107 protein-coding genes, 2 tRNA genes, 1 other RNA gene, 1 pseudogene and 1 other annotated feature are annotated in these 112,258 nt (G+C 50.7%); of the genes and pseudogenes, 60 read left to right on the forward strand and 51 right to left on the reverse strand.

From position 1 onward, the window contains the following. Positions 1-206 (forward strand): hypothetical protein (locus LC431_RS18600; protein ID WP_223510157.1); only part of this gene is annotated, 206 nt, incomplete at its 5' end. Between the two features lie 133 nt (positions 207-339). Continuing rightward, positions 340-1,221: a protease HtpX gene (htpX, locus tag LC431_RS18605; protein ID WP_013576149.1), complete on the forward strand. Its 882-nt coding sequence runs from the start codon at positions 340-342 to the stop codon at positions 1,219-1,221. A gap of 56 nt (positions 1,222-1,277) precedes the next feature. On the opposite strand, the gene LC431_RS18610 is transcribed toward htpX, so the two are convergent. Then, positions 1,278-2,675, reverse strand: coding sequence for an MFS transporter (locus tag LC431_RS18610; protein WP_037037455.1), 1,398 nt, complete (start codon positions 2,673-2,675; stop codon positions 1,278-1,280). 239 nt (positions 2,676-2,914) lie between these two features. On the opposite strand from LC431_RS18610, the gene kdgR reads away from it, so the two are divergent. After that, positions 2,915-3,706 carry a DNA-binding transcriptional regulator KdgR gene (gene kdgR, locus LC431_RS18615; RefSeq protein WP_013576147.1) on the forward strand — a complete coding sequence of 264 codons (792 nt, stop codon included), beginning with the start codon at positions 2,915-2,917 and terminating at the stop codon, positions 3,704-3,706. 87 nt (positions 3,707-3,793) lie between these two features. Here the strand turns inward: kdgR and LC431_RS18620 are convergent, their stop codons facing one another. The 5 genes from LC431_RS18620 to hxpB form a co-directional block, all read right to left on the reverse strand. Then, entirely contained in the window at positions 3,794-5,185 is a 1,392-nt protein-coding gene (locus LC431_RS18620; protein ID WP_037035298.1) for an L-cystine transporter, read from the reverse strand. A 189-nt stretch (positions 5,186-5,374) separates the two neighbouring features. Further along, positions 5,375-5,932, reverse strand: a complete 558-nt coding sequence (locus tag LC431_RS18625; protein WP_013576145.1) for a metal-dependent hydrolase — start codon at positions 5,930-5,932, stop codon at positions 5,375-5,377. A gap of 152 nt (positions 5,933-6,084) precedes the next feature. Further along, positions 6,085-6,846, reverse strand: a complete 762-nt coding sequence (gene kduD / locus LC431_RS18630; RefSeq protein WP_013576144.1) for a 2-dehydro-3-deoxy-D-gluconate 5-dehydrogenase KduD — start codon at positions 6,844-6,846, stop codon at positions 6,085-6,087. 78 nt (positions 6,847-6,924) lie between these two features. Beyond that, positions 6,925-7,761, reverse strand: coding sequence for a 5-dehydro-4-deoxy-D-glucuronate isomerase (kduI, locus tag LC431_RS18635; protein WP_013576143.1), 837 nt, complete (start codon positions 7,759-7,761; stop codon positions 6,925-6,927). Positions 7,762-8,060: 299 nt separating this feature from the next. Then, positions 8,061-8,726: a hexitol phosphatase HxpB gene (hxpB, locus tag LC431_RS18640; RefSeq protein ID WP_013576142.1), complete on the reverse strand. Its 666-nt coding sequence runs from the start codon at positions 8,724-8,726 to the stop codon at positions 8,061-8,063. A 193-nt stretch (positions 8,727-8,919) separates the two neighbouring features. Between hxpB and LC431_RS18645 the strand changes: the two genes are divergently transcribed. Continuing rightward, complete coding sequence (locus LC431_RS18645) at positions 8,920-9,468, forward strand: YniB family protein (RefSeq protein ID WP_013576141.1); 549 nt, start codon at positions 8,920-8,922, stop codon at positions 9,466-9,468. A 105-nt stretch (positions 9,469-9,573) separates the two neighbouring features. Here the strand turns inward: LC431_RS18645 and LC431_RS18650 are convergent, their stop codons facing one another. Beyond that, positions 9,574-10,443: a fructosamine kinase family protein gene (locus LC431_RS18650; RefSeq protein ID WP_223510158.1), complete on the reverse strand. Its 870-nt coding sequence runs from the start codon at positions 10,441-10,443 to the stop codon at positions 9,574-9,576. A gap of 322 nt (positions 10,444-10,765) precedes the next feature. Between LC431_RS18650 and LC431_RS18655 the strand changes: the two genes are divergently transcribed. Continuing rightward, positions 10,766-11,401, forward strand: coding sequence for a transglycosylase SLT domain-containing protein (locus LC431_RS18655; RefSeq protein ID WP_013576139.1), 636 nt, complete (start codon positions 10,766-10,768; stop codon positions 11,399-11,401). A gap of 23 nt (positions 11,402-11,424) precedes the next feature. Here LC431_RS18655 and LC431_RS18660 read toward each other — a convergent pair whose 3' ends face one another. Then, complete coding sequence (locus tag LC431_RS18660; RefSeq protein WP_013576138.1) at positions 11,425-12,105, reverse strand: MarC family NAAT transporter; 681 nt, start codon at positions 12,103-12,105, stop codon at positions 11,425-11,427. Positions 12,106-12,394: 289 nt separating this feature from the next. On the opposite strand from LC431_RS18660, the gene thrS reads away from it, so the two are divergent. The 8 genes from thrS (at position 12,395) to ihfA (ending at position 19,606) form a co-directional block, all read left to right on the forward strand. Continuing rightward, positions 12,395-14,323, forward strand: a complete 1,929-nt coding sequence (thrS, locus tag LC431_RS18665) for a threonine--tRNA ligase (protein ID WP_013576137.1) — start codon at positions 12,395-12,397, stop codon at positions 14,321-14,323. A gap of 3 nt (positions 14,324-14,326) precedes the next feature. Beyond that, a complete protein-coding gene (gene infC / locus LC431_RS18670; RefSeq protein ID WP_013576136.1) occupies positions 14,327-14,878 on the forward strand; it encodes a translation initiation factor IF-3 in 552 nt (183 codons plus the stop codon). Positions 14,879-14,973: 95 nt separating this feature from the next. Further along, complete coding sequence (rpmI, locus tag LC431_RS18675; protein ID WP_013576135.1) at positions 14,974-15,171, forward strand: 50S ribosomal protein L35; 198 nt, start codon at positions 14,974-14,976, stop codon at positions 15,169-15,171. Positions 15,172-15,213: 42 nt separating this feature from the next. Further along, positions 15,214-15,570 carry a 50S ribosomal protein L20 gene (rplT, locus tag LC431_RS18680; RefSeq protein ID WP_013576134.1) on the forward strand — a complete coding sequence of 119 codons (357 nt, stop codon included), beginning with the start codon at positions 15,214-15,216 and terminating at the stop codon, positions 15,568-15,570. Positions 15,571-15,695: 125 nt separating this feature from the next. Further along, positions 15,696-15,820 (forward strand) — a sequence feature (Phe leader region). Then, the gene (gene pheM / locus LC431_RS18685; protein WP_106120997.1) at positions 15,701-15,745 is read left to right on the forward strand and encodes a pheST operon leader peptide PheM; all 45 of its coding nucleotides are present in this window, start codon (positions 15,701-15,703) and stop codon (positions 15,743-15,745) included. It overlaps the preceding feature by 45 nt. A 99-nt stretch (positions 15,821-15,919) precedes the next feature. Continuing rightward, positions 15,920-16,903: a phenylalanine--tRNA ligase subunit alpha gene (gene pheS, locus LC431_RS18690; RefSeq protein WP_013576133.1), complete on the forward strand. Its 984-nt coding sequence runs from the start codon at positions 15,920-15,922 to the stop codon at positions 16,901-16,903. Between the two features lie 14 nt (positions 16,904-16,917). Then, complete coding sequence (pheT, locus tag LC431_RS18695) at positions 16,918-19,305, forward strand: phenylalanine--tRNA ligase subunit beta (RefSeq protein ID WP_223510159.1); 2,388 nt, start codon at positions 16,918-16,920, stop codon at positions 19,303-19,305. A 4-nt stretch (positions 19,306-19,309) separates the two neighbouring features. Beyond that, a complete protein-coding gene (ihfA, locus tag LC431_RS18700) occupies positions 19,310-19,606 on the forward strand; it encodes an integration host factor subunit alpha (RefSeq protein WP_004089944.1) in 297 nt (98 codons plus the stop codon). Positions 19,607-19,956: 350 nt separating this feature from the next. Here the strand turns inward: ihfA and LC431_RS18705 are convergent, their stop codons facing one another. After that, positions 19,957-20,115, reverse strand: coding sequence for a hypothetical protein (locus tag LC431_RS18705; protein ID WP_013576131.1), 159 nt, complete (start codon positions 20,113-20,115; stop codon positions 19,957-19,959). Between the two features lie 271 nt (positions 20,116-20,386). On the opposite strand from LC431_RS18705, the gene LC431_RS18710 reads away from it, so the two are divergent. The 15 genes from LC431_RS18710 (at position 20,387) to LC431_RS18780 (ending at position 35,675) form a co-directional block, all read left to right on the forward strand. Next, entirely contained in the window at positions 20,387-20,785 is a 399-nt protein-coding gene (locus tag LC431_RS18710) for a DUF2502 domain-containing protein (protein WP_013576130.1), read from the forward strand. Between the two features lie 153 nt (positions 20,786-20,938). Beyond that, positions 20,939-21,946, forward strand: a complete 1,008-nt coding sequence (gene btuC / locus LC431_RS18715; RefSeq protein WP_013576129.1) for a vitamin B12 ABC transporter permease BtuC — start codon at positions 20,939-20,941, stop codon at positions 21,944-21,946. Positions 21,947-22,018: 72 nt separating this feature from the next. Continuing rightward, entirely contained in the window at positions 22,019-22,570 is a 552-nt protein-coding gene (locus tag LC431_RS18720) for a glutathione peroxidase (RefSeq protein ID WP_013576128.1), read from the forward strand. 19 nt (positions 22,571-22,589) lie between these two features. Next, positions 22,590-23,339, forward strand: a complete 750-nt coding sequence (btuD, locus tag LC431_RS18725) for a vitamin B12 ABC transporter ATP-binding protein BtuD (protein ID WP_013576127.1) — start codon at positions 22,590-22,592, stop codon at positions 23,337-23,339. Between the two features lie 348 nt (positions 23,340-23,687). After that, positions 23,688-24,830 carry a UDP-4-amino-4-deoxy-L-arabinose aminotransferase gene (gene arnB, locus LC431_RS18730; protein WP_013576125.1) on the forward strand — a complete coding sequence of 381 codons (1,143 nt, stop codon included), beginning with the start codon at positions 23,688-23,690 and terminating at the stop codon, positions 24,828-24,830. Next, positions 24,830-25,810 (forward strand): undecaprenyl-phosphate 4-deoxy-4-formamido-L-arabinose transferase, encoded by a 981-nt coding sequence (arnC, locus tag LC431_RS18735; RefSeq protein ID WP_013576124.1) that lies wholly within the window; start codon positions 24,830-24,832, stop codon positions 25,808-25,810. The genes arnB and arnC overlap by 1 nt, the downstream gene beginning before the upstream one ends. Next, on the forward strand, positions 25,810-27,792 hold the full coding sequence (arnA, locus tag LC431_RS18740; RefSeq protein ID WP_112197123.1) for a bifunctional UDP-4-amino-4-deoxy-L-arabinose formyltransferase/UDP-glucuronic acid oxidase ArnA: 1,983 nt from the start codon (positions 25,810-25,812) through the stop codon (positions 27,790-27,792). Before arnC ends, arnA begins: the two co-directional genes overlap by 1 nt. 13 nt (positions 27,793-27,805) lie before the next feature. Continuing rightward, positions 27,806-28,705 carry a 4-deoxy-4-formamido-L-arabinose-phosphoundecaprenol deformylase gene (arnD, locus tag LC431_RS18745; RefSeq protein ID WP_013576122.1) on the forward strand — a complete coding sequence of 300 codons (900 nt, stop codon included), beginning with the start codon at positions 27,806-27,808 and terminating at the stop codon, positions 28,703-28,705. Then, entirely contained in the window at positions 28,705-30,375 is a 1,671-nt protein-coding gene (gene arnT, locus LC431_RS18750) for a lipid IV(A) 4-amino-4-deoxy-L-arabinosyltransferase (protein ID WP_013576121.1), read from the forward strand. Before arnD ends, arnT begins: the two co-directional genes overlap by 1 nt. Beyond that, complete coding sequence (arnE, locus tag LC431_RS18755) at positions 30,372-30,704, forward strand: 4-amino-4-deoxy-L-arabinose-phosphoundecaprenol flippase subunit ArnE (RefSeq protein WP_013576120.1); 333 nt, start codon at positions 30,372-30,374, stop codon at positions 30,702-30,704. The genes arnT and arnE overlap by 4 nt, the downstream gene beginning before the upstream one ends. After that, positions 30,701-31,090, forward strand: a complete 390-nt coding sequence (gene arnF / locus LC431_RS18760; RefSeq protein WP_013576119.1) for a 4-amino-4-deoxy-L-arabinose-phosphoundecaprenol flippase subunit ArnF — start codon at positions 30,701-30,703, stop codon at positions 31,088-31,090. Before arnE ends, arnF begins: the two co-directional genes overlap by 4 nt. A gap of 154 nt (positions 31,091-31,244) precedes the next feature. Then, positions 31,245-31,724: an NlpC/P60 family protein gene (locus LC431_RS18765; protein ID WP_013576118.1), complete on the forward strand. Its 480-nt coding sequence runs from the start codon at positions 31,245-31,247 to the stop codon at positions 31,722-31,724. 96 nt (positions 31,725-31,820) lie between these two features. Next, entirely contained in the window at positions 31,821-32,834 is a 1,014-nt protein-coding gene (locus LC431_RS18770) for a lipoate--protein ligase A (RefSeq protein ID WP_223510160.1), read from the forward strand. 515 nt (positions 32,835-33,349) lie between these two features. After that, positions 33,350-34,078: an EAL domain-containing protein gene (locus LC431_RS18775; protein ID WP_112197135.1), complete on the forward strand. Its 729-nt coding sequence runs from the start codon at positions 33,350-33,352 to the stop codon at positions 34,076-34,078. A gap of 142 nt (positions 34,079-34,220) precedes the next feature. Continuing rightward, positions 34,221-35,675: a YdiU family protein gene (locus LC431_RS18780; protein ID WP_223510161.1), complete on the forward strand. Its 1,455-nt coding sequence runs from the start codon at positions 34,221-34,223 to the stop codon at positions 35,673-35,675. Positions 35,676-35,721: 46 nt separating this feature from the next. On the opposite strand, the gene LC431_RS18785 is transcribed toward LC431_RS18780, so the two are convergent. The 6 genes from LC431_RS18785 to LC431_RS18810 all read right to left on the reverse strand — a co-directional run bounded on the left by LC431_RS18785 (position 35,722) and on the right by LC431_RS18810 (position 41,739). Beyond that, a complete protein-coding gene (locus tag LC431_RS18785) occupies positions 35,722-36,510 on the reverse strand; it encodes a heme ABC transporter ATP-binding protein (protein ID WP_223510162.1) in 789 nt (262 codons plus the stop codon). Next, positions 36,503-37,531 (reverse strand): FecCD family ABC transporter permease, encoded by a 1,029-nt coding sequence (locus tag LC431_RS18790; protein ID WP_370633893.1) that lies wholly within the window; start codon positions 37,529-37,531, stop codon positions 36,503-36,505. The genes LC431_RS18785 and LC431_RS18790 overlap by 8 nt, the downstream gene beginning before the upstream one ends. Then, entirely contained in the window at positions 37,528-38,358 is an 831-nt protein-coding gene (locus LC431_RS18795; RefSeq protein ID WP_112152174.1) for a hemin ABC transporter substrate-binding protein, read from the reverse strand. Before LC431_RS18795 ends, LC431_RS18790 begins: the two co-directional genes overlap by 4 nt. Beyond that, entirely contained in the window at positions 38,355-39,392 is a 1,038-nt protein-coding gene (locus tag LC431_RS18800) for a hemin-degrading factor (RefSeq protein ID WP_013576110.1), read from the reverse strand. Before LC431_RS18800 ends, LC431_RS18795 begins: the two co-directional genes overlap by 4 nt. Before the next feature lie 349 nt (positions 39,393-39,741). Next, positions 39,742-40,788 carry a 3-deoxy-7-phosphoheptulonate synthase gene (locus LC431_RS18805; RefSeq protein WP_013576109.1) on the reverse strand — a complete coding sequence of 349 codons (1,047 nt, stop codon included), beginning with the start codon at positions 40,786-40,788 and terminating at the stop codon, positions 39,742-39,744. Between the two features lie 129 nt (positions 40,789-40,917). Then, a complete protein-coding gene (locus LC431_RS18810; protein ID WP_013576108.1) occupies positions 40,918-41,739 on the reverse strand; it encodes a pyruvate, water dikinase regulatory protein in 822 nt (273 codons plus the stop codon). Between the two features lie 508 nt (positions 41,740-42,247). Between LC431_RS18810 and ppsA the strand changes: the two genes are divergently transcribed. After that, a complete protein-coding gene (gene ppsA / locus LC431_RS18815) occupies positions 42,248-44,623 on the forward strand; it encodes a phosphoenolpyruvate synthase (RefSeq protein WP_153376259.1) in 2,376 nt (791 codons plus the stop codon). A 137-nt stretch (positions 44,624-44,760) separates the two neighbouring features. On the opposite strand, the gene rprA is transcribed toward ppsA, so the two are convergent. Together rprA and ydiK are read right to left on the reverse strand one after the other, a co-directional pair. Then, an RNA gene (gene rprA / locus LC431_RS18820) (antisense sRNA RprA) lies at positions 44,761-44,871 on the reverse strand. A gap of 187 nt (positions 44,872-45,058) precedes the next feature. Continuing rightward, the gene (gene ydiK, locus LC431_RS18825; RefSeq protein WP_013576106.1) at positions 45,059-46,156 is read right to left on the reverse strand and encodes an AI-2E family transporter YdiK; all 1,098 of its coding nucleotides are present in this window, start codon (positions 46,154-46,156) and stop codon (positions 45,059-45,061) included. A gap of 327 nt (positions 46,157-46,483) precedes the next feature. Here ydiK and LC431_RS18830 point away from each other — a divergent pair, with 327 nt between their 5' ends. Beyond that, complete coding sequence (locus LC431_RS18830; protein WP_013576104.1) at positions 46,484-49,540, forward strand: FAD-binding and (Fe-S)-binding domain-containing protein; 3,057 nt, start codon at positions 46,484-46,486, stop codon at positions 49,538-49,540. Between the two features lie 15 nt (positions 49,541-49,555). Next, positions 49,556-49,975 carry a hotdog fold thioesterase gene (locus LC431_RS18835; RefSeq protein WP_013576103.1) on the forward strand — a complete coding sequence of 140 codons (420 nt, stop codon included), beginning with the start codon at positions 49,556-49,558 and terminating at the stop codon, positions 49,973-49,975. 116 nt (positions 49,976-50,091) lie between these two features. Here the strand turns inward: LC431_RS18835 and LC431_RS18840 are convergent, their stop codons facing one another. Beyond that, entirely contained in the window at positions 50,092-50,496 is a 405-nt protein-coding gene (locus LC431_RS18840) for a hypothetical protein (RefSeq protein WP_013576102.1), read from the reverse strand. A 456-nt stretch (positions 50,497-50,952) separates the two neighbouring features. Here LC431_RS18840 and sufA point away from each other — a divergent pair, with 456 nt between their 5' ends. The 7 genes from sufA (at position 50,953) to LC431_RS18875 (ending at position 57,977) form a co-directional block, all read left to right on the forward strand. Beyond that, positions 50,953-51,324 (forward strand): Fe-S cluster assembly scaffold SufA, encoded by a 372-nt coding sequence (gene sufA / locus LC431_RS18845; RefSeq protein ID WP_013576101.1) that lies wholly within the window; start codon positions 50,953-50,955, stop codon positions 51,322-51,324. 46 nt (positions 51,325-51,370) lie between these two features. Beyond that, positions 51,371-52,894 carry a Fe-S cluster assembly protein SufB gene (gene sufB / locus LC431_RS18850; protein ID WP_223510163.1) on the forward strand — a complete coding sequence of 508 codons (1,524 nt, stop codon included), beginning with the start codon at positions 51,371-51,373 and terminating at the stop codon, positions 52,892-52,894. Positions 52,895-53,017: 123 nt separating this feature from the next. Continuing rightward, on the forward strand, positions 53,018-53,764 hold the full coding sequence (gene sufC / locus LC431_RS18855; protein WP_013576099.1) for a Fe-S cluster assembly ATPase SufC: 747 nt from the start codon (positions 53,018-53,020) through the stop codon (positions 53,762-53,764). Further along, positions 53,739-55,040 carry a Fe-S cluster assembly protein SufD gene (gene sufD, locus LC431_RS18860; protein WP_013576098.1) on the forward strand — a complete coding sequence of 434 codons (1,302 nt, stop codon included), beginning with the start codon at positions 53,739-53,741 and terminating at the stop codon, positions 55,038-55,040. The genes sufC and sufD overlap by 26 nt, the downstream gene beginning before the upstream one ends. Continuing rightward, a complete protein-coding gene (sufS, locus tag LC431_RS18865) occupies positions 55,040-56,260 on the forward strand; it encodes a cysteine desulfurase SufS (RefSeq protein ID WP_112197126.1) in 1,221 nt (406 codons plus the stop codon). Before sufD ends, sufS begins: the two co-directional genes overlap by 1 nt. 28 nt (positions 56,261-56,288) lie before the next feature. Further along, the gene (sufE, locus tag LC431_RS18870) at positions 56,289-56,702 is read left to right on the forward strand and encodes a cysteine desulfuration protein SufE (RefSeq protein WP_112152177.1); all 414 of its coding nucleotides are present in this window, start codon (positions 56,289-56,291) and stop codon (positions 56,700-56,702) included. 261 nt (positions 56,703-56,963) lie between these two features. Continuing rightward, on the forward strand, positions 56,964-57,977 hold the full coding sequence (locus tag LC431_RS18875; protein WP_013576095.1) for a L,D-transpeptidase family protein: 1,014 nt from the start codon (positions 56,964-56,966) through the stop codon (positions 57,975-57,977). Positions 57,978-58,189: 212 nt separating this feature from the next. Here the strand turns inward: LC431_RS18875 and LC431_RS18880 are convergent, their stop codons facing one another. The 5 genes from LC431_RS18880 to LC431_RS18900 form a co-directional block, all read right to left on the reverse strand. Continuing rightward, positions 58,190-58,426: a major outer membrane lipoprotein gene (locus LC431_RS18880; protein WP_013576093.1), complete on the reverse strand. Its 237-nt coding sequence runs from the start codon at positions 58,424-58,426 to the stop codon at positions 58,190-58,192. A 293-nt stretch (positions 58,427-58,719) separates the two neighbouring features. Further along, positions 58,720-60,132 carry a pyruvate kinase PykF gene (gene pykF / locus LC431_RS18885; protein ID WP_037035301.1) on the reverse strand — a complete coding sequence of 471 codons (1,413 nt, stop codon included), beginning with the start codon at positions 60,130-60,132 and terminating at the stop codon, positions 58,720-58,722. A gap of 547 nt (positions 60,133-60,679) precedes the next feature. Then, positions 60,680-60,756 (reverse strand) — tRNA-Val (locus LC431_RS18890). A gap of 29 nt (positions 60,757-60,785) precedes the next feature. Next, a tRNA-Val gene (locus LC431_RS18895) sits at positions 60,786-60,862 on the reverse strand. 221 nt (positions 60,863-61,083) lie between these two features. Next, positions 61,084-62,457 (reverse strand): MATE family efflux transporter, encoded by a 1,374-nt coding sequence (locus tag LC431_RS18900; protein ID WP_013576091.1) that lies wholly within the window; start codon positions 62,455-62,457, stop codon positions 61,084-61,086. 254 nt (positions 62,458-62,711) lie between these two features. Between LC431_RS18900 and LC431_RS18905 the strand changes: the two genes are divergently transcribed. Continuing rightward, positions 62,712-63,365, forward strand: coding sequence for a riboflavin synthase (locus LC431_RS18905; protein ID WP_013576090.1), 654 nt, complete (start codon positions 62,712-62,714; stop codon positions 63,363-63,365). 78 nt (positions 63,366-63,443) lie between these two features. On the opposite strand, the gene cfa is transcribed toward LC431_RS18905, so the two are convergent. Next, positions 63,444-64,595, reverse strand: a complete 1,152-nt coding sequence (gene cfa / locus LC431_RS18910; RefSeq protein ID WP_013576089.1) for a cyclopropane fatty acyl phospholipid synthase — start codon at positions 64,593-64,595, stop codon at positions 63,444-63,446. A 360-nt stretch (positions 64,596-64,955) separates the two neighbouring features. Next, positions 64,956-66,167, reverse strand: a complete 1,212-nt coding sequence (gene punC / locus LC431_RS18915; RefSeq protein ID WP_112197127.1) for a purine nucleoside transporter PunC — start codon at positions 66,165-66,167, stop codon at positions 64,956-64,958. Between the two features lie 136 nt (positions 66,168-66,303). On the opposite strand from punC, the gene punR reads away from it, so the two are divergent. After that, positions 66,304-67,209 (forward strand): DNA-binding transcriptional activator PunR, encoded by a 906-nt coding sequence (gene punR / locus LC431_RS18920; RefSeq protein WP_013576087.1) that lies wholly within the window; start codon positions 66,304-66,306, stop codon positions 67,207-67,209. Positions 67,210-67,245: 36 nt separating this feature from the next. Here punR and purR read toward each other — a convergent pair whose 3' ends face one another. Beyond that, a complete protein-coding gene (purR, locus tag LC431_RS18925) occupies positions 67,246-68,271 on the reverse strand; it encodes an HTH-type transcriptional repressor PurR (RefSeq protein WP_013576086.1) in 1,026 nt (341 codons plus the stop codon). Positions 68,272-68,605: 334 nt separating this feature from the next. Between purR and LC431_RS18930 the strand changes: the two genes are divergently transcribed. Next, the gene (locus LC431_RS18930; protein ID WP_122095584.1) at positions 68,606-68,695 is read left to right on the forward strand and encodes a YnhF family membrane protein; all 90 of its coding nucleotides are present in this window, start codon (positions 68,606-68,608) and stop codon (positions 68,693-68,695) included. 165 nt (positions 68,696-68,860) lie between these two features. Here LC431_RS18930 and LC431_RS18935 read toward each other — a convergent pair whose 3' ends face one another. Continuing rightward, positions 68,861-69,760: a C40 family peptidase gene (locus LC431_RS18935; protein ID WP_112152179.1), complete on the reverse strand. Its 900-nt coding sequence runs from the start codon at positions 69,758-69,760 to the stop codon at positions 68,861-68,863. A gap of 353 nt (positions 69,761-70,113) precedes the next feature. Between LC431_RS18935 and LC431_RS26305 the strand changes: the two genes are divergently transcribed. Both LC431_RS26305 and LC431_RS18940 read left to right on the forward strand, forming a co-directional pair. Next, positions 70,114-70,242 carry a hypothetical protein gene (locus tag LC431_RS26305; RefSeq protein ID WP_255347866.1) on the forward strand — a complete coding sequence of 43 codons (129 nt, stop codon included), beginning with the start codon at positions 70,114-70,116 and terminating at the stop codon, positions 70,240-70,242. Then, positions 70,223-70,582: a Grx4 family monothiol glutaredoxin gene (locus tag LC431_RS18940; RefSeq protein ID WP_013576083.1), complete on the forward strand. Its 360-nt coding sequence runs from the start codon at positions 70,223-70,225 to the stop codon at positions 70,580-70,582. Before LC431_RS26305 ends, LC431_RS18940 begins: the two co-directional genes overlap by 20 nt. Before the next feature lie 75 nt (positions 70,583-70,657). On the opposite strand, the gene rnt is transcribed toward LC431_RS18940, so the two are convergent. The 3 genes from rnt to LC431_RS18955 all read right to left on the reverse strand — a co-directional run bounded on the left by rnt (position 70,658) and on the right by LC431_RS18955 (position 73,133). After that, positions 70,658-71,374 carry a ribonuclease T gene (gene rnt, locus LC431_RS18945; RefSeq protein WP_013576082.1) on the reverse strand — a complete coding sequence of 239 codons (717 nt, stop codon included), beginning with the start codon at positions 71,372-71,374 and terminating at the stop codon, positions 70,658-70,660. A 92-nt stretch (positions 71,375-71,466) separates the two neighbouring features. Further along, positions 71,467-71,874 (reverse strand): lactoylglutathione lyase, encoded by a 408-nt coding sequence (gene gloA, locus LC431_RS18950; protein WP_013576081.1) that lies wholly within the window; start codon positions 71,872-71,874, stop codon positions 71,467-71,469. A 161-nt stretch (positions 71,875-72,035) separates the two neighbouring features. Then, entirely contained in the window at positions 72,036-73,133 is a 1,098-nt protein-coding gene (locus tag LC431_RS18955) for an alkene reductase (RefSeq protein ID WP_037035300.1), read from the reverse strand. A gap of 406 nt (positions 73,134-73,539) precedes the next feature. Between LC431_RS18955 and LC431_RS18960 the strand changes: the two genes are divergently transcribed. Continuing rightward, positions 73,540-73,779, forward strand: coding sequence for a DUF1289 domain-containing protein (locus tag LC431_RS18960; protein ID WP_013576079.1), 240 nt, complete (start codon positions 73,540-73,542; stop codon positions 73,777-73,779). A gap of 129 nt (positions 73,780-73,908) precedes the next feature. Next, positions 73,909-74,805, forward strand: a complete 897-nt coding sequence (locus tag LC431_RS18965; RefSeq protein ID WP_013576078.1) for an aldo/keto reductase family oxidoreductase — start codon at positions 73,909-73,911, stop codon at positions 74,803-74,805. A gap of 5 nt (positions 74,806-74,810) precedes the next feature. Here LC431_RS18965 and LC431_RS18970 read toward each other — a convergent pair whose 3' ends face one another. From LC431_RS18970 to LC431_RS18980, 3 genes are read right to left on the reverse strand one after another with little or no spacing between them, the layout of a single operon-like run. Continuing rightward, complete coding sequence (locus LC431_RS18970; RefSeq protein ID WP_121019052.1) at positions 74,811-76,862, reverse strand: FUSC family protein; 2,052 nt, start codon at positions 76,860-76,862, stop codon at positions 74,811-74,813. 9 nt (positions 76,863-76,871) lie between these two features. Then, positions 76,872-77,729 (reverse strand): HlyD family secretion protein, encoded by an 858-nt coding sequence (locus LC431_RS18975; RefSeq protein WP_013576076.1) that lies wholly within the window; start codon positions 77,727-77,729, stop codon positions 76,872-76,874. A gap of 1 nt (position 77,730) precedes the next feature. Continuing rightward, on the reverse strand, positions 77,731-77,955 hold the full coding sequence (locus LC431_RS18980) for a DUF1656 domain-containing protein (RefSeq protein ID WP_015690122.1): 225 nt from the start codon (positions 77,953-77,955) through the stop codon (positions 77,731-77,733). 194 nt (positions 77,956-78,149) lie between these two features. On the opposite strand from LC431_RS18980, the gene slyA reads away from it, so the two are divergent. Then, positions 78,150-78,584: a transcriptional regulator SlyA gene (gene slyA / locus LC431_RS18985; RefSeq protein ID WP_013576074.1), complete on the forward strand. Its 435-nt coding sequence runs from the start codon at positions 78,150-78,152 to the stop codon at positions 78,582-78,584. Positions 78,585-78,696: 112 nt separating this feature from the next. Here slyA and LC431_RS18990 read toward each other — a convergent pair whose 3' ends face one another. Continuing rightward, complete coding sequence (locus LC431_RS18990; RefSeq protein ID WP_013576073.1) at positions 78,697-79,167, reverse strand: glycine zipper 2TM domain-containing protein; 471 nt, start codon at positions 79,165-79,167, stop codon at positions 78,697-78,699. A 397-nt stretch (positions 79,168-79,564) separates the two neighbouring features. Between LC431_RS18990 and anmK the strand changes: the two genes are divergently transcribed. The 5 genes from anmK (at position 79,565) to pdxY (ending at position 84,273) form a co-directional block, all read left to right on the forward strand. Next, positions 79,565-80,683, forward strand: a complete 1,119-nt coding sequence (anmK, locus tag LC431_RS18995; RefSeq protein WP_015690121.1) for an anhydro-N-acetylmuramic acid kinase — start codon at positions 79,565-79,567, stop codon at positions 80,681-80,683. 84 nt (positions 80,684-80,767) lie between these two features. Next, positions 80,768-81,079, forward strand: coding sequence for an MliC family protein (locus tag LC431_RS19000; RefSeq protein WP_013576071.1), 312 nt, complete (start codon positions 80,768-80,770; stop codon positions 81,077-81,079). Between the two features lie 127 nt (positions 81,080-81,206). Next, the gene (gene pdxH, locus LC431_RS19005; RefSeq protein WP_095921483.1) at positions 81,207-81,872 is read left to right on the forward strand and encodes a pyridoxamine 5'-phosphate oxidase; all 666 of its coding nucleotides are present in this window, start codon (positions 81,207-81,209) and stop codon (positions 81,870-81,872) included. 162 nt (positions 81,873-82,034) lie between these two features. Beyond that, positions 82,035-83,309, forward strand: a complete 1,275-nt coding sequence (gene tyrS, locus LC431_RS19010; protein ID WP_223510164.1) for a tyrosine--tRNA ligase — start codon at positions 82,035-82,037, stop codon at positions 83,307-83,309. A gap of 103 nt (positions 83,310-83,412) precedes the next feature. Next, complete coding sequence (gene pdxY, locus LC431_RS19015) at positions 83,413-84,273, forward strand: pyridoxal kinase PdxY (protein WP_223510165.1); 861 nt, start codon at positions 83,413-83,415, stop codon at positions 84,271-84,273. A gap of 92 nt (positions 84,274-84,365) precedes the next feature. Here pdxY and gstA read toward each other — a convergent pair whose 3' ends face one another. From gstA to LC431_RS19035, 4 genes are all read right to left on the reverse strand, one after another. Beyond that, positions 84,366-84,971 (reverse strand): glutathione transferase GstA, encoded by a 606-nt coding sequence (gstA, locus tag LC431_RS19020; RefSeq protein ID WP_013576067.1) that lies wholly within the window; start codon positions 84,969-84,971, stop codon positions 84,366-84,368. Positions 84,972-85,144: 173 nt separating this feature from the next. After that, positions 85,145-86,011: a 4-hydroxy-tetrahydrodipicolinate synthase gene (dapA, locus tag LC431_RS19025; protein ID WP_015690119.1), complete on the reverse strand. Its 867-nt coding sequence runs from the start codon at positions 86,009-86,011 to the stop codon at positions 85,145-85,147. A 124-nt stretch (positions 86,012-86,135) separates the two neighbouring features. Beyond that, positions 86,136-87,809, reverse strand: coding sequence for a bifunctional diguanylate cyclase/phosphodiesterase (locus tag LC431_RS19030; RefSeq protein WP_223510166.1), 1,674 nt, complete (start codon positions 87,807-87,809; stop codon positions 86,136-86,138). 558 nt (positions 87,810-88,367) lie between these two features. After that, positions 88,368-88,637 (reverse strand): hypothetical protein, encoded by a 270-nt coding sequence (locus tag LC431_RS19035; protein WP_013576064.1) that lies wholly within the window; start codon positions 88,635-88,637, stop codon positions 88,368-88,370. Between the two features lie 307 nt (positions 88,638-88,944). Here LC431_RS19035 and LC431_RS19040 point away from each other — a divergent pair, with 307 nt between their 5' ends. Then, the gene (locus LC431_RS19040; protein ID WP_013576063.1) at positions 88,945-89,976 is read left to right on the forward strand and encodes a helix-turn-helix domain-containing protein; all 1,032 of its coding nucleotides are present in this window, start codon (positions 88,945-88,947) and stop codon (positions 89,974-89,976) included. A 164-nt stretch (positions 89,977-90,140) separates the two neighbouring features. Continuing rightward, positions 90,141-92,036: a diguanylate cyclase domain-containing protein gene (locus LC431_RS19050; protein WP_013576062.1), complete on the forward strand. Its 1,896-nt coding sequence runs from the start codon at positions 90,141-90,143 to the stop codon at positions 92,034-92,036. 93 nt (positions 92,037-92,129) lie between these two features. Here LC431_RS19050 and LC431_RS19055 read toward each other — a convergent pair whose 3' ends face one another. The 8 genes from LC431_RS19055 to sapA form a co-directional block, all read right to left on the reverse strand. Next, positions 92,130-92,684 (reverse strand): serine acetyltransferase, encoded by a 555-nt coding sequence (locus LC431_RS19055; protein ID WP_037035265.1) that lies wholly within the window; start codon positions 92,682-92,684, stop codon positions 92,130-92,132. Between the two features lie 130 nt (positions 92,685-92,814). Continuing rightward, entirely contained in the window at positions 92,815-94,326 is a 1,512-nt protein-coding gene (dtpA, locus tag LC431_RS19060) for a dipeptide/tripeptide permease DtpA (protein WP_013576060.1), read from the reverse strand. A gap of 582 nt (positions 94,327-94,908) precedes the next feature. After that, positions 94,909-96,111 carry a peroxidase-related enzyme gene (locus tag LC431_RS19065; protein WP_153376271.1) on the reverse strand — a complete coding sequence of 401 codons (1,203 nt, stop codon included), beginning with the start codon at positions 96,109-96,111 and terminating at the stop codon, positions 94,909-94,911. A 207-nt stretch (positions 96,112-96,318) separates the two neighbouring features. Then, on the reverse strand, positions 96,319-97,128 hold the full coding sequence (gene sapF / locus LC431_RS19070; RefSeq protein WP_013576058.1) for a putrescine export ABC transporter ATP-binding protein SapF: 810 nt from the start codon (positions 97,126-97,128) through the stop codon (positions 96,319-96,321). Beyond that, positions 97,128-98,120 (reverse strand): putrescine export ABC transporter ATP-binding protein SapD, encoded by a 993-nt coding sequence (gene sapD, locus LC431_RS19075; protein ID WP_013576057.1) that lies wholly within the window; start codon positions 98,118-98,120, stop codon positions 97,128-97,130. Before sapD ends, sapF begins: the two co-directional genes overlap by 1 nt. Then, a complete protein-coding gene (sapC, locus tag LC431_RS19080) occupies positions 98,120-99,010 on the reverse strand; it encodes a putrescine export ABC transporter permease SapC (RefSeq protein WP_013576056.1) in 891 nt (296 codons plus the stop codon). Before sapC ends, sapD begins: the two co-directional genes overlap by 1 nt. Next, positions 98,997-99,962, reverse strand: coding sequence for a putrescine export ABC transporter permease SapB (gene sapB / locus LC431_RS19085; RefSeq protein ID WP_013576055.1), 966 nt, complete (start codon positions 99,960-99,962; stop codon positions 98,997-98,999). Before sapB ends, sapC begins: the two co-directional genes overlap by 14 nt. After that, positions 99,959-101,641, reverse strand: a complete 1,683-nt coding sequence (sapA, locus tag LC431_RS19090) for an ABC transporter substrate-binding protein SapA (protein ID WP_013576054.1) — start codon at positions 101,639-101,641, stop codon at positions 99,959-99,961. Before sapA ends, sapB begins: the two co-directional genes overlap by 4 nt. Positions 101,642-101,880: 239 nt before the next feature. Between sapA and zigA the strand changes: the two genes are divergently transcribed. After that, entirely contained in the window at positions 101,881-103,068 is a 1,188-nt protein-coding gene (gene zigA, locus LC431_RS19095; protein WP_153376307.1) for a zinc metallochaperone GTPase ZigA, read from the forward strand. A 220-nt stretch (positions 103,069-103,288) separates the two neighbouring features. On the opposite strand, the gene pspF is transcribed toward zigA, so the two are convergent. After that, a complete protein-coding gene (gene pspF, locus LC431_RS19100; RefSeq protein ID WP_223510167.1) occupies positions 103,289-104,296 on the reverse strand; it encodes a phage shock protein operon transcriptional activator in 1,008 nt (335 codons plus the stop codon). Positions 104,297-104,528: 232 nt separating this feature from the next. Here pspF and pspA point away from each other — a divergent pair, with 232 nt between their 5' ends. From pspA to LC431_RS19130, 6 genes are all read left to right on the forward strand, one after another. After that, positions 104,529-105,200 (forward strand): phage shock protein PspA, encoded by a 672-nt coding sequence (gene pspA, locus LC431_RS19105; RefSeq protein ID WP_013576051.1) that lies wholly within the window; start codon positions 104,529-104,531, stop codon positions 105,198-105,200. A gap of 89 nt (positions 105,201-105,289) precedes the next feature. Then, positions 105,290-105,517, forward strand: coding sequence for an envelope stress response membrane protein PspB (pspB, locus tag LC431_RS19110; RefSeq protein WP_112152186.1), 228 nt, complete (start codon positions 105,290-105,292; stop codon positions 105,515-105,517). After that, complete coding sequence (gene pspC / locus LC431_RS19115) at positions 105,517-105,876, forward strand: envelope stress response membrane protein PspC (RefSeq protein ID WP_013576049.1); 360 nt, start codon at positions 105,517-105,519, stop codon at positions 105,874-105,876. The genes pspB and pspC overlap by 1 nt, the downstream gene beginning before the upstream one ends. Before the next feature lie 84 nt (positions 105,877-105,960). After that, a complete protein-coding gene (locus LC431_RS19120; protein ID WP_037035548.1) occupies positions 105,961-106,206 on the forward strand; it encodes a phage shock protein PspD in 246 nt (81 codons plus the stop codon). Beyond that, positions 106,187-107,584: a YcjX family protein gene (locus tag LC431_RS19125; protein WP_013576047.1), complete on the forward strand. Its 1,398-nt coding sequence runs from the start codon at positions 106,187-106,189 to the stop codon at positions 107,582-107,584. The genes LC431_RS19120 and LC431_RS19125 overlap by 20 nt, the downstream gene beginning before the upstream one ends. Further along, a complete protein-coding gene (locus LC431_RS19130) occupies positions 107,581-108,648 on the forward strand; it encodes a YcjF family protein (protein WP_013576046.1) in 1,068 nt (355 codons plus the stop codon). The genes LC431_RS19125 and LC431_RS19130 overlap by 4 nt, the downstream gene beginning before the upstream one ends. Before the next feature lie 121 nt (positions 108,649-108,769). Here the strand turns inward: LC431_RS19130 and LC431_RS19135 are convergent. The 4 genes and pseudogenes from LC431_RS19135 to LC431_RS19150 form a co-directional block, all read right to left on the reverse strand. Continuing rightward, positions 108,770-109,174: pseudogene (locus LC431_RS19135) on the reverse strand (type VI secretion protein ImpA); the annotation flags it as partial. Between the two features lie 88 nt (positions 109,175-109,262). Further along, on the reverse strand, positions 109,263-110,465 hold the full coding sequence (locus LC431_RS19140) for a DUF3396 domain-containing protein (protein WP_153376277.1): 1,203 nt from the start codon (positions 110,463-110,465) through the stop codon (positions 109,263-109,265). Between the two features lie 13 nt (positions 110,466-110,478). Beyond that, positions 110,479-111,741: a VRR-NUC domain-containing protein gene (locus LC431_RS19145; RefSeq protein WP_223510168.1), complete on the reverse strand. Its 1,263-nt coding sequence runs from the start codon at positions 111,739-111,741 to the stop codon at positions 110,479-110,481. Next, positions 111,738-112,258, reverse strand: a 521-nt coding sequence (locus tag LC431_RS19150; RefSeq protein WP_223510169.1) for a DUF2345 domain-containing protein, incomplete at its 5' end; no start/stop codon positions are given. The genes LC431_RS19150 and LC431_RS19145, both read right to left, overlap by 4 nt.

Raw genomic sequence — 112,258 nt, forward strand, 5'->3', positions numbered from 1 at the left:
TCTGCAGGCGCGGACTTCATCGTGGCGCGGGCAACGTAAGGTTGCCCATCAGACGCCGTATAGATTTAAGCAAGCCCATCATAAATCAAAATCAACGTTGCAAAAAAGGGGGTGACCATAGATTTTTATGCGGTGTTTTTCTGAATAACATCGGTATTTCAGCCCTGTCTGTAAAAGCAAACGCTTCAAAATGTAAAGTATTGTGAATTCAGGCCTTCAGAACGCATGGAGTCTTGAATCCTGATAAGAAGCCCATAGGATCAGTACAGCCCGGCATGCTATGTGCCGGTGGTATGACTCGCTAATAACAATGAAGTAACAATGAGGAAGTGAAATTTTATGATGCGTATAGCGTTGTTCCTGCTGACTAACCTGGCCGTTATGCTGGTATTCGGGCTGGTACTTAGCCTGACCGGCATTCAGCACAGCAGCGTGCCGGGGCTGATGATCATGGCCGGGCTATTTGGCTTCGGTGGCGCAATTGTCTCATTACTGATGTCGAAATGGATGGCGTTACGCTCAGTGGGGGGGGAAGTCATTGAGCAGCCGCGTAACGAAACTGAGCGCTGGTTGATGGACACCGTGCGTCGCCAGTCTCAGCAGGCGGGCATTGCGATGCCACAGGTCGCGATTTATCACGCACCCGATATTAACGCCTTCGCCACGGGCGCACGTCGCGATGCCTCTCTGGTGGCGGTGAGCACCGGATTGCTGCAAAGCATGAGTCAGGACGAAGCCGAGGCGGTTATCGCCCATGAAATCAGCCACATTGCGAACGGCGATATGGTAACCATGACGCTGATTCAGGGGATCGTGAATACCTTCGTGATCTTCATTTCACGTATTATTGCGCAGGTGGCCTCGGGCTTCCTTTCCGGCAACCGTGATGGCGAAGAGAGCAGTAACGGCAATCCGCTGATTTATTTTGCCGTGGCGACCGTGCTTGAACTGGTCTTCGGTATTTTGGCCAGCATCATCACGATGTGGTTCTCACGTCACCGTGAATTCCATGCGGATGCCGGTTCTGCAAAACTGGTGGGCCGTGAAAAAATGATTGCTGCGTTGCAGCGCCTTAAAACCAGTCATGAACCGCAGGAAGCGGGGAGCATGATGGCGTTTTGCATCAACGGTAAATCGAAGTCATTCAGCGAGCTGTTTATGTCCCACCCGCCACTCGACAAGCGTATCGAAGCGCTGCGCAGTGGTGCATACATCAAGTAATTTATTTCAAGCAATGCTGAACAAAAAGCCCGGCTACTCTGCCGGGCTTTTTCATATCAGGATTTCAGATTTTCCGATTCCTTCTGGCTGCTGGTTTTCTGCGTCATCCTCAGTAAACTGACCAGCGCGCCGGTTCCGGCCAGCATTCCTGCAAGGATCAGTGATGCGTGAGTGCCATGCTGCGGGAACAGGTTAAACATCAGAGCAACCATCGCCGCGCCGGTTGTCTGACCCAAAAGACGCGCAGTGCCCAGCAGTCCGCTCGCGCCGCCACTACGGTTTCGCGGGGCTGAACTGATGATTGTGTGATTATTCGGCGACTGGAATAACCCAAAGCCGGCACCACACAGCAACATGCGCCAGATAATGTTCAGATGCGAAGGCTCTGATGGCAGTAATGACAGGGAAAAGAGCCCGAATGAGAACACGATCAGACCAATCCCGCCCAGCATTCCCGGATGGAAGCGCTCAACCAGACGGCCGGCGATCGGCGCCATCACCATCGTCGCCAGCGGCCACGGCGTGAGCAGAAGGCCTGTTTCCACGGAATTCAGACCGAGAGTGTTTTGCAGGAAGAAGGGCAGTGAAACAAAAGCCAGCATCTGGGCGCTGAAAGAACACAGCGAAGTGCCCAGAGACATACTGAAAATAGGAATGCGCAATAAATCGATCGGCAGCAGCGGGAAAGGCTGGGAAAGCTGACGGCGTACGAAGAACCAGCCGATGATCAGGAGGGCAATGACTTCGCTCAGGATCAACATAGGGTTCTGACCTTGCGCAAATCCACTGATGGCGCTGATCAGCAGGCCAAAGGTCAGGGCATTCATCACGCTGCTGATGATATCAAAACGCTGACCCTGACTTCGCGTCGAGTTCGCCGGTAAAAACTTCAGACCGAGTATCAGAGCCACAATACCAATCGGAACGTTGATGGCAAACAGCCATTGCCAGGAGGCTACCGACAGAATACCGGCGGCAATGGTGGGTCCGGCCGCTGCCGAGACGGCAACGATAAGTGCATTAATACCGACACCACGTCCTAAGAAACGCTGCGGATAAATAATACGTATCAGCGCGGTATTTACACTCATGATCGCTGCCGCACCGAAACCTTGTAACACACGGGCGACAGTCAGTGTCATCAGTGAATCCGACAAGGCGCAAAAGAGCGAGGTGATACTAAATACCAGCAAACCCGTCTGGTAAATACGGCGGTAGCCGAATATGTCGCCCAGTGACGCCAGAGAAAGCAGAGAAATCGTGATCGCCAGCTGATAGGCGTTAACCACCCAGATAGAGGTTGCCGGGCTGGCATGGAAATCATTAGCGATGGTGGGCAGTGCGACATTAGCGATAGCGCCATCCAGTACAGAAACGGTAATACCCAGCGCAATGGCCAGAATGGCACCATATCGTTGTGGAATGGGTAATCCGTCAGCAGGTGTAGAAGTCATGAGTTCTGTCAGTGCGTAGTCATCAGGGAGGGGAATATTACTACGCTAATTAACGTAAAGTGACAATTGTCACATGATGTAATGAATTTTTTATCTCTCTGTCGGGAATGAAACTGGCTTAACAGTTCTTACATTCTTGATCAATGGGTTGATTGCTTCTCAGCGATGCTTGCCAGTATAATAAAAACCACGTTCTATTTTTTTTGAAACAAACTCAACGCGAGCAGGTAATACACCCTATGGCTATCGCAGATCTTGATAAGCAACCCGATTCCGTCTCCTCAGTCCTGAAAGTTTTTGGCATTTTACAGGCGTTGGGGGAAGAGCGTGAGATTGGCATTACTGAACTTTCTCAGCGCGTAATGATGTCTAAAAGTACGGTCTACCGTTTTCTTCAGACCATGAAATCCCTGGGTTATGTCGCGCAGGAAGGCGAGTCAGAGAAATATTCCCTGACGCTCAAGTTGTTTGAACTGGGTGCCAAAGCGTTGCAAAACGTCGATCTGATCCGCAGCGCTGATATTCAGATGCGCGAATTGTCCCGTCTGACCCGCGAAACGATCCACCTCGGTGCACTGGATGAAGACGGGATTGTCTACATCCATAAAATTGATTCGATGTACAACCTGCGCATGCATTCGCGTATTGGTCGCCGCAATCCGCTGCACACCACCGCAATCGGTAAAGTGCTGCTGGCATGGGGCGATAAAGCAGAAGTCAGCGCGCTGTTGCAGGAAATTGAATTTACCCGCAGCACTGAAAATACCATCATGAATGCTGCCGATTTGCAGACTGCGCTGGATCAGGTTCGCGCGCAGGGTTTCGGCGAAGACAATGAAGAGCAGGAACAAGGGCTTCGTTGTATCGCAGTTCCGGTATTCGACCGCTTTGGCGTGGTGATTGCTGGTTTGAGTATTTCTTTCCCGACGATTCGTTTCTCCGAAGAAAGCAAAAGTCATTACGTAGAAATGCTGCATACTGCCGCGCGGAATATTTCAGAGCAAATAGGTTTTCACGACTATCCGTTCTGAATAATCACGTTCTGAGTTATTGCGGAATTTCAGACATAAAAAAACCGAAGCCACTGGCTTCGGTTTTTTGTTTGCAGCAATCTGAAATTAACGGTGAGCCAGCTCAGCCGTTTCTTCAGCATCCATCACCGCTTTATCTGTCTGTTTCAGCAACTGACTTGTGATAGTGCCTGCCGTCATTGAACCGCTGACATTCAGTGCGGTACGGCCCATATCAATCAGCGGCTCAACAGAAATCAGCAGGGCAACCAGCGTAACCGGCAGGCCCATGGCTGGCAACACGATCAGGGCTGCAAATGTCGCACCACCACCCACACCGGCAACACCGGCAGAGCTCAGGGTAACAATACCCACTAATGTTGCAATCCATACCGGATCAAACGGGTCGATGCCGACGGTTGGCGCAACCATGACGGCCAACATGGTTGGATACAGACCTGCACAGCCGTTCTGACCAATCGTTGCCCCGAACGATGCCGCAAAGCTGGCGATAGATTCAGGAATACCCAGACGGCGTGTTTGCGCTTCAACGCTCAGCGGGATGGTCGCGGCACTTGAACGGCTGGTGAAGGCAAAAGTCAGCACCGGCCAGACTTTACGGAAGAATTTCGCCGGATTAACACCGGTGAACGACAGCAGTATCGCATGAACAACAAACATAATGCCAAGACCCAGGTAAGACGCGACCACAAAGCTGCCGAGTTTGATGATGTCCTGAATGTTCGAGCCGGCGACCACTTTGGTCATCAGAGCCAGTACCCCGTACGGGGTCAGTTTCATGACCAGACGCACCAACTTCATCACCCATGCCTGCAGGGTATCAATAAAGGCCAGAATGCGCGGACCTTTTTCTGCATCATCTTTCACCAGTTGCAGGGCGGCTACACCAACGAAGGCGGCGAAGATCACGACGCTGATGATTGATGTCGGACTTGCGCCTGTCAGATCAGCAAACGGGTTCTTAGGTATAAAGGAAAGGATCAACTGAGGCACGCTCAGGTCAGCCACTTTGCCGACATAGTTAGACTGAATTGCCGTCAGTCGCGCCGTTTCCTGCGTACCCTGTACCAGGCCGTCAGCGGTGAGGCCGAACAGGCCCGTCACGAAGATACCCACCAGAGAAGCGATCAGTGTGGTGAACAGCAGGGTACCGATGGTCAGGAAGCTGATTTTCCCCAGCGATGACGCGTTATGCAGTTTCGCTACCGCGCTCAGAATAGAGACGAAAACCAGCGGCATGACGATCATTTGCAGCAACTGGACGTAGCCGTTACCGACAATATTGAACCAGGTAATTGAGGTTTTTAGTACCGGATCATCGGAACCGTAGATCAGCTGTAAAGCCAGGCCAAATACGACACCCATAGCCAGACCCAGTAAAACTTTTTTTGCCAGGCTCCATTGCTTGTGGCGGGTTTGTGCCAGCAGCAAAAGCAGGGCAACGAAAACCACTACGTTAAGAACGAGCGGAAGATTCATACCAGACTCCAAACTTATAATTTTGATAAATGAAACGGGTGTTTCCGGAAAAGGACTGCACCATCCCAAAGCATTGGGGGGCAGAATATCAGTTTGAGGGTCTGAGTATTTATATCCAAAAGGAATTCATTATAACTTTTTGTTGGTATTTGTATTAATTTTCATCATGTCGGCAATATTTCATGCTATTCAGATGAATAATTTCAGGATGTGATTAAAAAAGTCAGGATTTATTGCACCAATGATGGGCGTCCAGTCTGGCCAGAAAAGCGTCAGGCCGACCAGCATAAGGCAGAGCGTGCGCTCGAGTTGATTACCTTTCTGGCTGTTAATCAGCGGTAGCCGGAAACGCCATCGACAAGGCCAGAGCAGCGGCACTCCTGCAGGCGTCAGCATATCTGCCAGGATATGGCTCAGGTAACCGATAATCATGGCGTGGAAAGCATCAGCGGGGATCACCCAGTCGTGAGGGAAATGAGTGCGTAGCAGGAAAATCCCTCCAGCCACCGCCAGCAAACTGTGAGTGAATCCACGGTGACCAAAAGCCCGGGCGATGGGGGCCGACAACCATTTGAGACGCTGGCCCAGCACCGATTTGGGGTGATCAATATCGGGCAGCAGACAGGTAAGCAAAGACCCTGGAATGATGTGCCACCAGTCACCATGCGCCAGTTCGGGAGAAAGCTGGGCCTTCTTAGCAAATACTGCACAGGCAATTGAGAAAATGAGATGGCCTTCCGCCGTCATGACGCGTCCGAACTGGATAACTGTTATTTTATCCAGTATAAGTGAAACTGTCACAATCTTGGAAGAGATGCCCTGTAACTAATTGTCAACGGACTGATAAAAAACAAAAAAGCGTATAAGAATACGCCTTTCTGGTGTCACTTATTCTGCCCTTAACGCGCGAGCCAACCACCATCGACGGCAATGGTGTAACCATTAACGTAATCAGAGGCTTTCGATGCCAGAAAGACTACCGGCCCCATGACATCTTCCGGCAGACCCCAGCGTCCGGCGGGGATTCTGTCGAGGATTTCTTTGCTGCGTTCTTCATCGGCGCGCAACTGTTCCGTATTGTTAGTCGCCATATACCCCGGCGCAATCGCATTCACATTGACGTTATGCTTCGCCCATTCATTGGCCATCAGTCGGGTCAGACCCATTACTGCGCTTTTTGACGCGGTATAGGAAGGCACCCTGATCCCCCCCTGATACGAGAGCATAGAGGCAATATTTATAATTTTGCCACCGTTACCCTGTTTGATGAACTGCTTCGCCACGGCCTGAGACATAAAGAACAGCGTTTTGCTGTTCACATTCATCACATCATCCCAGTTTTTCTCGCTGAATTCGATGGCATCTTCACGGCGGATAATACCGGCGTTATTGATCAGAATATCGATATGACCAAATTCCCCGACTGCTTTCTCGATCAGCTCAGGAATGCCTGTGATGGTGCTCAGATCAGCCCTCAGATCGAGAAAACGGCGGCCTAACATGGTGACTTTTTTTTCAGTTTCTTCAGGGGCGGAAACGTTAATGCCCACAATATCGCATCCCGCCTGCGCGAGACCCAGCGCCATGCCTTGTCCCAGCCCGGTATTGCAACCGGTGACGATTGCGACTTTGCCGCTTAATTCAAATGAACGGAGGATCATATTCAGAGTCTCTTTTGCAACGGCGCGTTCGCCATAAAAAATGAGTTGCTCTGCCGGTGAAGGCAGAGCAAGGGGGAGTTAGCGCAGTTCGCTGACTTTGACGTGATCCATGTCATCGAATACCTGGTTCTCACCGACCATACCCCAGATGAAGGTATAGTTTTTGGTACCCACTCCGGCGTGAATTGACCAACTAGGAGAGATGACAGCCTGCTCGTTGTGCACTAATAAATGACGGGTTTCCTGTGGTTGCCCCATCATATGGAACACGGCAGTTTCCGCTTCCATATTGAAGTAGAAATACACTTCCATACGACGTTCATGGGTGTGGCAAGGCATGGTATTCCACAGGCTCCCCTCTTCCAGTTTGGTCAGCCCCATGGTCAGCTGACAGGTTTCCAGAACGTCGGGCACGATGAATTTATTGATGGTGCGGCGGTTGCTGGTAGCTGCATCGCCGATGGTCTGCGGAGAGGCTTCCGCCAGTGTGATTTTTTTGTTCGGGAAAGTCGTGTGTGCCGGCGCACTGTTGTAGTAGAACTTGGCCGGTCTGGAGGCATCAACGCTGCTGAACTCGACCCGCTTTGCCCCTTTGCCGACATACAACGCTTCTTCATGACCGATTTCATAGGTTGTACCGTCAACCACGATCAGACCCGGGCCGCCGATATTAATCACGCCGAGTTCGCGACGTTCAAGAAAATAGCTCACACCAAGCTGTTTACCGACTTCATCACCCACGGATACCGTTTTTTCAGCGGGCATGACGCCGCCGACAATGATGCGGTCGATGTGGCTGTAAGTCATGGTATAGGCATTTTTCTCAAAGATTTTCTCAATGAGGAATTCACGGCGTAATTCAGCGGTATCAAGCGTTTTTGCGTGGTCGCTGTGGATACTTTGACGAACTTGCATGTCGGTGCCTCTCATGAATGACGATATCAAGGAGGACTTACCGGGCTAGTCTGACCGTTGCGTGGCAGTGACAGCGTACAGAAGCAGGAGAGCTCCCGGCTCGTCCTTGTTGCAGGAATCATAGGTTCATTGGCATGCGAATTCAATAAAAATGAAATAACGTTTTATTTATTTTATGAGTCAGTTCAAGATTTACGAAATTAAACGAAGCTTCAAAAATTGTGGCAGGAGAAATGCGTAGAGAAGGTATATGGAAAGGAGAGAAGGTGCGCAGCGGCATGAGCGGCTGCGCATAAATTTTAGCTGATGTGTGCCACACGCAATTCTTCGAGGGAAGAAAGTTTGACATCGGCAAGCGCCCAGCGTGGATCCACACTGTATTCATGGTCCGGCACCACCACCGAGCGCATACGCGCGGCTTTGGTGGCGATCATGCCATTAAAGGAATCTTCCAGCGTCACACAGTTGAGCGGATCAACCTGTAATTCTCCGGCAGCCAGCAGATAGACCTCAGGATGCGGTTTGCTGTAAGGCAGCTTTTCCGCTGAAACACGAACCTTAAAGAAGGAGTGTAAATTAAACATTTCCAGCACGGTATCGAGCATAAACAGCGGTGATGCCGACGCGAGACCAATCTTCAGCCCCTGATCACGGCAAAGCTCAAGGGCATGATTCACGCCAGGCAGCAACGGCCGGGTTTGTTCTACCAGTTCAATCGTGCGGGCAATAATCATTGAGGACACTTCTTCCTGACCCGGACCCTGCCACGGAAGCGCCTGATACCACATCCTGACCACCTGATCGATACGCAAACCTAGCGTATCCGGCAGCAAATGGCGCTGGGAAATATCAACGCCCAGGCGACTGAAAACGTCCAGCTCAGCCTGAGTCCATAACCGTTCAGAATCAATTAACAGACCATCCATATCGAAAATTGCTGCATTAACAGGGCGGACATAAGCCATGAAAGCGGACTCCCTCACAATAAATAGAAACCCACTTTAACATCGGTGGGAATGCAGGTGAAATCTGATGTGAAAATGAACAGGATGGACGTTCCCGGTACAGCGTTACGCTAACTGATTAAAACATTGGGCGGAGCAGGCTTTCTGTGGGTAAACTTAGCCGTTGCTTTAGGTATCCTAACAAGGGGAATTCATGACGTACCAACAAGCCGGACGTGTGGCAGTAATTAAACGAATTGCGGGATGGATCATTTTTATCCCTGCGCTGCTTTCTACGCTGATTTCTTTGCTGAATTTCATCAACGAGCACACTAAGACTGAGCAGGGCATCAACGCGGTCATGCTGGATTTCATCCACGTGATGGTGGATATGGTGAAGTTCAATACCTCGTTTCTCAATGTCTTTTGGTACAACTCACCGGTGCCAGCTTTAGGGCAGGGTTTCACCAGCGCGAACATCATGTTCTTCATTATCTACTGGCTGATTTTTGTGGGGCTGGCACTTCAGGCTTCCGGCGCGAGAATGTCCCGTCAGGTAAAACACATTCGCGAAGGGATCCAGGATCAGCTTATTCTGGAACAGGCGAAAGGTGCTGAAGGCCGGACACGTCCGCAAATTGAAGAGCGTATCGTGATACCGCGACACACGATTTTGGTGCAGTATTTTCCGTTGTATATTTTGCCAATTATCATCGCTGTCATCGGCTACTTCATTTTGAAATTATTAGGATTAATGGCCTGATAATTTGACGACATATTTATAACGGGTTTCTGTGAAAATGAAAAATAAGGCCTGAATATTAACGTTTTCAGGTCTTATTTGTTCAGAGCTGAAATATTTATCCCGCTAACTGATATCTTCGTGTAACAGCCTTTCTATGGCGCGTTGCGCCACCACAAGATGCTGACCACCGAATAAATTACTGCGGTTAAGCAGGTAATATAACTGGTAGATCGGTTGCCTCGAAATGAAGTCGTCAGGGAGTGGCGTTATACTCTGATAACCCTCATATAATTGCGGCGGAACATTCGGATATAACGGCAGCATCGCCAAATCGCATTCCCGATCTCCCCAGTAACAGGCCGGGTCAAAAATCACCGGACCATCATCAGATAAGCCACAGTTATGCGGCCATAAATCGCCGTGTAAAAGTGAAGGTTGCGGCTGATGATTCTGCAAGCGGGCATGAACCATGGCGGTGATATCTTCGATATTACCAAATATCATCCCTTTTTCAGCAGCCAGTTGCAGCTGCCAGCCAATGCGCTGCTCGGCAAAGAAGTTAGCCCAGCGCCGTTGCCAGCTGTTGGGTTGCGGAACTGTCGCCAGTTCATTATCGAAATCCAGACCGAATTGCAGTTGTTCACTCCACTGATGCAATGCGGCAAGTTGTTGGCCTAAAACATAGGCATTATGTGCATCCAGAGGTTTTTGCGGGATGTATTCGAGCAAGAGGAAACTGTAATCACGGTCGCTACCTACACCATAAACTTCCGGCACCCTGACGGTCTGGCTGCGCGCAAGTAAGGCCAACTGATCGGCTTCAGCGGCAAAGATAGGCAACATTTCGCGTGCATTGCATTTCACAAACACGTTTCTGTCGCCGTAGCTCAGCCGCCATGCCGGGTGGATTTCGCCTCCCGGAAGCTCAACACGTTCGCGGATTTCAGCATTGCCTAAGTGTTCACTCAACAAACGATTGACGGCTTGCCACATGGTATGACCCCTTCTGACTGGCCAGATAATTCATTAAGTTAGCGTTTTTTCAGCTTCGAAAACCCGATCCGGCGCACGGCTGAATCAGATGATGATGTCAATTTATGCAATTTCTCAGATGTCTAAATAGAACGTATCATCAGCGGACAGATTAATTTAGGAATATGTGACATGAAACGGGTTTTATAAACGGAATTGTCTTATCGACATCCCTCTAACCCCTTTGTTTAACAAAACAATAATAATAATAGACGAAAAATATATTCAGGTGTTGGAAGAAGATGTATATGCTACATCTCGTCCCAGTCGCGAGAGAGATAACGTGAAACCAAACATTCTTTATTTGATGGCCGCGCTATTGCTGGCGGGTTGCGCTAAAGAAACACCGGTTCAGACGACGCGTTTTTTGAATCCATCGCCGCCACCTCAGCGCGATACTTCATTAATGCATCCAGGGCCTTATGGTGATGTTATTCACCAGGCGGCAAATACCTATGGCGTCGACGAAACACTTGTTAAAGCAATCATTCAGGTCGAATCTGGATATAACCCAACCGTTGTCAGCAAATCGAATGCGATTGGGTTAATGCAGCTAAAGGCCTCAACGGCAGGACGCGATGCCTACCGGATGAAAGGACGTTACGGTCAGCCCACGCCGCGTGATTTAAAAGATCCGGCGGTGAACATTGACCTGGGTACGGCTTATTTAAGTATTTTACAACAGCAGCTTGCGGGTATTAATAACCCTGAAACTCGTCGTTACGCCACCACACTGGCATATGTGAACGGAGCAGGGGCGTTGTTGAGAACGTTCGACAAAGATAAGACGTATGCGATTGCGAAAATCAATCTGATGACGCCTGCTGAGTTTTCTGCCCATGTGCAGAAAAAACACCCGGCGCCACAAGCGCCACGCTATCTGTGGAAAGTGAACAATGCCTACCTCGCGATGCGGTAAGCATTGATGTTTCCGCCAGCGGCTCAGGCTGCTGGCGGGAAGGTTTTAATAATCTCAAGAACCCCGTTGATAACGAACTGAACGCCCATACACACCAGCAAGAATCCCATCAGACGTGAAATAGCCTCAATCCCGCTTTTCCCGACCAGACGCATAATCGCCCCCGAACTGCGCAGAGATATCCACAAAATCAAACCCACTAAAAAGAAAATCATCACCGGAGCAACGGTAATAATCCAGTGCGGGAAATCAGATGATTTCACCGTTGAAGCACTGCTGATGATCATGGCAATGGTGCCCGGCCCGGCGGTACTTGGCATCGCCAGAGGAACAAAAGCGATATTTGGCGAATCCTGTTTTTTCATTTCCGCCGTTTTGTTCTCGATAAGGATCCTTTCTTCCACGTGTGGCTGTGGGAAAAGCATTCTGAAACCGATAAAGGTGACGATAAGTCCCCCCGCAATACGCAGGCCGGGAATGGAAATCCCGAACGTATTCATCACCAACTGTCCCGCGTAATACGCCACCATCATGATGATAAAGACATAGACCGAGGCCATCAGCGACTGCTGGTTTCTTTCCTGTGTGGTCATATTCCCGGAAAGACCGAGCATCAAAGCCACGGTCGTCAGTGGATTTGCCAGCGGAAGCAGTACCATCAGGCCCAATCCCAGTACTTCAAATAACTGCCTGACTTCTGTCATATCCTTCCCTTTTTTAAATGCTGCTCTGGTTACCTTAACGTGTCAGGGGGGATTACACGAAAAATATCCGCGTTTAGCAACACAGGTTGCTGGAAATTCGCACTTTACGAATGCTAAACTTATGGACTGTTTTCGCGTCGCATCCCGATACAATTACGTGATGTATTCAGGGTGCCTATATTTGGCAAGGTAAAGCTAAATAGCGTGAATAACTACGTGAATTTAAACTCAAATATTTTTCTAGATGTGCTCTGTCGTGTGGGGCACCACTGTAGATTAAGGAATTAGCATGCCTGTCATTACTCTTCCTGATGGAAGCCAGCGCGTTTTTGATCGCCCCGTTTCTCCCCTTGATGTTGCCCTTGATATCGGCCCTGGCCTGGCGAAAGCCTGTATCGCTGGTCGTGTTAACGGCGAACTGGTTGATGCAACCGACCTGATTGAGGTTGACGCGCAACTGGCGATCATCACCGCTAAAGACGAAGCCGGTCTTGAAATTTTGCGCCACTCCTGTGCGCACCTTTTGGGTCATGCCATTAAACAACTGTGGCCAGACACCAAAATGGCAATCGGCCCGGTTATCGATAATGGCTTCTATTACGACGTCGATTTAGATCGTACGCTGACTCAGGAAGATATCGAACTGCTTGAAAAGCGCATGCACGAACTGGCTGAAAAGAATTACGACGTCATTAAAAAGAAAGTCAGCTGGCAGGAAGCGCGCGATACCTTTGCAAGCCGTGGCGAAGAATACAAAGTGGCGATTCTGGATGAAAACATCAGTCATGATGACCATCCGGGTCTGTATCACCACGAAGAATACGTGGATATGTGCCGTGGTCCGCACGTACCGAACATGCGTTTCTGCCATCATTTCAAACTGCAGAAAACCTCCGGTGCTTACTGGCGTGGCAACAGCGATAACAAAATGTTGCAACGTATCTACGGCACTGCGTGGGCGGATAAAAAGCAACTGAATGCTTACATTCAGCGTCTGGAAGAAGCCGGTAAACGTGACCACCGTAAAATTGGTAAGCAACTTGACCTGTACCATATGCAGGAAGAAGCACCAGGTATGGTGTTCTGGCACAACGACGGCTGGACCATTTTCCGTGAGCTGGAAGCCTTTGTACGCATGAAACTGAAGTCTTATGACTATCAGGAAGTAAAAGGTCCGTTCATGATGGACCGCGTGCTGTGGGAAAAAACCGGTCACTGGGAAAACTACAAAGAAGCGATGTTCACGACCTCTTCTGAAAACCGTGAATATTGCATCAAGCCAATGAACTGTCCGGGACACGTTCAGATCTTCAATCAGGGTCTGAAATCTTACCGTGATCTGCCATTGCGTATGGCTGAGTTTGGCAGTTGCCACCGTAATGAGCCATCTGGTGCATTACATGGCCTGATGCGTGTTCGTGGCTTCACTCAGGACGATGCTCACATCTTCTGTACAGAAGAGCAGGTGCGTGATGAAGTGAACAGCTGTATCCGCATGGTGTATGACATGTACAGCACGTTTGGCTTCGAAAAAATCGTGGTGAAATTGTCCACCCGTCCTGAGAAGCGCATTGGTACTGACGAAATGTGGACTCGTGCTGAGGATGACCTGGCGGCTGCGCTGACGGAAAACGACATTCCGTTCGAATATCAGCCGGGTGAAGGGGCGTTCTACGGTCCAAAAATTGAATTTACCTTGCATGATTGTTTGGATCGTGCGTGGCAGTGTGGTACCGTGCAGCTCGACTTTTCATTACCTGGTCGTTTGAACGCCTCTTATATTGGCGAAAGTAACGACCGTCAGGTTCCGGTAATGATTCACCGTGCTATCCTGGGTTCAATGGAACGCTTCATTGGTATTCTGACTGAAGAATACGCGGGCTTCTTCCCAACCTGGATGGCTCCGGTTCAGGTAGTGATTATGAATATCACTGATTCACAAGCTACCTATGTCGAAGAATTAACTAAAAAACTGCAAGATGCAGGCATTCGCGTTAAAGCCGACTTGAGAAATGAGAAGATTGGCTTTAAAATCCGCGAACACACGCTACGCCGTGTTCCTTATATGTTAGTTTGTGGCGATAAAGAGGTCGAAGCAGGCAAAGTTGCTGTTCGTACCCGCCGCGGCAAAGACTTAGGAAGCATGGATGTTAGCGAAGTCGTTGACAAACTGCTGGCGGAAATCCGCAGCAGAAGTCTTCATCAACTGGAGGAATAAAGTATTAAAGGCGGAAAACGAGTTCAACCGGCGCGTCCTAATCGCATTAACAAAGAGATTCGCGCGCAAGAAGTTCGCCTCACCGGCGTCGATGGCGAGCAGATTGGTATTGTCAGTCTGAATGAAGCTCTTGAAAAAGCTGAGGAAGCGGGCGTCGATTTAGTAGAAATCAGTCCGAATGCCGAGCCGCCAGTTTGTCGAATCATGGATTACGGCAAATTCCTCTACGAGAAGAGCAAGTCGACCAAAGAGCAGAAAAAGAAACAAAAAGTTATTCAGGTTAAGGAAATCAAATTCCGACCTGGTACCGATGATGGCGACTATCAGGTCAAACTACGCAACCTGATTCGCTTTCTGGAAGATGGCGATAAAGCCAAAATCACCCTGCGTTTCCGTGGGCGTGAAATGGCGCACCAACAGATCGGTATGGAAGTGCTTAACCGCGTCCGTAAAGACCTGTGTGAAGATTCTGAACTGGCCGTTGTCGAATCCTTCCCTACGAAGATCGAAGGTCGTCAGATGATCATGGTGCTCGCACCTAAGAAGAAACAGTAAGGCTTCCAAGTAATCCTGCTACGCGGTGTTCGCACCGCGTATTCTGGATTCGCCTTTCTGATTCATGTTAATAACAATGCGAAGTGGAATTTAAAATGCCAAAGATCAAAACAGTACGCGGCGCCGCTAAACGCTTCAAAAAAACCGCCAATGGTGGTTTTAAGCGTAAGCACGCAAACCTGCGTCATATTCTGACCAAAAAAGCTACTAAGCGTAAACGTCACTTGCGTCCAAAAGGCCTGGTATCCAAGAACGATTTGGGTCTGGTCTCTGCATGTCTGCCGTACGCATAAATACACTTTTTTTCATCTAGAATATAAAACTCAGGAGAGCATATGGCTCGCGTAAAACGTGGTGTGATTGCACGTGCACGTCACAAGAAAATCTTAAAACAGGCGAAAGGCTACTACGGTGCCCGTTCTCGCGTATATCGTGTTGCATTCCAGGCTGTTATCAAAGCTGGTCAATACGCTTACCGTGACCGTCGTCAAAAGAAACGTCAGTTCCGTCAGCTGTGGATCGCGCGTATCAACGCAGCAGCTCGTCAGAACGACATGTCTTACAGCAAATTCATTAACGGCTTGAAAAAAGCTTCTATTGAAATTGACCGTAAGATCTTGGCTGACATCGCAGTATTCGACAAAGTGGCATTCTCTGCACTGGTCGAAAAAGCGAAAGCAGCTCTGGCGTAAGTCAGGTGAAAGAGGGAGCTTGCTCCCTCTTTTATATTTTGTGTTTAAAAACATTCTGTTTCGTTGTTTAATACCCACAGTTTCGTTTCAATTACGGCACAAGATTTACAACCGACAAGGTAACGCAAGCATGAATGCTGCTATTTTCCGTTTCTTTTTTTACTTTAGCGCCTGACTTTGGAAGGCTTTCGCGCGTAAGAGAAGAAACGAAAAGTAGCGCCTAAGCCTCCCTCGTGGAGGCTTTTTTGTATCTGTGCTTTATACGCTAAGGTTCAGGGTCAAAATCGCGCCCCTGATTAATCACGGTTATTTTACATCGGGCCATATTGGCCAGAAGAAGAGGAAAGCAATGCCACATCTCGCAGAGCTGGTTGCCAATGCCAAGGCAGCCGTAGAGAGTGCTCAGGATATCGCCGCGCTGGATAATGTGCGTGTCGAATATCTGGGTAAGAAAGGCCACCTGACACTCCAGATGACAACCCTCCGTGAATTACCTGCGGAAGAACGCCCGGCTGCGGGCGCGGTCATCAATGAAGCGAAAGCGCAGGTTCAGGAAGCCCTGAACGCGCGTAAAAATATGCTGGAGTCCGCTGAACTGAATGCCCGCCTGGCAGAGGAAACGATTGACGTTTCCCTGCCTGGCCGTCGCATCGAAAACGGTGGTCTGCACCCGGTGACCCGTACTATCGACCGCATTGAAACCTTCTTTGGTGAATTAGGCTTTACCGTGGAAACCGGCCCTGAAATCGAAGATGACTATCACAACTTTGATGCCCTGAACATTCCGGGTCATCACCCGGCACGTGCCGATCACGATACTTTCTGGTTTGATGCCAAACGCCTGCTGCGCACGCAAACTTCCGGTGTTCAGATCCGCACCATGAAAGACCAGCAGCCGCCAATTCGTATTATCGCGCCGGGCCGCGTCTATCGTAACGATTACGATCAGACTCACACCCCGATGTTCCATCAGATGGAAGGCCTGATCGTTGATAAAGACATCAGCTTCTCTAACCTGAAAGGCACATTGCACGATTTCCTGAATAACTTCTTTGAAGCTGATTTGCAGATCCGTTTCCGTCCTTCCTATTTCCCGTTCACAGAACCTTCCGCAGAAGTGGATGTAATGGGCAAAAATGGCAAATGGCTGGAAGTGCTGGGTTGCGGCATGGTGCATCCGAATGTCCTGCGCAATGTGGGCATCGACCCTGAAGTGTATTCCGGTTTTGCCTTCGGAATGGGGATGGAACGTCTGACTATGTTGCGTTATGGCGTGACTGATCTGCGTGCATTCTTCGAAAACGATCTGCGTTTCCTCAAACAGTTTAAGTAAGGCGGGAATATCACATGAAATTCAGTGAACTCTGGTTGCGTGAGTGGGTAAACCCAGCCATTAGCAGCGAAGCATTATCAGACCAAATTACTATGGCCGGCCTGGAAGTTGATGGCGTTGAGCCGGTTGCAGGCGCATTTAATGGCGTGGTTGTCGGTGAAGTTGTCGAATGCGGTCAGCATCCAAACGCAGACAAACTGCGTGTGACTAAAGTCAATGTGGGCAGCGATCGTCTGCTGGACATCGTTTGTGGCGCGCCAAACTGTCGTCAGGGCCTTAAAGTTGCAGTTGCAACAGTGGGCGCCGTATTGCCGGGTGATTTCAAAATCAAAGCTGCCAAATTGCGTGGCGAGCCTTCAGAAGGCATGCTGTGTTCGTTCTCTGAGCTGGGTATTTCAGAGGATCACGACGGTATTATTGAACTGCCACTTGATGCGCCAGTCGGTACAGATATCCGTGAATTCCTGAAACTCGATGACACCACGATTGAAATCAGCGTAACGCCAAACCGTGCTGATTGCCTGGGTATCCTCGGCGTGGCGCGTGATGTTGCTGTCATCAACCAGTTGCCACTGGTTGAGCCGGAAATGAACCCGGTGAAAGCAACGATTGATGCCACCATCCCCATCGATGTGCAGGCGCCACAAGCGTGTCCGCGCTATCTGGGCCGTGTCGTTAAAGGCATCAACGTTAAAGCACCTACACCATTGTGGATGCGTGAAAAACTGCGTCGCTGTGGCACCCGTTCTATCGACACCGTGGTCGATATCACGAACTACGTGTTACTCGAACTCGGTCAGCCAATGCATGCGTTTGATCTGAATCGCATCAGTGGTGGCATCGTCGTGCGCATGGCGCAGAAAAACGAAGCATTAACGTTGCTCGATGGCACAGAGGCGAAACTGGCGGAAGATACGCTGGTCATCGCAGACCATGAGAAAGCCCTGGCAATGGCCGGTATCTTTGGTGGCGAACATTCCGGTGTGAACGACGAGACGCAGGACGTCCTGCTGGAATCTGCATTCTTTGCTCCGCTCTCAATTACTGGCCGTGCACGCCGTCAGGGTCTGCACACGGATGCTTCTCATCGCTATGAACGTGGTGTGGATCCTGAGCTGCAGTTCAAAGCTATCGAACGGGCTACTGCGTTGTTGCTGAGCATTTGTGGTGGTGAAGCCGGTCCGGTCATTGAAGCGACCTCCGACGTTGATTTGCCGAAAGCGGCAACCATCACCTTGCGTCGTGAAAAACTGGATCGCCTGATCGGGCATCATGTTGAAGATGCTCAGGTGACTGACATCCTGACCCGTCTGGGGTGTAAGGTTCAGCATAATGGCGACCACTGGGTAGCTGTGGCGCCAAGCTGGCGTTTCGATATGCAAATCGAAGAAGACCTGGTGGAAGAAGTCGCGCGTGTCTACGGCTACAACAACATTCCTGATGTGCCGGTTAAAGCCAGTCTGGTGATGACCAAACACCGTGAAGCGAACCTTTCACTGAAACGTGTGAAAAATCTGCTGGTTGATCGTGGTTTCCAGGAAGCGATCACTTACAGTTTTGTCGATCCAAAAGTGCAGGCTCTGCTGCATCCTGGCGAAGAAGCGCTGATTTTACCCAGCCCGATCTCGGTTGAAATGTCTGCAATGCGTCTTTCCCTGTGGTCTGGCCTGCTGACTGCTGTAGTAAATAACCAGAATCGTCAGCAAAGTCGCGTACGTTTATTTGAAAGCGGCCTGCGCTTTGTACCTGATACGCAAGCCGATTTGGGTATCCGTCAGGACGTCATGCTGTCTGGTGTAATCTCCGGCACTAAAAATGAAGAGCATTGGGATCTGGCGCGTCAGGCAGTTGACTACTACGATTTGAAAGGTGATCTTGAGGCTATTCTTGAGCTTACCGGCAAAATGAACGATGTACAGTTCAAGGTGGAAGCGAATCCTGCGTTGCATCCTGGGCAGAGCGCAGCAATTTATTTACGCGGCGAACGTATTGGTTTCATTGGTGTAGTACACCCTGAGCTGGAACGTAAACTCGATCTTAATGGTCGTACCGTGGTCTTCGAAATGTTGTGGAATAAGGTCGCAGACCGCGTGCTGCCTGATGCGAAAGAGATTTCTCGCTTCCCGGCGAACCGTCGTGACATCGCTGTGGTAGTGGCCGAAAACGTGCCCGCAGACGATATTTTGGCAGAGTGCAAGAAAGTTGGCGCAAATCAGGTAGTTGGCGTAAACTTGTTTGATGTGTACCGTGGCAAGGGCGTAGCTGAAGGTTACAAGAGCCTGGCTATCAGTCTGGTGTTGCAGGATACCGGCCGTACACTGGAAGAAGAGGAGATCGCCGCTACCGTTGCAAAATGTGTAGAGGCTCTAAAACAGCGATTCCAAGCATCCTTGAGGGATTGAACCTATGGCGCTTACTAAAGCTGAAATGTCAGAACACCTGTTTGAAAAGCTCGGGCTGAGCAAACGGGATGCCAAAGACCTTGTTGAAATATTTTTCGAAGAAGTACGTCGTGCTTTGGAAAATGGCGAGCAAGTTAAACTGTCTGGCTTTGGCAATTTTGATTTGCGTGACAAAAACCAACGTCCGGGACGTAACCCGAAAACCGGCGAAGATATTCCGATCACGGCGCGTCGTGTGGTGACTTTCCGTCCGGGACAGAAATTGAAAAGTCGTGTAGAGAATGCCACGCCGAAAGAATAAGTGAAAACATCAAAAAGGCCGCGAAAGCGGCCTTTTTTTTTATCTGACTTTTAAGAGTGCAGTGTCATCGGAAACAATAGGTTTTAACGCTTTTAAGTAATTAGCACAGAAAGTGAAAAGATAGCGTTAAAGGGGTAGGCGGTTCAGGATTAGTCTGATAGATTAAATTTCAAGGCCTGAAAAGAACTTTGGTTTATTATTTATCCGGATGCCATTCAAATAAAACGGGGCCGAAGCCCCTATGGTAAGTCACTCATTATGTTCAGTTAATAATATTTACATATTAATATCTGAATAAAAGTTACCGGACAAATTAGCCGGGAACGGGAGAATGGAATTATAAAAGGTGACTAGTGGTTATAGAACATACGAGGTCCACCCGGACCGCCGCCACCGTGCCCACCGCCGCCATGACCGCCACCACCAGGACCCCAAAATGGTGGGAATAAACAGCCACTGAGGCTGACGACAACCAGAGCAATGCTCAGCAGAGCGAAAATACGACGCATAAAATACATCCTTCGTTTGAATAAACAGGTCGATTATAAATAGAATGCAGACAGGATGTTGTCAGGCTTGCGTTAAGATTTGTTAGTGTCTTAATAGGAATTGAATAGATAACACACGCCGTCTTGTTGAATTATTTCAACCAGGACATGTTTGTGTTTTTATTGTAAGGTCAGAGCAAGTTATCCGAAAATACGCTTATTTCTTATATTTTCTTCAATACCTGACTGATATAAAAATAACGTCATAAAAAATAAAGAAGGCGTAACTAACGTGAAAAAATCTCTCTTATTGCTTTGTTGTGCACTGGCTTTGCCTGTGATCGCGCAGGCAAATGTTTCTATTGACCTCAACGTACCTGGCGTATCACTTCACCTCGGGGATCAGGATCAGCGCGGTTACTATTGGGATGGCTATGACTGGCGCCCACCGCAGTGGTGGCATGATCATCAGGGCCATCATTACGGTGAGCGTAATGAACATGGCATGTACTGGCACGGTAATCGCTGGGACGCTAAACCACCGCAGCGTAACCATGATAAGCCGGGGCGTAATCAGCCAGGACCGCAGCCCCATAACCCGGGCCGTCCAAACGGTAATGATCATCATGATAATAATGGTCATCAGGGGAACGGCCAGCCGATCCCGCCGAATGGTTATCAGGGACACTGATTTTCCCTGTAAATGCCCAACGTGTCCGAAGCCGGTGCTCAGTCACCGGCTTTTTCAATTTCTATTTATGGTATTCAGCCGTTCTTCGCTAGAGCTAACTGCCTAATATCGGTAGGATAGTCACTTCCCGTGAGCCCCAGGAATTAGCCATTCATGCCTATCCCGCAGACCTTTTCTGCCTTTGAACAGCAACAGAAATACCGTGACCGCCGCTGGTTATACGGGCTGGGTATGTTCTTGTTGTTGATATGGGTGTTCAGTCTGAGTGCGGGTGAACGCTGGCTGTGGCCGGATCAATGGTTCAGCACTGAGGCGCGTCTGTTCGTGTGGCAATTACGGTTTCCGCGCGCTGTCGCTGTCATTTTGGTGGGCGCAAGTCTCGCTGTCTCCGGGGCAGTGATGCAGTCGTTGTTCGAAAATCCTCTTGCCGAGCCCGGTTTACTCGGTGTTGCCAATGGTGCCTGCGTCGCGCTGGTTTTATGTGTCATGTTAAGCCACGGCCTGTTGCCTGTTTGGATCATGAGTCTGGCAGCCATCGCGGGCGCTCTGATTGTCACTTTCTTTCTGCTATATATTGCCCGTAAACGCCTTTTGACGAATGCCCGTATGCTTCTTGTCGGGATTGCTATTGGGATTGTCTGCAGTGCTTTAATGACCTGGGCGATTTATTTCAGCAACAATCTCGATTTACGGCAGTTGATGTACTGGATGATGGGCGGATTTGGCGGTGTTGACTGGAATCAGCTCTGGCTGGGATTAATGTTGCTGCCTGTTTTACTGTGGCTGGTCTTACAGGGGAATGCACTCAATCTATTGTCTCTCGGGACGCAGCAGGCGAGGCAACTCGGCATATCGCTGAACACCTGGCGTTATATTCTGGTGCTTGCCGTCGGCTGGATGGTCGGGCTGAGCGTCGCCTTATCGGGCGTCATCGGTTTTATCGGGCTGATCATCCCGCATATTCTCAGGCTTTGCGGGATCACCGATCAGCGCCGTTTGCTGCCCGCCTGTGCGCTTTGCGGCGCTTCAGTTTTACTGTTAGCGGATGTGCTGGCGCGAATTGGTTTATCCGCGGCGGAATTACCGATTGGTGTGGTGACTGCCACGCTGGGTGCACCGGTATTCATCTGGTTGCTGACCAGAACCGGACAAATCCGCTGATGCTTTTCGGTGTGTCGGCTATGCTGTTCACTGAAACCCTTCCCCTAACCTACAAATATCAGGACGAAAACGATGAGTAATGAAATTTATAATATCTCCCTGAAAACTATCGATGGCGAAACCACGACGCTCGGTGCTTATAAAGGTTCTGTATTGCTGGTCGTGAATGTGGCATCACAATGTGGCCTGACCAGGCAATATGAGGGGCTGGAAAATATCTACCAGGCCTGGCACGATCGTGGTTTTGAAGTGCTGGGGTTCCCGTGCAATGAATTCGGCGCGCAGGAACCGGGCACTGAAGATGAGATCAAAACCTTCTGCACCACCCATTTTGGCGTGAAATTCCCGATGTTTAGCAAAATTAACGTCAACGGAGACAACCGTCATCCGCTGTATTCAGCGCTGATTGCAGCCTGTCCGACAGCCGTCAAACCGGAAGACAGTGCGTTCTACGAACGTCTGGCCAGCAAAGGTCGTCAACCTCTTAAGCCCGATGACATCTTGTGGAACTTTGAGAAATTCCTGATTGGTCGTGACGGCACCGTGGTTCAGCGTTTTGCACCCGATATGACACCGGAAGATCCGATCCTTATGGAAACCATCAAAGCCGCACTGGCGAAATAATTTGCGTGTGAATACACCAATGCTGGAATGTCGTGAGATAACCGTTGCGGGGCGGCTTAGCGCATTTAGCGCGCAGATTGTGCCGGGCTGTCGGATCCATATTATCGGCCCGAATGGCGCCGGGAAAAGCACTTTACTGACCCGTCTGGCGGGTATGTCGGCAGGGGGAGGTGAGGTTATTCTCGACGGACAACCGCTTGCCGACGTTCCCGGACCCAGGCTGGCACGTCTTCGCGCCTGGTTATGCCAGCAACTGACCCCGGCATCCCTGATGCCGGTATTTCAATATTTGTCCCTTCATCAGCCGCGAGAAGTGGATCCTGCTGTTCTTGAGCGCACGGTTTCATGTTTATGTGATGCTTTACATCTCAGCGATAAACTTGGCCGGCCGGTCACGCATTTATCCGGCGGGGAATGGCAGCGGGTGAGGCTGGCGGCTGCTTTATTGCAAGTGTGGCCGACGGTGAATCCTGATAGTCAGCTTTTATTCCTTGATGAGCCGATGAACAGCCTGGATGTTGCCCAGCAGCAGGCGCTGGATCAGTTACTTGCGGAGTTTTGCGCGGCAGGACGTTCCGTGGTGTTAAGCGATCATGATCTCAACCATACCCTCCATTACGCACATCAGATCTGGCTTATGTCGCAGGGTCAGGTGATGGCGGCGGGAAAATGTGCTGATGTCATGCAGCCTGAAATACTTTCAGACGTGTACAAAGTGGCATTTCAGATACACGAACTGGCAGGCAGGCAATGGATAATGGCGACCTGAGCTTAATGCATAGCGGTTTAATTATATTATTATTGGGGTTTACGCTTTACCCCAATTCTTATTTGTTCATAAAAAACGCAGAAGATGCATTGTTTTAATAAAGTTCATTTTTTTCATAAAAACATAATTTAATGTAATTGATTGTTATTAAATGATTTTTATTTTTTCCTGCTATTTAATTTTTGTTTATTTACTTTCTGTTTAGCTTCGCGTGACTGGTAAATCCTTAAGGTTAAATTAAGATTAAACCGACATCATAAGATCCATAATTTCATGACGGCGTTTACTTACTGTTAAATAAATGCGGTCTACAGTCGGTATCGGTAATTACCTTTTTGGGATAGCGTAATGGAAAACTTTTTGCCTTTTTCCCGTCCGTCTATGGGCGAAGAAGAAATAGCTGCAGTGGGGCAGGTTTTACGTTCTGGCTGGATCACCACAGGGCCACAGACTCATCAGCTTGAACAGGATTTTTCTGCCACTTTCGGTTGTAAGCATGCTATCGCAGTCAGTTCTGCGACCGGCGGCATGCATGTCACCCTGATGGCGCTCGGCATCGGACCGGGCGATGAAGTGATCACGCCTTCACAGACCTGGGTTTCAACCATCAACATGATTGTCCTGCTCGGCGCAGAACCGGTGATGATTGATGTTGATCCTGACACGTTGATGGTCAGTGCCGACGCGGTTGCTGCGGCTATCACGCCAAAAACCAAAGCGATTATCCCGGTGCATTACGCCGGCGCGCCTTTAGACCTTGACCCGATTTATGCTGTTGCTAATGAACACGGTATTCCGGTCGTGGAGGATGCTGCGCACGCGGCAGGCACAAAATACCGTGAACGCTGGATTGGCGCACAGGGGACAGCAATTTTCTCGTTCCACGCGATCAAAAATATGACCTGCGCAGAAGGCGGTCTGATTGCCACCGACGATGATGCTCTGGCTGAAAAAGTACGTGCATTGAAATTCCATGGTCTGGCGGTTGATGCATTTGATCGTCAGGTGCTGGGGCGTAAACCGCAGGCTGAAGTGGTTGAGCCAGGCTTTAAATACAATCTCTCCGACATTCATGCTTCTGTGGCTGTCGTGCAGCTTAAACGTCTTGCACAAATGAATGCCCGCCGTGCGGAGCTGGCACAGCGTTATCTGGATAAATTACAGGGCTCACCTTATCTGCCAATGGCTGTACCGGCTTACCCGCACCTTCATGCGTGGCACTTATTCATGATCCGTGTGGATGAAGCGCGTTGTGGTATCAGCCGTGACGCACTGATGGAACGTCTGAAAGAGCAGGGGATCGGAACGGGTTTACATTTCCGTGCAGCTCACACCCAAAAATATTACCGCGAACGTTATCCGCATCTGAGCCTGCCAAACAGTGAATGGAATTCGGCACGTTTATGCAGTTTGCCGCTGTTCCCTGATATGCAGGACAGCGATGTGGACCGCGTTGTCGCGGCTCTTTTTTCCCTTCTGGAGGCGCAGTAGTGGCGCAATACGAACCAATCCGTAAAGTCTCGGTGGTTATCCCGGTCTACAACGAAGAAGAAAGCCTGCCGGCGTTGTTATCTCGTACGCAGGCCGCTTGTCAGCAATTAACCCAGCAATACGAAATCATTCTGGTGGATGACGGCAGTTCTGACAGCTCCGGCGACATGCTCGCTGCCGCTGCAGAACAACCGGACAGCCATGTTATTGCCGTTTTGCTCAACCGCAATTACGGCCAACATTCCGCCATTATGGCCGGTTTTAGCCATGTGACCGGTGATCTGGTCATTACGCTTGATGCTGACCTGCAAAATCCACCGGAAGAAATCCCGCGCCTGGTCGCCACTGCCGATGAAGGCTATGACGTTGTCGGCACCGTACGTGCAAATCGTCGCGATTCCTGGTTCCGTAAAACGGCATCAAAGATGATCAACATGATGATCCAACGTGCCACCGGTAAATCGATGGGTGACTACGGCTGTATGTTACGGGCTTATCGCCGTCACATTATCGAAGCTATGCTGCATTGCCATGAGCGCAGTACCTTTATTCCTATTCTGGCCAACACATTCGCACGCAGAACCATAGAAATTCCGGTTCAGCATTCTGAGCGTGAGTTTGGTGATTCCAAATACAGTCTGATGAAACTGATTAACCTGATGTATGACCTGATCACTTGTCTGACGACAACACCGCTGAGAATGCTCAGTGTTGTTGGCAGTGTGATTGCCATCTTCGGTTTCCTGCTGGCGGTATTCCTCATTTTAATGCGCCTGATCAACGGCCCTGAGTGGTCTGCGGAAGGCGTATTCACGCTATTTGCATTGTTATTTATGTTTATCGGTGCGCAGTTTGTCGGTATGGGATTACTCGGTGAATACATCGGGCGGATCTACAACGATGTTCGTGCGCGTCCCCGTTATTTTGTTCAAAAAGTCGTCGGCGTTCGTTCCGAAGACCACAGTCAGGAAGAAGAGTAATGAAAGCGATTGTATTTGCCTATCATGATATTGGTTGTGTTGGTTTACAGGCTCTGGTTGACGCGGGTTATGATGTTCAGGCAGTTTTCACCCACACTGATTCCCCGAATGAAAACCAGTTCTTTTCTTCCGTTGCCCGTCAGGGCGCTGAGCTGAACCTGCCCGTTTATGCACCGGAAGATGTTAACCATCCATTGTGGGTTGACCGCATCCGTGCTTTACAGCCCGATATCATCTTCTCTTTCTACTACCGTAATATGCTGAGCGAAGAGATTTTATCTCTGGCGCCGCAGGGTGGCTTCAATCTGCACGGTTCATTGCTGCCGCGTTACCGTGGTCGTGCACCGGTTAACTGGGCGCTCCTCAACGGTGAAACCGAAACGGGTGTCACTTTGCATAAAATGGTCAAACGACCGGATGCAGGTGATATCGTTGGTCAGCGCAAAGTGGCGATCACTGGCGATGACACGGCGCTGAAACTTCATGCCAAAGTGCGTGAGGCAGCGAAAGCATTACTGACAGATCTGTTGCCGGAAATGAAAGCGGGTAACATCACACTGACGGCGCAAGACGAATCTCAGGCCAGTTACTTTGGTCGCCGTACCGCCGCTGACGGTGAAATTCACTGGCACAAATCGGCCACTGAAATTAATAACCTGATCCGCGCGGTGACTGAACCCTATCCCGGCGCATTCTCTTATCTCGGCCAACGTAAGCTGACTATCTGGCGCGCACGTCCGCTGGCAACTCAGCACGACAAACAACCGGGCACCGTGCTTTCTTCTGATCCGCTGACCATCGCCTGTGGCGAAGGCGCGCTGGAAATTCTGGCAGGGCAGAGTGAAAACGGCCTGTATGTACAGGGTTCCCGTCTGGCACTGGAACTGGGCATTATGCCGGATATGCGTGTCGCAACGTTGCCCACGGCGGTGATGAAACGCCGTACCCGTGTTTTAATCCTCGGCGTGAATGGTTTTATCGGTAACCACCTGAGTGAGCGTTTGCTTCGCGAAGACCGCTATGAAATTTATGGCCTGGATATCAGCTCTGACGCGATCAGCCGCTTTATGGGTAATCCGCATTTCCACTTCGTGGAAGGCGATATCAGCATCCATTCAGAGTGGATCGAATATCACATCAAAAAATGCGACGTCGTTCTGCCGCTGGTGGCGATTGCAACGCCAATCGAATACACCCGTAATCCGCTGCGCGTATTCGAACTGGATTTCGAAGAAAACCTGAAAATTGTCCGCGATTGCGTTAAATACAAAAAACGCATTATCTTCCCGTCAACGTCTGAAGTTTACGGCATGTGTGATGATAAGGAATTCGACGAAGATCATTCCCGTCTGATTGTCGGCCCGATCAACAAACAGCGCTGGATTTACTCTGTTTCCAAGCAACTGCTGGACCGCGTGATCTGGGCTTACGGCGCGAAAGAAGGCCTGAAGTTCACCCTGTTCCGTCCGTTCAACTGGATGGGACCACGTCTGGATAACCTGGATGCTGCGCGTATCGGCAGTTCCCGTGCGATCACCCAACTGATTCTTAATCTGGTTGAAGGATCACCGATCAAACTGGTGGATGGCGGCGAGCAAAAGCGTTGCTTCACTGATATCAACGACGGTATTGAAGCGTTGTTCCGGATCATCGAGAACCGCGACAACTTATGTGATGGCCAGATTATTAACATCGGTAACCCGACTAACGAAGCGAGCATTCGTGAACTGGCAGAAATGCTGCTGAGCAGTTTTGAATCACATCCGTTGCGCGCGCAGTTCCCGCCGTTCGCTGGTTTCAATCTGGTGGAAAGCAGCACGTATTACGGAAAAGGCTATCAGGACGTGGAGCACCGTACGCCGAGCATCAAAAATGCCCGTCGTCTGCTTAACTGGAAACCGGAAATCGGCATGGATAAAACCGTTGCTGAAACCCTGGATTTCTTCCTGCGTTCAGTAAATCCTGACGCTGGCAAAGCCTGAAACGGTGCCCGTCATGAAGAAAGTGGGTCTGCGCATTGATGTGGATACCTGGAGTGGCACCCGCGAGGGTGTCCCTCAGCTTCTGCAAACTCTTGCAAATCATAAAATTACTGCCAGTTTCTTCTTCAGCGTTGGCCCGGATAATATGGGGCGTCATTTATGGCGCCTGCTTAAACCGCGCTTCCTGTGGAAAATGCTGCGCTCTAATGCGGCGTCTCTTTACGGCTGGGATATCTTACTGGCAGGCACCGCGTGGCCGGGTAAACTTATCGCGCGTGATCTCGGTTATCTGATGAAAGAAACTGCAAAACGCGGGCATGAAGTCGGGCTGCACGCCTGGGATCATCAGGGCTGGCAGGCAAAAGTCGGGAAATGGTCCGAGAAACAGCTGGAAGCACAAATCCGCCTGGGGCTGGATGCGCTCGAAAAAAGTTTGGGCCATGATGTCGAATGTTCGGCTGTCGCAGGCTGGCGTGCCGATGAGCGGGTTATCGAAGTCAAAGAACGTTTCCACTTTTACTACAACAGTGATTGCCGCGGAACGCGACCTTTCCTGCCGGTACTGGAAAACGGAACACTGGGCACTGTGCAGATTCCCGTGACGTTACCCACTTATGACGAAGTGGCTGGCGGCGAGATTAACGCCGATAACTTCAACGACTTTATTCTTGATGCTATTGCGAAAGATCATGGTGTACCGGTTTATACCATTCATGCCGAAGTGGAAGGCATGTCACTGGCTAAACAGTTCGATGAATTGTTAACCCGTGCGTCTGCGCAGGGGATCCAGTTTTGCGCGCTGGGTGAGTTGCTGCCGCAAGATCTCAGTACATTGCCAAGAGGCAAAGTGGTTCGCGCCAGTTTCCCGGGTCGGGAAGGCTGGTTAGGCTGTCAGCAAGAAGGTTTTTCCTGATGTCGAAAACAATTAAAGGCCTGTGGGGCACGCTGATTTTGGTGTTCTTTGCCCTAGTTTACCTTGTTCCTCTTAACACCCGTCTCTTATGGCAACCCGATGAAACCCGTTATGCAGAAATCAGCCGCGAAATGCTTCAGCGCGGCGACTGGGTTGTGCCACATCTTCTCGGGTTACGCTATTTTGAGAAACCCGTCGCGGGTTACTGGTTTAACAATATCAGCCAGATGATTTTTGGCGACAGCAACTTTGCCGTGCGTTTTGGATCGGTATTCAGCACGGCGCTTAGCGCGATTTTAGTGTTCTGGCTGGCGCATCTTATGTGGCGCAACCGCCAGACGGCTTACACTGCGGCATTGATTTATCTGTCCATGACGTTGGTTTTCGGCATCGGGACTTACAGTGTGATGGATCCGATGATCACGCTGTGGATGACGGCCGCAATGGTCGCAAGCTATTTCTGCCTGCGGGTATCGCGTACACCGCAAAAAGCCCTGAGCTGGATTGCACTCGGGCTGGCCTGTGGTATGGGTTTTATGACCAAAGGCTTTCTGGCGCTGGCGTTACCGGTTATTGCGGTTCTGCCGATTATCTGGCGCGAAAAGCGTTTCAAAACCCTGCTTGGCTGGGGGCCCCTGGCGATTGTGAGTGCGGCGGTACTGAGCCTGCCGTGGGTGCTGGCGATAGCACACCGGGAGCCGGACTTCTGGAACTACTTCTTCTGGGTTGAGCATATTCAGCGTTTTGCTGAGGCTGATGCTCAGCACAAGGCACCTTTCTGGTATTACCTGCCGGTGCTGTTTCTGGGGGCGCTGCCATGGCTCGGGTTGTTACCGGGAGCTTTGCGGGCGGGCTGGACTCAACGCGTCATGCGTCCGGAATTGTTCTTCCTGCTGAGCTGGGCAATCATGCCGCTGATTTTCTTTAGCATTGCTAAAGGTAAATTGCCGACTTACATTTTGCCGTGCTTTGCGCCGCTTGCCCTGCTGATGGCGGATTATTTAGATAAGATCCTTGAGTCAGGAAAATTACGTGCACTGAAAGCCAATGGGACCCTCAACATCGTGTTTGGTGTGTTGCTGGCCGTGGCAGTTCTGTTGATCTCCGGCATATTACCTTTCCACATCAAAGCCGTGTTCAGTCGTTCTGAGTTGCCGCATGCCCTGATCGGTATTCTGTGTTTTGCCGTGTGGGCGCTGGCTGGCGCAGTGTCGCTGACGGATTTGAAAAAGCGCTGGTATTGGGCTGCCCTTTGCCCGCTGGTGCTGGCATTGCTGGCCGGACAGGCTATTCCGAAAAAAGTGATGGATTCCAAACAGCCACAGCCCTTTTTGACGCAAAATATGGCGTTGCTGAAAGACAGTCGTTATGTGCTGACAGATAACGTCGGTGTGGCAACCGCAGTTGCGTGGACACTCAAGCGCAGCGATATTCTGATGTTTGATGAAAAGGGTGAGCTGCAATACGGTTTGAGCTATCCGGATGCCAAAGACAATTTTGTCGATGCGGCACATTTCTCACAGTGGCTGCAACAAGCGCGTCAGGCAGGAAATGTCTCTCTGATCCTCAGACTTGACCGTAATGCTGCGGTGAAATCCTCTCTGCCTCCTGCGGATCAAACGGTGCGGATCGACCGTCAGGCACTGTTATTCTACAAAAAACTGCCATGACCGGTTTCCTTCTGGTTCTTGTCGTCAGCGTTGTCACCTGTGCCGGTCAGCTTTGTCAGAAGCAGGCCGCACAGGTTGCTGCGCATGGCATGGCGAGGGTTTTACGCTGGCTCGGGCTGGCGATATTGTTGCTCGGTATCGCCATGCTGTTATGGTTACGTGTATTGCAATTATTGCCGCTGAGCCTGGCTTATCCGATGCTCAGCCTGAATTTCGTCTTGATCACGCTGTGTGCCCGCTGGTTCTTCGGTGAAGTTGTCGATGGCCGCCACTGGTGCGGCGTCGCACTGATCATGTGTGGTATTGCACTAATGAGTGTCAGCTTATGAAAGGATACCTGTGGAGTGCGGGAAGTGTTTTGCTGGTAACGGCGGCACAATTACTGATGAAATGGGGCATAGTGCAGATCCCGTTGTTTTCACTGGCCGCTATAGATACTCCCTTTATTGTTAGCCATTTACATGCCCTGATTGCCGTTTTTATGGGGCTGTGTGGCTATATATTATCGATGGGATGCTGGTTCTTTGCCTTGCGTTACCTGCCACTCAACCGGGCGTATACCTTACTGAGTCTGAGTTATGCGCTGGTGTATATTGCCGCAGTAACGCTGCCCTGGTTCAATGAAAGCATCAGCTTAAGTAAAACAATTGGCGGGTTGCTTATCCTGTCAGGTGTCTGGCTTATCCACAGTAAACCGGTAAAAAAATCCCATTGAATGATTTTTATGACGATAAAAAACATCATTAAACATTGGATGACGGATAAAATAGCGCTAAATTCTATTAGTTCTTAGATAACGGCGACTTATCCGGCGCGCGTAAACCTTCGCGTCTGGTCAGGCCGTGATGCTATTCGAGAAGGAATGCACTATGCGCTGCTCATCCGTATCCATGTATTCCCTGCTGGCCGTTGCCGCATTAATTCTTAACGGTTGCAGCAGCCACGCTCCGCCGCCAAGCGGCAGGTTTGCCGATTCTATTACTGTCGTGGCCGAGCTTAACGACCAGCTCAGCCAATGGCACGGTGCCCCGTATCGTTACGGCGGATTACAACCGAGCGGCGTTGACTGTTCTGGTTTTGTCTTCCGCACTTACCGCGATCGGTTTGGCGTCGTGCTGCCGAGAACGACCGCCGACCAGACCAAAATTGGCACCAAAGTGCCACGTGATGAATTGTTGCCCGGCGACTTAGTCTTCTTCAAAACCGGCAGCGGTGAAAATGGTTTGCATGTCGGTATTTATGATACTGCCGATCAGTTTATTCATGCCTCGACCAGCCAGGGCGTGACCCGTTCTTCACTCGACAACGTTTACTGGCGAAAAGTGTACTGGCAGGCGCGCCGTATCTGACACGGTGCCCAATCGCATTCCCCCTGATTTCACTGCGTATTTCATCCTGTTTTTTGCTGTTATTATCAAAGCAGACTCATTCAGGATGAATATGCAATGAAACCTCTCAGACTATTACTTTCCGATTCTTACGATCCCTGGTTCAATCTGGCCGTAGAAGATTGTATTTTCCGCGAGATGACCACGCAGCGTGTGTTATTCCTCTGGCGAAATTCCGAAACCGTGGTTATCGGGCAGGCGCAGAATCCGTGGAAAGAATGCAATACCCGCAGAATGGAAGAAGACGGCATTCGTCTGGCGCGGCGCAGCAGTGGCGGCGGGGCGGTTTTTCACGATCTCGGGAATACCTGCTTCACCTTCATGGCGGGTAAACCGGAATACGATAAAAGCATTTCAACCGGCATTATTCTCAACGCACTAAAAACGCTGGGTATCGATGCTACTGCCTCGGGTCGTAACGATCTGGTGGTACAGACGCCGGAAGGCGAGCGGAAAATTTCCGGTTCCGCCTATCGTGAAACAGCCGACCGCGGCTTCCATCACGGCACGTTACTGCTTAATGCCGATCTCAGCCGTCTCGCCAACTATCTCAATCCGGACGTCAAAAAGTTGCAGGCGAAAGGGATCACTTCGGTGCGTTCGAGGGTCGCGAATCTCAATGAGTTTGTGCCGGATATCAATCATGAGCAAATTTGCCAGGCCGTGATTGCGGCATTTTTCGACTGGTATGGTGGGAATGTAAAACCTGAAATCATCTCTCCGGAGGTGTTTCCTGACATTCCGGGATTCCCCGAAAGATTTGCTAAGCAAAGCAGCTGGGAATGGAATTTCGGCAAAGCACCGGCCTTCAGCCATTTACTGAACGAACGGTTTGTCTGGGGCGGGGTGGATATTCACTTTGATGTGGAGAAGGGCAACATCAGCCGTGCGCAGATTTTCACCGACAGCCTTAATCCCGCACCGTTACAGAGATTAGCCGCAGAGCTGGCAGGCACGCGCTATCACGCGCAGGACGTCGGGGAAGCCTGCCAGCGCATCATTATCCGATATCCGGCGATGCAGGCTGAACTCACTGAACTGCAAAACTGGCTGGTGCGTTGTATCCAGTAAAGTTGAGAATGCCGGAGGTCGGTGATGATGACGAATAACCTCCGGTTTATTATTACCTTAGCAAAATTACTCATCATTCTTAAAAGCCCGGTTGTGAATCCCGTCACTTGCGCAATATTCCATAAGACACTATAACCATTAGCTAAAATATTTAGTAACATGCTTTTTGGGCATTAGCACAAAACAAAGCAGGAATTCTTGTTGAAAAAGGATTGATAGCGCTCACAAGGCAAGTTGCGTGTTTTCACCTCTGGCGATAAGATTAGTCTGAAATCCCTGTGTTGACTGTTATAACCCCTAAAAAGAAGGCAATAAGGGAAAGGCGTTTTTAAAAACTTTGAATCGCAGCCGCTCGTGTGGTCGTCTCTGTACACTTACAACCGGACAGGCTCTTTATTGATATCAATTTCTCTAATATTTCGGTTTCGCCTCGGGGCTCCGGTATCTTTATGATCTGATTGATAGTCAAAAAAGTTATTAATCAATTAGTCGTGCCGTTGATGTTTTGGACAAAAATGAAAATACAATTCGATACGGCCTTTAACAGCAGCTACCTGTGCCAGCCGGTCTATACCATTGACGGGAAATTACTCGCCATAGAATTAATTTGCCGTTTTTCCAGCGCAGACAGCAAGTTAGTCATGCCCACAGAACTGGTACTGAACCTGTTAACACCGCAGCAGTTATTACGGTTTCTTAATGAGCAACAGATATGGGCGGGTGAGCATGCCCGATGGTTTAGCGATAATCAGGTTATTTTGAATATCAGTGTTGAGGAAAAACAGGTGGCCTTATTGCTGGAAGATGAAAATCTCCGCAATGCGTTCAGCATGCATACTTTCATTCATCTTAATCTGAGCGAGTCGTTTCCGCGTCTTTCCGAAGGCAAAAATAACCAGCAACTGGTTGCATTAAAACAATATTTTCCACTTTGTCTGGAAAGCTTCGGCTCAGGCACTATTAACATGGTGCCCGTTTTTGACCATCTTTTTCAGTGGGTGAAGCTCGACAAAAATCTTTTCTGGCAGCTCTGTGAGGGGGAACATTTCACTATCGTGATGCCCTCGCTGATAAGAAATGTTAACCGTTTTTGCCGTAATATTGTGGTCGACGGGCTCGACTCTCAGGACTATTTTGATGCGTTACGCAAAGTAGAAATACAAGGGGTGAAGGGTTTGCTATGGCCTGGTGTTGAGCCCGCTGAACTGGACAGCCTGCTTGTGCGGCCCACCCAATTTCACTGATCGTCGCAGGTTGTTTCACTCTCAGGATCCCGGCCAGCGCCTGCTGTGCCGGGATTTTTTATCACTCAAGGTCATAATCTCCCTGCATTCGCTCCGTGTTAATTAACGTCCCGCAGTCCTACACTATTAAAAAGGGGGATTTATGCCGCGATTTGAACATCATTATGCTGACCAGTTGCCTGACTTTTACACGCAACTGCAACCGACGCCGCTAAAAGGCGCACGGCTTCTTTATCACAGCGAACCACTGGCGCGTGAACTGGGGCTGGATGACTCGCTTTTCGATGCTCAGCATCGCGAATACTGGTGCGGTGAAAAACTCTTCCCCGGTATGCAGCCTCTGGCTCAGGTTTATAGCGGGCATCAGTTCGGCCAGTGGGCCGGACAACTGGGCGACGGACGGGGTATTTTACTGGGCGAACAGGTTTTACCTTCCGGAAAACGGTTCGACTGGCATCTGAAAGGGGCCGGGCTGACACCTTACTCACGAATGGGAGATGGTCGTGCGGTTTTGCGTTCTGTCGTGCGTGAGTTTCTCGCCTCGGAAGCGCTGCATCATTTATCGGTGCCGACAACGCGGGCGTTGACGATTGCCACCAGTGATGAGCCGGTTTTCCGCGAGCAGCCTGAGCGCGGTGCGATGCTGATCCGCGTGGCGGAAAGCCATGTTCGCTTTGGTCATTTCGAGCACTTCTACTACCGCAAACAGCCTGAACATGTCAGGCAACTGGCAGATTATGTCATCGCACATCACTGGCCCCGGTTGCTGGAAAGTGAGCCGGTTGACGCATCACGCTACCAGCAATGGTTTACCAGTGTGGTGGAACGAACCGCTGCGCTGATTGCACAATGGCAAAGTATCGGGTTTGCACACGGCGTAATGAATACCGACAATATGTCGATTCTCGGACTGACTATCGATTACGGCCCTTACGGTTTCCTCGACGATTATCAGCCGGGTTATATCTGCAACCATTCCGATCATCAGGGGCGTTACAGCTACGATAATCAGCCGGCGGTGGCTTACTGGAACCTGCATCGTCTGGCACAAACGTTATCCGGCCTGATGTCCACGGAACAGCTCCAGACCGCGCTTGGCGAGTATGAACCGGCGCTGATGAGAGCCTATGGCACGCTGATGCGCGGCAAACTCGGTTTCTTTACCGAGAATAAACAGGATAACGATCTGCTCACCGGGCTGCTAAGTCTGATGGCGAAAGAGGGGCGGGATTTCACGCAGACTTTCAGGTTGCTCAGCCAGACAGAACAACAGCAGGCCGCGTCGCCTTTACGGGATGAATTCATCGACCGTGACGCTTTTGACAGCTGGTATCAGGCTTATCGTCATCGTTTACAAACGGAAGATATTGATGATGCCACGCGGCAGGACGCCATGAAACAAAGTAATCCACGCATTATTTTGAGAAATTATCTGGCGCAGAAAGCCATCGAAAGGGCTGAAGTGGATGATATCAGTGCGCTGGAGCAACTTCACCAGGCATTGCGTGACCCTTACAGCGATGCGCCTCAGTATGATGAAATGGCGAAATTGCCACCCGACTGGGGAAAACACCTCGAAATATCTTGTTCGAGCTGAGATAAAAAATGCCACATCTGAATGTGGCATTTTTATTGAACCGTCTCTACTGGCGTAAGAAAACTTGCGGCAATGCGGTTTCCGGATGCGGGCAGACGTTCAAATCGGCCTGATACCAGCGGCTCAGTATGGCTTCGCTCAGTACGTCAACGGGCGTCCCGCTGGCGACCACTTTTCCGCCGTGCAATAAAATAATCCGGTCGGCATACAACGCCGCAAGATTGAGATCATGCAGCACGCAACATACCGCCAGCGGCGTTTGCCTGGTTAGCTGTCGCAGCAAACGCAACGCGTGTTGCTGATGATATAAATCCAGCGCCGATGTAGGTTCATCGAGAAACAACCAGCGTGAGGAAGGGTCGGGTTGCCAGAGCTGGATCAGTACCCGCGCCAGTTGAACCCGCTGCTGTTCGCCCCCCGATAAATGGCGATAATCTCTTTCTGCCAGATTCAGACAATCGGTTTGCGTCATGACTTCAGTCAGTGCCCGTTGCATATTTTGCTGACCGTGCGGTGAACGCCCGAGTGTCAGTACTTCCCGCACGCTAAAGCCAAACGCCAATGTACTGTTCTGACGCATAACTGCCCGGGTGCGCGCCAGTTCCTGTGCCGGCCAGTCATTGAGTTGTCTTCCCTGAAGCGAAATCTGCCCCGATTGTGGCATCAGGTAGCCGGTCAGCATACGCATCAGTGTTGATTTTCCGGCACCGTTTGGCCCAATCAACGCCACCATCTCTCCGCTTTGCAAGCTGAGTGAAACATCGTCAATTAACCGGCGGCTATTGACGGAATACGTCAGATTTTCTGCAACCATTGATGAAGTAAAGTCAGACATTACGCGGAACTCCCGGGCGCAGGATCAGCCATAAGAAATACGGCCCGCCAATCAGGCTGGTGAGCAATCCCACCGGCATTTCTGCCGGAGCAACCAGTGTGCGAGCCAGCGTGTCAGCGAGCAAAAGCAGGCAGGCACCGGCTATGGCCGATCCCGGTAATAGCCAGCGGTGGTCTGCGCCAATACGCATCCGCAACAGGTGCGGGATCACCAGACCGATAAAACCGATCACACCAGAAACCGCGACAGCAGCCCCGACCAGCAGGGCGCTCAGCAGCAATAATTGCAACTGCGTGCGGCGGACATTCACACCGAGATAGTGCGCGTCTTCTTCACCTAATTGCAGGATATTCAGGCGCCGCGCCATGAACAGGGCAGCAACACAGGCTGGCAGGATCAGCGAAGAGGCCACAGCCAGTGTCGGCCATTGCGCCTGCCCGAGACTGCCCATGCTCCACAAAGAGAACTGGCGTAACTGCTGGTCATCACTGACGTAGGTCAGCACGCCGACAGCGGCACCGCACAGTGCATTGATGGCAATACCGGCAAGCAGTAAGCGCGATAACCCACCATGGCCGAAACGACTCAGTGTAAAGACGATGGCTGAAATGGCCAGACTGCCAGCAAATGCGCTGATCATATGGCTGTACAGGGCCAGCAAGGGTGGCAATGCCAGTGGCATCACTATAGTCAGGGCAACCGCAAGCGCCGCGCCGCTGCTGATCCCAAGCAGGCCGGGATCAGCCAGCGGGTTGCGAAACAATCCCTGCATAACCGCACCGGAACTGGCCAGCGCGCAACCGACTACCACCGCCAGCAGCACGCGGGGAAGGCGGATTGTCAGCCAGACCTGCCATAAACTATCGCCAAATGGACGTGCGAGTAACGTCCTTAACGACAGTGACATCGCGCCGGTATTCGCGGCCATCACGGCCAGCACCAGCAGAGCGCCGCCAAGGCCAATCATCGCCCAAACTGGCGAACGGCGACCTGACGGCACCGGAGGGCTCATGCTACTCATTTTGCTTGTTCCGCAGCCTGACGAAGTTGTGCCATCACCGCAGGTGTTTGCAAACCAAAGCCCAGCAGGGACATATCATCGATGACCAGCACACGCTTATTTTTGCCCGCAGGCGTCATAGCAACACCCGGCAGTTTCCACACCTGATCCATTCCACCCAGGGTTTTAACTCCGTCAGCGGTCAGTAGCAGGATATCCGGCGCACCGGCAATCACCCCTTCCTGTGACAGCGGACGGTAACGACTGAATCCCTGCATGGCATTTTTCGCCCCGACAGACGTAATCATCGCATCTGCCGCAGTATTCTGACCTGCTGCCATAGATGACATGCCACCGTGGCTCATCACAAACAACATTTTTACCGGCAGGGCATCGTGTTGAATAGCAGAAATCTGCGAACGATAGGTCGCGATCAGTTTTTCACCTTCCGCCTGACGGTTCAGCGCTGCGGCAATTACTTCGATTTTATCCGGGACGATGTCCGCAGAAGGTTTCCCCGGCACACGAACCACTTTTACGCCGTTCTGCTCAAGCTGTTTTAACACCAGTGAGGGTTCTGCCAGTTCGCTGCTCAGCACCAGCGACGGGTGCATAGACAAAATCCCTTCAGTATTGAGCTGGCGCATATAACCGACGTCCGGCAGGGCCAGTACTGCCTGCGGACGCAAGCTGGTACTGTCGCGGGCGACCACTTCGTTGCCCGCACCGAGTGCGTAAACAATTTCGGTAACGTCACCGCCAATACTGACAAGCTTTTCAGCGGCATACAGCATCGGGGTCGCCAGCAATGCTGTAATAGCGGCCACCATTTTCAAGGTTTTGTTCATGCTGCAACACCTTCATTGCTAAGTTGCGCCAGTTGTTCCCGCCACTGAGTTTGTTCAGGATTGCCTTCGTTACGCTGACCGTAAAGTTGCGCGATCTGCGTACCATCAGCGGCAAATAACTCCAGGCTGGTCACGAAACCGTCTTTGGTCGGCTTACGGGTGATCCAGCTTTCCGCGATAGCACTTTCCACCAGATGCAGGGTGAACTGTTTGTTGAAGACGTTAATCCATTCACCGTGCGGCATGACCTTTTCAATCGGACCGGTGAAAATTTGCACGCAACCCCGGTTGCCTACAAAAATCATGATTTCGTTTTGGTCATCTTTGGCGATATTCAGTAAACGCGTCAGCGAGCCGTTATCGACGCGCCATGCCAGATCATCCCCGACAGCTTTAAACGCTTGCTGGCGGGTGACATCGTGACGTTTCAGCAACTGGAAGAACTGGTGAACGTCGGTCATTGCACGCCATTCAGCATCGAGAGTGCTGGTGTCGGCGGCTGTAGTCGGAGCCGGAACTTCAGGGGCGACTTCAATTTGCAGCGGAGGATTGACGTCACTTTTGTACTGCGCAATCAGCGCGTCCCATGCTGCCATGTCAGTTTCATCGGTGTTATACACTTTATGAACGGCATCACCGTGCGCATCGAAGAACTGAATGCTGTGGCGAACGCCGCGGGCCGTGGTTTCTGACAGGCTGAAAATGTGCAGCCAGTGTTGCAGGAACAAACGCAGGTCCAGCGCGCGTGGATTAAGGATCAGACCGGCGTGACCGCTGAGATGCTGATTCTCATAGCGACCTTCCTGCTCGTGTACGGCAAAGTTGTTACGGGTGATTGACTTGGTGCCACCGACATTCTCCAGAGCAGCCAGCAAGCTACGGGCATCAACATCCAGACGCGCAGCATCATGGGAAACACGTAAAGCCGTTAACTCAGCTTCGCTTATCCGTAAAATTCCCGCCAGATCGCGGGCATATTTACCGGGATTAGCTTCTTTTGCCTGTAAATAGTCCTGATAGTGAACTGAATGCATTGCTGTTTCCTCGTTGTCTAAAGTCACCCGCTCTTTGGCGGATAAAGCTTGCGATGTTATGTGAATGATTTGTAAAAATATTTATGGCAAGAGTACGTTTAATATACGCGTGGTAATAGGAATTAATATCAATTTGATAATCATTATCAAATCATTACCTAAACACATCAAGAAGATTTTTGTCGCTGGAATGTAATTCTGTGGCGTTAACCCCTTAATTTAAGAGGGGAAGCAGGAGGGGATGCGCGGAGAAGCATCAGAACAGACAGAGGGTTACACGCCCCCAGGCCTGCTACTGACACAAAAAAGGGCAACCAAAGTTGCCCTTAAGAAGGTTACAGCAAAGTGATCAGAACCGGCTGTTTGTTGCCTGCGCAAGCATTGAGAGTAATGTCTCGGTGTCTTCCCAACTCAGACATGGGTCGGTAATCGATTTGCCGTAAATCAGAGGTTTGCCGTGAACGATGGGCTGTGTGCCTTCAACCAGGAAACTTTCCGCCATGATGCCCGCAATGGCAGTTGAACCGCTGATGATTTGCTGGCAAATATCTTCTGCTACCTCAAGCTGACGACGGTGCTGTTTCTGGCAGTTGCCATGACTGAAATCGACCACCAGCCGCTGCGGCAAATCGAATTCCGCCAGATTCAGGCAGGCTTGTTCGAGGTCATCCGCATGATAATTCGGTTTTTTACCTCCACGCATAATCACATGGCCGTAAGGGTTGCCGGCGGTACGGTAAATGGTCATCTGACCCTTTTTGTCCGGTGACAGGAACATATGACTGGTGCGCGACGAACGGATAGCATCGATGGCGATGCGGGTATTTCCGTCAGTGCCATTTTTAAAACCAACAGGGCAGGAAAGTGCCGAGGCCATTTCGCGGTGGATCTGACTTTCGGTGGTGCGAGCGCCGATGGCACCCCAGCTGATCAAGTCGGCAATATATTGTCCGATCACCATATCAAGGAATTCGGTCGCTGTCGGGATGCCTAGTTGGTTGACGGTCAGTAATACCTTACGTGCCAGCTCAATACCGTCATTCACACGGCAGGAACCGTTCAGTTCAGGGTCTGAAATCAGGCCTTTCCAGCCGACAACGGTACGTGGCTTTTCAAAGTACGTACGCATGACGATTTCCAGGCGATCCTGATACTTTTCACGCAATACGCTGAGCTTGCCCGCGTAATCAATAGCCGCTTCTATATCGTGGATTGAGCAGGGGCCGACAACGACCAGCAATCGCTGATCTTCACCGCTGATAATCTTTTCAATTCGTTTACGTGATTCCATCACGTGTTGTGCGACCGACGGGGAAATTGGCAGTTTGTCTGCCAGTGCCTGAGGCGTAATCAGGCTGTCGATGCGCGTCGTACGCAGTTCATCTGTTTGTGACATCGTGTTCTCGAAAAATTTGTTTCTTCGCTGCGGCAGGAATACCGGGAAGTGATGCCGATCACAATAACGCAAAACCCGATGAATTCAACCATTGGCGGCAGGATATGCCATCTACATCAGTAAAAGGATTCAGAACATCCGGCGACTCATGCCGAAGCTGTCCATGATCTTCGCCGAAATCTCCTCAACAGAATAATTTGTACTGTTGAGGTAACGGATCTGATTTTTGCGGAATAAGGCTTCTACCTCAGAGACTTCCATCCGGCACTGGCGCAAAGATGCATAGCGGCTGTTTTCAACGCGTTCCTGGCGAATTGCCGTCAGTCGTTCCGGGTCAATCGTCAGGCCAAATAGCTTATGCATATGCGGTTTTAACGCGGCAGGTAACTGGATATTGTCCATATCGTCGGCGGTAAATGGGTAGTTAGCCGCGCGGATACCAAACTGTAATGCCAGATAAAGGCTGGTCGGCGTTTTACCGCAACGCGAGACCCCCAGTAAAATCACCTGCGCCTGATCGAGGTTGCGCAGGGAAATCCCGTCGTCGTGGGCCAGCGTGTAATCAATCGCGGCAATGCGCGCATCGTATTTGCTGATGTTGCTGGCTGTCAGGCCATGCGTCCGGTTGGCAATTGGGGTAGGATCTACGCCCAGCTCATTCTGTAAGGGGGCGACCAGCGACTGAACAATATCCTGACAGAAACCTTCACTGTTTTTAATGATGTCGCGGATGTTGGGTGAAATGATGGAATAAAACACCAGTGGGCGGGCACCGGTTTTCTCAAAAATTTCATTAATTTGCCGGCAGACAGCTTTGGCGCGCTCTTCACTTTCAACAAAGGGGAGTGAATAGGTTGTGGCATTTACCGGAAATTGTGAAAGCACAGCATGGCCTAAAACTTCTGCTGTAATCGCGGTACCGTCCGAAATGTAAAACACGCATCTGTCCACAAACTGCTCCTGAGTTATCGCACTTCATTTATCTTCAACTTATCGCTTATTTAGTAATAACCAGAATTTCAGGAAATAAAAAGCGTATTCGTTCCAGCCAGCAATGTTCTGCTCATTGCTGCGAGACAGTGCGCAAAATGACTGTAATAAATGAAATGGTATTTTAAATTTTCCACGATTTCTCGCAGCTTTTTGATTTGCTTCAGCAGAGCTTCAGCAGCTCTGTTAGCATTAATTTAGTTTCGAAACTAAAGGCAACTTCTCCATGATTCATAAGGAATATTGTTGATTTCCATCGCGTGAGTAATTTTGCTGCTGTGGAATTTTCCTAAACAAAAATAGTTTGATTTGCTGGATCGATTCACCTGTCCATCTCTTATGGATCATTATGCTAATCTCAAAATGACAGCGTTGTTAAATGACAGAAAAAGCGTCGCTGACAATGACTAGACAACCGGTTTGCACGCCTACTGACTTTTACTGTAAATAAATAAGAAAGGATTGTTTCATGGCTCATCTCGATCCCGATTTACGCAATGTTATCTGGTACAACCAACTGGGTATGAAGGACGTTGATAAAGTCGGGGGCAAGAACGCATCCCTCGGGGAAATGATCACCAATTTGTCTGATCTGGGTGTTTCAGTTCCAAATGGTTTTGCAACGACTTCTCAGGCATTCAATGATTTTCTCGATCAGAGCGGTGTCAACCACCGTATTCATGAGTTGCTGGATAAAACGGATGTTGACGATATCGGGCAATTAACTCAGGCGGGCATGCAAATCCGCGAGTGGATCATTGAGACGCCATTCCAGCCTGAACTTGAGAAATCCATCCGCGAGGCCTATCAGCAGCTTTCCGACGGTGAGCCTGATGCGTCATTCGCTGTGCGTTCTTCCGCAACTGCCGAAGACATGCCGGACGCATCATTTGCCGGACAGCAGGAAACCTTCCTGAATGTTCAGGGATTTGATGCTGTACTGACCGCCGTGAAACATGTTTACGCTTCCTTATTTAATGACCGTGCCATTTCTTATCGTGTGCATCAGGGCTACGACCATCGTGGCGTGGCGCTGTCTGCTGGTGTGCAGCGCATGGTGCGTTCTGATCTCGCTTCTGCAGGCGTGATGTTCACCATTGATACCGAGTCGGGTTTTGATCAGGTGGTCTTTATCACCTCGGCTTATGGTCTGGGTGAAATGGTCGTTCAGGGTGCGGTTAACCCTGATGAGTTTTACGTACATAAACCTACGCTGGAAAAGAATAAGCCTTCTATTGTCCGCCGTACGATGGGCTCGAAGAAAATTCGCATGGTATATGCTCCGAGCCAGGAACATGGCAAACAGGTTCAGATTGAAGATGTGCCGGCTGAACAGAGCACCCGTTTCTCCCTGACGGACGACGAAGTGCAGGCACTGGCACGTCAGGCATTATTGATTGAAAAACACTATGGTCGTCCGATGGATATCGAATGGGCGAAAGATGGCCATAACGGCAACCTTTATATCGTGCAGGCACGTCCGGAGACAGTTCGTTCAAACGGTCAGGTGATGGAACGCTATCAGCTAAATGGCAGCAGTAAAGTGTTGGTTGAAGGCCGCGCTATCGGCCATCGCATTGGGGCCGGGCCGGTAAAAATCATTCATAGTATCAGCGAAATGCACCACGTTAAGGCAGGTGATATTCTGGTAACTGACATGACGGACCCTGACTGGGAGCCGATCATGAAAAAGGCATCGGCGATTGTCACCAACCGCGGCGGGCGTACCTGTCACGCAGCCATCATTGCGCGTGAATTGGGTATTCCTGCGGTAGTCGGTTGTGGTGATGCCACTGAAAAACTGACAGAAAACCAGAAAGTGACGGTTTCCTGTTCTGAAGGCGATACCGGTTACGTCTATCAGGATGAGCTGGACTTCACCGTGCAGAGCTCTGAAATTGATGAGCTGCCAAAATTACCGCTGAAGATCATGATGAATATCGGTAACCCTGACCGCGCATTCGACTTTGCCTGTCTGCCGAATGAAGGTGTCGGGCTGGCGCGTTTAGAATTCATTATTAACCGTATGATTGGTGTTCATCCCAAAGCATTACTGGAGTTTGATCAGCAGCCGGCGGAGTTGCAGGAAACCATCAATAAGATGATCCAGGGCTATGACAGCCCGCGTGAATATTATGTGGCTCGTCTGACGGAAGGGATCGCGACGCTCGGCGCTGCATTCTGGCCGAAACGGGTGATTGTGCGTTTGTCCGATTTTAAATCGAATGAATACGCCAATCTGGTCGGCGGCGAAAAATACGAGCCTCACGAAGAAAACCCGATGCTGGGCTTCCGTGGTGCGGGTCGTTATGTCTCTGACAGCTTCCGGGATTGTTTCGCGCTGGAATGTGAGGCCATGAAGCGCGTGCGCAATGATATGGGGCTGACTAACGTTGAAGTGATGATCCCGTTTGTTCGTACCGTGGCACAGGCTGAAGCTGTCGTTAAAGAGCTGGCGAGTCAGGGGCTGAAACGGGGCGAAAATGGCCTGAAAGTGATTATGATGTGTGAAATACCGTCAAATGCATTGCTTGCAGATCAGTTCCTTGAGCACTTCGACGGATTCTCTATTGGGTCTAATGACATGACGCAGCTTGCGCTGGGGCTGGATCGTGATTCCGGCGTGGTTTCTGAACTCTTTGATGAACGAAACGAAGCCGTTAAAGCCCTTTTGTCGATGGCAATCAAAGCCGCTAAGAAGCAGGGGAAATATGTCGGTATTTGCGGGCAGGGGCCATCAGATCATCAGGACTTCGCGCAATGGCTGATGGAAGAAGGAATCGACAGTTTGTCACTCAACCCGGATACCGTTGTCCAGACCTGGTTAGCGTTAGCTGAAAAGTAAATAAATGACTAATGACTGACGCTAAGGCTGTCACTTTCGGGTGGCGGCCTTTTTCTTTTTTACCGGGATGGAAGTTACGGGAATAAAAATAACGGTTAGCGGGTTACGGAATAAATAGAACGGTGAGGAAAAGAAATAAAAAAAAAAGCCCGTCATAGCAGACAGGCAAAGACTACACACAGCAATTTGGGGTATACCAGCTCAGGGGGAAGCTTGTATATAAATCAGTGGGTTGAAATCCGAACTGTTAATAATACTAAGTTTCTCAAGGTATTTAGTCTGTAAGAATTCTCCTAATAGATATTATTCTCATGCTAATTGATGAGAAGAAGTGTTTTTAGTGTGAGTCATTCAGGAAGGAAGCAGGAATAAAAAAAGCGCTGCCCGGTTGAATTATCAGGGGCAGCGCCGGTGGTCAGTTAAAACGCAACGAAATTATTCATCCAGCGCTTTTAGTGCTTCTTCAGGTTCCATGTCAGGCTCAGGAGCCTCATTGACCCAAAGCGAAATCAGACGATATGAGACAGCCAGCACGACCGGTCCGATAAACAGGCCAATCATGCCAAAAGCAAATAAACCACCAATAACACCGGACAAGATAAGCAGCATCGGTAAATCCGCACCCATGCGGATAAGAACCGGGCGAAGCACGTTATCCAGGGAACCAACCACGCAACTCCATACCAGCAGAACGGTGCCCCAGGTATTGTCGCCGGACCAGTACAGCCAGATGATGGCCGGTATCAGAACCAGTAACGGACCGATTTGCGCGACGCAGCACACGAACATCACGACGGTCAGCACGGTGGCATAAGGAATGCCAGCGATGGCCAGTCCGATCCCACCCAGAACTGACTGAACAATGGCGGTAACAACGACACCTAACGCCACGGCACGGATTGCCTGACCGGCAAGAATAACGGCTGCATCACCACGTTCTGCTGCCAGTCGCACCGCGAAATGGCGGATACCCATGGCAACATTTTCTCCACGGCTATAAAGCAGGGCACTGAACAATAACATCAGCGCACAGTGGACAATGAAACGGCCCAGATGACCTGCCTGCGTCACAAACCAGGCTGCTGTTTGTCCGACGTAGGGCTGCACTTTGCTCATCAGCGCGTTCCCGCCGCCATTGATCAGGGCATGCCAGCCGTTGTAAAGCTTATTACCCACCAGCGGGATCGCGTTCAGCCACTGAAAATCAGGCATATGTAACGATGAAGGATGGCTCGCAATTTCGACCAGCGGCGCACCATTTTCCACGGCGCTGCTGACCAGCAAGGCGATAGGCAAGACGAATAATAAGATCAACAACAGCGTCATGATAATGACGGCCAGAAAACGGCGTCCCCAGAGAAGGCGCTGGAGCTTGATCATTAATGGCCATGTGGCAATGACTACCATCCCGGCCCAGACAAACCCGAGAATAAAGGGCTGTACAATCCAGATGCTGGCAACGGTCATCAGGGCAATAAATAGCACCCCAAACATAATCTGGGGCAAGTCATAACGTTTAATTGGGAGATTCATTCATGTTTCTCAATGTGATAAACGAAGTAAGGCACAAACCCTGTGCCTCCAAGCACTATATTCATAAACAGGGGGCTAAAAATAAGCATGGAACATACGACGGCTTTTGGATAGCCCGCCACATAATTAGTTGCAAGGCGTTGTTGCCGTACGTGCTTTTTGCGGTACGTCATGAAACATCTGCAACAAAGGTGAACCAGACGGAGCGCTTAAAAACGAAGTATGTTAGTTTTTATTCTGGATAAAGAACAGGGTGGATCTGCCCGGCAGATCCGGCAGGTCGCCTCGGGCCCGCCAGGCATACAACAAAGACAGAGTCATAATTCAATGATCCCACAGATTTCTCAGGCACCGGGTGTCATCCAGCTGGTGCTCGATTTTTTGGAAGCATTAAAAAGCAACGGTTTCACGGGTGATGTCACAACAACTTATGCCGACAGGCTGACGATGGCGACGGACAACAGCGTCTATCAGTTGCTGCCGGATGCGGTCTTATTCCCCATCGCAACGTCAGACGTTGCATTGATTGCCCGCCTTGCGGGGCAGGAACGTTTTAAAACACTCGTGTTTACTCCGCGCGGTGGCGGTACCGGTACCAACGGTCAGTCACTGAACCGCGGCATTGTGGTTGATATGTCCCGTCATATGAACCGCATTCTGGATATCAACGTGGAACAAGGGTGGGTCAAGGTCGAAGCCGGGGTGATCAAAGATCAGCTCAATGATTATCTGCGCCCGTTTGGCTTTTTCTTCTCTCCCGAGTTATCAACCAGTAACCGTGCGACGCTGGGGGGCATGATTAACACCGATGCCTCCGGTCAGGGCTCGCTGGTTTATGGCAAAACGTCTGACCACGTTCTCGGTGTCCGTGCGATTGTTCTCGGTGGCGACATGCTGGATACCACCGCTATTCCGACGGCGCTGGCCGATAAGCTGGGTGAAGAGGATTCGGTCATTGGACGGATTTACCGCACCGTGCTGGACAGTTGTCGTGATAACCGCGCGCTGGTGATTGAAAAATTCCCGAAACTTAATCGTTTCCTCACAGGTTACGACCTGCGCCATGTGCTGAGTGACGATCTGCAAACCTTCAACCTGACACGCATTCTGACCGGTTCAGAAGGCTCGCTGGCCTTTATCACCGAGGCGCGTCTGAATATCACGCCGATCCCCAAAGTGCGTCGTCTGGTCAATATCAAATACGACTCCTTTAATTCAGCGTTACGTAATGCGCCTTTTATGGTGGAGGCGAAGGCGCTATCGGTTGAAACCGTCGATTCCAAAGTACTGAATCTGGCGCGAGAAGACATTGTCTGGCACAGCGTTCGTGATTACATCACCGACGTTGAAGGCAAAGACATGCAGGGACTGAACATTGTTGAGTTCGCCGGAGATGATGCAGACCTGATTGAAACTCAGGTCAGTGCGTTGTGCGAACGCCTTGATAGCCTGATAAGTGATAAAGAAGGCGGTGTGATTGGCTACCAGATTTGCGCTGATCTGGCTGGTATCGAGCGTATTTATAATATGCGCAAGAAAGCCGTCGGTCTGCTGGGTAATGCCAAAGGGCAGGCTAAACCGTTGCCGTTTGCGGAGGACACCTGTGTGCCTCCCCAGCATCTGGCGGATTATATTGTCGAATTCCGTGCGCTGCTCGACAGTCATCATCTCAGTTATGGCATGTTCGGGCATGTCGATGCGGGTGTATTGCATGTGCGTCCCGCGCTGGACATGTGTGACCCGCAACAGGAGATATTGCTCAAACAAATCTCCGATGAAGTCGTAGCCCTGACCGCTAAATATGGTGGTTTGCTATGGGGAGAGCACGGAAAGGGGTTCCGTGCAGAATACAGTCCGGCATTCTTTGGCGAAGCACTGTTCCATGAACTGCGCCGGATCAAAACCGTATTCGATCCGGATAACCGCCTGAATCCCGGTAAGATCTGCGCGCCGCTTGAGTGCGATGAACCGATGATGAAAGTCGATGCGCCAAAACGCGGAACCTTGGATCGCCGTATTCCGCTGGAAGTCCGTCAGTCATTCCGCGGTGCGATGGAATGTAACGGTAACGGCCTGTGCTTTAACTTTGATGTGAAAAGCCCGATGTGTCCGTCAATGAAAATTACCGGCAGCCGTATCCACTCGCCAAAAGGTCGCGCGGGTCTGGTTCGCGAATGGTTGCGTTTATTGTCAGAACAAGGTGTAGATCCGCTGGCGCTTGAGAATGCGCTGCCGGAGAAAGGCATGAGTTTCCGCAGCCTGATCGAACGTACGCGTAACACCTGGCATGCCAATAAAGGCGAATATGATTTCTCCCATGAAGTGAAAGAGGCAATGTCCGGCTGTCTGGCCTGCAAAGCCTGCTCGACGCAGTGCCCGATAAAAATTGATGTGCCGGGGTTCCGCTCACGTTTCCTGCAGCTTTATCACACGCGTTATCTGCGCCCGGCACGCGACCATTTTGTTGCGAGTGTTGAAAGCTATGCCCCCCTGATGGCCAAAGCCCCCAAGGTGTTCAACTTCTTCCTCAGGCAACCCTGGTTGCGCGAGATGAGCCGGAAAAATATCGGCATGGTTGATTTGCCTTTGCTGTCTTCTCCGACACTGCGCGAGCAGTTATCAGGGCATCGCGCCAGTAAGATGACGCTTGAACAACTGGAAGCCATTCCGCCTGCCCGGCGTGGTGAATACGTGCTGGTCGTGCAGGATCCGTTTACCAGTTTTTATGACGCGCAGGTCGTTGCTGATTTTATCCGTCTGATTGAAAAACTGGGCCTTAAACCTGTTCTGTTGCCTTTCTCACCTAATGGCAAAGCGCAGCACATAAAAGGTTTCCTGACCCGCTTTGCCAAAACAGCGAAGAAAACGTCGCTGTTCCTTAACCGTGTATCGCAATTGGGAATGCCGATGGTGGGGGTCGATCCTGCGCTGGTACTGTGTTATCGCGATGAATATAAAGAAATTCTCGGTGACACACGCGGATCGTTCCAGGTCCAGCTTGTGCATGAATGGCTTGACAGCTGGCTGGCTGAGCGTCCGGCACAACAACAAAGTGGCGAGTCCTGGTATCTGTTCGGACATTGTACGGAAAGCACCGCCTTGCCCAACAGCGGCAAACAGTGGGGCGACATCTTTGCCCGCTACGGTGCGAAGCTGGAAAACGTCAGTGTCGGGTGTTGCGGAATGGCAGGGACGTACGGTCATGAAACCAAGAATCTCGAAAACTCACTGGGAATTTATGAGCTTTCCTGGCATACCTCTTTGCAACGGTTGCCACGCCAGCGCTGTCTGGCAACCGGTTATTCCTGCCGCAGCCAGGTAAAACGAATCGAAGGAAACGGTGTTCGCCATCCGTTACAGGCACTGCTGGAAATCATCCCCTAACAATAAGGAAGTATTATGTCATTCTGGAAACGGAGTACCACGCTTGAAGCCCTGAATCAGCGCAGTCAAGGATGTATGGTGGGCCATGTGGGGATTGAGTTCACGCAGTTGGGTGAGGATTTCCTCGAAGCGACCATGCCGGTAGATGTACGCACAACACAGCCTTTTGGTTTACTGCACGGCGGCGCATCTGTTGTTCTGGCCGAAACGATGGGATCAATGGCGGGTTATTTATGCTGCGAAGGAAATCAAACTGTAGTGGGCGTGGAAATTAATGCCAGCCATATGCAGTCTGCACGGGAAGGGCATGTGCGCGGTGTTTGCCGCGCATTGCGCACCGGCCGCCGCAGTCAGGTGTGGCAGATTGAGATTTTTGATCAGAAAGGGAATCTGTGCTGCGTATCGCGGTTGACGACCATGGTAATCGAACATTAATACAGGCTGTTAATCAACACTGATCATACAGTCAGAAAGTGGACAGGCGGATGCATGATGAATGTGTCCGCTTTTTTATTTGACTTAGTAAAGGGAAGTAACCTGTTGAAAGCACATCAAAGCTGGAACGGAACGCGTTTGGCAAAGTCAGTTTGAAATGCCGTTGCTTTTTCCCAGATGCCCATCATGGCATAATACTGACAAATGAGTTTTAACGTGTGCCGTGCGAAATGGTAACTCTGAACACGGAAGAGTTCACACCGAACCACGCTGTTGATTTCCAGGATCAGGCGGTTATGTAATTTGCATAACGCATGAAGATAACTGTGATCATCCCCGTTTTGCAGGCACAGATTGGCCATATCCAGACAGATGCTGTTGAAGCGTTTGAGCTGGCAAAGATGCGCATCCGGGCGTCGTAAGGCGGCATCCGCCATATAAAAATCCACGGTGGCATCGCGGACACTCGATTTATATTCGTCGATCTTGCCTTGCAACCACGCATTTACCGATTGAGTCATTCTCAGTATTCCGGGTTATCTGAATGATAATCATTATCAAATAATGAACATCATATTGGCAAAAAATCGCCGGATCAACGTTTTCATCCGGTTTTTTTATTTTTGTGTAATTAAGCCAGTAAGCAAAAAGAGCTTTAATTCTTCAAATATGGCGAATTCATAAATAGGCATTTCCGATGAATGTTTTATAATAGACACAATGAAAGCTATTAAACCTTACCTTTTATAAGGTTTATTTCAATTTTTAACAAAAAATTGACAATTTATTCAATCAGTTGATGGTCGCGGTGTTCAAGACCCGCCAGTGGCCAGATGTAAAGACGGTGCACATTGAGTGTCTTTCCTCGTGTGTAATCGCTATACCCTCTTAAAACAAGAGGTTGAAGTGATTAATGTTATCACTAGAATAGAGACAATAGGTCTTGTCTATGACCGTAAAATTATGAGGTAAGACAGATGCAAACTGAAACTGTCGGCTCTTTCTCTTTAGACGACAACGTATGGCAAGGCGTTAGCCTGACAGATTCTGCAGCGAAACAGATTAATACTCTGGTGGCTCAGGATCCCGAAGTCAAAGGTCTCCAGCTTTCCGTGAAACAATCGGGCTGTGCTGGCTTTGGCTACGTTTTGGATTTAACCAAACAACCGGCCAGCGATGACCTGGTGTTTGAACATGACGGCGCTTTGCTGTTTGTTCCGCTGAAGGCCATGCCTTTCATCGACGGAACCGAGGTAGATTTTGTCCGCGAAGGACTGAATCAGATATTTAAATTCAATAATCCTAAAGCTCAGCATGCCTGCGGGTGTGGCGAAAGTTTCGGTGTTTAAAACTTTCTGTTTCTAAGATTATTGTAAACAAAGCGATGTAACCAACATGTCACGAAGCAACGTAGAAATTCCAGATGATGTGCAGTCTTGGGTCGGCGAGGGGACGAATTACAAGGAAGGGTTCTTTACCCAGCTGGCAACCGATGAATTAGCATCAGGCATCAACGAAGATGTGGTGCGTGCGATTTCCGCTAAGCGCAACGAGCCTGAGTGGATGCTGGAGTTCCGTCTGCAGGCTTATCATGCCTGGTTGAAAATGGAAGAGCCACACTGGCTGAAGGCGTATTACACGCCTCTGGATTACCAGGATTACAGCTATTATTCCGCGCCATCTTGTGGCAGCTGCGATGATAGCTGTGGCTCACAACCGGGGGCGACGCAGCAATCGGGCGGCGAGTCCCTCGGTGTTCCTGCGGGCGAAGCGAATAATTATCTGACCAGCGAAGTTGAAAAGGCTTTCGAACAGCTGGGCGTTCCGGTTCGTGAAGGCAAAGAAGTCGCCGTTGATGCGATTTTTGACTCCGTATCTGTCTCCACAACGTATCGCGATAAGCTGGCTGAATCGGGCGTCATTTTCTGCTCATTTGGTGAGGCAATTCATGAATACCCTGATCTGGTGCGCAAATACCTGGGTACCGTCGTACCTGCGCAGGATAACTTCTTTGCGGCGCTGAATGCGGCAGTGGCCTCGGATGGTACTTTTGTTTACGTGCCTAAAGGCGTGCGTTGTCCGATGGAACTGTCGACTTACTTCCGTATCAATGCAGCGAAAACCGGTCAATTCGAACGTACGATCCTGATTGCTGACGAAGGCAGTTATGTCAGTTACATCGAAGGCTGCTCCGCGCCGGTACGTGATACCTACCAGCTGCACGCAGCGGTGGTTGAAGTCATCCTGCACAAAGACGCGGAAGTGAAATATTCCACCGTGCAGAACTGGTTCTCCGGCAGCAAAGACAGCAGCGGCGGTATTCTGAACTTCGTGACTAAACGTGCATTGTGCGAAGGCGCTGGCTCGAAGATGTCCTGGACGCAGTCTGAAACCGGCTCAGCTATCACCTGGAAATACCCAAGCGTTATTCTTAAAGGTGATAACTCAATCGGTGAATTCTTCTCGGTTGCGCTGACCAGTGGTAAACAGCAGGCGGATACCGGTACCAAGATGATCCACATTGGTAAAAATACCAAGTCGACCATTATTTCCAAAGGTATTTCCGCCGGTCACAGCCAGAACAGCTATCGCGGTCTGGTGAAGATCCTGCCAAGTGCAGAAAATGCCCGTAACTTTACGCAGTGTGACTCCATGCTGATTGGCGCCGACAGTGCCGCGCATACGTTCCCGTATGTTGAAGTGCGCAATAATACGGCTCAGCTGGAACATGAAGCCACGACGTCAAAAATCGGCGATGACCAGCTGTTCTACTGTCTGCAACGTGGTATCAGCGAAGATGACGCTATTTCCATGATTGTGAATGGTTTCTGTAAAGATGTCTTTTCCGAGCTGCCGCTGGAGTTTGCTGTCGAAGCACAGAAACTGCTGGCGATCAGCCTTGCACACAGCGTCGGTTAATTCGCCGTACGTTTTCCCTGCCGTCGCAGCATGGTGTGATGTGTGCGACGTGCAGGTGTGAGTTCTCAAAGTCACAGCATAAAACAGAATTATGAGCGCCCAGGCGCAAACTCAAGGATACGTATGTTAAGCATTAAGAATTTGAAGGTCCGTGTCGAAGAAAAGGAAATTCTGAAAGGACTTGATCTGGAGATCAAACCGGGTGAAGTACACGCCATTATGGGCCCGAACGGCTCAGGTAAAAGTACGCTCTCCGCGACACTGGCTGGCCGTGAAGATTACGAAGTCACTGACGGTTCCGTCATCTTCAACGGTAAAGATTTGCTGGAACTCGCGCCGGAAGATCGTGCTGGCGAAGGCGTATTCATGGCTTTCCAGTATCCGGTAGAAATCCCTGGTGTGACCAACCATTTCTTCCTGCAAACAGCAGTGAATGCGGTGCGTAAATACCGCGGGCAGGAGCCGATGGATCGTTTTGACTTCGCAGATTTCATCGAAGAGAAAATCGCGATGCTCAAGATGCCTGCCGATTTGCTCACCCGTTCAGTGAATGTAGGTTTCTCCGGTGGCGAGAAAAAGCGTAACGACATTCTGCAAATGGCAGCGCTTGAACCAAACCTGTGCATCCTTGATGAAACCGACTCCGGTCTGGACATTGATGCGCTGAAGATTGTTTCTGATGGTGTCAACACACTGCGTGACGGCAAACGTTCATTCGTTATTGTCACCCACTACCAGCGTATCCTCGACTACATCAAGCCTGACTACGTGCACGTTCTGTATCAGGGCCGCATTGTTAAATCCGGCGATTTCACCTTGGTTAAACAGTTAGAGGAGCAAGGTTATGGCTGGCTTACCGACGAAGAGTAATGTCCCTGCGGCGGGCAGTTCGCACGCCATGCAGCAACTTTACCGTCTTTTTGAAAGCCGTGGCGGTGAGCAATCCCCCCACGCGCATGCTCACTGGCAACAGGTGCTGCGCCTCGGTTTTCCGCATGCCAAACTGGAAGACTGGAAATACACGCCGGTTTCTTCACTGCTGGGCAATCAGTTCTTTGCTCCTCAGCAGCAGGCGCTGACGGTTGAGAAAATCAAATCCCTTGCGCTGCCACTGGAGTGCTACCGTCTGGTTTTCGTGGATGGCCGTTTTGATGCGAGCCTGAGCGACAGCGATACCGGTGCGTTTGAAATCGAAAAACTGAGCCCTTCCGCGCAACAAACGTTACCGGATCCGATTCAGTCAGAGGTGTTTTTGCATCTGACTGAAAGTCTGGCGCAGGATTCTTTCTCTGTGCGTTTGCCTGTAGGCAAGCACGCTGAGAAACCGCTGTATCTGCTCCATCTGAGCAGTGGTCGTGACCAGTCGCGCGAAATGAATACCGTTCATCATCGTTATCACCTGGCGATTGAGAATGGTGCGAATGCAGAAGTTATCGAGCATTACCTGAGTCTGAACGACCAGGGACATTTCACCGGTGCACGTATGACGATAAATGTGGGCGATAATGCAGATTTCACGCATTACAAACTGGCCTTTGAAAGCCAGGCCAGTTTCCACTTCTCGCATAATGATCTGGTCATCGGGCGCGATGCACGTGTTTCCAGCCACAGTTTCCTGCTGGGTGCGGGCCTGACCCGAAATAACACCAGCGCGCAGCTTAACGGCGAAAACAGCAATCTGGATATCAACAGTCTGGTTCTGCCGGTTGATTCTGAGATTGCCGATACCCGGACGTATCTGGAACATAATAAAGGCTATTGCAACAGCAAACAGTTGCACAAAGTGATCGTGAACGATCGCGCTAAAGCGATTTTCAACGGCATGATTAAAGTGGCCCAGCACGCACTGAAAACTGATGGCAAAATGACCAACAATAACTTGTTGCTGGGCAAACACACTGAGGTTGATACCAAACCTCAGCTGGAAATTTATGCCGATGACGTTAAGTGCAGCCACGGTGCGACAGTGGGTCGTATCGACGACGAACAGCTTTTCTATCTGCGTACCCGTGGGATCAGCGGGCAGGATGCTCAGCAAATGATCATCTTCGCTTTTGCTGCCGAACTGACGGAAGCCATTAAGAATGAAACCCTGCGTGAAGTCGTCATTGCCCGTATTGCAGGCAGACTAAATCGAGGTAAGTAATGAGTTTTCCACTGGAAAGAGTACGTAGCGATTTCCCTGTGCTGAGCCGTGAAGTTAACGGCCAGCCGCTGGCCTACCTTGACAGCGCGGCCAGCGCGCAGAAACCGCATCAGGTTATTCAACGAGAAATGTCTTTCTTCGAACAAGGTTATGCTGCGGTTCACCGTGGTATTCACACCATGAGCGCGGAAGCGACTGAGCAGATGGAAAACGTCCGCACTCAGGCCGCCCATTTCATGAATGCCGCATCGGCGGAAGAAATCGTCTTCGTCAAAGGTTCCACGGAAGCCATTAACCTGGTCGCCAATACCTGGGGACGTGAGTTTTTACACGCCGGCGACCACATTATTCTGACTGAAATGGAACACCACGCGAACATCGTGCCATGGCAGATGCTGGCGAAAGAACGTGATCTTCATATCGATGTCTGGCACCTGACACCCGAAGGTGAGCTGGATTTGTCACAGCTTGAATCGCTGATCACGCCACGCACAAAATTACTGACGCTGGCGCATGTTTCCAATGTATTGGGCACTGTTAACCCGATCGAAAAAATCATCCCTCAGGCTAAGGCTGCTGGTCTGACCGTCCTGGTCGATGGCGCGCAGGCGGTCATGCATCATGCGGTTGACGTGCAGGCGCTGGGCTGTGATTTCTATGTCTGGTCCGGACATAAACTTTACGGGCCGACCGGTATTGGTATTCTGTACGGCCGCAAGGCGTTGCTGGATCAGATGCCTCCGTGGGAAGGTGGCGGCTCAATGATCAAACATGTCAGTCTGACCGAAGGCACGACATTCGCGGCGGCGCCGTGGCGGTTTGAAGCGGGCACACCTAACACCGGCGGAATTATGGGGCTGGGTGCGGCAATGGAATACGTGACTGAGCTGGGTCTGGAAAATATCCATGCTTATGAACAGGAACTGATGAGCTATGCGCTCAACGCGATGGCGCAGGTGCCTGATATTCAGATCTACGGCCCTGCCACCCGAGCTGGGGTTATTGCGTTCAATCTCGGCAAACACCATGCGTACGACGTAGGCAGTTTCCTTGACCAATACGGTATTGCCATCCGCACCGGTCACCACTGTGCGATGCCATTAATGTCCTTCTACGGTGTTCCGGCTATGTGCCGCGCGTCGCTTGCGATGTACAATACACGTGAAGAAGTCGACCGTTTGGTCGCTGGACTGCAACGTATTCACCGGTTGTTGGGTTAATCCTGACAGCCCAGATCAGGATGTCTTTATGGCTTTGCCAGATAGAAACAAGTTAGTCAGAAATTTTTCCCGATGCCCGAATTGGGAAGAAAAATATCTGTACGTGATTGAGCTGGGTGGCCAGTTACCGGCTTTACCGGAAGAACACCGTCAGGATCAAAACCTGATTTCCGGCTGCCAGAGTCAGGTATGGATTGTGATGCGCACTGATGAAAATGGTGCACTGACCTTCGAAGGTGACAGTGATGCAGCCATTGTTAAAGGTCTGGTCGCGATTGTCTTCAGCCTGTATCAGGGTTTAACGCCTCGTGATGTGGTGGAACTGGATGTACGTCCGTTTTTCACTGAACTTGAACTGAGTCAGCATCTGACACCTTCACGCTCGCAAGGGCTGGAAGCGATGATTCGCTCTATTCGCGCTAAAGCCGCAGAGTTGTCTTAATACCGCTCGCTGCTGTACTGCCTTGCTCATTAGGAATTATCTGCTAATGAGCAAGGCAGATGACTTCTTTCTCTGCGTATATCTCCTTTTACTCCTGATTTTTCAACCCACTATCCTCCTGCTTTTTATTCTGACTTCTGTAAGGTAACTTTCTGATTTACAGTGGTTTGATTGCCATGAAATTCTGTGCTGCTAATATTACCAGACAAGATAATTGTCTTGCCTCAGATTCGCTGAGCGCAGGCCGAAAAAGGACTGAGTATGAGACGCGCATTACCCCTTCTGGCAATGTTAGTTGGCACAATAATGGCAACGCATTCCATGACCGCAAGTGCAGCAGAATATCCATTGCCGCCGGATAATAGCCGCCTGATTGGCGAAAATACAACGTATGTTGTGCCCAACGACGGTAAGCCGCTGGAAGACGTGGCAGCCAAATACCAGATTGGCCTGATTGCGATGCTGGAAGCGAATCCGGGAACTGACCCTTATTTGCCAAAAGCCGGAACTGTGCTGACCATTCCTTCGCAGATGCTGTTACCGGATACCAAACGTGAAGGTATCGTAGTCAATCTGGCTGAAATGCGTCTTTACTACTATCCGAAAGGCGAGGACAAAGTCATTGTCTATCCGATTGGTATCGGCCAGTTAGGGCGTAACACACCGGAGATGGTGACATCAGTCAGCCAGAAGATCCCCAATCCTACCTGGACGCCCACTGCCAATATCCGTAAAGCTTATCTGAAAGAGGGGATCACATTGCCGGGCATGGTGCCAGCCGGGCCGGATAATCCGATGGGCTTGTTTGCGATGCGTCTGTCTGCAGGAACAGGACAGTATCTGATCCACGGCACCAATGCGAACTTCGGCATTGGTATGCGCGTGAGTTCCGGTTGTATCCGTCTGCGTCCTGACGATATCGAAGCGCTGTTTAACTCGGTGCCTAAAGGGACACGCGTACAAATCGTGAATCAGCCAATCAAGTTTGATATCGAACCGGACGGTAAACGCTATATCGAGGTGCATCAGCCGTTGTCCCACACGGAGAAAGATGACCCGCAAACCAAACCAATTCCTCTGACTGCAGCAATGAAGAAATTTATTAAGCATGATGAGACTAACGCTGAGATGGTAAAAGAAGCGATTAAACGCCGTGCGGGTATGCCGGTTGTTGTCAGCGTTGGCGATAAAGCGGGGGATACACCACCGGCTATCAATCAGCCGCAAACAGCGACTTCGGGCGAACCGGCAGTCAATACAGCCAGTACGCAGTAAACGTCGCAGAAACACATCAGAAACGATTTAAACTTCAGGGGCCATCATGGTCCCTTTTTTATGGCTGACATTCACGTGAGTGATTGAGGGCGTTTTAAATGGGGGATTTAGTGATGATTCAAAGACCTGAAAGCGGGGGAGAAAAAAACATAATGAAATTGCAGGTAAAAAAATGGCGCACTGAGTGCGCCATTGAACTAGAGAAGTAAATATTACTTCTTGTAAGCGTGAGCTTGGTTATCCAGACGTTGGTTAGCGCGAGCTGCATCGTCTTTAGCTGCTTGAACGTCAGAACGGATTGCGTTCACGTCGTTGCTCAGTTGGTCAACTTTAGAGTTCAGAGTAGAAACGTCTGAAGACAGTTGGTCGATTTTAGCATTGCTTGAACAACCAGCCAGCATAGTTGAAGCCAGGATTACAGCGCCCAGTACCAGTTTAGTGCGATTCATTATAAAACCCTCTAGATTAAGTTAATCTCCATGTAGCGTTACAAGTATTACACAAACTATTTTCTAATGAGAATAATTTTTTGCCGGTAGACGCTATATTTTGATCGTTCGCTCAAAGAAACATCTTTTTTTACGAAAAAGTTAAAAATTGCAGCGAAAACAGCCGTATTCCATGGGACTTATCCCAATTTTGCAGCTACTGCATTTAGCACTTTTTATGAAAGAAGATACTTTTTGAATAAATAAACGCCACATTTCGCGGCGTTCATTAATGCTCTTGGTCACGTTTTTAATTAAACAACATGCACCGATGAAGTATTGGTTGTACCGCTCTGTACCAGTGCGCCAGAAACCATCACTACGATATCACCTTTCTGTGCCAGACCGCTTTCAATCGCCGCTTCTTTACCGATACGGTAGAAGTCGTCAGTAGAAGCAATCTCTTTCACCAGTTGAGTCACCACACCTTTGGTCAGGATCAACTGACGTGCGGTGATTTCATTAGTGGTCAGGGCAAGGATAGTCGCATGCGGGAAGTATTTACGCACGGCTTTTGCTGATTTACCGCCGCTGGTGGCAACGACGATCAGTGGCGCGTCCAGTTTCTCTGCAGTTTCAACAGCACCACGGCAAACCGCTTCTGTGATACGCAGCTTGCGGTTTTCGTTCTGACCATCAATACGGCTTTGCATTACGCGGTCAGTACGGTCACAGATGGTAGCCATGATAGTTACAGCTTCCAGCGGGTATTTACCTTTCGCACTTTCGCCAGACAGCATCACTGCGTCGGTACCGTCGATAATGGCGTTAGCTACGTCGCCAGCTTCTGCACGGGTAGGGCGTGGGTTTTTGATCATGGAATCGAGCATTTGTGTAGCGGTGATAACCACTTTGCGTGCACGGTTACATTTCTCAATCATCATCTTCTGCGCGAAGATAACTTCTTCAACCGGGATTTCAACACCCAGGTCACCACGGGCAACCATGATGCCGTCTGACGCTTCGAGGATTTCGTCGAAGTTGTTCAGGCCTTCCTGGTTTTCGATTTTGGAGATGATCTGGATGTGTTCGCCACCGTGTGCTTTCAGGTGTTCGCGGATTTCCAGAACGTCAGAACGTTTACGGATGAAAGAAGCCGCGACGAAGTCAACGCCTTGCTCGCAACCGAAGATCAGGTCACGTTTGTCTTTTTCAGCCAGCGCTGGCAGTGCGATAGAAACACCTGGCAGGTTAACGCCTTTGTTTTCGCCCAGGTCGCCGTTGTTCAGCACTTTACAAGTCACGTCGGTTTCGGTGACGTTGGTCACTTCCATACCAATCAGGCCGTCATCGACCAGAATGGTGTTGCCGATTTTCAAGTCAGCAGCAAAACCCTGATAGGTAACCGCAACACGTTCGGTGTTACCGATAACGCTTTGATCCGTGGTGAAAGTGTAAGTCTGACCCGCAACCAGAGAAGCGTCTTTGCCGCCTTCCAGTTTCATGGTGCGGATTTCAGGACCTTTGGTGTCCAGCAGAATTGCCGCTTTGTGACCGGTCTTCGCCATCACGTTGCGGATATTTTGAATGCGCTGACCGTGCTCTTCATAATCACCGTGAGAGAAGTTCAGACGCATAACGTTCATGCCTGCATCAAGCAGCTTGGTCAGCATTTCTTCGGATTCAGTTTTCGGTCCGATGGTACAAACAATTTTGGTCTTTTTCATGACGATTTTATCTACAAGTTGTGATGGATTGGAAAAGTGTTTGCCTGACAGCATCGCTGCCCGCGCGGAATTGAGGTGGTGCCTGGTTGAAGCAAATCATTACTAAGCGTAGAAGACTGTGAAAGGAATGGTGTAGTAAGTTCAGCCAAAGCATAGCGATTTGTGCGATTTATCATCGCTACTGGAGTGGTGATGCTTTTGTAAGTGCGATATCGACAGATCAAGGGGCTGAAACCATTCAATCGAAGAGACGATGCGTATTATAGAGGGGAACAGGTTGGGAAACCAAATAAAAAACGTGATGCGGCGCAAGCTTAGGGCAGATTTCGGAACGTTGTTTTGAAATTACCCAATGCGGGCAGGGGTGAAAGCAGAAGTGATAACGGTTTGTTCACGCAAGTGTCAAAAATGATACATACGGGAAATAATCTTAAAAAATACAAACGGATGACTTAACGTAAATTTATCAGGGAAAATAAAAGCCAGCAGAGAGGTTCAGGTCGTTCCAGGGAGTTTGATGCACAAGGGAGAGTTCAGGAAGTTGCTTTGGTGCGTCCGAGTGGACTCGAACCACCGACCCCCACCATGTCAAGGTGGTGCTCTAACCAACTGAGCTACGGACGCACAATATGCAACGGTACTGCTAAGAAAGATGGTGCGTCCGAGTGGACTCGAACCACCGACCCCCACCATGTCAAGGTGGTGCTCTAACCAACTGAGCTACGGACGCATCGTTTTTCTTTTTCATCAGCCAGTGTTGGCGACGGGGACAAATATTAACGACCTCTCTGAATACTGGCAAGGGAAAAAAGACATTTTCCTGTCATATTGTGCGTGACTGCCGAGCTTATGTGCATTGCGTTGTTTTTTTAGACATAACAGCCAGCGCAATAGCTGAAAAATCCGCGCGCCGGAACAGATATTCACAGCACGCGGATGAAGCCGGGGGGATTAACGGCCCGCTTTTTGCAAAATGGTGTAAGACGGTTGCTTCTGTAACCAGCGCATCCGCAATGTCATCATCAGCGCTGCGAAGGTCAGCCCCAGAATAAATCCGCACCAGAAACCGCTGGGGCCCATCTGCGGAACCAGAATATCGGTCAGTCCGAGAGCGTACCCTACCGGCAGGCCCAGCACCCAGTAAGCGACAAACGTAATATAGAAGATGGAACGTGTGTCTTTATAACCCCGCAAAATGCCGCTACCGATAACCTGAATCGCATCTGAAATCTGAAACAGCGCAGCAAAGATCAGAAGATGGGAAGCCAGAGTGACGACTTCCGGGCTGTCATTATAAAGGGAGGCAATGTGCTCGCGGAAAATGATGGCCGTCAGACTGGTGCAACAGGCCATCATAATTCCCGTTCCTATACTGGTATAAGCCGCAATCTTCGCGCCTTCAACCGACGATTCCCCCAGCCGCGAACCCACTCGAATCGTGGCGGCGACACCTAAAGACAGCGGAATGACGAACATCAGGGAACCGACGTTGAGCGCAATCTGGTGACTGGCGACAGCCACGATCCCAAGTGGGGAGACGAGCAGGGCAACGATCGCAAACAGTGTCACTTCGAAAAATAATGCCAGTGCGATTGGCATACCGAGCTGGATCAGACGGCGCAATGTCGGCCAGTCGGGTTTCGCAAACCGCGAATGCGGCTGAGTATCGCGCAGGGCACGATTGCGACGTACGTAAATCCGCATGATGAAGAACATGACCCAATATACGGTCCCCGTGGCGACACCACAGCCGACGCCACCGAGCGCGGGCGCACCGAACTTGCCGTAAATAAAAATGTAATTCACGGGAATGTTCACCAGCAGACCGATAAAGCCGAACACCATGCCTGGCTTGGTTTTTGACAAACCTTCACATTGGTCACGCAGCACCTGGAAGAATAAATAGCCCGGAGCGCCCCACATAATGGCATGCAGATAGCCGACGGCTTTTGCTTTCAGTTCGGGATCAATATTATGCATCAGGCTAAGAATATGGTCGCACTGTGACAGCACCGCGATGATCAGCACCGAAACCCCCGACGCCAGCCAGAATCCTTGCTGAACCTGATGACCAATTTTATCGCGACGCCCGGCTCCATTTAAATGCGCGATGGTTGGTGTCAGTGACAAGAGTAAACCGTGTCCGAATAAAATCGCCGGCAACCAGATTGAGGTGCCGACAGCGACGGCAGCCATGTCCGTGGCACTGACCGATCCCGCCATTATTGTGTCCACAACGCCCATGGATGTCTGGGCTATTTGCGCAAGGATGACCGGGATGGCAAGCGCTAACAAAACCCGCGCTTCTGCAAGGTACTTCTGCACAGATACACCTTTTTTCTTGATTATATTGAATAAAAAACGCCACAACAGATGGCATTAAACAGAGAGAAATAGTCCGAAGATTGTACATTGTCGGTATTTTTAAGCAAACAAAGCTGTTAATAGCTGGTTAAATAATGGAATTGAAGCAGACGGTGCTATTTCTTCTTGCAGAGATTTGGCTTTCAATTAATTCTGCGGCAAACTGAACGGAGTGACGTTTTAATACAACAGATTCAAACATTGAGGAAAAGGCTATGTTTACCGGAATTGTACAGGGAACCGGCACGGTCGTATCGATCGACGAGAAACCCAATTTCCGTACCCATGTTGTTCGTTTACCTGAAGATATGCTGGATAACCTGCAACTCGGCGCATCGGTATCACACAACGGTTGCTGCCTGACGGTGACTGAAGTGAACGGTGACCTGGTGAGTTTTGATCTGATGAAAGAAACCCTGCGCCTGACAAATCTGGGCGAACTGAAAGAGGGCGACTCAGTTAATCTGGAACGTGCAGCGCGTTTTAATGATGAAATTGGCGGACATTTAATGTCTGGTCATATTATTTGTACGGCGGAAGTGGCAAAAATCCTGACGTCAGAAAATAACCGTCAGATCTGGTTCCGTATGCCGCATGAAGATTTGATGAAATATGTATTACATAAAGGTTATATCGGGATCGACGGTATTAGTCTCACCATCGGTGAAGTGACCCGCACCCGTTTCTGTGTACATTTAATTCCGGAAACCTTGCAACGCACAACGCTGGGCACGAAACGTCTGGGCGACAAAATTAATATCGAAATCGATCCGCAAACTCAGGCGATTGTCGATACGGTCGAACGCGTATTAGCCAGTCGTGAAGCGGCGATCGCTACGGCACAGGCGATGATCGATAAAGCCGAATAAGTTATCTCAGACCCTTTATTGACATAAAAAAACCGGACATTCAGTGTCCGGTTTTTTATTAGCTAACGCATACAACCATCAGCGTGGTACGCGCATTCCGCCATCAACGCCTTGCGGGCTAAAGACGACTTGCCACAACTGAATGTCCCGGGCGCGGAAAGCACCGGCGCAGGCATTCAGGTAGTAGGTGAACATGCGGTGGAAACGTTCACCGTATTTTTCCGCCAGTTCCGGCCAGTGTTTCTGGAAGCGTTCATTCCACGCCATCAGCGTGCGGTCATAATCAGCGCCGATATTGTGCCAGTCTTCCATTACAAATAATGACTCACTGGTTTGTGCAATTTGTTGAACCGACGGCAGGCAACCGTTGGGGAAGATGTATTTATCAATCCACGGATCGACATTAAGGTCTGTTTTATTAGAACCGATGGTGTGCAGCAGGAAAATGCCGTCAGGTTTGATATTGCGTTTGGCGACATTAAAATAGGTCTGATAATTTTTCGGACCCACATGCTCAAACATTCCGACAGAAACAATGCGGTCAAACTGATCATTAAGGTCACGGTAATCCTGCAGCAGGATTGTGACATCCAGCCCTTCACAGCGTTTTTGAGCCAGTTTTTGTTGTTCAGCAGAAATCGTGACACCCACAACGCTCACGCCATAATTTCTTGCCGCAAACTCTGATAATCCACCCCAGCCGCAACCGATATCCAGCAAGCGCTGTCCCGGTTTTAATTGCAGCTTGTCACAGATCATTTTGAGTTTTGCTTCCTGTGCTTCTTCAAGCGTAGTGGCCTCTTTCCAATAGCCGCAGGAATATTGCATGTACGGGTCGAGCATCAGAGTAAATAAATCGTTGCCCAGATCATAATGCTCTTTGCCAACAATCCACGCCCGTTTGCGGGATTGCAGATTGGTCAGGCGTGCTGCGGCGACACGTAAAGTATCTTTAAAATGGTGGGGGAGTTTACTTTCCAAACCGGCACGAATAACGCGCTGGAAAAAGATATCCAGACGGTCGCATTCCCACCAACCGTCCATATAACTTTCACCGAGGCCCAGAGAACCTTCCTGTAAAACACGCTTAAAGAAGTCAGTGTTTTTTACTTTAAGGTCGAAAGGACGATTACCGTTTACCTGAATATCTGCCATCGCCAGCATTTCACTGGCGATCCGGTACCACTGATTGTCCTGAATGCTTTGATCTTCTATACACGATGAACTCATAGCTTCTCCATCACTTTCTCTTCTGACTTATTAACCTGCCGGGAAAAGCAAAGGCTATTTTTGCAGGTCTTTATGAGAACAGACGACTAGCGCCTCGCCCGATATTCGACACCAACAGAGGAAATTAAGAAGAACGCCTGCGCGCCGTAAGACGTGCAGGAAAATCATCCTTGAAAAAGTACAAAAAAATAAGTGTGACACTGTCCGCGCGTCTGGCTTAAGTATGTGATAAAAGTTTTGTAAAAGTGCTATTTTATTTGGTTTTGTTGAGTATAGGCTCGCTGGCAGGCATTCTCAATAGTTAATCGTGATGAATGAAAATGCCCGTTAAGTGACTGTTTCATCAGGGTATTATCACTATTAATTAGCATGCCTTGTCTGAGCTTCCTGCTCTGATTTCTGTCCATTGTCTTGCGTGATTTCATGCCGCAAAGAGAGCCAGCGACCCAAAACTACCAACAATAGTGTAGACAGCATGATCGTGACTGTCGCCATGAGCGGATGCACAATAAATGCGGAAACCAGCAAGCTGGCAAGGAAGCACAACCCGAGCTGCAGCGTATTTTGCAATGCTGCCGCCTTGCCTGTATTAGCAGGAAACGGCATTAATGCATTTGCGACAACAATTGGGTAGGTTGCACCATTCACCAAAGCCATCAGACAGAAAGGGATCAGCAGGCTAATCAGCCCGGCATCCGTGAACATGGCAACACAGAACAAAGTCACCATACTGACGCCGTAACCCGCCAGTAACCATGGCAGAATTTTATTACCGTCCAGCTTGCTGATCACAACACGGCAACCAAAACCACCAAGCAGGAAAGCAATAGTCTGCGGGACATAGCTCAGCCCGATGGCACCGGGTGAATAACCCATGTCGCTCAGGATAAACGGTGAACCCGTTAACCACGCAAAGAATCCGGCTGAACAGGCGGCATAAATCATGACATTCCCGCTGTAAACAGGCGATTTCAGTAACGTCGCAAACCCTGTTTTATCAGCCTTCGCTTGTTTTGCAGGTTTATTCTCACGCAGAGTCAGCGTCGTCAGCACCAGGACGACGGCGACTGCGGTCAGCAGAGCAAAAATGGCTTCCCAGTCAAAATGATTGAGTACCCACGCACCAAGTAATGGTGCCAGTGCCGGAGAAAGAGCCACTAACGGCATAATGCTGGCGAAGGTTTTTTTCGCCACATCGGCAGAGAAACGGTCAACAACGATTGCCTGCCAGGTGACTGCGGCGGCACAAACGCCCATCGCCTGTAAGAAGCGCAGGGCCAGAAGGGCGCGTACATTCTCAACCCAGATAACGCCCAGACAACCGACCGCAAACAGTGTCAGACCAAGAAGCAATACCGGTTTACGGCCGATCCTGTCTGACAACGGCCCCCATAACAACTGACCGAGAGCAAATCCGCCGAGAAAAATGCTCAGACTTGCGCTGATCATCCCGGGGCTGGTCATCAGACTGGTTTGCATGGCGCTGAACGCAGGCAGATACATATCAGTGGCTAAAAAGCCCAGCATGCTCAGTCCCGCGAGATAGAGCATAAATCCAAAGGAGGGTTTCATTATCGTCTCATTAATTTATTTATTGCAGATGATGTGATGCAGATTACATACCGGAGGCGGAGTTTAACGCTTTGATAACAGGCTTGTGAAACGCTAATATTTGCACTCTGCTATCAAAAATATTGAAGGCTGAATTATGTGGTCAGAATACGCCCTTGAAGTGGTAGATGCCGTGGCAAGAACAGGTAGTTTTAGTGCGGCAGCGCAAGATTTGCACCGCGTACCTTCTGCTATCAGCTATACCGTCCGTCAGCTTGAGCAGTGGCTGGCCGTGCCGTTGTTTGAACGTCGCCATCGTGACGTGGTACTGACGCCTGCGGGAAAGGTTTTTGTCGATGAAGCGCGGATTCTGACAAAAAAAATGATAGCCACGCGCCGGCAGTGTCAGCAGGTGGCGAACGGCTGGCGCGGCGAATTACGTGTGGCGGTTGACCGGATTGTAAAACCCGCACGGACACGGCGTCTGGTGCTCGATTTCTACCGCCATTTTGCGGACACCGAACTCATTATTCACTCAGAAGTGTTTAATGGTGTCTGGGATGCGCTGGTTGACGGGCGGGCAGACGTGGCGATCGGTGCTACACGCGCGATACCGGTTGGCGGGGGCTTCAGTTTTCGTGACATGGGATTTATGGACTGGCATTGCGTCGTCAGCCCGCAACATCCGCTTGCGCAGTTATCCGGCGCGCTGAATGATGATGAGCTGCGGCCTTATCCTGCACTCTGTCTGGAAGACACCTCCCGGACATTGCCTAAGCGGGATACATGGACGCTGGATAACCAGCGGCGGCTGGTCGTGCCAGACTGGACCTGCGCGCTGGAATGCCTGACCGAAGGCTTATGCGTGGGTATGATGCCGGTTCATCGCGTCACGCCGTGGATAGAACAGAAAAAGTTGCAGGTGCTGACGCTGGAAAATACGTTTCCCGACAGCCCGTGTTGCCTGACGTGGGATCAAAGCAATCCGTCACCCTCGCTGGCCTGGTTGCTGGAATATATGGGCGATACAGAAACCATGAATCAGGAATGGCTGCGTGATTAGAAAAAAACGCCTGCATCTGCAGGCGTTCGATATCTGTTAACGGCGGTAATCGCGGTACGGACCATCGGCTACGGAACGGCGTTCGACCAGTTTCGGATGCACCTCAATGGTCTGAGACTCTTCACGCTTACTGACAATTCTGTCCAGCAACATGGTAAAGGCCATTTCACCCAGACGTTCTTTCGGCTGATGCACGGTTGTCAGCGCGGGGGAGAAGTAACGGGCGTTACGCACATTGTCGTAACCGATTACGGAAATATCCTGAGGGACGCGCAGGCCCAGTTCGTCTGCGGCACAGATTGCGCCCATTGCCATCACATCGCCGCCACAAAATACGGCAGTCGGGCGGTGCTTCTGCATCAGAATTTTATGCATCGCCTGATAGCCCGATTCCGGCTCGAAATCGCCCTGAACCACCCATTCGTCACGCAGCGGAATATTGGCTTCAGTCAGTGCTTTCACAAAACCCTGGAAGCGGCCACCGCCGGTATTACGTGCCAGTTGGCCCGGGATCACCCCAATATCACGATGACCGCGTTCAATCAGATAACGCCCGGCCATGTAACCCCCTTCGAAAGCATTATCAATAATGCTGTCGGTGAAGTTCTTACGCGCTTCGCCCCAGTCCATGACCACCATTGGGATCGAACGGTGCTCCTCGAGCATATTGAGCAACTCATCAGGATATTCCGCGCACATCACCAGCAAGCCATCGACGCGTTTTTGCGCCAGCATTTGCAGGTAGGCTTGTTGTTTTTCCAGATTATTATGCGAGTTACACAAAATCAGCGTATAGCCTTTGGAGAAGCAGCTGTTTTCTACGGCTTCAATCACTTCGGCAAAATAGGGCGCTTCGCTGGAGGTGGCAAGCAGACCGATCGTTTTGGTGTTATTGACCTTCAGACTGCGGGCTACAGCACTCGGCGAGTAATGTAACTCTTTGATTGCAAGGAGAACCGCTTCTTTGGTTTCTTCGGCGACGAAACGTGTTTTATTGATGACGTGCGACACGGTTGTAGTGGAAACGCCAGCGCGCTTTGCGACATCTTTAATCGTTGCCATGTAAACAATGACTCCTGAACTCACGTGTTTCAGCACGTTAGCATTATGTTAATCGTTTGCTTGCGTGGATCTCACTGCTGGCTTCTAAAAGGGCAGTGAAATCGTTGGGTGGATTCTTCAGAATGAGGCGTGAAATGCTCTCGGGTGAAATCAACCGGCACACAGGCGTGTTAACCGACAATTTTCTCTTATAATGCAGGAAAGTGGAAGTAAAATTCTCAGGGATACATTGTCATTCAGCACAAGATTTTAAATGTTAATTATGCGAAAATGCGTTGGCACACAATTAGTGTGGCTTAAAAAATGCCACAATTTGATCCGAAAGGGGGGTTTGATGGACAGCAACCTGAAATTATCGTTGATCACCACGGTATGCGCTTTGCTTATGATTATCGCTTTCAGTTTCACTGCGGTGATGAACTGATTCAGTAAGTGATCCGCCATAAAAAAGGGCGATTCCTGTTACAGGAATCGCCCTTTTCAATTTTACGCAGTGGCCGTTACCGCCGATACTCTTCCCTGCAGAAACTCTTCGTTAAATGCTATTCAATGGCTGATTAGCGAAACTTCAGACTTAACGAATTGTTTATTATCGGATCGTTTTCGGCGTCATTACCCGGCGTGCACCCACATAATGATCTTGCCAGTAATCGTCGCCGAGAGAGGTGATTTTAATGTCTTCGCCCGTTCTTGGAGACTGAATAAACTTGCCGTTCCCCACGTAAACACCAACATGGTCTGCTGCGCCGCGGTTATTGATTCTGAAGAACACCAGATCACCGCTTTCAAGTTCGCCGCGTTTGACCGGAGCCGCATCGCGCAGGTGATACATTTCATTCGCTGTGCGTGGCATTTTAATACGGATCAAATCTTTGTAGGCGTAATAGACTAAGCCGCTGCAATCAAAACCGGTATTCGGCGAGGTTCCGCCCCAGCGATATGGTTTTCCTACCTGATGCATCAGTTTGGTCATCGCCGTTTGCTGGGCATGCTGATAGCGTTTTTTATGCGTTGCACTTAGCGTAATCGGTTTGCTGTCTTCTTCGGGCTTTTTACCTTTACGGTGCCGGCCATACGCTTCTTTTTTACTGACCCTTTCCGTGCTGTTTTTCGCGAGTGAACGGGTTTTGGCGTGTTTCTCTGTTTTGCTTTCGGCCCGCGTGGTCTTCAGTGTCTTTTCTTTTTTACTTTCGGCCCGGGTCGTTTTGACACTTTTCTCCGTCGTGGTCTTTCGTTTAGCCAGTTCGGTACTTTTAACTTTCTTCTTCGAATTCTTGTCCTGAATTTTTTGTTCTGTCACTGGCGCGATTTTAGTTTTTTTACTGGTTTTCGCGGCCACCGTTTTTCGCTTTCGCCGTTCTTCAGGTGCAGCCTGATTAACATGGCTTTTACGCTGATCGGCAGAAACACGTGTCTGCGGCGATGCATGTGCCATATTCAGAAATAGCTGGGTAAAGAGCAGCACAAAAAGCGTGAACAGTAAGCGCATAGCTTCGTTACCATGAGTGGTAGGTTAAACATCAGGGATGTCAGAGTATTGCCTAAAAGAACCTGACAAAAAAGCACGAATTGACTCGATTCTAGATCATATTGTGAGAAAAAGTTAATGGCTTTTTTTATGTCGAAATAACCGCCATTTTTAGTCAAAAAAATAACCACTTTTCATGGTGTTAATATTTGAGTTAAAGAATGGAATTTTGCAAATCTGGCGTTATCGGTGAACGCCAAAAATGTTATTCTCAATGAATGTTTAAAGATGTGAGCCTGAGCGCACACATTAAAGATTGTTAAACAAAATGCCAGTATTGAGAAAGACCACACAAAAAATGGCGTTTTTATCTGATGGCTGCCATCGTTACAATAGAAGGTATTGTGATTGCGCACCGTCTCTTTATGCTGCGCGTGAAGAGTAATGATCGTGACAGCCTGTACCGGCTTGAGGAAGCAAGAAATGACCACTCCAACAATTGAAAAAATTCAGAAGCAAGTTTCTGAAAACCCGATTCTGCTGTACATGAAAGGTTCGCCGAAACTGCCAAGCTGCGGTTTCTCCGCTCAGGCTGTTCAGGCGCTTTCAGCCTGTGGCGAGCGTTTCGCTTACGTGGATATCCTGCAGAACCCGGACATCCGTGCTGAGATGCCAAAATTTGCTAACTGGCCAACGTTCCCGCAACTGTGGGTTGACGGTGAACTGGTTGGCGGCTGCGACATCGTGGTTGAGATGTTCCAGCGCGGCGAACTGCAGCAGTTGATCAAAGAAACCGCTGAGAAATACAAATCTTCTGAAGAGAGTAATACGACAGAAGACTAACGGTTTTTCGGCCGGAAAGTAAAAAGAGCGACATGATGTCGCTCTTTTTTTGTCTTCAGTTCGGTGCAAAAGTTGTTATTGCTGATTTTCTTCCGATGCTGTTTCGTCTTCGACTTCTTCGTCTGAAAGCGCCAGAGGCCAGCCTCCTAAGCGTTTCCAGCGGTTGACCAGCTCGCAGAACAACTCGGCTGTGCGCTCGGTGTCATACAACGCAGAATGTGCCTGGCTGCTGTCAAAGACGATGCCCGCGCTGATACAGGCTTTTGCCAGCACCGTTTGCCCAAGCACCAGCCCGCTTAATGCGGCGGTATCAAACGTGGCAAAAGGGTGGAACGGATTACGTTTCAGTCCGGCACGTTCAGCCGCCGCCATCAGGAAGCTGTGATCAAAATTGGCGTTGTGCGCCACGATGATCGCGCGGTTACAGTTTTGCTCTTTCATCCCTTTACGGATGACTTTGAAAATCTCGTGCAGGGCTTCATATTCACTGACTGCACCGCGTAACGGATTGGTCGGATCGATACCGTTAAACGCCAGGGCTTCCGGCACCAGTATCGCGCCTTCAAAGGGCTCGACGTGGAAATGCACGGTCTCATCGCTTTGCAGCCAGCCGTCCTCATCCATCTTCAGGGTGATGGCTGCAATTTCCAGCAGCGCATCGGTTTTGGCATTAAATCCGGCGGTTTCTACGTCGATAACCACGGGATAAAAACCACGAAAACGGCCTCTCAGGGCGTTAATGTCACTATTCTCGGCCATTAGTTTCTTATCTTCATCGAATTCAGCACGCATTATGGCAAATTTTGCCGCCACTTGCAGGGTTGTGGCAAAAATGGGTCAATAAAAAAGGGCGCGATTGCGCCCCTGTCAGTGTTCGGGGAAGATTAATTCCCCAGCCCCTGACCTGCGTGTTTGGATTCGATCAGCTCGATTTTATAGCCGTCCGGATCTTCTACAAACGCGATAATGGTAGATCCGCCTTTGACCGGGCCGGCTTCACGGGTCACTTTCCCGCCTGCATTACGGATGTCATCACAGGTTTGCGCGACGTTATCAACGCCCAATGCGATATGACCGTAAGCCGTGCCGATGTCATAGCTGTCGACGCCCCAGTTATAGGTCAGTTCGATCACTGCACCTTCACTTTCTTCGGTATAACCGACGAAAGCCAGAGAGTATTTATATTCAGTGTTTTCGCTGGTACGCAGCAAACGCATACCTAAAACATCGGTATAGAAGCTGATAGCACGTTGCAGATCGCCAACGCGAAGCATGGTGTGGAGTAAACGCATAGGTTCCTCTTTATTTGCAGGATGAGAGTTAACGGGTCAAGCCTAACTGATAGCCGCCGTTTTGTCTGTATTACGGCGACGGCTTGTTGAATGACTGACCAAAAAAAACAGCAGAAGGAGGGCCTCTTCTGCTGCAAGAAGTGAATCACTCTTTTTAATTATTACAGTGTCGGATAATCGGTATAGCCTTGCGCACCGCCGCCGTAGAAAGTTTCCGGTTTGGGTTCGTTGAGAGGCGCATGAGATTTCAGGCGCTCAACCAGATCAGGGTTCGCGATATAGCTGCGGCCAAATGCCACGGCATCGATATAACCTTTTTCGATCAGTTCTTCGCCTTTTTCTGCGGTGTAAGCACCGGCCCCCACAATCACACCCTGATAATGCGCACGGATCACTGCCCGGAATTCTGTGGAGTAAGGTTTGCCGCCAGCCCAGTCCGGTTCGGAGATATGCAGGTAAGCGAGTTTGCGCTTGTTCAGTTCATCGAGCAGGTAGATAGCCGCCTGTTCCTGATCTTCGCCGTTATCCAGCCCGTTGAAGGGACCCATCGGCGAAATGCGGATGCCCACACGTTCAGCGCCAATAGCCCCGATGGCAGCATCAACCACTTCCAGCGTCAGACGGGTACGGTTTTCAATGCTGCCGCCGTATTCATCTTCACGCAGGTTGGACGCCGGAGACATAAACTGATGCAGCAGATAGCCGTGCGCGGCATGCAGTTCGATGTAATCGAAACCAGCTTCGGCGGAGCAGGCGGCAGCATGACGGAAATCATTCACGATCCCCGGAATTTCGCTGAGCGCTAAGGCGCGCGGTGTCGGGCAATCGACACGAATGGCGTGACCTTGCTCATCACGCAAGCTGGTCCGCGTGTTCGGGTTGACGGCCGAAGGCGCGACCGGTGTCTGGTTGTCAGGCTGAACGCTGTTATGCGAGATACGTCCGGTGTGCCACAGCTGAACCGCAATGCGCCCGTCTTTCTGATGTACGCCGTCCACGATTTTTTTCCATGCAGCGACTTGTTCCGGCGTATGCAGGCCAGGTGCGCCGGCATACCCTTTCGCCTGGAATGAAACCTGAGTGGCTTCAGTAATGATCAGGCCAGAACTGTGGCGCTGTGCGTAATATTCGCCCATGAGCGGTGTAGGGATGTCACCCGGTTCGATGCTGCGCAGACGGGTAAGCGGTGCCATAAAGACACGGTTAGACAACGTGTTTTTACCGACAACAATGGGGGTGAAAAGCTTGGTCATTTCAATAACTCCGACGTTAATGGACTGATCGGTAAGACGTTCATGGATAACTTTCACGTCAAACGACCCTTTCTTAATGCCACCTTTCTATCGCATCTGACCTGTTTGTGACTACGCGCACGGTGCTTTTTCACCAAACGCATCCTGATTTCAGGTTTGCATCCATACTTTAAGGGCAAAAAAGATTGAAAAAGAGCCGGCGGGTGCCGGCTGAGGTGAGGGCAAACCTCTGTTTTCTTGGTGAGGGCTTGCGAAACAGTAGGGCCATTTTCCGACAGGTGAAAACGGCTAAACGGACGGTAGCAGATCTGTGTTGCAGATATTTGAAGAATGAAACACAAGACGTAAATTACCTTGCGGGATAGCAGGAAAGCGTCTTGAATAAATGTTCACCATGATTTGCGGAGGGTGTGTGGCTCAGCAGCTCGAATTTTTTGACATCCCCAGTCCATGCCGTGGCATTTGTCAGGCTGATGAACGCGGTTATTGCCGTGGCTGCCTGCGCAGCCGCGAGGAGCGTTTCGGCTGGATAAAAATGACTGACACAGAAAAACGCCATGTGCTGCGGTTATGTCAGCAACGCCTGCTGCGCCAGCAACGTGCAGGAAAACAGCCGGACGAACCCTTGCCGCAGCAACCGGAGTTGTTCTGATTTCACCTGTCGTTTACCGCCATCGTGACGGCGGTCCGCTTCCTGACAATTCTTGCTCGTCGCATCAATACAGCACCACGGGCGTTGTGTATTCTGTGGGTCGAAAATCGAAAATATAAGGGATTCACAATGGAAGCACACACCCCGATTTCTCCGCAAGGGCCGGTATTTTCAACGCTGATTTGTGGTTACTGGCGGCTGATGGAATGGAACATGACGCCGCAACAGGTTCTGGCGTTCATGGAACAGCACATTGAAATGGGCATTACGACAGTCGATCATGCAGATATTTATGGCGGCTATCAGTGTGAAGCGGCATTTGGTGAGGCGTTGCGTCTTAACCCCTCTTTGCGCGAAAAAATGCAACTGGTCAGTAAATGCGGCATCGCCACCACGGCAGATCCCGACAACAAAATCGGTCATTACATTACGGATACGCAGTACATTGTGGATCGTGCGGAGCAATCACTGCGCAATCTGCGTACCGATTATCTGGATTTATTGCTGATCCACCGCCCGGATCCGCTGATGGATGCCGATGAAGTCGCTGAGGCGTTCACGCGGTTGCATAAAAGCGGCAAAGTAAAACATTTCGGTGTGTCCAACTTCACCCCGGCACAGTTCAGCTTGTTGCAATCGCGTCTGCCGTTTTCGCTGGTGACCAATCAGCTAGAAATTTCCCCCATTCATCAGCCCGCCATTCTTGACGGCACGTTGGATCTTTGCCAGCAACTGCGTATCAAACCGATGGCGTGGTCCTGTCTGGGGGGCGGTCGTCTGTTCAGCGATACAGAATTCCAGCCGCTGCGTGATGAACTTCAGACTGTGGCGAATGAAATTGGCGCAGACACTATTGAACAGGTGGTCTACGCCTGGGTCATGCGGCTGCCGTCTCAGCCGTTGCCGATTATCGGCTCGGGCAAAATCGGGCGCGTGCAGTCAGCGCTGAAGTCATTGTCTCTGGAAATGACCCGTCAGCAATGGTTCCGCATTCGTAAAGCCGCATTAGGATTTGATGTACCTTAATGTTTTCACGCGGGTTTTGTGGCGCTGACAGCGGGATCCGCCGGGCCATCTTCTGTTGAGATGGCCTGCTGCAATTGTGACAGCGAGCAGTATAAACGCCAGATCACGCCTGCCAGTTCACGCGCTGCAGGTTCCGGATGGTGAGCCAGTGAATTGCTCATCCGCATTAACTCAATCAACGTGGCGTCCAGATTTTCATGGCTGACGCCGCGCTCCGTCATTACCCCTTTCAGACAATGAATACACACGTCCCGCACCGCAGACAGCGGATCCGAGCGGGTTTCCCATTCGCGTAACTGCCAGACAATATGGCTGCAATTAAGCAGCACCACACCCCAGCGCAATAACCAGGTTCGTGAGAGGTGATCTTTACTTTGATTGAGCTGATTCATCCGGTGATAAATCAGGGATTCAAACTGGAAATGGCTCAGCGAGGGGTTACGGCTAAGCTGATCCATAAAATCACGACGCAGGGCGCGGATAATGCGACGGCTTTTGCGCTTATCAGAGCTGGGCCTTAACACCTGAAAGGCAATCCCGGCCAACATCACACCGGCAATTTTCGCTACGCCGTCATTCATAAAAGACTGATAGTCGTAATCCGGCGGATTCGTGACGGCTAAAAAAGATCCCATAAACACAATCATTTGCCCCCATAAACCGGCGTAACGTTTGTATTGTAGTTTCATCATCTGCATCGTCACTAACATCGGCAGGAAGAAAGCGCAGAACACCCAGAAATTGTCGATTTGGACCATCAGCCCGAATTTCAGCAGGAAACAACCGACAAACAGTAACCCCAATGATTTTATTAACAGCGTGATACTGCTGATCGGCGAGGCCGTGGAAGAATAAAGCACGCAACTGACAGCCGTCAGTGCCACCGCACCGGCACCTGAATCCCACTGCGTCGTCATCCAGAAGGCGCAACCGATCACAATACACAAAAATGTCCGCAGCCCGTTGTACGCGGCCTCAAGGGTATCGGTGTGCTGGGCAAGATGGCTGATTTTCGGTGGCTGGAGAGTGTCGGCTTTGGCTGCGTTGGCATTTTCCACCCGCTGCAACCAACGTTCACTGCGAAGATATAGCCAGCAAAAATCGCGTAAACGGTGCCAGAAAGCCTGATGGCGGAAATCAGACGTATCCTGTGGCTGAATATGCAGCAGAATTCTGGACAGCTTGAATTTATCCGTGTCCGGCTTACGCAGTTCATCAAGCAAAACGACCAGTACCTCTTGTAAGTTTTCCGGGGGATTGGGCCAGTTCAGCAGCATCCGGCGCAGGCTGGAAATGTAGCTGGTCATGCGTAATTGCTGATGCAGTAAATAATTAACGACATTATTTTGGCGACGCAGGCGGTAATGGCTCCAGAATGCCTGGATACGCAGAAGATTCATGGTCAGGATCTGGCCGATCAATCCTTCGTGCGACGTTCTGATCTGATCTGAAATTTCCGTACGCCACAACAATTGCGCATGTTCCAGCAACCGGGTATGCATTTTGCGCAGCGAGGTGAGCAGGGCATCACTGTCGGACGTACTGGGCAGCACCATCATCATAAAACCACCGCACAAAATACCGGTGATGACTTCGCCGACACGCGCCTGTGCGATATCAAAAATCTGTGTCGCATCGGTGACGTCTACGGTGGAGAACGCAATGATTGCCGCCGTGTAACCTGCCAGGGCAAACGCATAAGAGACGTTGTTCTGATAATGGTTGGAGACGTAGGTACAAATCCCCAGCCATGCGGCAATGGCAAAAGTGAAGAGCCAGGGCTCATTCAGACAATGTCCGGCAATAAACACCGCGCCCACGGCACCCAGCAGGCTGCCCATAATTCGCCCGATACTTTTACTGATAACGCCGCCGACGGTGGGGAAACTCACCACCGCTGCCGAGGTCAGGGCCCAGTAAGGCTCGTCCATCTGAAATTCAAAAGCGATATAAAGCGCCAGTATCATCGCGATGGAATTGCGCAGGGCGTAGCGCCATTGTCCCCAACTGGCCTTTCCCCACGGAGTATTTTTCCATTCGAGCCAGGAAAGATTCACTGCGCCACCTTAATTACGGATTGCGATTGTGCAGGTGGTTCCGGCAACCAGCACCACGTGTTCCGGCACATTCTCAAGCTGAATACGCACCGGCACGCGCTGGGCCAGACGTACCCACGGCACATTGGGTTTCACATTCATCAGCAAATCTTCCGGGGCATCGAGGCTCTGGTCATAAATAGCCCGGCCAATACTTTCGACCCGACCCTGCAACGGAATATTGCCGTTAAATAGTGTGATATCCGCCATGTTGCCTTCGCGAATATTTTTGAGTTTGGTTTCTTCGAAATATCCCAGAATGTAGAAAGAATGAATATCCACCAGCCCGACCAGCGGTGTCCCGGACGTGGCATAGTTTCCACGGCGAGTTTGCAGATTGGTGATATAACCATCAGTCGGCGCAACAATTGTGGTTTTACTTAGATTCCATTTGGCCTGTTCTAATGATGCCTGTGCCGCCTGATAGGCCGCCTGCATAGCTTTGGCGCTGATATTGGATTCATCGAGGGATTCGGCGGAAATAACATTGGTACCCAGCCCTCTGCGGCGCCGGGCTTCGTGACTGGCTTTGGCTAAATCAGCCGCGGCTTTCGCTACCGCAGCTTCGGCATTATCAACAGCGATTTTAAAAGGCACCGGATCCAGACTGAAAAGCGGGTCTCCGCTTTTAACAAACTGGTTATCATGGATATTTATTTCAATAATGCGCCCCGAAACTTCCGGCGTGATATTGACAATCTCGGCGCGCACTTTGCCGTCCCGGGTCCAGGGCGATTGCATATAATAATTCCACATCCACCAGCCTGCACAAATTGCGACCGCGAAAACCAGCACGGTAGAGAAATATTTGAGTGTCTTAAATTTCATTTCAGAGGTTCACCATAAGCATCAGTGCGGCACAAATAGAGATCACAAAAAGAGATAAATCCATCAGGGTGGGATGCCAGACTTCACCGGAATAAATCCAATCACGCAGCACGCGATGTATCAAAAGCCAGAATACGAATCCCAGTAAAAATGCTTTGAACATCGGGGGGAAATAAAGTGAGGCACCCAGGACCAGATCCGGTAGCGGGAAGCCTGAGTGAAACATTTGCGCATTCACAATATTAATCTCTGCCAGTGATTGTGTTATAAACAAGCTTAACTTTGGAAGCAGAGACTCTGCTTCCGGATGCAATCGTACCTACTATTATATATAGAATTGTAATTTCTCGATTAATGTTCCTAAAACTAAGCTAAACTCTGGGGAGTTATCTTAGCATGCTAATTATAAGGAGGGGATAATTGGAATCGAATCTGGGGTCAGATCTAGCACGATTAGTTCGTGCCTGGCGTGCGTTGATTGACGATCGGTTAAAACCGTTGGAACTCACGCAAACACATTGGGTAACACTTCATAATATCAATATGTTACCTCCGGAGCAGTCTCAGATTCAGCTGGCGAAAGCCATCGGGATTGAGCAACCGTCTCTGGTTCGTACGCTTGATCAACTGGAAGAAAAGAAGCTGATCACCCGTCAGACTTGTGCGAGCGATCGCCGTGCTAAGCGCATCAAGTTGACTGAAGAAGCCGCACCGATCATTAATGAAATGGAATCAGTTATTGATTGCACGCGTAAAGAGATTTTGTCCGGCATGTCTTCTTCTGAAATCGAACAACTGGGCGGGATGTTGTCCCGGCTGGAAAAAAATATTGCTTCCCTGCAAAGCAAATCATAAGAATCGACTTTTATTACGTCACACAGCGTTGCTTTTTGATCGGACAGAAAAGAATTACCCATAAAAAAACCGAAGCCACTGGCTTCGGTTTTTTGCGTTGAGATCGGGAAAATCAGGCGCCAGGGGACACAGTAATTGTGCTACCGCTGCTGGCCATGCTCACACGCTGGCCGACGCTGAATTTGGTTGCTCCGACTTTCTGAACCACCTGAATGGTTGTACCGTCATCACGACGAATTTGCAGTTCTACGCCGTTTGAACGGTTAAGCGAACTTTGCACACCCTGACCTGCAACGCCACCTGCGACTGCACCTGCAGCGGTTGCCAGACTACGTCCGGTACCCCCACCGACGGTATTCCCCAGGAAACCACCCAATACCGCACCACCAAGTGCGCCGACGATGTTTGCATCATCTCCGCCCTGGATTTGTACTGCACGGGTAGACACGATGGTGCCGTAGGTCACTTGCTGAATTTGCTTCGCCTGGGATGCGGAGTAAACATCGCCAGACAGAGAGTTATCGCTGACGCAGCCAGCAAGGGAAACACCGGCAAGGGCGACGACGAGTAAACGCTTAATCATAAATAGCTCCTTTATTATGCTGCTGCATACGTTTGAGAGTAGCGGCACCAACAGAGAAAAAACAGTGCACAAGTTCAACATCAGTGTCGAAGGTGTCATATAACATACTTGTTTCACTTCCACCTAGTATACAGAAGGCGTGCTCAACTAATAATAAACGCAGGTTTACGTTTTAGACAGCAAAGTGCGCAATCAAAAATACGGGTATCCGATGTTGTTATTGGTGGTTTTTACAACACGGCTATTTTCAGGAATAAAAAACGTAACAAGAAAAACACGAAGTCATCACACCATGTAATAAAAAATCAGTAACTCATGGCGTTGCCCTTCAAATACCGATTACTCTGTGGTGATTACTTTTTCTGACGAGTTTCCTGGAGAGTTAAGGATGTTATCTATGAAGTCAGGTCGCTATATCGGTGTGATGTCCGGCACCAGTCTCGACGGTGTTGATGTCGTACTGGCCGCCATTGATGAGCACATGGTCGCGCAGCAAGCCAGCTATTCACATCCTATTCCTCTGGCTTTGAAAAATGCGATCCTCGGGATGTGTCAGGGCCAACAGGTGACGCTTGAACAGGTCGGGACGCTTGATACTCAGCTGGGTATTTTGTTCGGTGAGGCCGTATTAGGTTTGTTGAAAAATGCCAATATCTCCCCTGACGAAGTGACCGCCATTGGCTGCCACGGGCAAACTGTCTGGCACCAGCCGAAAGGTGACACGACATTTTCTATGCAGCTGGGTGATAACAACCGCATTGCGGCCATGACCGGCATTACCACCGTGGGCGATTTCCGTCGCCGGGATATGGCCTGGGGCGGGCAGGGCGCGCCGCTGGTGCCTGCTTTCCATCAGGCATTGCTGGCTGATCCGGCCGAGCGCCGTATGATCCTCAATATTGGCGGCATCGCGAATCTTTCAATGCTGCTGCCGGGCCAGCCGGTGCGTGGTTACGATACCGGTCCGGGAAATATGTTGATGGATGCGTGGGTCTGGCGTCATCTGGCACAGCCATATGATAAAGGGGCTGAATGGGCAAATCAGGGGCGGGTGAACTTACGTTTGCTCCAGCAGATGCTGTCTGATCCTTACTTTGCCGAACCGGCACCGAAAAGTACCGGGCGTGAATATTTCAATATGGCGTGGCTGGAAAAGCAACTGGCGCGTGCTCCTGAAATCTCCCCGCCGGATGTGCAGGCGACGCTGGCTGAACTGACCGCAGTAAGCATCGCCGAGCAAGTGCAACTGGCTGGCGGATGCGACCGGCTGATGGTGTGTGGCGGCGGGGCGCGCAATCCGTTACTGATGGCGCGACTCTCAGCCATGTTGCCGGGCACGGAAGTTTGCACCACGGATGCCTGCGGTATCAGCGGTGATGACATGGAAGCACTGGCGTTTGCCTGGCTGGCATTCCGCACGTTATCCGGTCAGCCGGGCAATTTGCCGTCGGTTACCGGTGCAAGTCGTGAAACTCTGCTCGGCGCAATTTATCCGGTTGTTTCAACCCGTTCCTGATGCGTTCTCGGTTTTATCTCAATGTGCTGCGCCTGCGGGCGTGGTACATAAAAGAGATAATTGAAGACCATCAGGGAGCACCGAATGAAAAAGGCGATTATCGCTACGTTAGCAGGATTCACACTGGCAGGATGCAGCCAGTTCAGCCACCAGACCGAAAGTCCGACAGAAGAATTACACTACCAGTGCGGGACCTTACCGCTGACGATCACGCTGGATAAACCGGCGCAGCAGGTCAGTATGGTTCTCGATGGTGAACAGCTGAAACTGAAACAGATTGAGTCCGCTTCTGGCACCCAATACAGCGATGGCCATTACACGTTCTGGTCTAAAGGTAATCAGGCCTTTGTGCAGCGTGGTGAGAACGTCATTATCGACGACTGCGTCCAAAAATAACCCCTTTCATACTTCGAGTTGCAGATGCGCTGGCTGCGTTTACTCCGCGCCGCGTCAGGAACATTGAGATCCTGACGCGGCGGGTGCACAATGCGCTTACCTTCCTTAGATACGCAACTTAATCCATATGTCTGATAACAAAGAGTTTGATATTGCGGACTCGCGCCGCGAATACACCCGTGGCGGGCTGCGTCGTGCTGATTTAACCCCTGAGCCGCTGCCTTTGTTTGAACACTGGCTGAAACAGGCCTGTGACGCCCGTCTGGCTGACCCGACGGCGATGGTGGTGGCGACGGTTGATGAGCGCGGACAGCCTTTCCAGCGCATTGTGCTGCTTAAGCACTACGACGAAAAGGGGCTGGTGTTTTACACCAATCTGGGGAGTCGCAAGGCGCAGCAACTGGCAAACAACTCACGCATCAGCCTGTTGTTTCCGTGGCACATGCTGGACCGGCAGGTGATTGTGCTCGGTCAGGCAGAACGTCTCTCTACGCTGGAAGTCATGAAATACTTCACCAGCCGCCCGAAAGATAGCCAGATCGGCGCATGGGTTTCGCAGCAGTCCAGCCGAATTTCGGCACGCGGCGTGCTCGAAAGCAAATTCCTCGAACTGAAACAGAAATTCAGCAATGGCGAAGTGCCGCTGCCAAGTTTCTGGGGCGGTTTCCGCGTCAAAGTGGATTCGATGGAATTCTGGCAGGGGGGCGAACATCGCCTGCACGATCGTTTCATCTATCAGCGTGACGAAGCAGAAACCGAAACTGGCTGGAAAATAGACCGCCTCGCACCTTAACCACGAAAAAAGACGCGATTTCCTAGCGCTCTGACGACGGGCGCTTTATTCTATGTCGTTCCCCGTAAAGGTGAGAGAAAAGGCACATGCGCGGCATGATGTCAGACATGAATCTGCACACATTCAGTACATATTTCTGAGTACAAACAAACGGAGTCTTTGATGGCGAGCAGCAACCTGATTAAACAATTGCAAGAGCGGGGCCTCATTGCCCAGGTGACGGATGAAGAAGCGTTAGCAGAGCGACTGGCGCAAGGGCCAATTGCACTCTATTGCGGTTTCGATCCTACCGCAGACAGCTTGCATTTGGGACATCTGGTGCCTTTGCTTTGCCTGAAACGCTTCCAGCTCAACGGGCACAAGCCTGTGGCGCTGGTGGGCGGCGCGACCGGTCTTATCGGCGATCCGAGCTTTAAAGCCACCGAGCGTAAGCTGAACACCAATGAAACCGTGAACGAATGGGTAGAAAAAATCCGCCAGCAGGTTTCGCCGTTCCTGGATTTCAGCTGTGGTGAAAACAGCGCCATCACCGCCAATAACTATGACTGGTTTGGCGGCATGAACGTGCTGACCTTCCTGCGTGATATCGGTAAACACTTCTCTGTTAACCAGATGATCAACAAAGAAGCGGTGAAACAGCGTCTGAACCGCGACGACAGCGGCATCTCCTTCACGGAGTTCTCTTACAATCTGTTGCAGGGTTACGATTTTGCTTCCCTGTACAATCTGCACAAAGTCGAGCTGCAAATCGGCGGTTCCGATCAGTGGGGTAACATCACCTCCGGTATCGACCTGACCCGTCGTCTGCACCAGAAACAAGTGTTCGGCCTGACCGTTCCGCTGATCACTAAATCTGACGGCACGAAATTCGGTAAAACCGAAGGTGGCGCAGTGTGGCTGGATCCGAAGAAAACCAGCCCGTACAAATTCTACCAGTTCTGGATCAACACCGCGGATGCCGATGTTTACCGCTTCCTGAAGTTCTTCACCTTCATGAGCATTGAAGACATCAATGCGCTGGAAGAAGAAGACAAAACCAGCGGCAAAGCGCCTCGCGCGCAGTACGTTCTGGCGGAAGAAGTGACCGGTATGGTCCACGGCGCAGAAGGACTGGCCGCGGCAAAACGCATCACCCAGAGCCTGTTCTCCGGTTCCCTGAGCGAAATGACCGAAGTCGATTTTGGTCAGCTGGCGCAGGACGGCCTGGAACTGTTTGAAGTACCGCGTGACACCGACCTGCAACAGGCGCTGGTGATTGCCGGTATGGCACCGTCTAAAGGTCAGGCGCGCACGATGATCTCGTCCAACGCGGTGTCAGTGAACGGCGAGAAACAGACCGATACCGAATACAGCTTCACCGACAGCGATCGTCTGTTTGGTCGTTACACCTTGCTGCGTCGCGGTAAAAAGAACTACACCTTATTGCTCTGGGCATAAATTTTCGTCCGGCCGGGCGGGAGGCTGAAAAGTCTCCCGTTCTTGTTCCCTGATCACAGCTATTCCGCCATCTCCCCCGATGACGTTGCAATCGGAAATCCTCATGAAAAGCATTCTTTCTATCCAGTCACATACCGTTTTTGGGCACGCGGGTAACAGCGCGGCAGAATTCCCTATGCGTCGTATGGGCGCAAACGTTTGGCCGCTGAATACCGTTCAGTTTTCCAATCATACCCAGTACGGACACTGGACCGGCTGCGTGATGCCCGCCGCACATCTGACAGAAATCGCGCAGGGAATTGCGGAAATTGACCGTCTGAAGGATTGCGACGCGGTACTGAGCGGTTATATCGGTTCGCCGGAGCAAGGGCAGAGCATTCTGGAGATTGTCCGTCTGGTGAAAGCCGCCAATCCTGATGCCTGGTATTTTTGTGATCCGGTCATGGGACATCCTGAAAAAGGCTGTATCGTGGCGCCGGGCGTTGCTGAGTTCCATTGCAACCAGGCGCTGGTTAACTGTGACATTATCGCGCCGAATCTGCTGGAGCTTGAACTGCTGAGCGGTCACGCCGTGGCAAGCGTTGAAGAAGCCGTCGTCACTGCGCGGGAGCTGATCAGCAAAGGCCCGAAAATTGTGCTGGTGAAGCACCTGAGCCGCGCTGGTTATCACAGTGACCGTTTTGAAATGCTGTTGGTTACTGCGAGTGAAGCGTGGCACATCGACCGTCCGCTGGTTGATTTCGGTGTCCGTCAGCCGGTTGGCGTGGGTGACCTGACCAGCGGTTTATTGCTGGTGAATTTGCTCAAGGGTGAAGCACTGGATAAAGCGCTTGAGCACGTGACCGCTGCAGTTTATGAAGTCATGCTGGCGACGCATGCGATGGGTGAATACGAGCTGCAAATCGTGGCAGCGCAGGACAAAATGGTCAAACCTGAGCATCATTTCCCGGCGGTAAAACTGTAATCACTGCCTGAATACCTCTTTTCCTGAATAAAAAAACGCCCCGCGCTGTAGCTGCCGGGGCGTTTTTGTTGGCGATCACACCACGAAAGCGGTTATTTCAGACCTTCAGCCGACAGAGCCGCATCAACAGCCGGGCGTGCGGCAACGCGGTCAAGGTAGGCGTTCAGTTCCGTCAGTGCGCTCAGATCAAATTTCAGTGCCTTCGCCCAACCCATCACGGTAAACAGGTAAGCATCTGCCACGCTGAAACGCGTACCCAGCAGGAAATGATTGTCTTTGAGGGCGGTATTCACGTAAGCAAATTTTTTGCTCAGTGCTTCGCGGGTTAATGTCTTGAACTCTTCGGGGGCTTTCGGATTAAACAATGGCGAGAAACCTTTATGCAGCTCAGTTGCAATGTAGTTCAGCCATTCCAGCGCGTGATAACGGGCCAGCGTGCCTTGTTCCGGCATCAGCTGACGGTCTGGTTTCTGGTCTGCCAGATACTGCACGATAGCCACGCCTTCGGTCAGAATACTGCCATCATTGAGTAACAGCGTGGGGATCTGCCCCTTGGGGTTCACTGCGAGGAAGTCATCACCGGTTTCTGTTTTCTTGGTCGCCAGATCAACCTTCTCAATGCTGAAGTCCAGACCCGCTTCACGCAGGATGATATGAGGGGAAAGGGAACAGGCTCCGGGTTTATAATACAGTTTCATAAACACTCCATTGGATGAGCAACCCGCCGGACCCCGCGAGACATTACCGTTTCACAGGGTGGCGATAGGGCTATATAAAAACTGCTTCTATCCTAGAACTGGCGGGAGCAAAAGTCAGTGTTTTAATTGTGACAGTGCGTCCGGTTACTCATATTCTGATCAAACATACGCTCTCAGCGCGAGTGCTGGTTCAGGAGGCCACGCACAGCCAGTTCAACGTTTTCAGGCGCGGGCAGCATAGGAGAACGCAGCTCGTTATCCATCAACCCGTCCAGCGATAACGCAAACTTAATGGCCGCCGGGTTCGGGGCAGAAAACATCAGACGAATCATTGGCAGTAAGCCAAAGAAGGTTTTACGTGCGGCAACGATATCCTGCTCTTTGAACTGTTTAATCAGTTGAACAAACTCTTCCGTGAAAATATGCGACGAGGCAGCAATCGCCCCTTTACCGCCCAGGCTCAGGGTTGAAAATATCTGCACGTCTTCGCCACACAGTACGTCGAGGTCGCCGTCAGCAATCAGTGAAAGCGTCAGGTCTATGCTGCCTCCGCAATCTTTTACGGCGGTAATGCGCGGATGTTTTGCCAGCTGACGGAATGTGTCCAGCTCCATCTGTACGCCAGTACGATAAGGAATATTGTAAAGCACCACCGGCACTGTGGCGTGATCTGCAATTTCCGTAAACCAGGCGACCAGTGCGGCCTGAGAAGGGCGGATGTAGTAAGGCGCGGGGATCAGCAAACCAGCAACAGGACGGTGTAAAATCGCATCCTGCATTTCACGGATAACTGGCATATGCGTGCCTGACAGCCCCATGATCACCTGATGACCCGGTACCACTTCCAGCACAGCATCCAGAACCTGCAGTTGTTCTTCTTTGGTGAGCATCGGGGCTTCACCGGTCGTACCACAGACGACGACGCCGTCAATGCCCCGTTTGAGCAGCCGGGTGCACAATGATTTCAGTGCAGTAAAGTCGATCTCACCCTGATGAAAAGGCGTGACCAGCGGGACCCAGATACCTGAAAACGATGACATGATGTAGTTCCTTAAACGGCGTGATTTATCAGCCTCGGATCATGTCAGTAAAACAGGGACGAGCGCCAATTGAATGAATTAATAAGGTGTTTTGAGTTATCTATGGTGCTTATAAATAGATGGTTTACGTACTGGATAACATGTCCATTTCATTGCTCAGTAACGTGTTTAACACTTCTACCGGTACGGGGCGCGAGAACAGATAGCCCTGGAGGTGCGAGCAACCTGCTGATACTAAGAAAGTTTTTTGCAACTGATTTTCAACGCCTTCTGCAATGACGTTGAGATGCATTTTATTGCCAAGCTGAGACACTGCAGAAACAATCGCGGCGGTATCATTCACTTCTGTGATGTACTGCACAAACGAACGGTCAATTTTCACGCTGTCTACCGAGATATCTTTTAGCAAACTGAGGCTGGAATAACCGGTACCAAAATCGTCGAGCGAAATTTTAACCCCGACCTGACGTAATTTAGCGAGATGGCTGAGGCTGATCCCGTTGGCGTTCATCACTGAGGTTTCGGTCAGTTCAAGTTCGAGCCGTGAAGGCGGGAAATCTTCCTCTGCCAGAACCGCCAGAATACGCGGTCCGAAATCCGGTTCACCGAGTTGAACCGCAGAAACGTTGATCGCCAGATTGAGCCGTTCAAAATTCCTGATATCCCGACACGCCTGCCGCAGAACAATTTCACCGAGCTGAATAACCAGTCCGGTCTCTTCGGCCAGGGCGATAAATTGTACCGGCGAGACTTGTCCGAGCACGCCGTGGTTCCAGCGTGCCAGCGCTTCAACGCAAACGACTTTCTCATCGTGGCTGCGTAAAATAGGCTGATAAACACAGGTCAGATCACCTTCTTTGGCCAGTGATTCCGCCAGCGCTTTCACCATAATGCGTTTACTGACGCTGCTGGCATCGAGCAATTCAGAATAAAACGAGAACATATTTTTGCCGCGCTGCTTGGCTTCCAGCAGCGCCGTATTCCCGCGGCGCATGATCTCGCCGGCGGTAATATTCTCTGCACCAAACATCACGATGCCGAATGAAATCGTAATCATCGGATTAGCCCGCGTCAGCGTAAACGGCTGGCGCATCATCACCAGTATTTCCAGCGCCAGATTATTGGCCATTTCACTGGTCGGATTATTGCGCAGGATAATCGAGAATTCATCGCCGCCGATGCGCGAAACTGTTCCGCTGTTGCCGACTTCATTACGCAGACGCTGGCCGAATTCGCAGAGAATGGCATCGCCCGCCTGATAGCCGTATGTGTCGTTGATGTAATTGAAATCGTTGAGATTCAACAAGAAGAGGGCGCAGGGGTCAGGGCGATACATGCGCCGGGCGGCAATCTGGCTAAGTTCTTCACTCAATGCCGTCCGGTTCGGCAAGCCGGTTAATACGTCATGACGGGCAAGGTAGCGGATCTGCGCTTCTGAACTGCGCAAAAGCGAAATATCCATAATAGAGGTCAGAATGAAATGCCGTGTCTCCAGCGTGACGCGGGATTTACGTACCAGCACATTGCGCCGCTTACCTGACGGGTCAACCAGCGTTTCTTCGTTGACCGTTTTCTCTCCGGTTTCCAGAACTTCAATATCGCGCTCACGCTGCCGGGCAGATTGTTCAGGATCTGTGAAAAAAGAAACATCCTGACCAATCAATTCTTCCCGTGGACGTCCATAAAATTCGCTGGCTTTCTGATTAAGGAATACCAGTTTACGCTCATTATCTTTAAGGACTGTCGCTTCGGGAAGAGCATCAAGAACTGCCTGGCATATCGCAATATCTGTAAGCATGAGTTAAATACCCCGAGCAGAAAATGAGTGTGATGTGGCACAGTTTGTTAGCCAGTAAACTCATCAGATTGTTTTTGCAATTATTACTCACAATCGGATGAGAATATTACCGTTGTTTTTAAATTTTAAAATTCAATCGGTTATCACGCCCTAAGTAAGGTATTCGATATATTATTCGGGTGAATAACGATCAACTCAGTTCAATGCGGTTTTTACCGGCGAATTTTGCCCGATACAAAGCATGATCTGCCTGGATTAATAAGGGCGAGACCGAATCCTGATTGGGCATCACGGAATGCCATACCGATATCGTTCGTCATCGGAATATTATTCTGCAAATTCAGAGCTAACCGAAGCAGGAGATAACCTGCCGTCAGATACTGTCCTGGGGAAATTAGCTTAACAGGACTGTGATAACAAATCGGTGAAAGAGTGTGGCGGGTATGCGAACCGTTATTGTGACTGATGATCCGTGCAGGACAGAAACACTTTTATCATATTTAGGAATTTCTTTATAAACGCTAAGGCGACGGAAGAAGAACAGCCTGAAATGAAGTATCAGGGATGCTTTTTAGTTCCAAATTTTTCATCCCATTCGCGGCGGTAACGGCGGGATTGTTTACGGCCTTTCAGCCAGAGGTAGGTGCACACTGCACAAACACCCGCTGAGAAAACGATATTGCGCATATCCTGATCATAAAAAATGACCAGTACACAGTCGAGAGCAGCCACAATCGCGAACCACTTATGCATGTGCGACTGCCTGCGGGTTTCGGCATTCATTCTTTTAAGCTGACGTCCCTCTTCCAGAACCTTTCTTTTTACCATCGCACGCTCCTGGGATGAGTGGAGTCAATCATTTGACGTAGATTTTTTTGAAGGAGAGTAAACCGAAAAAAGCGGGTTATTATTCGCGATATTAACTGATCCTGAAATTATTATCGCGAACAACCTGCCAGCGCTATTCGTTGAATAGCGCGATTTACTGACTGATTTTACAGTCTTTTAAACGTTATAGGCTGACTAAAAAATAGTTTTTTATGATGAAAAAGTATTACCAATTACTGCTGAGGATTGATTTATCAGGCCGTGGTGGATTATCTTTTTAGGAATTATCTTAATTCTCGGTGAGTAAATGAGCGATTCATCATCACGAAAGATCGTTGATAGTGCGAACATTTATCAGGATTTCGACACCCGTTTTTACGAATGGGAAGACGGAATGTCCAGCGCAGGTTTTAAACTTGAACTGCCGGATCGCAACAGGGAAGAATTTGACTGGAGCGTCACCGGCTACAACTTCGGCCGCGTGATTGGCGGTGTGCTGACCGTCAGTGAGCACGATATCAATCGCCAGTACGGCAACCTGTTTTCGATGCCCGATCATATCGTCATTTTCATTGTGATTATCGGGGGGATGGACTGCCAGTGTTTCGGCGAGCGGTTCATGCTGAGCCAGGGGGATATCCTGATCCAGGATATGTCGCAGCCGATTAAAATCCATGTGTATCCGGGTGAGCAGAAACCGCGTCTCGGTTCTTATCAGTACATTATTATGCCCAAGCACAGCCTGCATTTTAATGTCGATATTGCCTCGTTACACGGAAAGCGTATTCCGGCAGCCTCACCGGTGAACATCATTCTGCGCAATCATTTTGCGACGATGGTGCAGGTGTTTGATCAGATGACCGAACAGGAAGTACTGAGCACTGGCGAGGGGGCGGCGTCGGTATTCCTGCAAACACTGCATCTGGTGGCGGGGAAGAAGGTGGAACATCCGTTTGAGCAAAGTGCACGTCTTGAGCGCATTTGCCTGTATATCGAAAAGCATCTCGGCAGGCCGATCAGTATTGATATTCTGTGCAAAGATTTTGCTATTTCGCGCTCAGGGTTGTATCGCCTGTTTGAACCGCTTGGCGGCATCGCGCAATTCATTCGCAGCCGGCGCTTACTGCTGGCGAAGCGCCTCCTGCGAACCTCTTCGATGTCGGATCAAAGTCTGGCCGCCATTGCGAGACAGTGTGGCCTGGAACCCAGCGCTTTACGTCGCTATTTCCATGAATTCTATGGCACCACGCCTTCTGAGATGCGGGAGAAATTCCGCCGTGATGCTGAGCAATCGGGGCAGGCGGATGCCACTCATGTGAATTGGGTGACTTCGCTTTAATGCATTGATTGCCCCATTTTTGTACGAAAAGTGTTAACCATTCACGCATTTCCTGATCTGTCATTATTCTGATTTTGCCTCTGCGAGGCGGAATCAGAGCCGTTTTCCCGGCCAAACACAGTAGACTTGGTGAAATAGTCATCAGTAATCATTGAGAGCGCATTATGTTAGTCCCTCAACCGGCAGTTGATGAACAGGCTCGTCTTGCCATACTGGCTTCTCTGGGGATCCTGGATTCCCCCGGAATTGAGGAGATCGACCGTATTACCCGGATGGTCGCCCGGCAGTTTCAGGCTAAGGCTGTCGTTGTTTCATTGATTGACGCGGACCGCCAGTGGTTCCTTTCTCACACCGGCATTGATATTCATCAGTCTTGCCGTGATACCTCCTTTTGCGGTCATACTATTCTCGAGCCCGGTCCGCTGATTGTCAGGGATGCCCGGCTCGATTTGCGCTTCCACGATAATCCGCTGGTGACCGGCGCGCCTCACATCGTGTTTTATGCCGGCTGTGCCTTGCATTCAAAAGAGGGTGTGGCGCTGGGCGCGTTATGCCTGATTGATGATCGCCCGAGGGACTGGTGTGAGGAGGAACAGCAGACTTTGCTGGATATGACGGCGCTGGTACAAAGTTATATTTTTCACCTTGAAAACCGGCAGTACACGGCGCGGGTAGAAGATAATCTGGCGAAAACGGAGGCTTTATTTGAACAGACATTTGCTCACGCTGCCGTCGGCTTCTCCTTAGTCGGACTCGACTGGCGCTGGCTGCGCATCAATCCGCAGGTGTGCAATATGCTGGGTTATGCCGAATATCAGCTGCGCGCCTGTTTGCTGCATGACGTGACCCATTCCGATGATCTTTATGCCGAAAACGTGCTGATTCCCCGTTTGCTCTCCGGTGAGATAAACAGTTTCTGCATAGAGAAACTTTTACAGCGGGCGAACGGCAGCACGCTGTGGGTGACTCTGACGGCCTCACTCGTGCGTAATGTGGCTGGTGAAGCCCATCACTACATTGTTGTCATCAGCGATATTACTGAGCGTAAACATATCGAACAGGCATTGTATTCACTGCAGGGGGATCTGGAACGCCGTGTGGCCGACCGGACTTATGAGTTGCAGGTGGCGATGGATCAGCTTCATCAGGAAATCGCCCAGCGTCTGACCCGGGAACGGGAACTGACGGAAAGCAAAAACCGCCTCAGAGCCATCACCGATAACATTCCCGCGCTGATTTGCCATGTTGATGCGAATGAACAATACACTTTTGTGAATCATTTTCACGCCAACTGGTATGGCGTCGAAGAAACACAGGTCAGCGGGAAGCAGGTCAGGGATGTGGTAGGAGATGACAGCTATCAGAAAATTAAGCCCTATATCCGCCAGGCTTTGCAGGGAATGACAGTAAGTTACGAAATCGAATTGTCGGATCACTCCCATCATGCCAAGGGCGGTGTTTTGCATACCACGCTTATCCCCTGCGACGATATTCGCAATGGTTATTACGGCCTTTCAACCGATATCAGTGAAATTAAAGCGTTACAGGCTCAGCTGGAATTTGAGGCAAATCATGACGCACTGACCGGATTACCAAACCGGCGCGCGTTCCAGCAGTCACTGATTCATGCCGCCGGAAAACAAGAAAAAGCAGATAGAGATATCGCATTGCTCTTTTTGGATATTGATAATTTTAAAGCGTACAACGACACCTACGGGCACGAATTCGGCGATTTAATCCTGAAGTTTTTTGGATATACCTTACGTGAAAATCTGCGTTCACAAGATATTGTGGCGCGTCTGGCGGGAGATGAGTTTACCGTTTTGTTGAGCGGGCTGATGAATACTGAGAGTGACGTCAGCCGTATTTGCATCAGCCTGATGAGTGCTCTGCATTCCATCGAGTGTATCGCAGGTGTCCCGGTGGCGCTGTCTGCCAGCATCGGCGTGGCGATTGGTCGCGCGCGCCAGTCATTGCTGCCGGATGCGCTGCTGGCGCGGGCTGATGCCGCGATGTACCGCGCGAAACAAAGTGGAAAAGGCCGGTATTATTTAGGATGAAAAATTTAGGATAAAAAACCGATACAGGCCGGACACCGAGTAAATGAAACATTCCTGAGGCGATAAACGCTGTTCGCTGACGGCAGGCGTTTCTTACGTTTTGATGATTATCTTGCTGCTTTTTTCGTTATAACACACGGCATTGTCCGGGATGTTCTTATTGATGAACGACATCGCACCAATGGTGACATTGTGGCCGATAGTAATGTCATTGCCGATAATGCAGCAATTGGCACCAATATCCACATTATCGCCAATGATTATACGTCTTTTCCCCTCATCCACTTTAATGCCGATGGTGGTGTTTTGCCGGATCCGGACATTCTTCCCAATCATGCAATGAGGATTTATGACGATACCGGTGAGATGAGGAAGCCTGATGCCTTCTCCGATCTGCGTTCCCAGCATGATCTCGATGCCATACTTTCTTATTAACGAGTAGTTAATCTTACGGGCGCGGGCTTTGCAGAAATGGCTGTCCGTCGCGTATAAGTAGCTTGCGATACGCCACCAGAAAATGTACCGGTGCTGGGGTTGTTTTATGCATCTGATGATTATCCGTCGCCAGGAGAAATCCTTTTTGTTCTTAAGAATATCAGCGGATAAATAGCGGGTTAATTGCTTATATTGACTGTGATTTTCGTGCATCAGGATGGTTCCGTTTTCGTAAGTCTCGCTTACGCAATCCTAACACAATGAATACTTATCCCAAATTCCAGCCATAAAAAAACGCCTCCCGGAGGAGGCGTTCGTCAGCCCTCATCAGACGCTTGCTCGTTTACTGAGCAGAAGCCAGTTCAGGTTGTTTCTCATCAGTTTCACGATCCAGCGTCATGCGGTGCAGTTTAGATGCAGTGACCAGCATCAGCACAGCAATCACAGCGGTTGCAATACCAATCTGCAGGAACACGTGGCTATAAATTGCCAGTGAAGCATGCGCGTCATCAATGTCAGCAGGCACGGCAGTCAGATTGGCCACGTAACCCGCGATAATTGCAGCGGCTGCGGTGGTCAGGAACCAGGCACCCATGATGAAGCCCATCAGACGCTGCGGAACCAGTTGAGCAACCATCGCCAGACCCAGACCGGAAATCATCAGTTCGCCGATACTCTGCAGCGCGTAGCTCAGTACCAGCCAGTTTACTGACACAATGCCTTGCTCATTCGCCAGGCTCGCACCCCACGGCAGCACCAGGAACGCACCGGAACACAGCACCATACCCATCGCAAACTTGTGCGGCATTGGCATACGGTCACCGACCTTGGTGTAGACCGCCGCCAGAACCGGGCTGGCAACCATGATCCAGAATGGATTCAGCGCCTGGAACTGCTCAGGCTGGAAGCTGATACCCAGCAAATCGTGGCCTACGTTGTGGATAGCGAAGAAGTTCAGCGACGTTGGCATCTGGCTGTACAGCACGAAGAACACCACCGCTTCCATCATCAGCAGGAACGCCACAATCATCTTCCGGCGGGCGATGCCTTTCATTGAGAACGTTTCTTTCGCAAACACAATAATGATACCGACGGAAACCACACCCAGAACCATACGTGCGATGGTTTGGTTATGCAGTAACCAGCTTGACAGGAACACCAGCGCGACAACACCGACCAGCACCATCAGCAGTTTTTTGAACTGCAGCGGCGCGAAGTCTGGTTTTGACCCCTGACGTTTGACCCATTTGCGGCAGAACAGGAAGTTCACGATGGTGATCAGCATACCCACAACGCTCAGGGAGAACGCGACACTCCAGCCGTACTTCGCGGCCAGCCATGGTGTTGCCAGCATGGAGAAGAACGAACCGATGTTCACCGACATGTAATACATGGTGAATGCGCCATCGAGACGCGGGTCATCTTTTTCGTAGCAGGTAGAAAGCAGTGAGGATGGATTTGCTTTAAACAAGCCGCTACCGACGGCGATAGTCGCCATACCCAGATAAACCCAGAAAATTTCATGGCCGGAATAGGCAACGAATGAATAACCCAGCGCCAGCACAATCGCGCCAAGCACGATCACGCGTTTTGAACCCAGCACTTTATCGCCCAGCCAGCCGCCGATAGCGACGAAGCCATAGACCAGCGCACTGAATGATGAGAACAGGGTGATGGAGTCGGCTTCACTCAGGCCAAGCATTTTGACCAGGTAAACCGCCATGATCCCTTGCAGGCCGTAGTAACCGAAACGTTCCCACAATTCGATGGAGAAGATCAGGTAAAACGCTTTTGGCTGTTTGAAGGCGTTAAGACTCACGCTTTCATTGTTTGGTGTTTTGTTTGCAGTTGACACTCGTACCTCTGTTTATTCCTTCCGGCCGTATGTGGCGGAAACGCATAAGTGGCGCGAAATAAGCACCCTTTGCATTGTTATAAGATGGGATGACGGCAAGTAATGTTCACTATCTTCGTAAATGTGGCAAGGAGTTTGACATATTCTGTTACATTTAACTTATCCGACGTGATTAAACTATGTTCGAAATGTTATGCAGAATTAATGTTTATGTTTTCTAAATAGACAATATGAATATGTTGCACGAATTGTAATCACTACTCTTATAGTGCCATTGTTTTACAGGGAAATACTTAAGTGGTTTATTTGTCTGATTTGGCGTGAATATGTAGTGAATATCTCTGGGGTGTCGTGCTTTATATGGTGGTTTATGAATGGCTTGTTTGCTGCTGAAGACGCAACCAGAACGGCGCACAGTGTAATGTGATCAGTTTCTCGTTTTAACACTAAATTTTCGATTGAAAATAAGATTAATACGACTTATGCCGGTTAGGTGGCGCAGGTATTTACAATTGGCATCACCGGCAGGGGAATATCCTGCCGGAATGAGGGGAGAAAGAATGAAGGTAAACAGGTGAAGAACTACTGATTCAGGGTATCGCCCAGCGTCTGAATCAGACGGTTTGACCAGCTGAACAGCGCCGCAGTCAGCAGAATATCCAGAGATTGTGTTGCCGTATAACCTGCATCAGACAAACTATGCAGCTGGCGTGCATCAAAACGTTCCGGGGTACGGGTCAGGGCGACCACCGTTTCCAGCAAGGCAATCTCTTTTTTGTCTTGCAGATTTTTCGACAGCGTATCAACGGCATCATCGCGGTGATTTTCTGCGAATAATTCGTTAATCAGCAGCTCATTCCCACCCGCTTCAAGATACAAACGTCCGTGGATCCCGGCGCAATACAGGCAACCGTTTAGCTGCGACGTGGCTACGGCAGCCAGTTCACGCCACGCGGCTACCGGCTGCGCACCTGACTGCATAATATTATTAAATACTGCAGAAAATTCGCTCAGCGCGTCGGCGTCATGCACCAGCAATGTATAGAAAGAGGAAGAACGCGCATCTGGCGCGATTAAATCCAGTACATCCTGCTGATGCTGGCTGGCATTTTCCGGTACCACTTCAGGTAAACGCGACGTCCATTGCAACATCGCCAGTGAAAACCCTTTCTGCCCGCAACCTTCCGGCGAAGGAAATCCTGGCAATACGGCGGCGGCGCGACCACGTAAACCATTCAGAACCGCCAGTACGCGTGCCTGATAGCTGACAAAGCCAATCACTTGCGTAAAGGTCACGATATCGCGCGTGCTGAAACCCACGTCATAAAGCTGATGCAGCATCGGTGCAGTAATCAGGGTTGGCTGGGTTGCGAGTAATCGTGCGAACTGGGTAATGTGGGTCTGGCGGATGTTACTTTCACGGGAGGCGTCAGGGCTGGGAAGCGGGGCGAGACGGGCAGCGTAATGGCTACAAAGTGTCTGTACACCGCTGACCTGTGCCACCGTCAGCGCACTACTGAGACGGTCATACAAGGATAATGTTTCGGTACGTGAAACCTGCAGATTGTCAGGAAACAGTACCTCATAACAGGCGCGGGAGGCCCTCAGTAGTCGCTGGCGGTCGTTAAGTAACTGGCGAAGTGTCGGGTCAAGTTGAGCATCAAGGCCCAGCAGAAAGCGATCCTGTACCAACGCAGCGTGCGGATCGAGCGGCAGATGACCATATTGGCTGGATTGTGTTTCATGATACCAGCCGCTGTGCGCGGCCTTGCGTTGTTGTTCCATGAACGGGTCCTTTCTTCAAGCCTGCTACTCAGGCAAATTATCAGACCCTATCGTTGCCGATACTGCTGCCGATATAAAATAATGTTAAGCGATAAATCATATCGAAAAGGAATAGAAGAGGGTGGATTTGCATAATAAAGAAAACGGCATCAGTTTCCTGACACCGTTCAGGGGGTGAATCTGCCCGTTTATTATGCAGAAGGGGCGTTAATTACCGTCACGACGCCAGGCATCAGCAGTCAGCGCTTCGCCAAAGTGACTCGAAATCAACCGTTTGGTGAGGTCATGCAGCGGTGCCGCCAGAACTTCGGCCGTATTTCCGCGTTCCACCACCTCGCCTTCGTGCATCACCAGTACCTGATCGCTGATGTGTTTCATCATGCCCAGATGCTGCGTCACGTAGATGTACGAGATGCCCTGTTTTTCCTGTAATTCGAGCATCATATTGATGATTTGTGAACGCATCGACATATCCAGAGACGCCAGCGCTTCATCAGCCACGATCACTTTGGGTTGCAGGATAAGTGCACGTGCCAGTGCCACGCGCTGCTTCTGACCCGACGCCAGCATATGCGGGTAATAATTGGCGTGATCGGGCAGCATGCCGACCAGCCGCAATGTCTGGTTGATGCGTTGTTCGCGCTGTTGTGCATCCATTTCGCTGTTCAGTCGCAGGGGCGCTTCGAGTAACTGCCCGATACGCTGACGTGGATTAAGTGAGGTGCTCGGGTCCTGAAAAATCATGCGGATTTGCTGGCTGCGGAAACGATAATCACGAAACGTCAGCGGATGATCATCAATCAGAATTTCGCCGTCGCTCGGCTCGACCATGCCGGAAAGCATTTTAGCCAGCGTCGATTTGCCCGAACCATTCTCGCCGATGATCGCCAGCGTTTGTTTTTCGCGCAGGGTAAAGCTGACCGGTTTCACGGCCTCGAGATTCATCTTGCGGAACAGTCCGGTGCGATAACGGAACGTTTTGCTCAGATTACGGACTTCGAGCAGGGTTTCGCCCATTATTGCTCCTCCATGTTCAGCGGGAAGTGGCAGGCATACGCATGGGTTTTCGCCAGACGCAGACGTGGTGTTTCGATGCATTTTTTCTGCGCGTAAGGGCAGCGTGGCCCCAGACGGCAGCCAATCGGCAAATGTTCCAGCGAAGGAATGGCACCTGGCAGCGTATTCAGACGGCTTTTATGTGGCAGTGAGCGGCCAAAATCAGGCATCGCGCGGATGAGCGCCTGCGTATAAGGATGATGCGGCGTGGCCAGCAATTCTTCACACGCTGCGCTTTCAACCGTTTGTCCGCAATACAACACGTTGATACGGTTCGCCCATTTGCTCATCATTTGCAGGTCGTGGCTGATCAATAAAATGGTGGTGTTATTGTTCTGGTTGAGTCGCGCCAGCAGGCGGAAAATCTGCGCCTGCGTCGTCGGCTCCATGGCGTTAGTCGGTTCATCGGCAATCAGCAGACGCGGCTGATTCGCCAGCGCGATGGCGATCATCACTTTCTGGCACTCGCCTTCGGTCAGTTCATACGGATAACTGGCCATAACGTCTTTGTGATCTTTAATGCCGACGCGGTGCAGCAGCTCGATGGCGCGTTTTTTGCGCCACTTCCAGCGCTGATACCAGCGGCCTTTGTAGGTCCAGCCGGGAATGGCCTGAATCAGCTGGCGGCCGATGCTTTCAGAAGGATCCAGACAGGACTGCGGCTCCTGAAAAATCATCGACACATTTTGCCCGACCAGTTTACGTCGCTCGCGTGGCGTCAGTTGCAACAGCTCGATGTTATCAAAGCGCATCCGGTCCGCCGTCACGCGCCAGTTGTCTTTGGTAACGCCACAAATCGCCTTGGCAATCAGGCTTTTACCCGAACCGGATTCGCCCACCAGCCCGCGAATTTCACCGGCGTTGAGCGTCATACTGACGCGATCCACAGCTTTGACCGGGCCATCGGCGGTCATAAATTCAATGGTCAGATTGCGGATATCGAGTAACGGCATTATTCCACTCCCGCATTAATCGCCCGACGCACACCGTCACCCAGCAGGTTGATCAGCAACACGCTGATAAGAATGGCGGCGCCCGGCAGCATGACTGTCCACGGCGCGACATACACCAGCTCCAGCGAATCGCCGAGCATGGCTCCCCATTCCGGTGACGGCAGTTGTGCGCCCAGATCCAGAAAGCCTAACGCGGCGATATCCAGAATCGCCATCGACAGTGCGCGGGTAAATTCCGTTGCCAGCACCGCAACGATATTTGGCAGAACAGCGTAACGCAGAATCTGCCAGGTGGAGGCACCATCGAGTCGTACGGCGACCACATACTCTTTTTCCAGCTCATCATGCACGGCGCTGTAAATCGTGCGCGAAATGCGTGGCAACAGCGCCAGCCAGACGGCCAGCATCGCATGCTCAAGTTTCGGCCCGATAAACGCGACGACGACAATCGCCAGCAGCAGGGAAGGGATAGACAGCAGCGTATCGAAAATATGGTTCAGAATGGCCGATTTCAGGCCACGGCTGATCCCCGCCAGTACGCCGATGATCACACCACATAAAGACGCCGCGAGGGTTATCACCAGTGCGCCGCCAATCGTCGGCGCAGCGCCTGTAAGCATCCGGCTGAGTAAATCGCGGCCAAGATCGTCGGTGCCGAGGAAGAACGACACATTGCCGTAGCGCGACCAGGAGGGCGGCAACAACTGATAACCAAGGAATTGTTGATCGAGCGCGTAAGGCGCTAATAAATGGCCAAATATGCACAGCAATAACAAGCCGAGCACGCCGTAGAAACCGATCATCGACAGTGTGTCGCGATAGAAAATCCCCCACGTATGGCGCAGAGGACTCGGAACCTGTTTTTCGCGGTATACATTATCGAAGGGCATACCATTCCTTATGTTTCAATGGATTCATCAGTGCGCCCAGAATGTCTGAAAGCACGTTAACCACAATTACCAGCGAGCCAACGACCATCACACCGGCTGAAATCGCCGCGTAATCCTGCTGACGGATAGCGTTAATCAGCCATCGCCCGATGCCTGGCCAGTTAAAGACCACCTCAGTAATCATCGCCAGCGTCAGCATGGTCGAAAATTGCAGGCCGAGCTTGGGAATAATCGGCGGCAGCGCGTTGTGTAATACATGGCGACGGATAATCGTAAAGCGTGATAAACCGCGCGTTGCGGCGGCTTTCACATAGTTTTTCTCCAGCACATCGTCGGTGGAAATGCGCATCAGGCGGATCACTTCGGTCGTCGGCGCCACGGCCAGCGCGGCGATCGGTAAAATCATATGGCGGATAGCGCTCATGATCATCTCATGGCGGTATGGCGAATCAGAAAGCCACGCATCAACCAGCGTCAGGCCGGTGACACTTTTCAACTGATAGAGTAAATCCAGGCGACCGGAAACCGGCAGCCAGCCCAGTTGCAGCGAGAAGAACAGCATCAGCAGTACCGCCAGCCAGAACACCGGAATGGAAAAGCCGAGCAGGGCGATGCTGCTGATGGCGACATCCGGCCATTTTCCACGCATCACTCCCGCCAGAATGCCCAGCGGGATCCCGACGACTAATGCCAGCGCAAAGGCCAGCACGCACAATTCCATCGTGGCCGGGAAAACCGCTTTCAACTGATAAGAGATGCCTTCGCCATTGATACTCGACACACCGAAATCAAACTGGCAAAGACCCGCAAAATAGAAGTGGTAGGCGTCCCACAAGGACGCGCCGCGCAGTGGCGCATTCGGCGTGAAATAGCTCAGGCTGAACGCCACAAGGCTCAGGAAGAACAGGGTCACCAGCAGCAGCAAAATGCGGCGTAACGTAAAGATAATCATGGAACTTTCCTTCCTTCATTATCACGACTTTTTTCATCATCACGGAAGACGCCAGCAAACGAGGAGTTGCCAAACGGGCTCAGTACCAGCCCTTTGATGTCGTAACGGTAAGCCTGAAGACGCAGGGAAGACGCCAGTGGCAACACCGGCAGTTCCTGCTCAAGGATTTTTTGCGCCCGCTGATAAAACTCAATACGCTGGGAAAGTTGCTGTGACAACAGCCCCTGACGCAGCAATTCATCAAATTCCGGGTTACACCAGTGAGCATAGTTGGTCTGCGAATGAATCGCTGCACAACTGAGCATAGGGCGGAAGAAACTGTCCGGGTCATTACTGTCCGTTGACCAGCCAGACAGCGTCAGGTCGTGATTCATTTCCATCAGCTTGGCTTCCTGGAAACGTCCCTCGACCGGGACAATGGTGACTTTAATCCCTACCTGTCCCAAATCGGCCTGGATCAGTTCGGCGGTTTTCAGCGGGCTGGGGTTAAAGGACTGCGACGCCGTCGGTACCCATAAATGCAGATTAAGCTTTTCCTGCCCGAGGTCTTTCAGGATTTGCTTCGCTTTATCCGGATTGTATTCCGTTACCTGCGCGTTGCTGTCATAAGCCCAGGACGCACGCGGCAAAATAGACGCAGCGGTTTCAGCGGTGCCGTAATAAATCGACTGCATCAGGCGCTGATTGTTGATCGACAGCGCCACAGCCTGACGGATACGCGGATCATTGAGCGGGGCTTTGTTGGTATTGAAAGCCAGGTAGGCAACGTTCATCCCCGGGCGCAGGGAAAGACGCAAGCGCGGATCCTCACGTAGTATGGACAGCTGACTGGCCGCCGGATACGCCAGCACATCACATTCACCGGTCAGCAATTTCGACAAACGCCCGGTGCCGCCAACGCCCATATCAATCACCACCTGTGCCATACGCGGTGTGCCTTTCCAGTACTGTCCGTTGCGCGCCAGCCGCACATATTGCCCGGTACGGTATTCACCAAGCTGGAACGGGCCAGTGCCTACCGGCTGGCGATCAATCTCTTCTTCGTTGCCGGATTTGATGAGATTCGCGGCATATTCAGCCGAAAGCACCGGTGCATAGTGCGTGGCAAGATGCCAGAGAAAAGAAGCGTCAGGATTATTGAGGCGAAACTCAACGGTATAGTCGTCCAGTTTTTTGATGCTTTTCACCGCATGGGCAAACTGCAGGCTGTCGAAATACGGATATTCTTCACCGTTTACAGCGTGGTAGTGATTATTCGGGTCGATGATGCGCTGGAAGCTGAACACCACATCGTCAGCGTTCATCTTGCGCGACGGTGAAAACCAGCCGGTTTTCTGGAAAGGCACATCTTTGCGCAGATGGAAACGGTAGGTTGCGCCATCATCCAGCACTTCCCAGCTTTGTGCCAGTTCGGGGATCAGGCGATAGGTATAAGGGTCGACATCCAGCAGGCGGTCATATAACTGTGCGGCCAGCGTATCAATGATCAGCCCGCTGCTGGCTTTCTGCGGGTTAAAGGTATTGACCATGCCGTTAACACAATAGACAAAGCCGCTCTGGCGAATATCGTTCACCGGCGCACTGACGACTGTCGGGCTGGCGTGTGTTGGAGCAGTCTCAGCAAAAACTGCCGTGGACAAGCCACTCAGTAAAATCATCCACAAAGTTAGACGACGCATAAAGGCTTCAAAGTTAAGGTGCAATAGCTTAAGTGTACCGTACTCTGCGAGGTACCCCAATCCATTGAGCAAATCAGCGTGCGGGACTGCGGCACTTCGCGCAAAAACCGTTCGTTTTCCGGCAAAAAAAGAGCATGTGTCAATAAAACCCTTGAAATTGGATTGCTATTTTTATGTTATATTATAACAATAATCGCAGGCGAAGTATTCCTGCACTGTCCTGAGATATGAGGTTAATGATGTCCTTACTCCCTGTTACCGTGCTGTCCGGTTTTCTTGGCGCAGGTAAAACTACCGTTCTCAACCATATTCTGAACAACCGTCAGGGATTACGCGTGGCGGTGATCGTCAATGATATGAGCGAGGTGAATATTGACGCCGCACTGGTCGCCAGTGAAATCACGCTCGACCGTCAGCAGGAAAAACTGGTGGAAATGAGCAACGGTTGCATCTGTTGCACGTTGCGGGAAGATTTGCTGATTTCCGTGCGTGAGCTGGCACAGGCCGGACGTTTTGATTATCTGCTGATTGAATCGAGTGGTATTTCAGAACCGCTGCCGGTGGCGGAAACCTTCACTTTCGAAGATGAAAACGGTGAAAGTCTGTCGCAGTTCGCACGACTGGATACGCTGGTGACCGTGGTCGATGGCGTCAACTTTATGCAGCAATATCAGGAAGCGCGCAGTGTGCAGGAGGCTGGTGAAAGTCTGGGCGAGGACGATGCGCGTAGCGTGACGGATTTGCTGATCGACCAGATAGAATTCTGCAACGTGCTGCTGGTGAGCAAAACCGATCTTCTCGACAGCCTGCAACAGCGGGAAGTGATTGCATTGCTGAAAAGCCTCAATCCCGATGCGCACATTATACCGATTTCCCCCGGCAGCCTGCCGCTTGAAGCCGTGCTTAATACGCACCGGTTTGATTTCGCCAAAGCACAGCAGGCGCCGGGCTGGCTGAAAGAGTTACGCGGTGAACACACACCGGAAACCGAAGAGTACGGCATCAGCAGTTTTGTCTACACCGCACGCAGGCCGTTTGATCCGGATAAGTTTTACCGCGTGGTGCACGGCGACTGGGGGGGCGGTACCTTACTGCGTTCCAAAGGCTTCTTCTGGCTGGCGTCGCGTCCGCGCTTTGCCGGGCAGTGGAGTCAGGCGGGCGGCATAGCGCATTATGGCATGGCGGGTATTTTCTGGCGTTCGCTGCCTGAAAGCGACTGGCCGCAGGACGAGGAGACCCGTGAACACATTATGGAGAAATGGGTTGAGCCGTTTGGCGATATGCGCCAGGAACTGGTGTTTATCGGCCAGCACCTGAATAAAGAAGAGATTATCCGGCAGTTGGATGCGTGCCTGTTAAGCGAAGAGCAGATGGCAGAAGGCATCGAACACTGGGTCAACATGGCCGATCCGTTCCCCGAATGGTAGTCCTTAGTGACCTTAAGGTGTTCATAAAGTAGCCATAATATCAGTGTGGTAATGAGAAATATTCTCAACAAAGTGCTTTACAGACGATACTGAGAACTATTATCATTCTTTTCACCGGACGAGAGACGACCCGCCAGGGACGTTAATCGCGAGGTACGACATTGCTCACATTGCTTCCAGTATTACTTAGCCAGCTCGGGTGCTGGCTTTTTTTTGCCTGTTATTCAGCCCCTTCCTGCGAATTGACCTGAATTGCGTGTTTCTTCAACATTCCGCGCAACTGATGATAAGTCACGTTCAGCAACTCTGCGGCTTTACGCTGATTAAAGCGTGCCTGCCGTAAAGCCTGCTCAATCAGATTTTTTTCCTGTCTGGTCACCCATTGCTTAAGATCCAGCGGTAACGTCGGCAGCGTGTCGTGTGGACTGACGTCAGCCGTTTCCTCGGTGGCAGTGCGCTGCGCAAACGGGTTCAGGATAATATTATCGAGCGGAAAATCGCTGGTACCATGGCGGTACATCGAGCGTTCGACGACGTTTTTCAGCTCGCGGATATTGCCCGGCCAGCGGTAGGCCATCAGCGTCTGACGCGCATAGTCGGTAAAGCCGGGGAATAACGGGAGAGACAGTTCGCGGCACATCTGAATGGCGAAATGTTCCGCCAGCAACATGATGTCCTGCTGGCGTTCACGCAGCGGCGGCAGTTGCACCACATCAAACGCCAGCCGGTCCAGCAGGTCGGCGCGAAATTTTCCTTCAGCGGCCAGCACCGGTAAATCATCGTTGGTCGCACACACCAGCCGGACATCCACCTGTAACGGCTGGCTGCCGCCGACGCGCTCCAGATGACCGTACTCAATCACGCGCAGCAGTTTTTCCTGCACTAGCATGGGCGCTGTCGCCAGCTCATCGAGAAATAACGTGCCGCCATCCGCACGTTCAAAGCGTCCGAGATGACGTTTCTGTGCGCCGGTAAACGCGCCAGCTTCATGGCCGAACAACTCGGAATCCAGCAGGTTTTCATTGAGCGCCGCACAGTTGAGCGAAATGAACGGCCCCTGCCAGCGGGGCGACAGATAATGCAGACGATGCGCAATCAGTTCCTTTCCGCTGCCGCGTTCGCCGGTGACCAGAACCGGCTTATTCAGCTTCGCCAGTTGTGAGACCTGTTCCAGCACTTCGATGAAGGCGTTGGCTTCACCGAGTAAATTGTCTGTGTTATCCGTCATTTGGCTTTCCTTGTGTGGTGAAACACACTAACACTTAGTGAAAATAATCATCTCGAAAAATAAGCATAGCAGAGACAAAAGTAAAAAATTCAATTTATTCATGCAGATAATGATTTTAAAAAGTTGGCACGGATCCTGATATAGGTTTATCGCCGCAGTGAAAAATTTTCCTGCGGATTTAACCGGTAATCATTTGGCCGGAAACCAACAGAAACAAAGAGGAATTTCGATTATGGGTATTTTTTCTCGCTTCGCTGACATCATTAACGCCAACATCAACACCTTGCTGGATAAAGCAGAAGATCCGCAAAAACTGGTTCGTCTGATGATTCAGGAAATGGAAGACACGCTGGTGGAACTGCGTTCTACCTCCGCCCGTGCGCTGGCAGAAAAGAAACAACTGATCCGTCGTATCGATCAGGGTGAATCCCAGCAGAGTGAATGGCAGGACAAAGCCGAACTGGCGTTGCGTAAAGATAAAGACGATCTGGCCCGTGCGGCGCTGATCGAAAAGCAAAAGCTGTCCGAGCTGGTGACCACGCTGAAAAACGAAGTGAACGTGGTAGAAGAAACGCTGGATCGCATGAAGTCAGAAATTGGTGAGCTGGAAAGCAAACTGACCGAAACCCGTGCGCGTCAGCAGGCGCTGACCTTACGTCATCAGGCCGCAGCGTCCTCGCGTGACGTCCGCCGTCAGCTCGACAGCGGTAAAATTGATGAAGCGATGGCGCGTTTCGAGCAGTTCGAACGCCGCATCGATCATATGGAAGCGGAAGCAGAAAGCGTCAGCATTGGTAAAAAGAAATCGCTGGATCAGCAATTTGCCGAACTGAAAGCCGACGATGAAATCAGCGCACAAATTGCTGCGCTGAAAGCTAAAATGAACGGCAATCAGGACGCATAATGTTTGCCATTAAACCTGCCTGTTCGCAGGCAGGTTGTTGCAGGATTAACGCCGTAACCGGTAATAAATAAGACTCATAAGGAGAGACAATGAGCTTCCTGTTTTTAGCTATTCCGCTGACTATTTTCGTTTTATTCGTGGCGCCCGTCTGGTTGTGGCTTCACTACAGCAATCGCCAGCAAAATGGCAGTCAGCTCAGTCAGCATGAGATACAAAATCTCACCAGTCTGACTCATGAAGCGCAACGTATGCGCGAACGTATTCAGGCACTGGAAGAAATTCTTGATGCCGAACACCCGGGCTGGAGGCAATCATAATGGCGACCCGTCTGTCTGAGAAAAAACTCTACCGCGTGCCGGAAGAGGGCGTAATAAAAGGCGTTCTGGCCGGGCTGTCGCACTATCTGGGCGTGCCGGTAAAATTGCTGCGGATTATGGCCGTGCTGTCGATTTTCTTTGGTTTGTTCATGTTCACTGTCGTGGCGTACATCATTCTCAGCTACGTGCTTGACCCTGTTCCGGCCAGTGAATATGACGATGAAACTGCGCCATCGCCGCGTAACTTGCTGGAAGAAGCCGACCGCGAACTGAAAGCCAGCGAGCAGCGTTTACGCCAGGTCGAACGCTATGTCACCTCTGAAACCTTCGGCGTACGCAGCCGGTTCCGCCAGCTTTAATTCTTTATTCACCGCTTTGCCTCTGGCCGCCGGACGTTGCTCCGGCTGCTGTTTTCCTTCTCATCTCCCGCTTAAGGAATCTTTATGACCCGTTACCTGAATTCCTCGCTGCCGGGTAAGCGCAGCCTGTTTTCGAAAATTTTCAGCGTGATCATTACGCTGGCGCTGACCTTTGGCCCTGCCGGGCTGGCAGCGCGTGTGTTGGGCGTGGTGGGAAAAGGGCCAATGAGGTATGTTTTAGCACTATTATTAGAACCATTATTCAAACGTATTTTGACCGCGCTGTTTGGGCGCTACGCCAGGGAGAGCAATGAAAAGACTACAAAATGAGTTTAATTCACTGATCAATCGCGGCATGGACAGACATCTGCGGCTGGCTGTCACCGGTTTAAGCCGCAGCGGAAAAACCGCTTTCATCACCGCCTTCGTTAACCAGCTTTTACATATGCACAGCGGCGCACGTTTACCGCTGTTTTCGGCTGCCCGCGAGGAGCGTCTGCTTGGCGTGAAACGCGTCCCCCAGCGTGATCTGGGTGTGTCGCGCTTTGCCTATGACGAAGGTCTGGCGGCACTCTACGGCACGCCGCCCGCATGGCCGACGCCGACCCGTGGCGTCAGCGAAATCCGTCTGGCACTGCGTTACCGATCCAACGATTCCCTGCTGCGTCACTTCAAAGACACCTCCACGTTATATCTGGAGATCGTCGATTATCCCGGCGAATGGCTGCTGGATTTGCCAATGCTGGAGCAAAACTATCTCGACTGGTCGCGCCAGATGGCGGGGCTGTTGCAGGGCGATCGTGCAGAATGGGCGAAGCCGTGGCTGACGCTGTGTGAACAATGTGATCCGCTGGCCCCGGCGGATGAAAATCTGCTGGGCGCGATTGCGCAGGCCTACACCGATTATCTGGTGCGCTGCAAAACCGAAGGTTTGCACTTTATCCAGCCGGGGCGTTTTGTTCTGCCGGGAGATATGGCCGGTGCGCCTGCGCTGCAATTTTTCCCGTGGCCGGAGCTGAACCGCTATTCCGATGCGCAACTGGCGCAGGCGGATAAAAACAGCAATCTGGGTATGCTGCGTGCGCGTTTCGACTATTACTGCCAGCACATCGTGAAAGGTTTTTACAAAGATCACTTTGTGAAATTTGACCGCCAGATTGTGCTGGTCGATTGTCTGCAGCCGCTCAACAGCGGACCGCAGGCGTTCAACGATATGCGCCTGGCGCTGACGCAGCTGATGCAAAGCTTTCACTATGGCAAGCGCACACTGTTCCGCCGTCTGTTTAATCCGTGCATCGACAAACTGATGTTCGCCGCCACTAAAGCCGACCATATTACCGGCGATCAGCACGCTAATCTGGTGTCGCTGTTACAGCAACTGGTGCAGGAAGCCTGGCAGAATGCGGCGTTCGAAGGCATCAGTATGGATTGCGCCGGGCTGGCTTCGGTGCAGGCGACGGAAACCGGCATGGTGGAATATCAGGGGCAAAGTCTGCCCGCGCTGAAAGGTCACCGGTTACAGGATGGCGCGCCGCTGACCGTGTTCCCCGGCGAAGTGCCGGCGCGTCTGCCGGGACATGCGTTCTGGCAAAAACAGGGATTCCATTTTGATGAGTTTCGTCCGCGTGAAATGAGCGTGGACACGCCGTTGCCGCACATCCGTCTGGATGCGGTGATGGAGTTTTTACTGGGAGATAAAATGCGATGAGCGAACCGATTAAACCGCGTATCGATTTTGAAACGGAATTAAAAGCCCCGGCTGAACCGGTGATCAAACCGGCGCTGGCGTTTGACGAACAAATTTCAGAGCGCTTTATTGCGGTATCCACCGAAGCAGACGAACAGCAGGAAGAGGGCGAGGCCGAAGCAGTGCTCAACCGTGCGCTGAAACCGCGTCGCAGTTTGTGGGGCAAAATTGTGCGCCTCGGCGTGGCGGTGCTGGGCATCAGCGTGGTAGCACAGGGCGTGCAATGGGTACACGAAGCGTGGATCCAGCAGGACTGGGTGGCGCTTGGTGCCTGCACCGCAGGCGGGCTGATTATTGTCGCCGGTGTCGGTTCCGTCGCGACCGAATGGCGACGCTTGTACCGCCTGCGTCAGCGCGCCGACGAGCGCGATACGGCACGCGAATTAATGCACAGTCATGGATTAGGGCAGGGACGTGTATTCTGCGAAAAACTGGCGGCGCAGGCCGGGCTGGATAACAGCCATCCGGCGCTGCAACGCTGGCAGGCTTCACTGCATGAAACCCAGAATGACCGGGAAGTGGTTGAACTGTATGCCCGTCTGGTTCAGCCGGTTCTCGATGCGCAGGCACGGCGTGAAATCAGTCATTCAGCAGCCGAATCCGCGCTGATGATCGCTGTCAGCCCGCTGGCGCTGGTGGATATGGCCTTCATCGCCTGGCGCAACCTGCGGCTGGTTAACCGTATCGCGGTGCTGTACGGCATCGAACTTGGCTATTACAGCCGTATTCGTTTGTTCCGTCTGGTGCTGCTGAACATGGCATTCGCCGGTGCATCCGAACTGGTGCGTGAAGTGGGCATGGACTGGATGTCACAGGATCTTGCTGCCCGCCTTTCAGCCCGTGCGGCACAAGGCATCGGTGCCGGCTTGCTGACTGCGCGTCTGGGCATCAAAACCATGGAACTCTGCCGTCCGCTGCCGTGGCTGGAAGGCGATAAACCTAAACTCGGTGATTTTCGCCGTGAGCTTGTCGGCAAGCTGAAAAATAGCATGGTGAAAAGCGATAAAGTAAAGGCGGATATTTGACGAAAATGTACCGGGATTATGACTGTGGTGTTTGTCACAAGTCATAATTCCCGGATCAAAATCGGATGTTCAGTTAACAATTATTTATCCGACCAGCCGTATAATTCTTCCGGTAATCCTTTCGGGAAACAAGTTTACCAGCTTTAGATTCGAGAACAGATATTCGTTCTATTTCATATTCGGTCATCCAACCATCCCAAAACTCAGAAATACCTCTATTAATATTGCTCATAGCATGACCGATATCGAATGCCTTAATATCACCATGAGTTCGCAGAATATAAGCCCTAATATAACGATCTTTCAATGGCCTGAGATTAGGCATAACACGTGTTTCCCATACCACATCGGCTTGTTGCCATTGAGGGAGTTTGCGGGCATTGAGAGGCATCTCCCGTTTATATCTTGCCAGGGCTTCTTCATGGGCATCGATATAGGCAATGATGGCATCACGGGTTTCGCCATAATGTTCTGCTGAGATAAATTTTTCTAAAAAATAACATTCCTGCGGATGTAAAATTCCCATTATTCTTTTCCTTTGAATTAATCCGTCACTTCCTTATGAAAAACAGTAACCGGTTTAAATCAAAACCGGTTACTCGCCCAAAAGTCATTCAGCTGTTTATAAAAACGCTGCCCTTATCATCCCGCTCCAGCAGTGACCATAGCGTACGATGAAACTTGCCTTCTTTATCTTCATATTCCGGCAGGGTTTGTCCGTGTTTCACATGAACATAACGCAAACTGCCGTCGATAAAGGTACCCCAGCGGCCGGTGTGCGGGCTGGTTTCGCCGCTGTAAGCTGTGATACGCGCAGGTTCAGCATCTTCGTCCGGCAATAATTCAGGGATGGGTAATTTATCGCTGGCTGCGTCAAAGCGGGCATACCATTTCATGGAGGATTCTTTATTAAACTGATGGTTATCCTCCATTGAATAAAAGTGCAGACTGTTATGACCATCCTGACGTATCGGGCGGATAATTTGATTCACCTTGACTAAAAGTGAAGGTAAGCCTTCGTCATTAATTTCTCCGAGTCCCGGAGGCTGTTGACCGGCTTGTAAAATCAGCCCCTGATTGTAGGACAAGATAGCGATTTCAGGGGTGTCTGCTACCATTCTGTTAACAAAGGGTCTCCCTCCCAGCTTGTCAACCCATTGATTCCCCAGGATCGTGTACCAGCAAGCTCCTTTAATACCTTCAACTGCATCTCCGCCTTCAAGCATACCAATCGAATCTACCATGACACCGGAGAATCGTTGTGCCAGGGAATACTCATAAGGGAACATGCGATGAAACTCGCGAGGAAGGGAGAAAGATATTCCTGCATAACCGCTTTCAACCTCGAATTCGTTACAAAGCCAGAGCAGCCAGTCTTGATAGCGCAGTGAACCATCCTCTTCTTTCAAAAGACTCAAAGGAAAGGTTAGTTTGATAACAGAACGATTATTGTCATTATGAAAAATACGCTTACCCATAATTGATATCGCGTAGTCAGGAGCGAGGTAATCTTCCGTGGAACATGTCAGATACCAGTCAAAAATTTCCTCTGGTGAAGAGTCAATAATCTCCTGTCTCTTTTTGACATAGTTTTTTTCAGTTATTCCAACCCAGCGGCCATTCATTTGTTTCTTCAAAAAAACGCCAAACTCATTATAAAAACGATCTACACATCCGACCATTTTTTGACGCACTTCAGGTGTATGCCCATTGCGAAAAAATACCGTAATGATCAATCCCAGTCCCACCGCCGGGCGTCCATCCTGATAATTGACGGTGGCATCTGCCAGCCAGCGTTCGATATAATTTAAGTCCATTTTAGTTTCCTTATTATTGTGCTGCGACCGCTGCTGTGCCGGCACCCACGGCCAGTACGGAGACCAGCGATTCCCATGCCATAATGGCCAGCCTGATAATCAGTAAAAATGCCGCTACCAGGGCTTCCGGTATGCCTAGCGTTACCACCACCGCACCGATGCCGATGGCAACCAAAATCACCCCCACCGTTTTAGCAACGCTGGTCAGCACCTGTACCCAGTCAATTTGTTTCAGGGTTTCCAGCGTCAGGTCAGTGGCTTTTTGAATGCCCGCCCAGGCGGCTCTGAGTTGTTCATCCGTCCAGAAGGAGAGCTTTTTACCTGTTTTACTTACCCACTGCCAGGTGCCCTCCGCCCGGATGTGAAGCCATGTGCCGCTGTCATTCAGCCAGCCGCCGGTGTATCTGAACATCGCCTGCACCTCCGCCGATAACGCGTCCCATCCTTCGGCAATGCCGTCCATCATGCCTTCACTCAGGTCAGCCACCATACCTTCCGCCGCATGTGTCCAGGGTTCAATGCGTGCAGGCTGCGGCGCACCCGGCGGGCGGGGCAGGAAAATGGGGGGATAAAAGAACATGGGCCAGTATTTGCTGGCGGCTTTACCTGCCACATTAAAGACGTGGTCGGCTTGTTTACCTTCATCGGGGCGACAATCGTGAATTTCTAAAATTGTAAATCGCTCCCTGTCCATGCCAACTATCAACATATAGTCTTCATACTGTCCGCTCCCAAATTTATCCTCAGGGAACTTCACTTCCACCAACCGCTCCAGATTATCCGCATGCATAATGCCTTCACTGTCCGGTCCCGCCAGCCCCGGCCAGCGGTCCTGTTTATTTTTGACAATAATGATATCCGGGCGGCGGTAAATGCCCTTACCTGCTTCAGGGAACGGGTTGAGAGTATGACGCCTTGTTTCCTTCTCCGCTTTCAGCAATGTACTACTCAGATAAGGTCTGGGTGGCGTGGTGCGGATATCAAACGGGACTTCCGCTTTGTAATACCAGTGGTAGTTGCGGGCAATCTCATCCACGCGGATAAGGCCGCTCATCATCAATTGTTTCAGGCTGATGTTATACAGGCGGCCATTATGGCGGGTCGCAGCGGTCAGCCGGGGAAAACGCATGGCGTATTCGACTTTCAGATGCAGATACTGGCGGCTTTGTTCATTGGGTAAACGTGCCTGTTTCTCCTGCATATCCACCGTGGTTGTTGTGCATTCATAAGGTGCGTTACCACCGGACGGGGTTTCAGGTGCCTGGGGTATATTCACTGTGCTTCCTCCCTGAGTTCAGTTTCCATTTCCAGCGGATCAACCTGACCGATGTAGTAGAGTGTTTCGGTTTGTTGAGGTTTTTGCGTCACGACGTGCAGTTCTACCTCTTCCTGTTTTGAAGAGTAAAACGGCATCGTTTTCCCTTCCCGGTCGGTATAGCCCGTCAGCTTTTTACCCTGCGCACTTTGCAGGCGATAGGGGACGTTGACCAGCGGATCGCCTTCCTTATCCACCAGCTGATAGAGCGCCGAATAGGTAAAGCCCTGTCTCATATCGGGCATTTTCAGTCGCACCGGGTTCGCCACCGTCAGCACCGTGTGCGGCGTTTTCCTGAAATATTCACCGGCCGTGCCGTACTCAATTTTGCCGTCCTGCAGGATGAGATAACTGCCGCCGCCTATCAGCGTGATGCGCTTTTTCGCGCTGAACAGGATGTCGCCGTCCACCGCCGTGAGGCTCACTTTTTTGCCCGCCGCAAGCGCCAGCCGGTTGTTCTGCGCCTGAACGTCGACCC

The organism is Rahnella sp. GSA61A (genome assembly GCF_019969905.1).
Taxonomy (GTDB): Bacteria; Pseudomonadota; Gammaproteobacteria; order Enterobacterales; family Enterobacteriaceae; genus Rahnella; species Rahnella aceris.

Excerpts from the sequence above, each read along its gene's own strand:
- htpX (WP_013576149.1), top strand. The coding sequence starts at position 340 with ATGATGCGTATAGCGTTGTTCCTGCTGACTAACCTGGCCGTTATGCTG.
- LC431_RS18610 (WP_037037455.1), bottom strand. The coding sequence starts at position 2,675 with ATGACTTCTACACCTGCTGACGGATTACCCATTCCACAACGATATGGT.
- kdgR (WP_013576147.1), top strand. The coding sequence starts at position 2,915 with ATGGCTATCGCAGATCTTGATAAGCAACCCGATTCCGTCTCCTCAGTC.
- LC431_RS18620 (WP_037035298.1), bottom strand. The coding sequence starts at position 5,185 with ATGAATCTTCCGCTCGTTCTTAACGTAGTGGTTTTCGTTGCCCTGCTT.
- LC431_RS18625 (WP_013576145.1), bottom strand. The coding sequence starts at position 5,932 with ATGACGGCGGAAGGCCATCTCATTTTCTCAATTGCCTGTGCAGTATTT.
- kduD (WP_013576144.1), bottom strand. The coding sequence starts at position 6,846 with ATGATCCTCCGTTCATTTGAATTAAGCGGCAAAGTCGCAATCGTCACC.
- kduI (WP_013576143.1), bottom strand. The coding sequence starts at position 7,761 with ATGCAAGTTCGTCAAAGTATCCACAGCGACCACGCAAAAACGCTTGAT.
- hxpB (WP_013576142.1), bottom strand. The coding sequence starts at position 8,726 with ATGGCTTATGTCCGCCCTGTTAATGCAGCAATTTTCGATATGGATGGT.
- LC431_RS18645 (WP_013576141.1), top strand. The coding sequence starts at position 8,920 with ATGACGTACCAACAAGCCGGACGTGTGGCAGTAATTAAACGAATTGCG.
- LC431_RS18650 (WP_223510158.1), bottom strand. The coding sequence starts at position 10,443 with ATGTGGCAAGCCGTCAATCGTTTGTTGAGTGAACACTTAGGCAATGCT.
- LC431_RS18660 (WP_013576138.1), bottom strand. The coding sequence starts at position 12,105 with ATGACAGAAGTCAGGCAGTTATTTGAAGTACTGGGATTGGGCCTGATG.
- thrS (WP_013576137.1), top strand. The coding sequence starts at position 12,395 with ATGCCTGTCATTACTCTTCCTGATGGAAGCCAGCGCGTTTTTGATCGC.
- rpmI (WP_013576135.1), top strand. The coding sequence starts at position 14,974 with ATGCCAAAGATCAAAACAGTACGCGGCGCCGCTAAACGCTTCAAAAAA.
- rplT (WP_013576134.1), top strand. The coding sequence starts at position 15,214 with ATGGCTCGCGTAAAACGTGGTGTGATTGCACGTGCACGTCACAAGAAA.
- pheS (WP_013576133.1), top strand. The coding sequence starts at position 15,920 with ATGCCACATCTCGCAGAGCTGGTTGCCAATGCCAAGGCAGCCGTAGAG.
- pheT (WP_223510159.1), top strand. The coding sequence starts at position 16,918 with ATGAAATTCAGTGAACTCTGGTTGCGTGAGTGGGTAAACCCAGCCATT.
- ihfA (WP_004089944.1), top strand. The coding sequence starts at position 19,310 with ATGGCGCTTACTAAAGCTGAAATGTCAGAACACCTGTTTGAAAAGCTC.
- LC431_RS18705 (WP_013576131.1), bottom strand. The coding sequence starts at position 20,115 with ATGCGTCGTATTTTCGCTCTGCTGAGCATTGCTCTGGTTGTCGTCAGC.
- btuC (WP_013576129.1), top strand. The coding sequence starts at position 20,939 with ATGCCTATCCCGCAGACCTTTTCTGCCTTTGAACAGCAACAGAAATAC.
- LC431_RS18720 (WP_013576128.1), top strand. The coding sequence starts at position 22,019 with ATGAGTAATGAAATTTATAATATCTCCCTGAAAACTATCGATGGCGAA.
- btuD (WP_013576127.1), top strand. The coding sequence starts at position 22,590 with ATGCTGGAATGTCGTGAGATAACCGTTGCGGGGCGGCTTAGCGCATTT.
- arnB (WP_013576125.1), top strand. The coding sequence starts at position 23,688 with ATGGAAAACTTTTTGCCTTTTTCCCGTCCGTCTATGGGCGAAGAAGAA.
- arnA (WP_112197123.1), top strand. The coding sequence starts at position 25,810 with ATGAAAGCGATTGTATTTGCCTATCATGATATTGGTTGTGTTGGTTTA.
- arnD (WP_013576122.1), top strand. The coding sequence starts at position 27,806 with ATGAAGAAAGTGGGTCTGCGCATTGATGTGGATACCTGGAGTGGCACC.
- arnT (WP_013576121.1), top strand. The coding sequence starts at position 28,705 with ATGTCGAAAACAATTAAAGGCCTGTGGGGCACGCTGATTTTGGTGTTC.
- arnE (WP_013576120.1), top strand. The coding sequence starts at position 30,372 with ATGACCGGTTTCCTTCTGGTTCTTGTCGTCAGCGTTGTCACCTGTGCC.
- arnF (WP_013576119.1), top strand. The coding sequence starts at position 30,701 with ATGAAAGGATACCTGTGGAGTGCGGGAAGTGTTTTGCTGGTAACGGCG.
- LC431_RS18765 (WP_013576118.1), top strand. The coding sequence starts at position 31,245 with ATGCGCTGCTCATCCGTATCCATGTATTCCCTGCTGGCCGTTGCCGCA.
- LC431_RS18770 (WP_223510160.1), top strand. The coding sequence starts at position 31,821 with ATGAAACCTCTCAGACTATTACTTTCCGATTCTTACGATCCCTGGTTC.
- LC431_RS18775 (WP_112197135.1), top strand. The coding sequence starts at position 33,350 with ATGAAAATACAATTCGATACGGCCTTTAACAGCAGCTACCTGTGCCAG.
- LC431_RS18780 (WP_223510161.1), top strand. The coding sequence starts at position 34,221 with ATGCCGCGATTTGAACATCATTATGCTGACCAGTTGCCTGACTTTTAC.
- LC431_RS18785 (WP_223510162.1), bottom strand. The coding sequence starts at position 36,510 with ATGTCTGACTTTACTTCATCAATGGTTGCAGAAAATCTGACGTATTCC.
- LC431_RS18790 (WP_370633893.1), bottom strand. The coding sequence starts at position 37,531 with ATGAGTAGCATGAGCCCTCCGGTGCCGTCAGGTCGCCGTTCGCCAGTT.
- LC431_RS18795 (WP_112152174.1), bottom strand. The coding sequence starts at position 38,358 with ATGAACAAAACCTTGAAAATGGTGGCCGCTATTACAGCATTGCTGGCG.
- LC431_RS18800 (WP_013576110.1), bottom strand. The coding sequence starts at position 39,392 with ATGCATTCAGTTCACTATCAGGACTATTTACAGGCAAAAGAAGCTAAT.
- LC431_RS18805 (WP_013576109.1), bottom strand. The coding sequence starts at position 40,788 with ATGTCACAAACAGATGAACTGCGTACGACGCGCATCGACAGCCTGATT.
- ppsA (WP_153376259.1), top strand. The coding sequence starts at position 42,248 with ATGGCTCATCTCGATCCCGATTTACGCAATGTTATCTGGTACAACCAA.
- ydiK (WP_013576106.1), bottom strand. The coding sequence starts at position 46,156 with ATGAATCTCCCAATTAAACGTTATGACTTGCCCCAGATTATGTTTGGG.
- LC431_RS18830 (WP_013576104.1), top strand. The coding sequence starts at position 46,484 with ATGATCCCACAGATTTCTCAGGCACCGGGTGTCATCCAGCTGGTGCTC.
- LC431_RS18835 (WP_013576103.1), top strand. The coding sequence starts at position 49,556 with ATGTCATTCTGGAAACGGAGTACCACGCTTGAAGCCCTGAATCAGCGC.
- LC431_RS18840 (WP_013576102.1), bottom strand. The coding sequence starts at position 50,496 with ATGACTCAATCGGTAAATGCGTGGTTGCAAGGCAAGATCGACGAATAT.
- sufA (WP_013576101.1), top strand. The coding sequence starts at position 50,953 with ATGCAAACTGAAACTGTCGGCTCTTTCTCTTTAGACGACAACGTATGG.
- sufB (WP_223510163.1), top strand. The coding sequence starts at position 51,371 with ATGTCACGAAGCAACGTAGAAATTCCAGATGATGTGCAGTCTTGGGTC.
- sufC (WP_013576099.1), top strand. The coding sequence starts at position 53,018 with ATGTTAAGCATTAAGAATTTGAAGGTCCGTGTCGAAGAAAAGGAAATT.
- sufD (WP_013576098.1), top strand. The coding sequence starts at position 53,739 with ATGGCTGGCTTACCGACGAAGAGTAATGTCCCTGCGGCGGGCAGTTCG.
- sufS (WP_112197126.1), top strand. The coding sequence starts at position 55,040 with ATGAGTTTTCCACTGGAAAGAGTACGTAGCGATTTCCCTGTGCTGAGC.
- sufE (WP_112152177.1), top strand. The coding sequence starts at position 56,289 with ATGGCTTTGCCAGATAGAAACAAGTTAGTCAGAAATTTTTCCCGATGC.
- LC431_RS18875 (WP_013576095.1), top strand. The coding sequence starts at position 56,964 with ATGAGACGCGCATTACCCCTTCTGGCAATGTTAGTTGGCACAATAATG.
- LC431_RS18880 (WP_013576093.1), bottom strand. The coding sequence starts at position 58,426 with ATGAATCGCACTAAACTGGTACTGGGCGCTGTAATCCTGGCTTCAACT.
- pykF (WP_037035301.1), bottom strand. The coding sequence starts at position 60,132 with ATGAAAAAGACCAAAATTGTTTGTACCATCGGACCGAAAACTGAATCC.
- LC431_RS18905 (WP_013576090.1), top strand. The coding sequence starts at position 62,712 with ATGTTTACCGGAATTGTACAGGGAACCGGCACGGTCGTATCGATCGAC.
- cfa (WP_013576089.1), bottom strand. The coding sequence starts at position 64,595 with ATGAGTTCATCGTGTATAGAAGATCAAAGCATTCAGGACAATCAGTGG.
- punC (WP_112197127.1), bottom strand. The coding sequence starts at position 66,167 with ATGAAACCCTCCTTTGGATTTATGCTCTATCTCGCGGGACTGAGCATG.
- punR (WP_013576087.1), top strand. The coding sequence starts at position 66,304 with ATGTGGTCAGAATACGCCCTTGAAGTGGTAGATGCCGTGGCAAGAACA.
- purR (WP_013576086.1), bottom strand. The coding sequence starts at position 68,271 with ATGGCAACGATTAAAGATGTCGCAAAGCGCGCTGGCGTTTCCACTACA.
- LC431_RS18930 (WP_122095584.1), top strand. The coding sequence starts at position 68,606 with ATGGACAGCAACCTGAAATTATCGTTGATCACCACGGTATGCGCTTTG.
- LC431_RS18935 (WP_112152179.1), bottom strand. The coding sequence starts at position 69,760 with ATGCGCTTACTGTTCACGCTTTTTGTGCTGCTCTTTACCCAGCTATTT.
- LC431_RS26305 (WP_255347866.1), top strand. The coding sequence starts at position 70,114 with ATGGCTGCCATCGTTACAATAGAAGGTATTGTGATTGCGCACCGTCTC.
- LC431_RS18940 (WP_013576083.1), top strand. The coding sequence starts at position 70,223 with ATGACCACTCCAACAATTGAAAAAATTCAGAAGCAAGTTTCTGAAAAC.
- rnt (WP_013576082.1), bottom strand. The coding sequence starts at position 71,374 with ATGCGTGCTGAATTCGATGAAGATAAGAAACTAATGGCCGAGAATAGT.
- gloA (WP_013576081.1), bottom strand. The coding sequence starts at position 71,874 with ATGCGTTTACTCCACACCATGCTTCGCGTTGGCGATCTGCAACGTGCT.
- LC431_RS18965 (WP_013576078.1), top strand. The coding sequence starts at position 73,909 with ATGGAAGCACACACCCCGATTTCTCCGCAAGGGCCGGTATTTTCAACG.
- LC431_RS18975 (WP_013576076.1), bottom strand. The coding sequence starts at position 77,729 with ATGAAATTTAAGACACTCAAATATTTCTCTACCGTGCTGGTTTTCGCG.
- LC431_RS18980 (WP_015690122.1), bottom strand. The coding sequence starts at position 77,955 with ATGTTTCACTCAGGCTTCCCGCTACCGGATCTGGTCCTGGGTGCCTCA.
- LC431_RS18990 (WP_013576073.1), bottom strand. The coding sequence starts at position 79,167 with ATGATTAAGCGTTTACTCGTCGTCGCCCTTGCCGGTGTTTCCCTTGCT.
- anmK (WP_015690121.1), top strand. The coding sequence starts at position 79,565 with ATGAAGTCAGGTCGCTATATCGGTGTGATGTCCGGCACCAGTCTCGAC.
- LC431_RS19000 (WP_013576071.1), top strand. The coding sequence starts at position 80,768 with ATGAAAAAGGCGATTATCGCTACGTTAGCAGGATTCACACTGGCAGGA.
- pdxH (WP_095921483.1), top strand. The coding sequence starts at position 81,207 with ATGTCTGATAACAAAGAGTTTGATATTGCGGACTCGCGCCGCGAATAC.
- tyrS (WP_223510164.1), top strand. The coding sequence starts at position 82,035 with ATGGCGAGCAGCAACCTGATTAAACAATTGCAAGAGCGGGGCCTCATT.
- pdxY (WP_223510165.1), top strand. The coding sequence starts at position 83,413 with ATGAAAAGCATTCTTTCTATCCAGTCACATACCGTTTTTGGGCACGCG.
- gstA (WP_013576067.1), bottom strand. The coding sequence starts at position 84,971 with ATGAAACTGTATTATAAACCCGGAGCCTGTTCCCTTTCCCCTCATATC.
- dapA (WP_015690119.1), bottom strand. The coding sequence starts at position 86,011 with ATGTCATCGTTTTCAGGTATCTGGGTCCCGCTGGTCACGCCTTTTCAT.
- LC431_RS19030 (WP_223510166.1), bottom strand. The coding sequence starts at position 87,809 with ATGCTTACAGATATTGCGATATGCCAGGCAGTTCTTGATGCTCTTCCC.
- LC431_RS19035 (WP_013576064.1), bottom strand. The coding sequence starts at position 88,637 with ATGGTAAAAAGAAAGGTTCTGGAAGAGGGACGTCAGCTTAAAAGAATG.
- LC431_RS19040 (WP_013576063.1), top strand. The coding sequence starts at position 88,945 with ATGAGCGATTCATCATCACGAAAGATCGTTGATAGTGCGAACATTTAT.
- LC431_RS19050 (WP_013576062.1), top strand. The coding sequence starts at position 90,141 with ATGTTAGTCCCTCAACCGGCAGTTGATGAACAGGCTCGTCTTGCCATA.
- LC431_RS19055 (WP_037035265.1), bottom strand. The coding sequence starts at position 92,684 with ATGCACGAAAATCACAGTCAATATAAGCAATTAACCCGCTATTTATCC.
- LC431_RS19065 (WP_153376271.1), bottom strand. The coding sequence starts at position 96,111 with ATGGAACAACAACGCAAGGCCGCGCACAGCGGCTGGTATCATGAAACA.
- sapF (WP_013576058.1), bottom strand. The coding sequence starts at position 97,128 with ATGGGCGAAACCCTGCTCGAAGTCCGTAATCTGAGCAAAACGTTCCGT.
- sapD (WP_013576057.1), bottom strand. The coding sequence starts at position 98,120 with ATGCCGTTACTCGATATCCGCAATCTGACCATTGAATTTATGACCGCC.
- sapC (WP_013576056.1), bottom strand. The coding sequence starts at position 99,010 with ATGCCCTTCGATAATGTATACCGCGAAAAACAGGTTCCGAGTCCTCTG.
- sapB (WP_013576055.1), bottom strand. The coding sequence starts at position 99,962 with ATGATTATCTTTACGTTACGCCGCATTTTGCTGCTGCTGGTGACCCTG.
- sapA (WP_013576054.1), bottom strand. The coding sequence starts at position 101,641 with ATGCGTCGTCTAACTTTGTGGATGATTTTACTGAGTGGCTTGTCCACG.
- zigA (WP_153376307.1), top strand. The coding sequence starts at position 101,881 with ATGTCCTTACTCCCTGTTACCGTGCTGTCCGGTTTTCTTGGCGCAGGT.
- pspF (WP_223510167.1), bottom strand. The coding sequence starts at position 104,296 with ATGACGGATAACACAGACAATTTACTCGGTGAAGCCAACGCCTTCATC.
- pspA (WP_013576051.1), top strand. The coding sequence starts at position 104,529 with ATGGGTATTTTTTCTCGCTTCGCTGACATCATTAACGCCAACATCAAC.
- pspB (WP_112152186.1), top strand. The coding sequence starts at position 105,290 with ATGAGCTTCCTGTTTTTAGCTATTCCGCTGACTATTTTCGTTTTATTC.
- pspC (WP_013576049.1), top strand. The coding sequence starts at position 105,517 with ATGGCGACCCGTCTGTCTGAGAAAAAACTCTACCGCGTGCCGGAAGAG.
- LC431_RS19120 (WP_037035548.1), top strand. The coding sequence starts at position 105,961 with ATGACCCGTTACCTGAATTCCTCGCTGCCGGGTAAGCGCAGCCTGTTT.
- LC431_RS19125 (WP_013576047.1), top strand. The coding sequence starts at position 106,187 with ATGAAAAGACTACAAAATGAGTTTAATTCACTGATCAATCGCGGCATG.
- LC431_RS19130 (WP_013576046.1), top strand. The coding sequence starts at position 107,581 with ATGAGCGAACCGATTAAACCGCGTATCGATTTTGAAACGGAATTAAAA.
- LC431_RS19140 (WP_153376277.1), bottom strand. The coding sequence starts at position 110,465 with ATGGACTTAAATTATATCGAACGCTGGCTGGCAGATGCCACCGTCAAT.